At 70.7% G+C, this 115,343-nt stretch carries 90 protein-coding genes and 1 pseudogene; 24 read left to right on the top strand and 67 right to left on the bottom strand.

Annotated elements, in window-relative coordinates; genetic code table 11:
• From ACFPA8_RS26745 to ACFPA8_RS26795, 11 genes are all read right to left on the bottom strand, one after another.
• Positions 1-1,550, bottom strand: a 1,550-nt coding sequence (locus ACFPA8_RS26745; RefSeq protein WP_386452662.1) for a condensation domain-containing protein, incomplete at its 3' end; no start/stop codon positions are given.
• A gap of 98 nt (positions 1,551-1,648) precedes the next feature.
• Positions 1,649-1,867 carry an MbtH family protein gene (locus ACFPA8_RS26750; RefSeq protein WP_184777826.1) on the bottom strand — a complete coding sequence of 73 codons (219 nt, stop codon included), beginning with the start codon at positions 1,865-1,867 and terminating at the stop codon, positions 1,649-1,651.
• Between the two features lie 200 nt (positions 1,868-2,067).
• The gene (locus tag ACFPA8_RS26755) at positions 2,068-4,473 is read right to left on the bottom strand and encodes an MMPL family transporter (RefSeq protein WP_386452664.1); all 2,406 of its coding nucleotides are present in this window, start codon (positions 4,471-4,473) and stop codon (positions 2,068-2,070) included.
• A gap of 156 nt (positions 4,474-4,629) precedes the next feature.
• On the bottom strand, positions 4,630-4,899 hold the full coding sequence (locus ACFPA8_RS26760; RefSeq protein WP_386452666.1) for a hypothetical protein: 270 nt from the start codon (positions 4,897-4,899) through the stop codon (positions 4,630-4,632).
• Positions 4,896-5,219, bottom strand: coding sequence for an ArsR/SmtB family transcription factor (locus tag ACFPA8_RS26765; protein WP_386452880.1), 324 nt, complete (start codon positions 5,217-5,219; stop codon positions 4,896-4,898). The genes ACFPA8_RS26760 and ACFPA8_RS26765 overlap by 4 nt, the downstream gene beginning before the upstream one ends.
• On the bottom strand, positions 5,122-5,946 hold the full coding sequence (locus ACFPA8_RS26770; RefSeq protein ID WP_386452882.1) for a DedA family protein: 825 nt from the start codon (positions 5,944-5,946) through the stop codon (positions 5,122-5,124). The genes ACFPA8_RS26765 and ACFPA8_RS26770 overlap by 98 nt, the downstream gene beginning before the upstream one ends.
• A 73-nt stretch (positions 5,947-6,019) precedes the next feature.
• Positions 6,020-6,862, bottom strand: a complete 843-nt coding sequence (locus ACFPA8_RS26775; RefSeq protein ID WP_386452668.1) for a thioesterase II family protein — start codon at positions 6,860-6,862, stop codon at positions 6,020-6,022.
• Positions 6,859-7,635 (bottom strand): 4'-phosphopantetheinyl transferase family protein, encoded by a 777-nt coding sequence (locus ACFPA8_RS26780; RefSeq protein WP_386452669.1) that lies wholly within the window; start codon positions 7,633-7,635, stop codon positions 6,859-6,861. The genes ACFPA8_RS26775 and ACFPA8_RS26780 overlap by 4 nt, the downstream gene beginning before the upstream one ends.
• Before the next feature lie 163 nt (positions 7,636-7,798).
• Positions 7,799-8,743 carry a transporter substrate-binding domain-containing protein gene (locus ACFPA8_RS26785; protein ID WP_386452671.1) on the bottom strand — a complete coding sequence of 315 codons (945 nt, stop codon included), beginning with the start codon at positions 8,741-8,743 and terminating at the stop codon, positions 7,799-7,801.
• Between the two features lie 17 nt (positions 8,744-8,760).
• Positions 8,761-9,462 (bottom strand): hypothetical protein, encoded by a 702-nt coding sequence (locus ACFPA8_RS26790; RefSeq protein ID WP_386452673.1) that lies wholly within the window; start codon positions 9,460-9,462, stop codon positions 8,761-8,763.
• A gap of 202 nt (positions 9,463-9,664) precedes the next feature.
• A complete protein-coding gene (locus tag ACFPA8_RS26795; RefSeq protein ID WP_386452675.1) occupies positions 9,665-10,219 on the bottom strand; it encodes a hypothetical protein in 555 nt (184 codons plus the stop codon).
• 341 nt (positions 10,220-10,560) lie between these two features.
• On the opposite strand from ACFPA8_RS26795, the gene ACFPA8_RS26800 reads away from it, so the two are divergent.
• The 3 genes from ACFPA8_RS26800 (at position 10,561) to ACFPA8_RS26810 (ending at position 14,770) form a co-directional block, all read left to right on the top strand.
• A complete protein-coding gene (locus ACFPA8_RS26800) occupies positions 10,561-10,914 on the top strand; it encodes a hypothetical protein (protein ID WP_386452676.1) in 354 nt (117 codons plus the stop codon).
• A 388-nt stretch (positions 10,915-11,302) separates the two neighbouring features.
• The gene (locus ACFPA8_RS26805) at positions 11,303-11,743 is read left to right on the top strand and encodes a subtilase-type protease inhibitor (RefSeq protein ID WP_386452678.1); all 441 of its coding nucleotides are present in this window, start codon (positions 11,303-11,305) and stop codon (positions 11,741-11,743) included.
• Positions 11,744-11,947: 204 nt separating this feature from the next.
• Positions 11,948-14,770 (top strand): SpoIIE family protein phosphatase, encoded by a 2,823-nt coding sequence (locus ACFPA8_RS26810; protein WP_386452680.1) that lies wholly within the window; start codon positions 11,948-11,950, stop codon positions 14,768-14,770.
• Positions 14,771-14,813: 43 nt separating this feature from the next.
• Here the strand turns inward: ACFPA8_RS26810 and txtE are convergent, their stop codons facing one another.
• On the bottom strand, positions 14,814-16,043 hold the full coding sequence (gene txtE, locus ACFPA8_RS26815) for a 4-nitrotryptophan synthase (RefSeq protein ID WP_386452682.1): 1,230 nt from the start codon (positions 16,041-16,043) through the stop codon (positions 14,814-14,816).
• A gap of 291 nt (positions 16,044-16,334) precedes the next feature.
• Between txtE and ACFPA8_RS26820 the strand changes: the two genes are divergently transcribed.
• Positions 16,335-16,913, top strand: a complete 579-nt coding sequence (locus ACFPA8_RS26820; protein ID WP_386452684.1) for a M23 family metallopeptidase — start codon at positions 16,335-16,337, stop codon at positions 16,911-16,913.
• A 120-nt stretch (positions 16,914-17,033) separates the two neighbouring features.
• Here the strand turns inward: ACFPA8_RS26820 and ACFPA8_RS26825 are convergent, their stop codons facing one another.
• Positions 17,034-19,922, bottom strand: coding sequence for an AfsR/SARP family transcriptional regulator (locus ACFPA8_RS26825; protein WP_386452686.1), 2,889 nt, complete (start codon positions 19,920-19,922; stop codon positions 17,034-17,036).
• A 286-nt stretch (positions 19,923-20,208) separates the two neighbouring features.
• Between ACFPA8_RS26825 and ACFPA8_RS26830 the strand changes: the two genes are divergently transcribed.
• The 3 genes from ACFPA8_RS26830 to ACFPA8_RS26840 all read left to right on the top strand — a co-directional run bounded on the left by ACFPA8_RS26830 (position 20,209) and on the right by ACFPA8_RS26840 (position 23,976).
• The gene (locus tag ACFPA8_RS26830) at positions 20,209-21,102 is read left to right on the top strand and encodes an FkbM family methyltransferase (protein ID WP_386452688.1); all 894 of its coding nucleotides are present in this window, start codon (positions 20,209-20,211) and stop codon (positions 21,100-21,102) included.
• Positions 21,103-21,341: 239 nt separating this feature from the next.
• Entirely contained in the window at positions 21,342-23,117 is a 1,776-nt protein-coding gene (locus ACFPA8_RS26835; protein WP_386452690.1) for a glycosyltransferase family 2 protein, read from the top strand.
• Positions 23,118-23,175: 58 nt separating this feature from the next.
• Complete coding sequence (locus ACFPA8_RS26840; RefSeq protein WP_386452692.1) at positions 23,176-23,976, top strand: aminoglycoside adenylyltransferase domain-containing protein; 801 nt, start codon at positions 23,176-23,178, stop codon at positions 23,974-23,976.
• Between the two features lie 84 nt (positions 23,977-24,060).
• On the opposite strand, the gene ACFPA8_RS26845 is transcribed toward ACFPA8_RS26840, so the two are convergent.
• The 6 genes from ACFPA8_RS26845 to ACFPA8_RS26870 all read right to left on the bottom strand — a co-directional run bounded on the left by ACFPA8_RS26845 (position 24,061) and on the right by ACFPA8_RS26870 (position 39,340).
• Positions 24,061-25,752, bottom strand: a complete 1,692-nt coding sequence (locus tag ACFPA8_RS26845; RefSeq protein WP_386452694.1) for a condensation domain-containing protein — start codon at positions 25,750-25,752, stop codon at positions 24,061-24,063.
• Entirely contained in the window at positions 25,749-31,898 is a 6,150-nt protein-coding gene (locus tag ACFPA8_RS26850; protein ID WP_386452696.1) for a MupA/Atu3671 family FMN-dependent luciferase-like monooxygenase, read from the bottom strand. The genes ACFPA8_RS26845 and ACFPA8_RS26850 overlap by 4 nt, the downstream gene beginning before the upstream one ends.
• Complete coding sequence (locus ACFPA8_RS26855) at positions 31,895-35,341, bottom strand: type I polyketide synthase (protein WP_386452697.1); 3,447 nt, start codon at positions 35,339-35,341, stop codon at positions 31,895-31,897. Before ACFPA8_RS26855 ends, ACFPA8_RS26850 begins: the two co-directional genes overlap by 4 nt.
• A complete protein-coding gene (locus tag ACFPA8_RS26860) occupies positions 35,338-36,633 on the bottom strand; it encodes an MFS transporter (protein ID WP_386452698.1) in 1,296 nt (431 codons plus the stop codon). Before ACFPA8_RS26860 ends, ACFPA8_RS26855 begins: the two co-directional genes overlap by 4 nt.
• Before the next feature lie 639 nt (positions 36,634-37,272).
• Complete coding sequence (locus ACFPA8_RS26865) at positions 37,273-37,971, bottom strand: hypothetical protein (RefSeq protein ID WP_386452700.1); 699 nt, start codon at positions 37,969-37,971, stop codon at positions 37,273-37,275.
• Between the two features lie 196 nt (positions 37,972-38,167).
• A complete protein-coding gene (locus ACFPA8_RS26870) occupies positions 38,168-39,340 on the bottom strand; it encodes an epoxide hydrolase family protein (RefSeq protein WP_386452702.1) in 1,173 nt (390 codons plus the stop codon).
• A gap of 104 nt (positions 39,341-39,444) precedes the next feature.
• Between ACFPA8_RS26870 and ACFPA8_RS26875 the strand changes: the two genes are divergently transcribed.
• Positions 39,445-40,020 (top strand): CGNR zinc finger domain-containing protein, encoded by a 576-nt coding sequence (locus ACFPA8_RS26875; protein WP_386452704.1) that lies wholly within the window; start codon positions 39,445-39,447, stop codon positions 40,018-40,020.
• A gap of 278 nt (positions 40,021-40,298) precedes the next feature.
• On the opposite strand, the gene ACFPA8_RS26880 is transcribed toward ACFPA8_RS26875, so the two are convergent.
• The 14 genes from ACFPA8_RS26880 to ACFPA8_RS26945 all read right to left on the bottom strand — a co-directional run bounded on the left by ACFPA8_RS26880 (position 40,299) and on the right by ACFPA8_RS26945 (position 54,989).
• Entirely contained in the window at positions 40,299-41,648 is a 1,350-nt protein-coding gene (locus ACFPA8_RS26880; RefSeq protein WP_386452705.1) for a class I SAM-dependent RNA methyltransferase, read from the bottom strand.
• Between the two features lie 120 nt (positions 41,649-41,768).
• Positions 41,769-42,521, bottom strand: coding sequence for a maleate cis-trans isomerase family protein (locus ACFPA8_RS26885; protein WP_386452707.1), 753 nt, complete (start codon positions 42,519-42,521; stop codon positions 41,769-41,771).
• Between the two features lie 150 nt (positions 42,522-42,671).
• Entirely contained in the window at positions 42,672-43,154 is a 483-nt protein-coding gene (locus ACFPA8_RS26890) for a MarR family winged helix-turn-helix transcriptional regulator (protein ID WP_386452709.1), read from the bottom strand.
• A 59-nt stretch (positions 43,155-43,213) separates the two neighbouring features.
• Positions 43,214-44,068 carry an alpha/beta fold hydrolase gene (locus ACFPA8_RS26895; RefSeq protein WP_386452711.1) on the bottom strand — a complete coding sequence of 285 codons (855 nt, stop codon included), beginning with the start codon at positions 44,066-44,068 and terminating at the stop codon, positions 43,214-43,216.
• A gap of 11 nt (positions 44,069-44,079) precedes the next feature.
• Positions 44,080-44,811 (bottom strand): isochorismatase family protein, encoded by a 732-nt coding sequence (locus ACFPA8_RS26900; RefSeq protein ID WP_386452713.1) that lies wholly within the window; start codon positions 44,809-44,811, stop codon positions 44,080-44,082.
• Positions 44,808-45,521, bottom strand: a complete 714-nt coding sequence (locus ACFPA8_RS26905) for an SRPBCC family protein (protein ID WP_386452714.1) — start codon at positions 45,519-45,521, stop codon at positions 44,808-44,810. Before ACFPA8_RS26905 ends, ACFPA8_RS26900 begins: the two co-directional genes overlap by 4 nt.
• Positions 45,500-46,111: a (2Fe-2S)-binding protein gene (locus ACFPA8_RS26910; RefSeq protein ID WP_386452716.1), complete on the bottom strand. Its 612-nt coding sequence runs from the start codon at positions 46,109-46,111 to the stop codon at positions 45,500-45,502. The genes ACFPA8_RS26905 and ACFPA8_RS26910 overlap by 22 nt, the downstream gene beginning before the upstream one ends.
• Complete coding sequence (locus tag ACFPA8_RS26915) at positions 46,108-48,477, bottom strand: xanthine dehydrogenase family protein molybdopterin-binding subunit (protein WP_386452718.1); 2,370 nt, start codon at positions 48,475-48,477, stop codon at positions 46,108-46,110. Before ACFPA8_RS26915 ends, ACFPA8_RS26910 begins: the two co-directional genes overlap by 4 nt.
• Positions 48,474-49,343, bottom strand: coding sequence for an FAD binding domain-containing protein (locus ACFPA8_RS26920; RefSeq protein ID WP_386452719.1), 870 nt, complete (start codon positions 49,341-49,343; stop codon positions 48,474-48,476). The genes ACFPA8_RS26915 and ACFPA8_RS26920 overlap by 4 nt, the downstream gene beginning before the upstream one ends.
• Positions 49,344-49,479: 136 nt before the next feature.
• Positions 49,480-50,901: an MFS transporter gene (locus ACFPA8_RS26925; protein WP_386452720.1), complete on the bottom strand. Its 1,422-nt coding sequence runs from the start codon at positions 50,899-50,901 to the stop codon at positions 49,480-49,482.
• A gap of 107 nt (positions 50,902-51,008) precedes the next feature.
• Positions 51,009-52,277: an FAD-dependent monooxygenase gene (locus ACFPA8_RS26930; protein WP_386452721.1), complete on the bottom strand. Its 1,269-nt coding sequence runs from the start codon at positions 52,275-52,277 to the stop codon at positions 51,009-51,011.
• Between the two features lie 58 nt (positions 52,278-52,335).
• Positions 52,336-53,367 carry a 2,5-dihydroxypyridine 5,6-dioxygenase NicX family protein gene (locus ACFPA8_RS26935; RefSeq protein ID WP_386452723.1) on the bottom strand — a complete coding sequence of 344 codons (1,032 nt, stop codon included), beginning with the start codon at positions 53,365-53,367 and terminating at the stop codon, positions 52,336-52,338.
• Positions 53,368-53,949: 582 nt separating this feature from the next.
• Entirely contained in the window at positions 53,950-54,138 is a 189-nt protein-coding gene (locus ACFPA8_RS26940) for a DUF397 domain-containing protein (protein WP_386452724.1), read from the bottom strand.
• Positions 54,135-54,989, bottom strand: coding sequence for a helix-turn-helix domain-containing protein (locus ACFPA8_RS26945; protein ID WP_386452726.1), 855 nt, complete (start codon positions 54,987-54,989; stop codon positions 54,135-54,137). The genes ACFPA8_RS26940 and ACFPA8_RS26945 overlap by 4 nt, the downstream gene beginning before the upstream one ends.
• 163 nt (positions 54,990-55,152) lie before the next feature.
• Here ACFPA8_RS26945 and ACFPA8_RS26950 point away from each other — a divergent pair, with 163 nt between their 5' ends.
• Positions 55,153-55,635, top strand: a complete 483-nt coding sequence (locus ACFPA8_RS26950) for an ATP-binding protein (protein ID WP_386452727.1) — start codon at positions 55,153-55,155, stop codon at positions 55,633-55,635.
• Between the two features lie 43 nt (positions 55,636-55,678).
• On the opposite strand, the gene ACFPA8_RS26955 is transcribed toward ACFPA8_RS26950, so the two are convergent.
• Positions 55,679-56,263 carry a TetR/AcrR family transcriptional regulator gene (locus ACFPA8_RS26955; RefSeq protein WP_386452729.1) on the bottom strand — a complete coding sequence of 195 codons (585 nt, stop codon included), beginning with the start codon at positions 56,261-56,263 and terminating at the stop codon, positions 55,679-55,681.
• 112 nt (positions 56,264-56,375) lie between these two features.
• On the opposite strand from ACFPA8_RS26955, the gene ACFPA8_RS26960 reads away from it, so the two are divergent.
• Positions 56,376-56,753 (top strand): DUF4267 domain-containing protein, encoded by a 378-nt coding sequence (locus tag ACFPA8_RS26960; RefSeq protein WP_386452731.1) that lies wholly within the window; start codon positions 56,376-56,378, stop codon positions 56,751-56,753.
• A 176-nt stretch (positions 56,754-56,929) separates the two neighbouring features.
• Complete coding sequence (locus tag ACFPA8_RS26965) at positions 56,930-57,262, top strand: antibiotic biosynthesis monooxygenase (protein ID WP_386452733.1); 333 nt, start codon at positions 56,930-56,932, stop codon at positions 57,260-57,262.
• Between the two features lie 242 nt (positions 57,263-57,504).
• On the opposite strand, the gene ACFPA8_RS26970 is transcribed toward ACFPA8_RS26965, so the two are convergent.
• Complete coding sequence (locus ACFPA8_RS26970) at positions 57,505-58,767, bottom strand: MFS transporter (protein ID WP_386452884.1); 1,263 nt, start codon at positions 58,765-58,767, stop codon at positions 57,505-57,507.
• 287 nt (positions 58,768-59,054) lie between these two features.
• Between ACFPA8_RS26970 and ACFPA8_RS26975 the strand changes: the two genes are divergently transcribed.
• A complete protein-coding gene (locus tag ACFPA8_RS26975; RefSeq protein WP_386452735.1) occupies positions 59,055-59,396 on the top strand; it encodes a VOC family protein in 342 nt (113 codons plus the stop codon).
• A gap of 58 nt (positions 59,397-59,454) precedes the next feature.
• Here ACFPA8_RS26975 and ACFPA8_RS26980 read toward each other — a convergent pair whose 3' ends face one another.
• Positions 59,455-61,509, bottom strand: a complete 2,055-nt coding sequence (locus ACFPA8_RS26980; protein WP_386452736.1) for an APC family permease — start codon at positions 61,507-61,509, stop codon at positions 59,455-59,457.
• Positions 61,510-61,578: 69 nt separating this feature from the next.
• Between ACFPA8_RS26980 and ACFPA8_RS26985 the strand changes: the two genes are divergently transcribed.
• Both ACFPA8_RS26985 and ACFPA8_RS26990 read left to right on the top strand, forming a co-directional pair.
• Positions 61,579-62,247 (top strand): potassium channel family protein, encoded by a 669-nt coding sequence (locus ACFPA8_RS26985; protein ID WP_386452738.1) that lies wholly within the window; start codon positions 61,579-61,581, stop codon positions 62,245-62,247.
• A gap of 34 nt (positions 62,248-62,281) precedes the next feature.
• Positions 62,282-62,947 carry a potassium channel family protein gene (locus tag ACFPA8_RS26990; protein ID WP_386452740.1) on the top strand — a complete coding sequence of 222 codons (666 nt, stop codon included), beginning with the start codon at positions 62,282-62,284 and terminating at the stop codon, positions 62,945-62,947.
• 101 nt (positions 62,948-63,048) lie between these two features.
• Here the strand turns inward: ACFPA8_RS26990 and ACFPA8_RS26995 are convergent, their stop codons facing one another.
• The 5 genes from ACFPA8_RS26995 to ACFPA8_RS27015 form a co-directional block, all read right to left on the bottom strand.
• On the bottom strand, positions 63,049-63,936 hold the full coding sequence (locus tag ACFPA8_RS26995) for a DUF3159 domain-containing protein (protein ID WP_386452741.1): 888 nt from the start codon (positions 63,934-63,936) through the stop codon (positions 63,049-63,051).
• A gap of 3 nt (positions 63,937-63,939) precedes the next feature.
• A complete protein-coding gene (locus tag ACFPA8_RS27000; protein WP_386452743.1) occupies positions 63,940-64,347 on the bottom strand; it encodes an OB-fold nucleic acid binding domain-containing protein in 408 nt (135 codons plus the stop codon).
• 133 nt (positions 64,348-64,480) lie between these two features.
• Positions 64,481-65,269: a DUF3710 domain-containing protein gene (locus ACFPA8_RS27005; protein WP_386452745.1), complete on the bottom strand. Its 789-nt coding sequence runs from the start codon at positions 65,267-65,269 to the stop codon at positions 64,481-64,483.
• 1 nt (position 65,270) lies between these two features.
• The gene (dut, locus tag ACFPA8_RS27010) at positions 65,271-65,792 is read right to left on the bottom strand and encodes a dUTP diphosphatase (RefSeq protein WP_045866181.1); all 522 of its coding nucleotides are present in this window, start codon (positions 65,790-65,792) and stop codon (positions 65,271-65,273) included.
• Positions 65,789-66,361: a PaaI family thioesterase gene (locus ACFPA8_RS27015; RefSeq protein ID WP_386452746.1), complete on the bottom strand. Its 573-nt coding sequence runs from the start codon at positions 66,359-66,361 to the stop codon at positions 65,789-65,791. The genes dut and ACFPA8_RS27015 overlap by 4 nt, the downstream gene beginning before the upstream one ends.
• 153 nt (positions 66,362-66,514) lie before the next feature.
• Here ACFPA8_RS27015 and ACFPA8_RS27020 point away from each other — a divergent pair, with 153 nt between their 5' ends.
• The gene (locus ACFPA8_RS27020) at positions 66,515-67,000 is read left to right on the top strand and encodes a DUF3093 domain-containing protein (RefSeq protein WP_386452747.1); all 486 of its coding nucleotides are present in this window, start codon (positions 66,515-66,517) and stop codon (positions 66,998-67,000) included.
• 34 nt (positions 67,001-67,034) lie between these two features.
• Here the strand turns inward: ACFPA8_RS27020 and ACFPA8_RS27025 are convergent, their stop codons facing one another.
• From ACFPA8_RS27025 to ACFPA8_RS27040, 4 genes are all read right to left on the bottom strand, one after another.
• Positions 67,035-67,907 carry a hypothetical protein gene (locus ACFPA8_RS27025; protein ID WP_386452749.1) on the bottom strand — a complete coding sequence of 291 codons (873 nt, stop codon included), beginning with the start codon at positions 67,905-67,907 and terminating at the stop codon, positions 67,035-67,037.
• Positions 67,908-67,927: 20 nt separating this feature from the next.
• A complete protein-coding gene (locus ACFPA8_RS27030; protein WP_016470291.1) occupies positions 67,928-68,227 on the bottom strand; it encodes a DUF4193 domain-containing protein in 300 nt (99 codons plus the stop codon).
• A gap of 398 nt (positions 68,228-68,625) precedes the next feature.
• Entirely contained in the window at positions 68,626-69,903 is a 1,278-nt protein-coding gene (locus tag ACFPA8_RS27035) for a sensor histidine kinase (RefSeq protein WP_386452751.1), read from the bottom strand.
• Between the two features lie 4 nt (positions 69,904-69,907).
• Entirely contained in the window at positions 69,908-70,561 is a 654-nt protein-coding gene (locus ACFPA8_RS27040; RefSeq protein ID WP_386452752.1) for a response regulator transcription factor, read from the bottom strand.
• 302 nt (positions 70,562-70,863) lie between these two features.
• Here ACFPA8_RS27040 and ACFPA8_RS27045 point away from each other — a divergent pair, with 302 nt between their 5' ends.
• Positions 70,864-71,067, top strand: coding sequence for a hypothetical protein (locus ACFPA8_RS27045; RefSeq protein ID WP_386452900.1), 204 nt, complete (start codon positions 70,864-70,866; stop codon positions 71,065-71,067).
• Between the two features lie 193 nt (positions 71,068-71,260).
• On the opposite strand, the gene ACFPA8_RS27050 is transcribed toward ACFPA8_RS27045, so the two are convergent.
• Both ACFPA8_RS27050 and ACFPA8_RS27055 read right to left on the bottom strand, forming a co-directional pair.
• Positions 71,261-72,070, bottom strand: a complete 810-nt coding sequence (locus ACFPA8_RS27050) for an inositol monophosphatase family protein (RefSeq protein WP_386452754.1) — start codon at positions 72,068-72,070, stop codon at positions 71,261-71,263.
• 82 nt (positions 72,071-72,152) lie between these two features.
• Positions 72,153-73,316: a ferrochelatase gene (locus ACFPA8_RS27055; RefSeq protein ID WP_386452755.1), complete on the bottom strand. Its 1,164-nt coding sequence runs from the start codon at positions 73,314-73,316 to the stop codon at positions 72,153-72,155.
• 121 nt (positions 73,317-73,437) lie between these two features.
• Between ACFPA8_RS27055 and ACFPA8_RS27060 the strand changes: the two genes are divergently transcribed.
• Complete coding sequence (locus ACFPA8_RS27060; RefSeq protein ID WP_386452756.1) at positions 73,438-74,784, top strand: D-arabinono-1,4-lactone oxidase; 1,347 nt, start codon at positions 73,438-73,440, stop codon at positions 74,782-74,784.
• A 556-nt stretch (positions 74,785-75,340) separates the two neighbouring features.
• On the top strand, positions 75,341-76,432 hold the full coding sequence (gene sepH / locus ACFPA8_RS27065; protein WP_386452757.1) for a septation protein SepH: 1,092 nt from the start codon (positions 75,341-75,343) through the stop codon (positions 76,430-76,432).
• Positions 76,433-76,532: 100 nt separating this feature from the next.
• On the opposite strand, the gene ACFPA8_RS27070 is transcribed toward sepH, so the two are convergent.
• Entirely contained in the window at positions 76,533-77,363 is an 831-nt protein-coding gene (locus ACFPA8_RS27070) for a sulfurtransferase (protein ID WP_386452885.1), read from the bottom strand.
• A 187-nt stretch (positions 77,364-77,550) separates the two neighbouring features.
• Here ACFPA8_RS27070 and ACFPA8_RS27075 point away from each other — a divergent pair, with 187 nt between their 5' ends.
• Positions 77,551-78,360 carry a VOC family protein gene (locus ACFPA8_RS27075; protein ID WP_386452759.1) on the top strand — a complete coding sequence of 270 codons (810 nt, stop codon included), beginning with the start codon at positions 77,551-77,553 and terminating at the stop codon, positions 78,358-78,360.
• A 42-nt stretch (positions 78,361-78,402) separates the two neighbouring features.
• Here ACFPA8_RS27075 and ACFPA8_RS27080 read toward each other — a convergent pair whose 3' ends face one another.
• The 4 genes from ACFPA8_RS27080 to ACFPA8_RS27095 form a co-directional block, all read right to left on the bottom strand.
• On the bottom strand, positions 78,403-79,095 hold the full coding sequence (locus tag ACFPA8_RS27080; protein WP_386452760.1) for a thymidine kinase: 693 nt from the start codon (positions 79,093-79,095) through the stop codon (positions 78,403-78,405).
• A gap of 61 nt (positions 79,096-79,156) precedes the next feature.
• Complete coding sequence (locus ACFPA8_RS27085; protein ID WP_386452762.1) at positions 79,157-80,350, bottom strand: alkaline phosphatase family protein; 1,194 nt, start codon at positions 80,348-80,350, stop codon at positions 79,157-79,159.
• Positions 80,350-80,934, bottom strand: a complete 585-nt coding sequence (locus tag ACFPA8_RS27090; protein ID WP_386452763.1) for a DUF5998 family protein — start codon at positions 80,932-80,934, stop codon at positions 80,350-80,352. The genes ACFPA8_RS27085 and ACFPA8_RS27090 overlap by 1 nt, the downstream gene beginning before the upstream one ends.
• Before the next feature lie 28 nt (positions 80,935-80,962).
• Entirely contained in the window at positions 80,963-83,755 is a 2,793-nt protein-coding gene (locus tag ACFPA8_RS27095) for a bifunctional acetate--CoA ligase family protein/GNAT family N-acetyltransferase (RefSeq protein ID WP_386452764.1), read from the bottom strand.
• A 142-nt stretch (positions 83,756-83,897) separates the two neighbouring features.
• Here ACFPA8_RS27095 and ACFPA8_RS27100 point away from each other — a divergent pair, with 142 nt between their 5' ends.
• Positions 83,898-84,182, top strand: a complete 285-nt coding sequence (locus ACFPA8_RS27100) for an HPr family phosphocarrier protein (RefSeq protein ID WP_386452766.1) — start codon at positions 83,898-83,900, stop codon at positions 84,180-84,182.
• 326 nt (positions 84,183-84,508) lie between these two features.
• On the opposite strand, the gene ACFPA8_RS27105 is transcribed toward ACFPA8_RS27100, so the two are convergent.
• The 3 genes from ACFPA8_RS27105 to ACFPA8_RS27115 all read right to left on the bottom strand — a co-directional run bounded on the left by ACFPA8_RS27105 (position 84,509) and on the right by ACFPA8_RS27115 (position 88,647).
• A complete protein-coding gene (locus tag ACFPA8_RS27105) occupies positions 84,509-85,333 on the bottom strand; it encodes a M23 family metallopeptidase (RefSeq protein WP_386452767.1) in 825 nt (274 codons plus the stop codon).
• A gap of 540 nt (positions 85,334-85,873) precedes the next feature.
• Positions 85,874-87,244: a M16 family metallopeptidase gene (locus tag ACFPA8_RS27110; RefSeq protein WP_386452887.1), complete on the bottom strand. Its 1,371-nt coding sequence runs from the start codon at positions 87,242-87,244 to the stop codon at positions 85,874-85,876.
• Positions 87,245-87,309: 65 nt separating this feature from the next.
• Positions 87,310-88,647 (bottom strand): M16 family metallopeptidase, encoded by a 1,338-nt coding sequence (locus ACFPA8_RS27115; protein ID WP_386452769.1) that lies wholly within the window; start codon positions 88,645-88,647, stop codon positions 87,310-87,312.
• A gap of 288 nt (positions 88,648-88,935) precedes the next feature.
• Between ACFPA8_RS27115 and ACFPA8_RS27120 the strand changes: the two genes are divergently transcribed.
• Positions 88,936-91,380 carry a DNA gyrase/topoisomerase IV subunit A gene (locus tag ACFPA8_RS27120; protein ID WP_386452771.1) on the top strand — a complete coding sequence of 815 codons (2,445 nt, stop codon included), beginning with the start codon at positions 88,936-88,938 and terminating at the stop codon, positions 91,378-91,380.
• Between the two features lie 55 nt (positions 91,381-91,435).
• On the opposite strand, the gene ACFPA8_RS27125 is transcribed toward ACFPA8_RS27120, so the two are convergent.
• The gene (locus ACFPA8_RS27125) at positions 91,436-92,704 is read right to left on the bottom strand and encodes a CobW family GTP-binding protein (RefSeq protein WP_386452773.1); all 1,269 of its coding nucleotides are present in this window, start codon (positions 92,702-92,704) and stop codon (positions 91,436-91,438) included.
• A gap of 451 nt (positions 92,705-93,155) precedes the next feature.
• Here ACFPA8_RS27125 and ACFPA8_RS27130 point away from each other — a divergent pair, with 451 nt between their 5' ends.
• On the top strand, positions 93,156-94,808 hold the full coding sequence (locus tag ACFPA8_RS27130) for an ATP-binding protein (protein ID WP_386452889.1): 1,653 nt from the start codon (positions 93,156-93,158) through the stop codon (positions 94,806-94,808).
• A gap of 44 nt (positions 94,809-94,852) precedes the next feature.
• Here ACFPA8_RS27130 and ACFPA8_RS27135 read toward each other — a convergent pair whose 3' ends face one another.
• From ACFPA8_RS27135 to ACFPA8_RS27150, 4 genes and pseudogenes are all read right to left on the bottom strand, one after another.
• Positions 94,853-95,707 carry a glycoside hydrolase family 16 protein gene (locus tag ACFPA8_RS27135; RefSeq protein WP_386452774.1) on the bottom strand — a complete coding sequence of 285 codons (855 nt, stop codon included), beginning with the start codon at positions 95,705-95,707 and terminating at the stop codon, positions 94,853-94,855.
• A 127-nt stretch (positions 95,708-95,834) separates the two neighbouring features.
• Entirely contained in the window at positions 95,835-97,448 is a 1,614-nt protein-coding gene (locus ACFPA8_RS27140) for a solute symporter family protein (protein ID WP_386452776.1), read from the bottom strand.
• Positions 97,449-97,624: 176 nt separating this feature from the next.
• Positions 97,625-98,068 (bottom strand): annotated as a pseudogene (locus ACFPA8_RS27145) (DUF485 domain-containing protein); the annotation flags it as partial.
• Positions 98,069-98,174: 106 nt separating this feature from the next.
• Positions 98,175-100,355 (bottom strand): DNA gyrase/topoisomerase IV subunit B, encoded by a 2,181-nt coding sequence (locus tag ACFPA8_RS27150; RefSeq protein WP_386452778.1) that lies wholly within the window; start codon positions 100,353-100,355, stop codon positions 98,175-98,177.
• Positions 100,356-100,780: 425 nt separating this feature from the next.
• Here ACFPA8_RS27150 and ACFPA8_RS27155 point away from each other — a divergent pair, with 425 nt between their 5' ends.
• A complete protein-coding gene (locus ACFPA8_RS27155) occupies positions 100,781-101,008 on the top strand; it encodes a DUF7455 domain-containing protein (protein ID WP_386452780.1) in 228 nt (75 codons plus the stop codon).
• A gap of 285 nt (positions 101,009-101,293) precedes the next feature.
• Here the strand turns inward: ACFPA8_RS27155 and ACFPA8_RS27160 are convergent, their stop codons facing one another.
• From ACFPA8_RS27160 to ACFPA8_RS27190, 7 genes are all read right to left on the bottom strand, one after another.
• A complete protein-coding gene (locus tag ACFPA8_RS27160) occupies positions 101,294-102,256 on the bottom strand; it encodes a serine protease (RefSeq protein ID WP_386452782.1) in 963 nt (320 codons plus the stop codon).
• Between the two features lie 155 nt (positions 102,257-102,411).
• A complete protein-coding gene (locus tag ACFPA8_RS27165) occupies positions 102,412-104,019 on the bottom strand; it encodes an RNA polymerase sigma factor (RefSeq protein ID WP_386452784.1) in 1,608 nt (535 codons plus the stop codon).
• A 408-nt stretch (positions 104,020-104,427) separates the two neighbouring features.
• Entirely contained in the window at positions 104,428-105,441 is a 1,014-nt protein-coding gene (locus ACFPA8_RS27170) for a FadR/GntR family transcriptional regulator (RefSeq protein WP_386452785.1), read from the bottom strand.
• A gap of 175 nt (positions 105,442-105,616) precedes the next feature.
• Positions 105,617-108,403, bottom strand: coding sequence for an ATP-binding cassette domain-containing protein (locus ACFPA8_RS27175; RefSeq protein ID WP_386452787.1), 2,787 nt, complete (start codon positions 108,401-108,403; stop codon positions 105,617-105,619).
• 179 nt (positions 108,404-108,582) lie between these two features.
• The gene (locus tag ACFPA8_RS27180) at positions 108,583-109,338 is read right to left on the bottom strand and encodes an NUDIX hydrolase (protein WP_386452789.1); all 756 of its coding nucleotides are present in this window, start codon (positions 109,336-109,338) and stop codon (positions 108,583-108,585) included.
• Between the two features lie 115 nt (positions 109,339-109,453).
• Complete coding sequence (locus ACFPA8_RS27185; protein ID WP_386452791.1) at positions 109,454-111,412, bottom strand: glycogen debranching N-terminal domain-containing protein; 1,959 nt, start codon at positions 111,410-111,412, stop codon at positions 109,454-109,456.
• A gap of 298 nt (positions 111,413-111,710) precedes the next feature.
• Positions 111,711-112,985 (bottom strand): DUF4192 domain-containing protein, encoded by a 1,275-nt coding sequence (locus ACFPA8_RS27190; RefSeq protein WP_386452792.1) that lies wholly within the window; start codon positions 112,983-112,985, stop codon positions 111,711-111,713.
• A 140-nt stretch (positions 112,986-113,125) separates the two neighbouring features.
• Here ACFPA8_RS27190 and ACFPA8_RS27195 point away from each other — a divergent pair, with 140 nt between their 5' ends.
• Positions 113,126-115,339: a RecQ family ATP-dependent DNA helicase gene (locus tag ACFPA8_RS27195; protein ID WP_386452794.1), complete on the top strand. Its 2,214-nt coding sequence runs from the start codon at positions 113,126-113,128 to the stop codon at positions 115,337-115,339.
• Positions 115,340-115,343: the final 4 nt, after the last annotated feature.

Consider the following 115,343-nt stretch of genomic DNA (forward strand, 5'->3'; position numbering starts at 1 on the left):
GCACCCGGATCACGCACCACCTGACCCTCGAACAGCTCATGCACCGTCTCCGACACCACCGAAGGCGTGACGGCACCGCTTGTGACCAGGGCGCGTTCTGTTTCGTCGAGGATGTCGATGCGGGAGACGGGAGCAGTCTCGTCCTCGACGGCCCGCTCGAGGAGGCGCAGGAAGTGCCCCGCCATGCGCTCCACCGTGGCCCGCTCGAAGAGCGGCTCGGCGTAGACGAACTGGCCGTGCAGGGAGCCGTCGGGGGCGGAGTTGACCTGAAGCTCCAGGTCGCACTTGGCCACCCGTCCCGTCGCCTCGTACGGCTCGACGTTCAGACCCGCCAGTTCGAAACTCTCGCTGCCGCGCTCGTGAAGGGTGAACGCCACCTGGTAGAGCGGCGTACGGGACATGTCCCGCTCGGGCTGGAGTTCGTCGACCAGCCGGGCGAAGGGGACGGACTGGTGCTCGTACGCCTCGATCAGCGTGTTCCGAGCCTGGTCGACGAGCTCCGCGAAGGCGGTCCCGTCTCGCCAAGTGCCCCGCATCACCAGGTTGTTGATGCCGTACCCGATGAGCCCCTGCAGCTCGGGCCTGGTACGTCCGGAGGCCACGATGCCGACGGGCACATCCGTGCTGCCCGTGTAACGCGCCACCAGTGCCTGGAAGGCGGGCAGCAGCACGGCGAACGGGGTCGCGTTGTGACGGGCGGCCAGGTCGTGGATCTTCCCGGAGAGCCCGTCGGGGAGTGCGAAGGCGACGTCGGCGCCCTGGTGGCTGCGGTAGGCGGGACGCGGCCGGTCGGTCGGCAGGTCGACGGGGGTCACCCCGTCGAGCCGGGTGCGCCAGTACTCCAGGTGCTCGGTGAGGGCTCCGCCGGCCTCCTCCTGGCGCTGCCAGGCGGCGTAGTCCGCGTACTGCAGCGGGAGCGGCGGGAGTGCGGGGAGCCCGCCGGAGGCGAACGCGTCGTAGAGGGCGCCCAGTTCGGACGCCACCACGCGCGTCGACCAGGCGTCGAAGGCGATGTGGTGGAAGACGAGGCTGAGGAGGTGCTCGTCCTGTGCGAGCCTCAGCAGCCGCGCCCGCACCGGCCAGTCCTGCTCCAGGTCGAAGGGTGTGGACAGCGCTCGCGCGATGAGCCCGGCGGCGTAGTCGTCGCGCTCGTCGTGCGGAACGTGTGCCGCTTCTTCCACCGGCAGTGTCACGGGCCGCGGCGGGTCGACGACCTGAGCGGGCTCGCCGCCGTCCAACTCGTAGCGTGTGCGCAGGATTTCGTGGCGCTCGACAAGCGCCGACCAGGCACGTTCCAGAGCGCCGGTGTCGAGCGCCCCCCGGAGGCGGAAGGTCAGCGGCACAAGGTACTCGGCGCTCTCCGGCTCCAGCCGGTTGAGGAACCACATCTGCTGCTGGCCGAAAGACAGCCGCAGCGGACCGGAACGGTCGGCGGGGCCGATGGCAGGGCGGCGACCGCGGGACCCCCGTCCGCCGCCCCCGAGCCGGCGGCGGAGGAGTTCGTCCTGAAGGGCGTCGACGTCCTGCTGCTTCTTCTTCCCGACGCTCATGTGTTCCAGTCCTCCTGCTGCCGCCGCTTGTGGTTGGTCGACTCGGGGCCCCGGATTCCATCCGGGGCCTTCGTGCTGTGCGCCGGGACGGCGAGCTCTTACTTCGCCGCTTCCTTCTCCATGCGGCGGCGCAGGCTCAGCGGCCGCATATCCGTCCACACTTCACCGATGTGGGAAAGGCATTCCGACCGCTTTCCCTCGGTGCCTTCCGCACGCCAACCCGCGGGCAGATCCCGGTCGGCCCACCAAATGGAGTACTGTTCCTCGTCGTTGACCACGACACGGTAGATCTGGCCGTCGTCCTGTTCGTCCGCCATGAGAATCCAAATCCCTCGTCGAGAAGAAACTTCGCTGGAATTCGCCAGTCTGCGGGTGCAGTTTTCTTCCCGACCCGATACTCCGTCTATACCGGAGCTATCCGGCGAGAAGCCCCCCGGCCGGGCCCGGATGAAACCGGGTTCCCTGGCCGGGGGGGCTCACGACGCGGTGCGCGGCGGGAGTCTCGCGCCGCGGACGGTCACCGCTGGTGCACGGTCTCCTTCGTGCGGGAGACCCCGGATGCGGGGGCAGGGGAGTCCGGCGCCCCGCCTGATGCCGCGTCGGCGGGCGCGGCAGGCGCGGACCGCCGCTCCTCGCCCTTGCCGGGCAGCCGGTTCAGCCGGCCCGGCAACTCCCAGGCCCGCTTGCCCAGCAGCGCGACAGCCGCGGGCAGCAGCACGCCGCGGACGATGGTGGCGTCGATGAGGATGGCCACCGCCATGCCGACCCCCATCATCTTGTTCTCGATGGCGGACAGCGTGATGAAGACGGTGAACACCGCCGTCATGATGAAGGCCGCGCTGCTGACGACTCCCGCGCTGGCGGAGATCCCGGAGACGACCGCTTCCCGCGGCTCCGCACCCGCCAGCCAGCGCTCCCTGATCCGGCTGAGGATGAAGATGTGGTAGTCCATGCTCAGCCCGAAGAGCACCACGAACATGAACAGCGGCAGCCAGCTCGCCACACCTCCGTACGGGGTGAAGCCGAGCAGGGAGCTGAGGTTGCCCCCCTGGAAGACCCAGGTCAGCACTCCGTAGGCCGCGCCCATCGACAGCAGATTGAGCACGATGGAGACCACAGGGACGGCCAGAGAGCGAAAGACGACGAGCAGCAGCCCGAAGGCCAGCACCAGTACGAACCCGATGACGATCAGCGTCCGGTCGGTCACCTGGTCGGCGAAGTCGTAGGCGAACGCCGTCCTTCCGCCGACCGCGAAGTCGACCCCCTCGACCTCGCCCAGCGTCTTCGGCAGTACGTCCTCGCGCAGCTTCTCCAGCGCCTTGCCGGACGTCTCGTCGGTGCCCGAGCCCGCCAGCGGCACCCTGACCATCAGTACGTCGTCGATCTGGACGGTCGAGACCGGCCCCGCCAGCAGGCTTTCCTCACCGGCGACTTCACCGCGCAGTTCGTCGACGGCCGCTCGCACCTCGGCCGTGTCGGACCGTCCCCCGCCGACGCCCCACACCGCGACCCGGGCAGGAGCGGGCGCACCGGGGAACGCCTCCTGCATCCGGATCGCCGCATCCACCGTAGGTGCGCTACGGGGCAGGCTGTTGACGACGGCGGCGTCCTGCAGGCGCATGTCTGCCATCGGCAGCGCCAGTACGACCAGCGCGAGCACCGCGCCACCGCCCCACAGCAACGGCCGCTTCACGACCGCCGTCGCCAGCTTCAGCCAGCCACGGGACTCCAGCACCTGCGTGCGGCGCTTCCCGAGCCACGGCAGACGGCCCTTGTCGACACGGTGCCCCAGGGTGGCCAGCAGCGCCGGCAGCACCGTGACCGAAGCGACCATCGCGAGGCCCACCACGAGGGCCGTGCCGAGTGTCAGGCCCCGGAAGACGTCGATCCCTGTGAAGAGGAGACCGCCGACGCAGAGGATGACGGTCACACCCGAGACGGCCACCACGTGACCGGAGGTGCGCGAGGCGATCCGCAGGGACGCGTCCACGCTGCGGCCCGCCGCCCGCTCCTCGCGCTCGCGCCGGAGATAGAACAGCGAGTAGTCGACGCTGACGGCGACCCCGATCAGCAGGATCATGGACGAGACGGCGCTGTTGACCGCGACCCACTGGCCGAGCACCCCGATGAGCCCGAATGTGGCCGCGACCGTCGTCGCGGCGAGCAGCAACGGGATCGACGCCGCGACGAGCGCACCGAAGACGACCAGCAGGATCAGCAGCGTGATCGGCAGCGAGGTCCTCTCCGCACCCGCGAAGTCCTTCTTCACGGCGTCGTCCACGGCGTGGGAGAGGCTGACGTCGCCGGCCTGTGCGACGCGCACGCCGGGGTTCCTGTCGGCCACCGCCTCGACGGCCTTCTCCGCGGTGTCGAAGTGCGCGTCCATCTTCTCGTTCGGGCCCGCGACGAAGAAGCTGACGAGACCCGAACGTCCGTCGTCCGAGATCTGCTTCTCGCCCCGGGGGTTCAAGGGCGTGCGAAGTCCCGTGACCACGCCCGGAGTTCTCTGCAGTTCGGCCGCGAGGTCCCTGGTCGCCTTCACCAGCGCCGGGTCGTCCTCGAAATTCCTGCCGCTGTCGGTGCGGGGCTGGACGAGCACGTTCTCCAGCACCGGTTCGTAGTGCTTCTGGGCGTTGACGGCTTTCTTCACGTCGCCGGACTCCCCCGGGTCGACGGTGTCCGCACCGGGGCCGGAGACCAGCGAGGCGGCCAGTACGGCCACGACGACGAGCGCCAGCCAGCCGCCGATCGCCGATAAGCGATGCCGGATCGACCAGGCCGCGATGCGCTCGACGACCGCGCCGCGCGCCATGCGCTCCGGGAGGTCCTCCGCGGTTTCGCGGCTTTCACCCGTCTTCGGTGACTGTGCGTCAGCGTCCGTGCCGGTGGCCGGCTGCCGCGGCGTCCTGCTTTTGTGCAGCATGAACTAAGGTCCTTCCTGAGGGAGTCGACCGCTTCGAAACTCGCCGGAAGGCGAGGTGTTGCTCCTTCTCACGGGCCGTCGAGTTGCCGCTCGACGGCCCGGTCACCGGGTGTACAGCCCGGCGGCGTGGCCTTGCGATGGCGCGTGGGGGCCGCGCTACTCGATCTCCTTGAGGATCCGCTCGACCGAGTGCATACGGGTTTCCACCTCTGCCAGACGGCCGTTGATCCCGGCGAGGCTCTCCCGGATGACCGCCTGGTCGTTCACCGCCTTTTCGGCGAGCGTCCGGTATTCGTAGTCGCGCGCCAGGATGGCCCTGGCCCGCCAGGTGGCGGCCATGTTCCATACGACGATCGTGACCACCACCACGGCCATTCCGAAGATGCCGACGACGCCGACTATTTCCTGCCATCCGCGGTTGGTCATGACGGATTTCCTTTCTCGCCGTCCGGCCGGACGGCGACGTGTGGGCTGAGTGTCGGCACCGCAGCCGCTATGGATTCCGGTGACAGGTGGATCGCGAAGGGAGTGACTTCGTAGAACTTCATCGCCTTTCCGTCACGCGAGACCTCCAGTTGGGCGGTCACCAGGCCGGCCGACTCCAGCTTTCTGAGATGGGCCTGCAACAGGGGGCGGCTGATGCCCAGTTCACGGGCCAGCTGGCTCACGTAGTTGCGCTTGGAGGACAGCGCGGCCACCACCCGCAGCCGGTGCGGGTTGGCCAGCGTGGCCAGCACGTCGACCAGGTCGTTCCCGTCGCGGGGGACTGTCACTTCGCATCACCGCTCGGTTCCCGGGAGTCCGGCGGGTGCCCGGATGCGGTGCCGGCTCCGCCGGTCCGGCGCATTGCCCACCAACCCCTTCCAGTGCACGGCCGTCGACCTGCCGACCGCATTTCCGCTGCAGCATCAGGACCGTCCCCGCGACGAGCAGCGACACCGCCGGGCCGATGACGAAGGGCGCAGCTCCGTCCGTTGCCAGGCGGCCCCCGACGTAGCCGAGCCCGACGGTGTACGAGACGAATATCGCCTCGGCGACGGCCGCCCCGAGGAGGAAGCTGCGGACCGGAAAACCGACCACGCCCGCCGTGAGCCCGCCCACGCCACGGCCGGTGGGCACGAACCGGACGGCGATGACCGACGGCACGCCGTACCGGTCCAGCAGGCCGGAGAGCCGCTCCATCGTCGACAGGCGCCGCGGGTCGCGGGAGAGCCAGGTCATCGAGGGGCCGCGTGCTCTGCGCCCCAGCGAGAAGACCGCGAGATCCCCGAGGGTCGCGCCCACCAGGGGCAGGCATAACAGGAGCGGCACGCTGAGGCCGCCGCCCGAGGCGGCCAGAGCACCGGCCCCGGCCAGCAGCGCGGAGTTCGGCACCATCGGCGGCACGGTGACGAGCACGAGCACCGCGTAGATCCAGTACCCGCCGTCCATGCCGACCAGCTCCTCCGTGTCAACCCGCGTCATCACCTGCATACCCAAGCTGGCAGGTGCCACGTCGAAGAGCAACAGGCCACCGGGGAAGCCAGGGGAACCTGCGAGCTGTCCCCTAGGGGGCCTGCCGGGAGACCCCGACGCCCCCTGGGGGAAGGACCCCGGAGACCCCGGACGGGTCGCTGCCCGGACGCCCTGACCACCGGTGCGACGAGGGCACTTGGAGCAGGGCGCCGGCCACGGCGGACAGCAGCTGCGGAAGCGAGTCCTCGAAGTAGAAGTGACCCCCTTCGAGTACGTGCACCTCGGCTCCGCCGATCGCGTACTCCTTCCACAGCGCGATGTCGGCGGGCGTGACCGTACGGTCCTGGGCGCCGCCGAACGCGATCAGAGGGCACGTGAGGGGGGCGCCGGGGGTGTAGCGGTAGCTCTCGGTGAGGCGCAGATCGGCTTCTATCACCGGAGCGGCGACCTCCCACAGCTCTTCGTCCTGCTGAAGAGCGAGGGCGGCGGAACCCCCGAGGTCCACGATGTACTCCCTCAACTGCTCCTTCCCGAAGTCCAGGCCCTTGGGGGTGCGTTCGGCCGGCGCCTTGCAGGCGGAGGCGAACAGGGCGGCCAGCGGGGAGGGGAAGCGGGGCTGGAGCCGGCGGGCGGCTTCGAACGCCACCAGGGCTCCCATGCTGTGCCCGAAGAAGGCGGTGGGCCGCCGGAAGGGTGTCGTGATGCTCCCGGCGACCGTCTCCGCGAGCTCCGGGATCGAGGCGGGCATCTTGTCGCCGAAGCGGTCCTGCCGCCCCGGGTACTGAACCGCGATCAGCTCGACGGTCTCCGGCAGCAGCTCCGCCCAGCCGTGGAAGGCGCTGGAGGCACCCCCGGCGTGCGGGAAGCACACCACCGCGGCCTCCGCCCGGGGCCTGGGCAGAAAACGGCGGAACAACCTGCGGTCGGTGGTCATACGGCGACGGCTCCGTTCTCGGTTCTGGTCACGGGACGCAGCACCACGGGCCCGCATCGGCCCTCCTCCCGGGCGAGTGCCGCGAACAGGCCGTCGCCCAGTGCCAGTTCGTCCACGAGCCAGGTCCGGGGGCGGTCGCCCCGTACGGCTTCGGCGTTCTCGACCCGTACGGTCCCCCTCTGCGCCGGACGCACTTCGAGGGCCCGCATGCCGGCGACGATTCCGGTTCCGGCGGCCTTCAGGACGGCCTCCTTCCTCGTCCACGCACGGAGGAAGAACTCCCGCCGCCCGGCCGCGTGTTCGACAGCTCTCAGCCGGGCGAGCTCACCGTCCGACAGCGCGACCTCGGCGGCACCGTCCACGGCCCGGCCCGCACCGCACTCGATGTCGATGCCGACCCGCTCCCCCGCCGTGACGGCCAGTGCCCAGTGCGGACCTGTGCGGGACAGGCTGAACTCCAGTCCGGTGACGGGGGACGAGATCCGCGGTCTCCCGTGCGAGGGATCGCCGCACCGCGGGCAGACGTGCCGGCCGAACGTGATCGCGGAGGGCGGTCCGCCCAGGTAGTGGTCGGCGAGCACGCGGCGCACGGCCGCGTGAGCACTCCCGTAGTGGGCGTCCAGGGGAGGCCGTCTGCTGCGCACCAAGCGGAGTTCGCCGTCGTCCAGATGCGTCAGATCGACCTTGCCGAGCTCGTCCGCTCCACGTCCGTACCAGACGTGGACGGCGCGCGTCGCGGCGAAGCGACCGCCCTCCGGCCTCTGCTCGGGCATCGGAATTCCTCCGTGGACGGGGGCGGGCTGATGGGCGCTGCCGACGGCGTCCAGAGCCTCGTCCCCGCGGCTATACCCGGGCTATACGGTGCCCCTCACCTCGCGGGCCCCTCACCTCGCGCTCATCTCGCGGCCGCTCGTCGCGGCCCCTCGTCGCGGCCCCTCACTTCGCGCCGCAGGACGTCGCCCTGTAGTCCTCGAATTCGGAGTCGGACGGCTTGTACTGCTGCTCGAAGTCCCCCTCGGCCAGGTCCGGGAAGTGCTGCTGGAAGGTCATCCGCCAGCGGGTGTCGAGGAACTTCTTCAGCGCGGCGTTCAGTCTGCGGCAGTCCGCGCCGTGCCCTTCGCGTATGCCGATCCCGTAGTACTGCTGCTTGTCGATCTCGATGTCCTCGACGACCTTCACGTCGCTCTCGTACGGCTTCTGGTGCGCGAAGCCCTCCAGGACGAGCTTGTCCGTCCACACCGCGTCGAAGTTGCCCTTGGCCAGCTCCTTGACGCACGTCTTGTAATCCTTGCGGAACCCCGGTCTGACGTGCGTGCCCAGTGCCTCGCTGATGGACTTCTGGGCCTTCTCCCCCTCCACGCTGCCGGGGTCGGACGTCGAACCGGACGCGCTGCACACGCGCTTGCCGTCGAGGTCCTGCAGCTTCTCGATCTCCGAATCGTCCTTCTGGACGAGAACGCCCTGATAGGTCTTCATGTACGGGGCCGTGAAGTCGATCTTCTCGTCGCGCGCGTCGGTGATGGTGTACGTGGCGATGACCAGGTCGGCACCCTGGTCGAGGAGAATGTCCTCGCGCCGCAGGGACGGAATGTCGTGGGTGTACTTCTTGAACCCGACGCCGTCCGCAAGGGCGTTGAGCAGATCCGTCTCGAAGCCCGCGTACTCGTACTCCTCGCCGCTGCGGGTGTTGAACCCCGGCTGCCCCTTCTTCACCGCGACCGTCACCGACGGCTTCTCGAAGATCGAGGAAGCGGACTGGGAGGGAGACGCCGAGCCCCCGGAAGGGCCGTCGGACCCGCCCCTGTCACAGGCGGCGGAGACCGGGGCCAGCGCCGCGATGCATAAGACCGCGGCGGGCAGACGTCGGGCGGCAGCGGACATTCGGATTCTCCTTCTGGTCACTTGTAGCGGGTCTGTTTGCCGACGAGCGTCACCTGGCAGCCGTCGTCGGCGCGGAGAGTGACTCCTACGGATACGCCCGGCCCCGCGGCGTCCAGCGGGAGGGTCGTCGTCAGTTCTCCGGCCAGCTGGACGGTGACGGGCGCCGCGAGGTCCTCGCCTGCGAACTCCAGGCGGCTGCCGGGAAGACAGGAGGTCGCGCCCGCCGCCTCGTCCCGGGCAGCCAGCGTGACGCTCAGCTCGTCGTGACCGCGTGGCTCCGCGTCCACCGTCAACTGTGCCGTCCCGCCGGGGTGCAGACCTTCGCCGCCCTTCAACTCCGTGCTGTCCGTGACGTCCACGGGGAGAGCGCCCACGGCGAACCACGCGACGGCGGCCAGCAGCACGGCCGTCGCGAACGCCCTGAGAAACGTCTCCCTGTGCTGCGTGGTGTCGTGCCGCTCGTCCCGCTTGGCGACGACCTCGACTGTCGGCACGAGCAGGAAGACGGCGCCCAGGGCGGTCACGGCGGTGGCGAAGTCGCGCTCGACGCGCTGGGCCCACACGGCCACGCAGAAGGCAGTTGCCAGCAGCGTCACGTGGACGGCGAAGAGGGTGCGCAGATAGCGCTTGGCCCCGTCGGGATCCTGCCGGGGCCCTTCCCCCGGATTCTGCGGCTGCTCCTCGCCGCCGCCCGAGGGCGACGTGGCTCGCGCGTCCATACGACACCCCCCGGCGCGAAATGTGCGTGACAGACAAGGATGCCATGCGTGAAGCGCATGGAACGGCCAAGTGCCATGCAGTTGGGCGTAGTTGAGCCAACCGGTCGGCGTGGGGCCACACGTCCGGGAGGCGGACGGACACAGGCGGAGCGGGCCGGACCCGCGGTGACGCGCGTCCGGCCCGCTCCCTGCGGAGAGCCCGTCAGCACATGGTCGGCCGCATGACCTCGTATGCGCTTGCCCAGTTCGCACAGCCCGGGTCGGAGTGCCCGTACCAGTTGTGGCCGAACTCGTGGGCGGCGAGCAGACCGAAGTCGCTCACGATCGTGGACAGCATGATCCGCTGTCCCTGCCCCCAGTTGCATCCGACGACGTTGCCGGCGCCGCCGCAGCCCTCGATGTAGCCGCCGGTGCACTCCACCGGCGTTCCGCTGCCGGACGTCTCGGTGCCGCTGCCCCAGAAGTTGGCGCCCTGGCGTATCGCGCCCTCGTAACCGGCGCACGACGCGGTGATGTGGTAGCTCCAGGCCGGGACCCGGGCGTCGCGCTCCTTGGCATCGGGCGCGGGAGCGTCCGTGAGGTCACCGGTCTTGAAGCCCTCCGACGGCGTGGGGTCGCCCGGGACCTGAAGGGCCTGGGCGGCGGCCGGACGGGCCACGTCGCCGGCCTCGGCGGCACTGGCCGACACCGGGAACGCGAAGACCAGGGCGAAGACCACAGCCGCGCCACCGGCCAGTCTTCGGAAGATCGTGGTCATGACAAGTATCTCCTCTGTGGGGGGCGACGTGTGCCCTCGCCGGGCCGACCCGTCGTGGAGCACCGCCGCGATACCTCGGGCTCGAACCGCAAGCCCTTACGACCGAACGCGAGGACGGTACTCGCGGATTCGTGGCACGTCCATACGGGTCCGCCGATTTACGGATACTCAAGGAACCCCCGTCAGGGCGGACATGACCCATTGACCTGCCGACAGGCGTACACCGCGCACGACACCTTGCACGGCCCGGCAGCGGGAACGGCTCAACTGCGCCGCGGAACCGCCTGGTTGACGGCCATGGAAGGCTGCCGCACAGAACCACTTCACACACGGAGGCACTCATGGGACCAGGTTGCTGCGGACCGTCGTGCGAGGCACTTCGCGGCCTGATCCACTGGGAGATCCCGCTGGAAGAGGCGATCCGGGCGGCAGGACAGTGCGACGAACAGCCGGGCCCTCCCGTGGTCTTCGACGCCTCCACGGCCAGAAGTGTTCTGGAGCGGTGCATCGCCGGGGATCTGCCCGTCTGCGACCTGCCCCGCTGGGCCGGCGCCGTGCACACGCTGGAGCGCGTCGAACTCGCCGACCGGGAAAGGGACTTGCTGGCCCAGTTCCTGTTCGAGATCGACACACCCGAGCTGTTCGACCCGGTCACGGCGTCACTGTGCCGGAAGTGGAAGGCCCGCCTGGCCTGAGCGGGCCACGGGAGAGAGCGACCGCCCGCGGCAGGCGGGCCGGGGCCGGGGCCGGGGCCGGGGCCGGGCTGGACCCCCCGTCAACTCGGCGCGGGGAACCACCCGGAAGCAGTGCTTTCCAGCCGAGATGTGACGGCCGGGAAATTCGCCGGGCGACGTCCCCGCAGGTCACGACGTTGTTTTCAGTTGTACAACCCGCATTTCATCCACATGCTGGACATGTCCCAGATGCCCGGACACCACTCCTGAGCTGCCCCGACAGGCAATCGGCCACGCACCGCCACGGGTTCGACGACCGGAAGTGATCGTTCGGTGTGCGTCTGCGCACAACTTGCGCAAGAGTCCAGGCCGTCCGATATTCGTGAACTCGATCCAAGGAGTGTTCGAAATGCGGTTCACCGTCAAGGCTCTCGGAGCATCCGCCGCGCTGGCCCTCGGCTGCGTGGCAGGCGTCGGAAGCGGTGTCGCACACGCCGACTCCGTCGGGACGAAGAGCCTTTACTCCCCCTCAGCGCTGGTTCTGACCGTCGGCAAGGGCAGCGACGTGGCAACTGCGGCAGTCCAGCGGGCCGTTGTGCTCAGCTGCGCGCCGACGCCCGGCGGCACCCACCCGGCGAGCGCGCGCGCCTGCGACGAAGTACGGGCGGTGAACGGGGAGTTGCAGCAGCTCGTGGAAACCGGCTCGGCCGCGCCGGTGTGCACGCGGATCTGGGACCCGGTCGTCGTCACCGCGGACGGCGTGTGGGAGGGCGAGCGGGTCTCCTGGAAGCACACGTTCTCCAACCCCTGCATGCGGAACGAGGCCGGCCGGAGCCTCTTCGCCTTCTGACGAACGCCCGACGGCAGGCCCTGAAGGTCAGGCCCCGAGACGGGGAACCCGGCCGAACTTTTGCCCGGCGACACCCGGAAGGGGTGCCCCGGGACGCCGGAAACACAGACGTCACCCCCCGCAGGACTGGCCCGGCACAGTTTCGCGAGCCAGCATGAGGGGGGACCACCTTCGGCGGAGAAGAAGGGCAGTGGAGGGATGGGCATGGCCGGGCCGCTGAGACGTCTCCGGTCCCTGTCCCGCGGGGAGCACGCCGACCGCGCCGCCCGTCCTCACCGAGCCGGTCTCCGCCCGGGCCGCGACGCACGTCGCGGCCCGGCACGGAGCTCGCCGGGACGGAGCTCGCAGGGACGGCACCGGTGGTCGCCGCTGAGCGAAGGAAGCGTCGCCAAGCAGGTGTTCGTCCTCCAGTTGGCCGTGATCCTGCTGCTCGTCCTGGCAGCCGTGGGCGCCCTGTTGCTGCAGGCCCGCACGCACGGCACCGAGGCCGCCCGGGAGCGGTCGATCGCCGTCGCCGAAGGATTCGCGGACTCCCCCGGGCTCGTCCGCGCCCTCCGCTCCCCCGACCCGACCGCGGTGCTCCAGCCGCGCGCCGAGGCGGCCCGCAAGGGGTCGGGCGTCGACTTCGTCGTCGTGACGGACACCAAGGGGATCCGCTACACCCACCCGATCAGGAACAGGATCGGCAAGAAGTTCGTGGGCACCATCGCGCCCTCGCTCCGCGGAGAGGTCCACACCGAGACCGTCGAGGGAACCATCGGGCGGATCGTCCAGGTGGTCGTCCCCGTGACCGACGACGACGGCTCGGTCGTGGGACTCGTCTCGGCCGGGATCAAGGTGGAGAAGGTCAGCGGCATCGTGGACCGGCAGCTTCCGCTGCTCCTGGGTGTGGCCGCGGCGGCTCTCCTCCTCGCCACGGGAGGGACGGCGCTGGTGAGCAGGCGGCTGCGCCGTCAGACCCACGGCCTGGGGCCGCTCGAGATGACCCGCATGTACGAGCACCACGACGCGGTCCTCCACGCCGTCCACGAGGGCGTGGTCATCGTCGACGGCGACGGACGGCTGCTGCTCGCCAATGACGAAGCGGCGCGTCTTCTCGGCCTGCCGCCCGACGCGCAGGGCCGTCCGGTCGGCGGTCTCGGACTGGAACCGCGTACGGCCGAACTGCTGGCCTCGGGACGAGTCGCCACCGACGAGGTGCTGCCCGCCGGGGACAGGCTGCTGGCCGTGAACAGCCGCCCGACGGACCGCGGCGGCGGGCCGCCCGGCTGGGTCGCGACGTTCCGGGACTTCACCGAGCTGCGCCTTCTCTCCCGCCGGGTCGACCTGGTCCGCAAGCGCCTTCAGCTGCTGTACGACGCCAGTGGAGGCATCGGCACCACCCTCGACGTGACCCGCACCGCGGAAGAGGTCGCGCAGGTGGCCGTCCCGCACTTCGCCGACTTCGTCACCGTGGACCTGGACGAACTCGTACTGCGCGGCGACGAACCGCACCCGCGCGGCAGCGACGGCGACGGTGGCCTAGGCGGCGGGGGCAGCACACGGATGCGCCGCACCGCCTTCAGCGGAATCCGCGCCGACCCGCCCCTCTTTCCGGTCGACGACGTCATCACATTCGTCCCGTCCTCGCCCCAGGCACGCAGCTTCAGCAGCGGGCGGGCAGTGCTCGAACCCCGGCTGGACGAGTCCCCGGGATGGCAGGCCGTGGCCCCCGTGCGTGCCGCCCGGGTCATCGACTACGGCATCCACTCGCTCATCGCGGCGCCGCTGCGTGCACGGGGCGTCCTGCTGGGCGTGGTCACGTTCTGGCGGTCGGAGAAGCCCGAGCCGTTCGAGGACGACGACCTCTCCCTCGCCGCCGAACTGGCCGCCCGCGCCGCGGTGTCCATCGACAACGCACGCCGCTACACGCGGGAGCACAGCATGGCCGTCGCCCTTCAGCGGAGCCTGCTGCCGCGGGCGCTGCCCGAGCAGACCGCCGTCGAGGTCGCCTCCCGCTACCTGCCGGCGCAGGCGGGGGTCGGCGGCGACTGGTTCGACGTCATCCCGCTGCCGGGCGCCCGCGTCGCGCTGGTCATGGGCGACGTCGTCGGGCACGGACTGCACGCGGCCGCCACCATGGGACGCCTCCGCACCGCGGTGCACAACTTCTCCACCCTCGACCTGCCGCCCGAGGAACTGCTGGCCCACCTCGACGAGTTGGTCGTCCGCATCGACCAGGACGCCGTCGCCGCCGGTGACGAGGACACCGTCACCGGCGCCACGTGTCTGTACGTGATCTACGACCCCGTCTCACGCGACTGCGTCATCGGCAGCGCGGGCCACCCGCCGCCGGCGCTGGTACGCCCCGACGGCACGGTGGTCTTCGCCGACGTCCCGCCCGGCCTCCCCCTCGGCATCGGCGGCCGGCCGTACGAATCGGCGGAGCTGCGACTGCCCGAGGGCAGCAGGCTCGTCCTCTTCACCGACGGCCTCGTCGAGCGCCGCGGCCAGGACATCGACACCGGCCTCCGGCACCTGAGCGAGGCCCTGTCCCACGCGCAGCAGTCGCCCGAGGAGGCCTGCGACGCGATTCTCGACGCCCTGCGTCCCGACCGCCAGAGCGACGACATCGCCCTGCTCGTGGCCCGTACGCGCGTGCTGGAGGCCGGCCGCATCGCCGAGTGGGAGGTGCCGTCCGATCCCGCCGCCGTGGCCGGCGTGCGCGCCGCAGTGACCGGGCAGCTCGACGAGTGGGGACTGGAGGACGTCGCCTTCGTCACGGAGCTGATCCTCAGCGAACTGATCACCAACGCCATCCGCTACGCGACCGGGCCGATCCGCGTCCGTCTGCTGCGCGACCGCACCCTGATCTGCGAGGTCTCCGACACCAGCAGCACCTCTCCCCATCTGCGCTACGCGGCCACGACGGACGAGGGCGGACGGGGCCTGTTCCTCGTCGCCCAGTTCGCCGAGCGCTGGGGCACCCGCTACACGGGGGACGGCAAGGTGATCTGGTGCGAACAGGCGCTGCCGCCCCAGGTGTGAGCAGGCGCCGGTACCCGGTGACCGGACAGGCGCGGACGGACGGTCAGTTGAGGCTGACCGGCAGGGAACGCAGGGAACGGAACTCCAGGTTCGAGTTCCATACGGGTTCGCCCGCCAGCCGGAGCCCGGGGAAGCGTGCGAACAACGCGGCGAAGAACCATTTGAGTTCGAGGCCCGCGATCTGCTTCCCGAGGCAGGAGTGCAGCCCCGCGCCGAAGGAGAGGTGCTTGCCGCTGTTCGCACGGTCGAGTTCGAAGGCGTCGGGCCGCTCGAACATCCTCGGGTCCCGGTTCGCGGCGCCGAGGAACAGGGCGACGCTCTGTCCCTCCTCGATGCGCACTCCGCCGACGTCGATCGCACTCGACGCGACGCGCCACGTGAACTGGTTCGACGCGTTGTAGCGGACCACCTCGTTGGCGGCGTTGCCGGCGCACTCGCGGTCCGACAGGAACCGTTCGATCTGCGAGGGGTTCGAGGCGAACGAGAGCATGCCGCTGCTCGCGGAGCCCGGGGTGGTGGGTGCGAACAACGCGATGAGCAGCAGCACGAGTTGATGGACCGTCTGCTGCGGCGTGCAGTCCGGGCTGTCCTGCGCGCTCTCCGCGAGACGCGCGATCACCGTGTCCGGCGGTACCCGGCCCCGCCCTCCCCGCAGAAGCTCCTCGGCGAAGGCGTGCAGGCCGTCCAGGACCTCCAGCAGCCGGTCGAGCTCGACCGGCTGTTCCTGCGGACCCGACCAGTACGTCATGACCGTGTCCACGCGCGGCATGACGAACTCCAGGGCCTCCTCCGGCACTCCGAAGGCCCGCACGGCGGCCCGCACGGGGAGCTCGGCGGCCAGCGCGGGAACGGCGTCGATCTCCGTCGTCCCGCTCGGGACCGCGGCGACCAGCTCGGACGCCACGCTTTCGATGATCCGGCTGTAATGCTCGTGGGCGGCACGCGTGAATGCCGGGAGCGTGGATTTCTTCAGTACGTCGTGGAGCGGCGGATCCGTGTACATCATGACGTTCTTGGTGAAGCGGTGGTAGATGCTGTCCGGCGGAAGCGACCGCCCCGGATATTTGACCCCCAGGACGCTTTCCATGCGCTCCGCCTTGAGACGGGAATCCGTCAGCGCGGCGGCGCAGTCGGCGTGTCTCAGCAGGGCCCAGGCGCCCAACTCCTCGCACCAGTGCACCGGTTCGCGCTCCGAGAGATCGGCATAAACCGGATACGGGTCGGACACGATACCCGGATCCGACAACGGCGACGGTTCACGCGGTTCAACCATGAAAAACCCCTTCGACTCCCCCCGGCGGAATTACGGATTCCCCGCCGGGGCGGGTGCGGCCGCAATTCCCTTTTCCCTCGCAGGCTATAAGCGGCCACCGGTCACGGCGTGGGCGGACGTGGTTTTCCAGCACACGCCGCGCAAGTTCTGCGGGGCTTCCGCGGCCGGCGCACGCGCGGCGGCCGCGGCCCCCTGGCCCCGTCCCGTGCCGTCCCCCCAGCTCCGGGGTTGTATCCGCTTTGTATGCCCGCCTCCTTCAATCAGCCGGTCACCAGCCGAGAAGGAGAGAACATGCAGAAGCGAACGCGCCGCACGCTGGCCGCTGTCGGCGTGGCAGCCGCCGTGGTGGTCACGGCTCCGCTCGCCGTCGCACAGGCGGGGGAGACCACATCTTCGGAAGAGACGCTGGCGGCACGGCCGGCCTTCAAGATGCCGTTCAAGTGCGGCCAGAGATGGCGCGGCGCCAACTGGGACGGGCACAGCCCGGGGCACTCCATCGACTGGAACCACTACAACTCCGCGGGCACCCCGGACGACCTGGGCCGCAAGGTGCTCGCGAGCGCCGGCGGCAAGGTCCTCGACTCCTACTACTCCACGAGCACCGGCTACGGCAACACGATCGTGATCGGGCACGGGGACGGCTGGCAGACGCGCTACGCCCATCTGAAGACACGGGCCGTCAGCAAGGGCGCCACCGTCAAGGCCGGCCAGCTCATCGGCCAGGTCGGCAAGACCTCCGCGAAGTACGAACTCTCACCGCACCTGCACTACGAGCAGATACACGGCGGGAGCACCGTCGTCTCGGTGATCCAGGGCGTGAGCTACAAGGACTTCACGACGCGCTTCCAGGTCAGCAAGAACGGGTGCTGACGTCCCGCGACATCTGACGGGCCCGCCGCCGCGCCGCGCGGCGGACGGGCAGGCGGGGAGCCGGCGGTGCGGGCACGGCCGGCGAGCCGTGCCCGCACCGCACGTCGCTCCTGGAACCCGTCAGCGCAGCGACCGCAGCTTCGCGTCCACCAACTCAGCCTGGTCGCGGGCGTCGAGGCGACGCCACGTCGACAGGGAGCGGTGGAAGTAGCGCCGGGCGGTCTGGTCCCGTCCGGTCGCGTGGTGCAACTCGCCCAGCAGGCAGGCCACACGGGCCTCCGCGCGCCGGTCACCGAGCTGCTGCTGCACCGCGAGCGCGCCGGTCAGCAGCGCCGACGCCTCCCTCGCGTTGCCCTGACGGAGGCACAGCTCCCCGATGCTCTGCTGCACGTAGGCAGCGCAGTGGGTGTCGGCCAGGTCGTCGAAGATGCCCAGCGCGCGCTCCAGTTCGGCCTGCGCCACGTCCGGTTCACCCCGCAGCTCGTGCAGTTCGGCGATCCGCCGGCGCACCTGCGCCTCGCGGTGCCGGTCACCGACCTCACGGGAGAGTTCCAGCGCACCGTCGAGCCAGCCGGCCGCAGCCTCGGGGTCCTTGCGCTCCAGCCACACCGAGGCGATCGCGTTGTGGGCCACCGCCTCGCCGTGCCTGTCGCCCGCCTTGCCGAAGGCGCGCAGCGCGTCGACGAACGCGTCGAGCGCGGCGTCCAGATCGTCGACGACCCGGTGGACCGATCCGACGCCTGCCGCCGCCACCGCCTCACCGGGCAGATGCCCCAGCCCCGCGAAGATCTCGCGCGACCGGTCGAAGCACGCCAGCGCCTCGGCGTACCGGTCCTGGTAGAGGTGGAGCTGGCCGATGTTGCGCAGCAGGGCCGCCGCACGCACGCAGGACTGCTCGGGCATCGCTTCGAGGACGAGCTGGTGCGTGCTGCGCCAGTCGCCGTAGTAGCCGCGCATGTCGAAGAAGCTCGCCATCTCGATCGCGAGGTCGGCGGCCCGGCCGGTCTCGCCGAGCCGGACCGCGGCGCCCACGGCGCCGACGAGAAGGCGGCGTTCGCTCTCGAACCATTCGACGGGGCGCGCGCGTACGGTCTCCGCCAGTGCGGCCTCCGGTCCGGTCAGAGGCACGGGCTCGCCGAGCACTCCGAGGAATCGGTTGGGCATCGCCGAGTTCGCGGTACGGGCGAGGCCGATCAGCGCGTCGGTGACGAGCAGCTGCTGCCGGTTCCGCTCCTCGCGGCCGTCCGCCTCGGCCAGCTCCCGGGCGTAGCAGCGCAGCAGGTTGTGCATGCGGTAGCGCTGGAGTCCGACGCGGTCCGTCCCCACCAGTTCGACCAGGTGCTCGTCGAGCAGCGTCTCCAGAGCGGCGGACGCCTCGTCGGTGCGGCCCGTCACCACCGCCGCCGTCCAGCCCGCCACGGCGACGTCTGCGAGCTGCCCGAAGGCCCGGAAGACCCTCATGGCGGGTTCGGGCAACTGCCGGTAGCTCAGCTCGGCGCTCGCCCGTACCTCCATCTCGCCCGCCTGCAGCCGGTCCAGACGTCCCCGTTCGTCGTGCAGGGAGTCGGCCAGCGCGCCGACGGTCCAGCCGGGACGGTTCGCCAGCCGGGCACCCGCGATCCGGACGGCCAGCGGCAGCGAGCCGCAGGCGGCGATCACCCGGTCGACGTCCGCTCCTCCGCGCCGCAGCCGGTCCGCTCCGACGATCGCGCCGAAGAGAGCACGGGCGTCGTCGCGGTCCATCACCCCCAGGGGCGAGTGGTGCGCCGGCAGGCCCGGCATCCGGCGGCGGGAACTGACGAGCACCGCGGACCCACCGGTGCCGGGCAGCAGGGGGCGTACCTGCGAGCTGACGGCGGCGTCGTCGAGGACGATCAGGAACCGCCGCTGTGCCAGACGCGAGCGCAGGAGCGCGGCCCGTTCGCCCATCTCGGCGGGGATGGTGCTGTCGATGACTCCGAGTCCGCGCAGCATCTCGGCCAGCACGTCCGCGGGTTCGCGCGGATGCTCGCTGGTCCCGCCCAGATCGACGAAGAGCTGGCCGTCGGGAAACGACTCGCGCACCCGATGCGCCACGTGCACCGCCAGCGTGGACTTCCCGGACCCCGGGGGGCCCGAGACGACCGCGACGACGGGCTGCCGGCCGGCTGCCGACAACAGCCTCTCCAGTAGGGCGATCTCGTCGGCGCGACCGGTGAAGTCCGGTACGTCCATGGGTAGTTGACACACCGAACCGGGCCCGGCAGTACGGCGTCTGCCGGCGTACCCGTTGACCTCTTCCCCCATGGCGCGCAGGGGCGCGCTCGGTTCGATCCCGAGCTCCGCGGCGATGATCCGCTCCGCCTCGGCGTACGCGGACCGGGCCTCGGTGGTGCGGCCCGAGTCGTGCAGGGCCTGTACGACCATCCGCCACAGGTCCTCCCGCAGCGGATCCTCGGTCAGCCGGGACCGCAGATCGGCCACGAGTGAGGCGTAGTCGCCCAGCCGCAGCCGGACCTCCAGGCACTCGTCGACCGCGACCGACCGCAGCCCTTCGATCCTCGCGATCGCCGGATCCCACACGACGCTCGACGGCACGTCCTGGAGAACGCTGCCGCGCCAGAGGCCGAGCGCCGACTCGTAACAGCGCAGCGCGGCGGCGTCGTCGCCCTCCTCGCGCTCAGCACGGGCGCGCTCCAGACGCTCCTCGAAGAGCAGCAGGTCGAGGTCGCCGGGCCCGACATCGAACGCGTAGCCGGACGCCTCGGTCCGCAGCCCGTCGGTGACGACTCCCGCCGCGGACAGCGCCTGCCTCAGGGTGCGTACGTAGGTCCGGACGTTGGCCACCGCGGACCGCGGCGCACCACCCGGCCACAGCACTTCCGTCAGCAGGTCGAGCGAGACGAACCCGCCCGGCTGCAGCAGCAGCGTGGCCAGGACCGCTCTCGGCTTGGGCCCGCCGATGCGGACCGGGGCGCCGTCGACCCGCACCCTGAGCGCCCCCAGGACTCCGAATGCCGGCTCCCCCATACCGCACGCCTCCGCGATGCTCCGCAACTGCGGCGCAGCGTACCGGTGTACGACGGATACCGAACAGGGTTCCGGGCGATGACACCGGCCCGTTGTGATCAGCGGGCACCGGAAGCCGCCGCTGGCAGAGTCCGCCGGAGCGGCCGTGCGGAACGGCCGTGCGGAGCGGCCGTGCGGAGCGGCCGTGCGGAACGGCCGTGCGGAACGGCCGTGCGGAACGGCCCGGAGAGCGGGGCCCGGACCTCGTTTGACAGGGGCGCCGCACGCGCCCCTAGCCTCGAACGGCATGACAACTATGTTCAGGAAGGCGCTCAACGCGCTCCCCCGGCTCGGAGTTCAGGTAGTCGACCTCGGCCCCGGCGCGGCCGTGATCTCGCGGCGCGGCCGCTACAGCGCCACGAAGGTGAGCGCGGACGCGTGGATGGTCGGGGGCGGCCGGAGGAGCACTCGCGCACCCGCCGAGGGGTGGGGTCTGCGGAAGGCCGCGGCGAGCAGCCTGTGTGCCCGGCACGTCGCCGACTTCCTGGCCAACTACGAAGTGAACTGCGTCTTCGACGTCGGGGCCAACCGCGGGCAGTACGGCAGGCAGCTCCGCGAGTCGGGTTACCGGGGCAGGATCGTCTCCTTCGAGCCTGTTCCCGACGCCCTGGCCCGGCTGCGGAAGGCCGCCGAGCGGGACCCGGACTGGTGGGTCCGCCCCGTCGCACTGGGACGCAGCGAATCCGTACAGAGCATGCACCTGGGCTGGAAGACCATGAACTCGCTGCTGGAGCCGAGCGCGTACGGACAGCAGCGCTACAAGCGGTTCGCCGACACCCGTACGACGCAGGTGCAGGTGCGGCGCCTGGACAAGGTCATGGACGAGGCGCTGCACGGGATAGCGAATCCGCGGCCGTTCCTGAAGATGGACACCCAGGGTTTCGACATGGAGGTCTTCGCCGGCGCCGGTGAACGGCTCGACGAGTACGTCGGCATGCAATCCGAAGTGGCCGCCCTGCAGTTGTACGAAGGGAGCCCGCACATGACCGAGGCCCTCGCCGCGTACGAGGAGGCGGGTTTCGGGATCACCGGTCTGTACCCGGTCACGCGCGAGGAAACCACTGGGCGGGTGGTCGAGTTCGACTGCGTTCTGGCTCGCGTGTCCTCGGTGCCGGGCTCCGCCGCCGGGGTGCGGCCCTGACAGCGGTGAGACATCCCACAGCTTCCTCGACGGCGAGGCGTGGCACCCGGGAAGTACGCGGGCGGACAGTCCACCAGGGGGCACGGACACGGCGCTGACACGGCACAGACCAGGCACGGCACGGCATGTACAGCGCGGCCGTTCACGACGCCCCTTCTGACCGGTTGCATGCCGTTAACCTTCGCTTTGTAACGTGCGGTCAGGCATACAAGTAAGACGCATCTCATGGAAAGGCCCCCTTGCGTACATCGCAGCCCACCGAGTGCCGGGCACCGCTCAAGGTCAGCGTCGTCGTTCCCACCCACAACAGCGGCGAGACGGTCCTGACCGGACTGCGCTCGTTCCTCGCTCAGACTCTGCCGCGCACGGACTTCGAGGTCGTCTACGTCGACGACGGCTCCACCGACGGCACACCCGCGATGCTGGAGTCCGAAGCAGCCCGCCGGGGAGCCGGACGGACGGTACGCGTGATCCGCACCCCGAACTCCGGCTGGCCGGGCAGGCCGCGCAACATCGGCATGGACGCCGCCCGGGGCGAGTTCGTCTTCTTCGTCGATGACGACGACTGGCTGGCCCCCGAGGCCCTGGAGCGGACCTGCGAGCGCGCGCGGGAGACCGGGGCGGACATCGTGATCGGCCGCATCGCCGGACACGGACGCCGCGCTCCCCGGGCCCTCTTCGAAGAGCCGCTCAGCCACGCGGACTTGCGGTCGGACGTCGCGCTGCTCGCTTCGATGACCGTGCACAAGCTGTTCCGCCGCGACTTCCTCCAGAGGAACGAGCTGCGTTTCGAGGAGGGCCGAGTACGGCTCGAGGACCACATGTTCACCCTGCGCGCCTACCTCCTCACCGACCGCGTGGCCACAGTGCACGACTACACCTGCTACCACTGGGTGAAGCACCGGGGCGACGAGCACAACATCAGCTACCGGACGATCGAACCCGGCCCCTACGTGGACAGCATCCGCAAGGTCCTCGCCATCCTGGACGCGCCCGGCACCCGCGTCGCCCCGGGCCGCCACCGCTACCGCCTGGCCGCCAACTGGTACGGCAAGAAGGCGCTCGCCCGGCTCGGCGGACGCAGCCTGCTCGACCAGCCTCGCGGCCGCCGGGAGCAATGGCTCGACGCCGTCGGAGCCCTGGCCGCCGAGATGCCGCCCCAGGCGGACGCGGCACTTCCCACGCGGCTGCGGGTGGTCGCGGCTCTCGCCCGGCACGGCGAGCTCGAACTGCTGGAGGAACACGCCCGGTTCGAAGCCGGAATCGACCATCGGCCCCGCGTCGGCCACGCCGAGTGGGACAGCGGACGGCTCACCCTCGCGTGCGACACCCGGCTGGTCCGCCGACGCGAAAAACGCGCACGTGCCGAGCCGTTGGCCTTCCACCGCGCCCAGGGCCGCTACGTGCTGCGGCTGCCGCCGGGCGTCGCCGCCGTGCCGGAGGCCGCCGAGGCGGCCGACTTCACCGGCGCGGTGCGCCGCAGCAACGTGCGCGGCCTGCTCCGCCACCGCGAAGGCGGCACCGTGGTCAGCGTGCCGCTCGACCACCGAGTGGTCGAAGTGCCCCCTGGCCCGGAGGGCAACCGGACGGCGGAGATGACAGCCAGGGTGGCGCGCCGCCTGCGACTGCCTGCATGGCTGACCTCCCTCCTGCCCGGCGCACGCCGTGAACGGGACGTGTGCGCCCTGCGTTTCGAAACCGAGTTCACTGTCGACCCGTCGTCGGCCGACAACGGCAGGCCGCTCGCACCCGGCACTTGGGACCTCCAGCTCCAACTGGGCTGCGGAGGCTGGCGCTTCGCCAGGACTCTGCCCGGCCACTCCATCGACGTACCGGCGGACGACGAGCCGCAGCCGGCTGCGGAGGTACCCACCCCGCCGGCCGCCGCAGGTCACCGGCAGGACGGGCCCGCGCTGATCCGGAAGGGGACTTCCCGGCGGGCTCACCGGCCACCTCGCCGGGGCCGCGCCGCCGCCCGCCCGGTCCCGTCCGGCTCCGGCCGGGAGAAGCGCTGACGGGCCTGCCTCCTCGGGCGCCCTCGTCCGCCTTGATCACTGTGTGGATACTGGGCGGGTGACCGACACCATCGACGCGCGGCCGTCCCTCCCCCGCGAACTCCGTGCCTACCTGGAGGAACTCGTCGTCCGCACACGCACGGTGTGCGGGCCGCATCTGGTGAGTGTGTCCGCGGTCGGTTCCCTCGCGCTCGACGACTACCGGCACGGCCGAAGCGACGTCGACGTCACGGTCGTCGTGGACCCCGCGCTGCCCGGCCCGGCCCTGCACGACCTGGCCGGAGCTCTCGCCCACCCCGGCCTGCCCTGCCCCGCGCCGGGTCTGGAACTGGTGGTCTACGGAGCGGATTTCGCGGGCCGCCCCTCCGGCGAGGCCGGGTATCTGCTGGACCTCAACACCGGTCCGCTGCTGCCGAACCGGGCGGCCTTCGACGCGGCTGGGTCCCCGGCGTTCTGGTATGTCATCGACCGCTCCGTCGCCCATCAGGCCGGGCTCTCGCTGTACGGCCGTCCCGCGCGGGAGGTGATCGCCGCACCGAAGCGCTCCGCAGTGCTCGCCGCGATCCGCGCATCGGTCCGTGAGCACAGCGACGGCGAGGGCCACCTCGCGGACAACCGTGTTCTCAACGGCTGCCGCTCGGTGGTGTTCTGCCGCACGGGACGCTGGACGGCCAAGCGCGCCGCGGCGCAGGAGACCGCCGCGGCCGAGGAGGAGTTCCGGCCCCTGATCGACGCCGCGGTACGCAGCTTCGAGCGCCCCCGCTCGTCCCCGGACCCCCTGCCCGGCACCGAAGTACGGGCGTTCCTCGCGTGGGTACGCGAGCGCGTCGAGGAGACCGGCGGGACGGCCGGCGACTGAGCGGGCGAGCGGTCCCGCAGCGACCGCTCGCCCGCTCAGTGGGTGTGTCTGCCGAAGCGGAGCCGTCGCCCCGGGGGCCGGGGGTCAGAGCGCTGCCGGCACGGCACCCGAGGACCCGAGCGTCCGGTCTCCCGGCACCATGGCGTCCACCATGCCGACATACTCGGTGAGCCAGCCGTCCACGGTTTCGGGCCGGTACAGGTCCGTCGAGTACTCGGTGTGGATCTCGGCTGTGCCGTCAGGGCACGGGAGGATGCTGAAGCTGCAGTCGCGGCGGGCCGTCAAGCCGGTCTGGTCGGTGACGACGGTGCTGACGCCCGGGAGTTCGACGCTCAGGTCGACCGAATTCTGGTACGTCGCACCCAGGGGGATGCTGCCGGGCAGTTCGATGCCGTGCTGCCGGGACAGGCCCTCCTTGATCTGCGCGTACGGGAGGAAGTGGGCGATGCCTCCCGCGAGACCCGCCGTCACCTGACGGCACAGCTCGGTCAGTTCCTCGTCCCCGTCCATGCGCAGCCGGAGAGTCAGAACGCCGGCGGTGCACGTGACGAGCGTGTCCGTGCTGGGATGTGCGCGGTTGGCATACGCAGTGCTCAGCACGTAATCCCCCTGGCCGCTGCGGCGGTGAAGCAGCCGGCCGAGGACCGCGAGCATCACGGCGAACGGTGTGGTCCCGGTCTCGCGGGCGAAACGCTGCAACGCCTGGAAGAGTTCGGCCGGCACGACGGCGTGAGCCGTCGCGCCCCGGCCGGACAGCACGGTGGGACGTGGGTGGTCGGCGGGCAGTCCGCTGTCCGCCCGGCAGCCCGCCAGCCGTTCCGCCCAGAAGTCCAGCCGGCGACGGTGCTCCGCCTCCGACATTGACGAACTCGCCTGCCGCCGCGCGTATTCGGTGCACTGCGAGGTGGGCGGCGGGAGCGGCTGAAGGGGACGGTGGCCTGCCTCGTTGCGGTACAGCGTGCTCAGTTCCCGGAGCAGGACGCTCACGCTCCACCCGTCGCAGGAGATGTGGTGCAGGACGAGCATGAGCGTGCGGCTCTCGTCTCCCGTGCGGAGGAGCCTGATACGAGGCTGCACGCCTCGTGCGACGTCGAAGGGCGTCTGCGCGACGCGGTCGCACGCGGCATCGAGCCGTTCCTCGCGTTCAGGCGGGGAAAGGTCGCGCAAGTCCTCGACCGGCAGGGGCACCGGACGGGGCGCCAGCACCTCCTGCCACAACTCCCGTTCGGACTTCGCCGTTCTGTCGACTGTGCCGGAGCCGGCGGTACCGCCGGAGCCGCCAGCTTCGTAGTCCCACACGTACCGGCTGCGCAGCGCATGGTGCCGGTGAATCAGCTCCTGCAGCGCGCTCCGCAGCGCCCGTTCGTCCAGGGAGCCTTCGAACCGCAGTCTCAGTGCGACGTTCCATACCTGCGGCTCCTTGCTCTGCTCATGCCGCATCACCATGCCGGACTGCTCCCGGCTGGCCGGTGCGCGTTCCTCGACGGTCTCGCCGGCGGCACCGGTATCGGCGCCGGCATCGGCATCGGCGCCGGCATCGGCATCGGCATCGCCGACCGCGTCGGCGTCGCCGCCTTCGCCGGCCCGGTCGGGAGCATCCGCGAGACGGGCCAGGAGTGCCGGCTTGTGACGCCGCAGTGCCGCCTCCAGCAGCGGCCCGGCGCGGTGCGCGGGCGCGTCGTAGCGCAGGGTCCCGCCGCTCGCGCCGAGCCGGATGTCCTCCCTTGCGACGTACGCCAGGAGGGCCTCCAGCGAACAGTTCTCCGAGAGCGTCATACTTCCCCCCGCACACGCGCGCCGGAGTCGGGTTCGCCCGCGAGGTGGACGGTCATCGCCCTGAGTGTGGGCTCTTCGAAGAAGCGCACCACCGGGTAGTCGGTGGCGAACTCCTCCCCGGCCCGGCCCACCAGTCGGATCGCACTGAGGGAGTCGCCGCCGACGGAGAAGAACGAGACGTCGTCAGCGAGGTGTTCGGTGTCCGCGCCGAGGGCGTCCGCCCACAGCTTCCGCAGCGTCGCTTCGACGTCGGGGCCGCTCGCGCCCGCCCCGCGGGCATCCGGAGGCGGTGGCGCCAGAGCCGGCACCGTGCCCGGCGGCAGGGCGGAGCGGTCCAGCTTGCCGTTCACGTTCAGCGGGAGCTTCGGCAGCACCGCCCACTCGCGGGGAACCATGTAATGCGGAAGCCTCGCGGCCAACTGCTTCTCCAGCTCCGCCAGATACATCGGTTCGTCTGCGCAGCCACCGCCCTCCGGCACGACGTAGCCGACCAGCCGGTGGCCGCGCTGCGGGTCGCGGCGGGCCACCACGGCTGCGTTCCGAACGCCGGGAAGCTCACGCAGTGCGCGGTCCGGTTCGGCGGGCTCCACCCGAAAGCCGCTGATCTTGACTTGGTCGTCGACACGCCCGCGGAAGACCAGCGCTCCCTCCGGGCCCCACTCCACGAGGTCGCCGGTGCGGTAGCGGATTCCCCCGGTGGTGGGGACGAACCGGTCCGAGGTCCGTTCCGGATCACGGTGGTAGCCGAGCGCCACCCCCGGTCCGCTGATGTGCAGCTCCCCGACGGTGCCGCGGGGAACGGGCCTGCCCTCGCTGTCCAGGACGTCCAGCCGGGTGTTGTCGATCGGGTGCCCGAGGGGGATCGGCCGGTCGTCGCCGTCCGCGGGAGCGGCCGGGACGGTATGGGCGGTGGCCAGGACGGTGACCTCCGACGGACCGTAGACGTTCACCGTCTCGTACGGCGCGTCGGCGTGCGGGCGCCGCGTCAGCTGCTCACCGCCGCAGACCAGGTGCCGCAGCGGCGGCTGCTGCCCCGGGGGGAGGGCCAGCAGCTCCTCGGCGAGCGCCGTGGGGAGCATGGTGAAGGTGATCCCCTCCCGTTCGTACCAGCGGCTCAGGGCCTTGGGATCGAGCCGCACCTCCTCGCCGGCGACGACCACGCTGCCGCCCGCCGCCAGAACGGGCCAGATCTCCAGCAGTGACGCGTCGAAGCTCTGGCTGCACACGACGGCGGAGCGGGTGTCCGGGCTGGTGCCGAAACGGCTGTGATGCCACTGCACGAGGTTCACGAGTCCACGGTGGCTGAGCTCGATGCCCTTCGGCGTGCCCTCGGAGCCGGAGGTGTAGATCAAACAGCAGGTCTGTGAAGTCCCGCCGGGAGACGCCGAGTTGCCCGAGTGGTCGGCCGGGTCGGAGGTGGCCGCCCCATCCGCTGCCGCGGCGGCGGGATCCAGCACGGTGACGCCCTCGGGCAGCGGCGGCAGCGCGGGCGCGTCCCCGCTCGTGAGGACGATCCCGGCCCCGCTGTCCGTCAGGACGTCGGCGACACGCTGCGGGCCGAGCGCGGGGTCCAGCGGAAGACAGGGGCGTCCGGCCTTGAGCACGGCGAGCATGGCGACGACGAATCCGGCGGACCGCGGCAGCCACAGCGCGACCGGCGGACGGGAGTCCACGGGCAGCCCGCGTATCACGCCCGCGAGGCGTTCCGCGCGTGCGTCGAGTTCGCCGTAGCTGAGCGAGCAGTCCGGCGCCGTGACGGCGGGCCGCGTGGGGTCCTGGCGGACCTGCCTGGCGAAGAGTTCGTGCACCGTCGTCTCCTCGACCGGCCGGGCGGTCCCCTCCGCGGAGCCCTCCGTGCGAGGGGCGGCCGGCCGCACCGATGGATCTGCCGCGGCTGCGCGGAGGATCCGCTCGAACCGTTCGGCGAAGTCCGCGACCGTCGCCTCGTCGAAGAGATCGCTGCTGTACTCGAAGCGGCACCCGACGCCGTCGCCGGTCACGGAGAAGTACACCGTCAGGTCCACCAGCGCCTTGTCCGCGCCGACGGCCGCGGGACGTGCGGTGACGCCCGGAAGGTCGAGGAGGAACGGCGGTCCGCTCTCGTACTCGGCCATGACCTGGAAGACGGGTGTGCGGGACGTGTCCTCCCTGGGTGGTGAGACCGCGTTGACGACTGTGTCGAAGGGCGTCCCGGAGTGGTCGTACGCGTCGAGCGTCGTGCTTCTCACGCGTTCGAGGAGCTCCCGGAAAGTGGGGGACCCGCTCAGATCCAGGCGCAGGGCGAGGGTGTTGACGAAGAAGCCCACCAGGTCGTGGGTGCCTTCGGGGCGGTCGGAGATCGGCGTGCCGATGACGATGTCCTCCTGGCCGCTGACCTCGCGGAGCATCGCCGCATACCCCGACAGGAGGGTCATGAACAGCGTGGCCCGGGCGCTGCGGCTCGACTTCCGCAGCCCGGCGACGAGTTCGGGCGCGAGGGTCCGGTGCAGGGAGCGGCCGCGCGCGGAGGGCCTCCGCGGACGCGGCCGGTCCGCCGGGAGGTCGAGCACCGGCAGTTCCCCGCGCAGTGCCTCCTTCCAGTAGGCGAGGTCCTCGTCGTGGGCCTGCCCCGTCTGCGCGGCAGCGGCCTGCCGGCGGCTGATCTCCCGGTAGGTGAAGGGGAGTTCGGGCAGATCCGCTCGGGTGCCGGACTGTGCGGCCCGGTAGAGGGCCGACAGGTCGCGCGTGACGATTCCGGCGGAGACCCCGTCGACCACGATGTGATGGAAGGAGAGGACGAGCACGTGCCTCTGATCGGCCAGCCGCAGCAGACGGGCGTGGAAGAGGGGACCGCGTTCGAGGTCGAAGCGCCGTTCGCTCTCGGCGGCCAGGGCTTCACGTACCGCTGCTGCTTCGGTGCTCCCCGAGCAGTCGACGACGGGGAGTTCAGGCGTGGAGTGCGGCAGGACGTACTGCACGGGCTCGCCCGCCGCCGTGCGGAAGACGGTGCGCAGCACTTCATGGCGCTCGGTCAGGCTTCCCAGTGCCTCGCGCAGTGCGTCCGTGTCGAGGGGGCCGTCGAGGGGGATCGCCGCGGGTTCGTTGTACGCGGAGCGGCCGGGCAGCAGCTGCTCCAGGATCCAGATGCGGCGCTGGCCGGGAGAGAGCGGAGCACCTTCCGAAATCCCGTCGGCCGAAGGCTTGTCGGCCGGTTCGCCCCCGGAGGGCCGGCCGCCGGACGGCTCGTCGGCGGCGGACCCCCGGGACGGCTCGTCGGCGGCGGACTCGCCGGCCGGGTGCCGGTCTCCGCAGGCGGGGGCGTCCCCGGACGCGGCGGGGCGGGCGACGGTGACGGAGGGCACGGTGTCCGCCTCCCCGGCAGCGGTCTCCGGCCCGCCGTGCAGCGACTGCCGCAGGGCGTCCAGACGGGGCAGCCCGTCGAGGAGTGCCTTCGGCGACAGCCCGAAGTCGAGCAGGGCGGCGACCTCGTCGACGCCGGCCTCACGAAGGGCGTCCACGACCGGCAGGCACTGCTGCGGGCTGCCGATGAGCGCCCGCTGGTCGCAGTACCGGTCGTAGGCCCGGCCGAAGAGGGCGTCGAGATCGTCCTCGCTGAGCGAGGCCAGGTCGATGCGCCGGCCGAGGCTGCTCGTCATCTGCCCGAAGAGCGAGAGCGACGAACGCATGTAGCGGAACAGCGGCTTGTACGCGGTGGCACGGGCCTCCGCATGGTTCTCCGCGAGGTAGGTGTGCAGCAGCACGGCCACCCTGCCCGCGTCCGGGTCCAGATCACGCTCGGCACGGGCACGCCGGTAGAGCGCGATGTTCTCGGCCAGCTGCTCCGGGCTCTGGCCCATGAGGTTGGTGACGACGCCCAGATCGTGGTGGCCGGCCTTCTCGTACGACTCGGGGTTGCCGACGATCGCCGTGTACATCGGAAGTTCCGGCTGGACGGGGCGGGGAAAGATCCGGACGTCCGTCTCGTCGGCGCCGGTCTTCCTCCGCAGACCCCGGCCGCTCCACAACGCCCGCACGTCCGCGACCTGTTCGTACATCAAGTCCCGGTGGGCGCCGAAGCGTTCGGGGAAGAAGACGAAGTCGCGGGCGTTCCAGCCGCCGGCGCAGCCCAGTCCGACCCTGCCGCGGGAGAGGTTGTCCACCACGGACCACTCCTCGGCGACCCTGACCGGATCGTGCAGCGGGAGCACGACGGAACCGGCGTTGATCCGGATCTGTCCGGTCTCCCGTGCCAACGCGGCAGCAAGCACCGACGGGTTGGGGAAGACGCCGCCGAAAGAGTGGAAGTGGCGCTCGGGCAGCCAGAGGGCGTGGAAGCCCTGCCGGTCCGCGAAGCGGGCGGCCTCCGAGATCGTGTCGTAGGCGTCGGCGGCGGATTCCTGCTCCGGGTAGTCGCCGAAGAAGTAGAGGCTCACCTCGGGTGCGGTCCGCGGCCGGGGTTTCGCCGGCGGGGAGGCGGGGTTCGTCCGTGCCGGGGTACGCGCCGCCCTTCGGCGCGGGAAGAAGCCCGCACCGCGCAGTTCCCGCAGGGAATCGGTGACCGCCTCCTCGACGAAAGCGACGTCGTCGTCCGAGTGCGCGGTGGACAGGAAGAAGTTCCGCCACTCCCAGACGTAGACGCCTCGCAGCACCAGGTGGTGGTAGAGGAGTTCGAGGTCGGCGCGGTGCTCGAAGCGGAACATTGAGCCGTAGCGGACAGCCCTGAGCGGGAACTCCTCGTCCTCGAAGAAGCGGTTGAGGCTGTCGGTGAGTTGCCCGGTACGGAAGTTGAGGCCGCGCTGGACCTCGCCGTCCTGTTCGCTCAGACGCCGCAGGACGGCACAGGCCGCGGTCATCGCCAACGGGTGCTGGAGGTACGTGCCGCCGAAGAACGTCGTCTCACGCTCCGGGTGGCTGTCGTCGCCGTACTGCCACTGCCCGCCGTCGACTCCGTCCATGAGGTCGGCCCTGCCGGCGACAGCGCCGACGGGGAAACCCCCGCCCAGCAGCTTTCCGTAGGTGGCGAGATCCGGCACGACGCCGTAGAGGTCCTGCGCACCACGGGGATGCGGGCGCAGCCCGGTGAGCATCTCGTCGAAGAGCAGGACGATGCCCGTGCGGCTGGTCAGCTCACGCAGCTCCCGCACGAACTCCACAGGCCGGAGCGAGGGGTTGCGGCTCTGCACCGGTTCGACCGCCACCGCCGCTATCTCATGGGCGTGCTCGGCGATGACGTCGAGACTCTCCGGAGCCCCGTAGTCCAGCACGATCAGGTCGGCCATGGCGCTCGTGGGGACTCCCGGCGACAGCGGAACGGTGCGACGGTCCGGGCCCCTGCCGACACTGCGGCCGAGAGTGGCGTCGGCGTGCCCGTGGTAAGCCCCGTGGAATACAACGATCTTGGAGCGTCCCGTTGCGGCGCGGGCCAGGCGGAAGGCGGAGGCGTTGGCCTCCGTGCCGGACGTCGCGAAGGCCACGCGCTCCATGCCGGTCATACCCGTCAGGAGCTCCGCCGCCTCGCCCGTCTCGGGGCTCCGCGGGCCGAGCCGCAGTCCGCGGGAGAGGTGTTCGCGTACCGCCTCGGTGAGGAAATCCGGCTCGTGCCCGAAGAGCAGCGTGCCGAACCCCATGGTGATGTCGACGTACTCGTTGCCGTCGACGTCCGTCAGCCGGGCGCCCTTCGCGTGCTGCCCGGCGAGCGGATAGAGCATCTCCTTGGTGGAGTTGCGGAAACCGACGGTCGCACGGCTGTCGGCGAGCACCGGCCGGTAACGGCGGGCGAGTGCCTTGGAGCGGGCGGTGCGGGCCGTGAACCGCTCGATCAGATCATCGAGATGCCGGCGCGACCCGGGCACCGCTGACGTCATCGACGAGTCACGCGAGACCGTCACGCGCGGGCCGTGGACCTGCGCTCCACCGGCATGGCGGGATTCCGGGGCGGCGGATTCCGGGGCGGCGGGGTCCGGGGCAGCGGGTTCCGGGGCAGCGGGTTCCGAGGCGGCAGGTTCCGGATGCGCGCGGGCGACGCGCTCCACAGGGCCGTTCCCCGGCGGAACGGCGGCAGGTCCCGTGTGCTCCAGTTCCGTTCCCTTGAACTGTGCGATCTGGCTGGTGATCTTCGCTGCCAGAGCGGTGAGTTGCGTCAGGTCCGCACTGCCGGAAGCGCTCATCGGGCCACCAGACCCGCGGTCCGGCCGTCCGACGGTGCCTGCAGTCCGGCGGCGAGCAGCTCCGACACCTGCTGCATCAACTGCATCTGGATCTCGACGAGTTGGTTCACCTGGGCGGTGAGGGCGTCGAGCGACGCCTGCGTCGCGAAAGGACCCTCGCCACCGGCGGGCGGCGCTGCGAGCCCCGTCACGGCGCCGGCGGCGGCCTGTTCGGGGACGTTCGGTGCCGGGCCGCCCTCCGGCGCGGGCCGGGGAGCCGCCCGCAAGTCCTCGCCGGGAGCCGGGGCCTGGGCCGGCGCCGGAAGGTGTACGGGAGCGGCCTCGCGGACCGGGGCCGTCCCGCTCGCGGGCGACGCTGCCGCCTCCGCCGGCGTCCGGGGCTCGCCTGCAGTGCGCCGGGCCACCAGCCGGGCCAGCAGCAGGGGCGTGTCGACCCCCTCGAAGAGCTCGCGCACGGCGACCTTCACGCCGTAGAGGTGCTCGATGTCCTGCAGCAGATTGATCATCCGCAGCGAGTCGGCCCCCAGGTCGAAGAACGGTACCTCCGCCTCGCACTCGGCCTCGTCGAGGCCGAGATGGTCGGCCGTCAGCCGTATCACCTGAGCCAGTGCTTCCTCTTCCGGCCTCGTCATCACGGAGCCCCCTTCGTCTTCGTCGGCCTTCTTCTCACCCGGGCTCTCGACGAGCTCGGGTCCAGTCCAGTAGGACTTGCGCTGGAACGGATAGCCCGGCATCGGCACCCGCCGGCCACCGCTCCATCCGACTGCCTCCCGCCAGCCGAGCGCATAGCCACGGCAGTGCAGCTCCGCCATCGCCGTCCACAGGGGCGTCAGCCCTCCCCCGGCCCGCACGGTGGGCAGCGCCGTCGCCGCCGGCTCGGCACGTGCGGCGAGGCCGCTCAGCACGGAACCGGGCCCCAGCTCCTGGAGGAGCGTGCAGCCCATCCCTGTGAGCTGCTCCAGGACGCGGTCGAACCGCACCGCTTCCCGTGCCTGCCTGCGCAGGTACGCCGCGTCCGGCACCCAGTGCTCGGGCCGGACCGCACCGTCCACCGCGCTGACGTAGGGCAGCCGCGTGGGCCGGAGCTGGAGACGTGCGGCCAGTGCCTCGAGTTCGTCGAGAACCGGCTCGACGAGGTGGCTGTGGAACGCGCGGTCGACGGCGAGTTGGTGGACGCGCACGGACCGGGCGGCCAGGAGACCGGCAGCCCGTCCGACTGCCTCCGCCGGACCGGCCACCACGTGATGCCGCTCTCCGTTCACCGCGGCCAGGTCGAGGCCGCGGCACTCGGCGAGCACGCGGGAGACGGCCTCGTGACCGGCGAAGACCGCGAGCATGCGGCCGTCGGCGCAACCCGCCTCCATCAGCCGGCCCCGTTCGGCCGTGATGCGCAGACCGTCCTCCAGGGACAGCGCTCCGGCCGCGTACAGAGCTCCGTACTCGCCCACGCTGTGGCCCGCGACGGCCGAGGGTTCTCCGCGCAGCTCCCGCCACAGCTCGCACTGTGCCGCCTGCAGAGCGAAGAGCGCCGTCTGCCGGTCCTCCGGCACCGGCCGTGCCGCCCCGCCCGCCGCCGAGCCGGTGCCCGTCAACTGGGCGAGCAGCGACCGCCCGTACTCGTCCCTGAACACTTCCTCGCAGGTGTCCAGCGTCCCGCGGACCGGTGCGAAGCGCTCGTACAACTCCGCTGCCATGTCAGGGCGGTTGTCGCCCTGGCCGCTGAACATCCAGCCCACCGGGGCGAGTCGGGTCCGGGGCACCACGCCCTCGGTCCACCGGCGGCGACCGGGCGTGCGTCCGGCCGCCTCCCTCTGCTCCTGTTCCTGTTCCTGCGCCTGCTCCTGCTCCTGCTCCTGCTCCGAGCTGATGAAGTCGTCGAGGGAACGGGCCAGTTCGGCACGGGTCTCCCCGAACACCACGAGGCGGTGGCGCAGATGACGGCGGCCCAGAGCCTGGGTCGTCATCAGGTCCTCCGGGCGCGCCGCCGGGTTGAGGGCGAGGTGCCGGCGCAGGCGGGTTGCCGCTGCCAGCAGCGCCTTCCGTCCGAGTCCCGAGACCGGCAGCAGCGTGGGCGTGCGATCCGCGGCGACCCCGCGTCCGCCGGCCGCCGAGGTACGGCCGCGGCGGGGAGCCTCCTCGACGACCATGTGCACGTTGGTGCCGCCGACGCCCAGAGAGGTGACCGCCGCCCTGCGCGGGAACAGATCCTCCGGCCATCGGCTCAACCCGGTGGGCAGGTAGAACGGACTGGTCTCCAGGGCGAGAAGGGGATTGGCGGCGTCGAATCCGGCCAGCGGCGGAACGGTTCCGTGCCGCACCACCAGTACGGCCTTGATCAGCCCTGCCAGCCCTGAACACACGTCCAGATGGCCGATGTTGGCCTTCACGGAGCCGAGCGCGCAGTAGCCGGTGCGGTCGGTGTCCTCGGCGAACGCCCGGGTGAGCGCGGCGAATTCGATGGGGTCGCCCTTGTAGGTACCGGTGCCGTGCGTCTCCACGTAGCCGACCGACCCCGCCGACACCTCCGCGGCCGCGAGAGCCCGTCGTACGACATCCCGCTGCCCCTTGTCCGACGGTGCGGTGAAGTGCTGTTTCGTTCTGCCGTCGTTGTTGACGGCGCTGCCCAGGATCACGGCGTGTACGGAGTCGCCGTCGGCGAGGGCGCGGTCCAGCCGCTTCAGTACGACGGCGGCCACACCGTTGCCTCCCACGGTGCCGTCGGCCGAGGCGTCGAAGGGACGGCACCGGCCGGTGCGCGAGAGCACGGAGCCCCGCGCGTACGCATAGCCCGTGATCTGCGGCACGTGGACGGCCGCGGCACCCGCGACGGCGAGATCCACGTCGTCGGTCAGCAGCGCCTGGCGCGCCAGGTGCACCGCCACCAGTGAACTGGAGCAGGCGCTCTGGAGGCCGAGGGCCGGGCCCGTCAGGCCGAGGCGGAAGGCGGTGCGGGTGGCCATGAAGTCGGTGTAGCCGCCGACTGTGCGGTGCAGGCCGGAGACGAAGCTGCTGTCGAGGCTTTCGAGCGCGTTGCTGTGCAGGTAGGACCGGAACGGATAGAGGTGGAAGCCGCTGCTCGCGTACACGCCCGTCCGGATCCCGCTCTGGTCGCCTGCGTATCCGGCGTCCTCCAGTGCGTGGTGGCAGCACTCCATGAACATCCGGTGCTGCGGGTCCGTCAGCGCCGCCTCCCGGCCGCTCATCGAGAAGAACGGCGCGTCGAACTCCGTGATCCCCGCGAGCGGGGCCGTGGCCCCGACGAAGTCACGAGAGCGGGCCAGAGCGGGTTCGACCCCCGCGGCTTCCAGCTCCTCCGCGGAGAAGCGGCGGATGTGCGAACGTCCCGAGCGAATGGTGCGCCAGTACTCACCCGTCGTACCGGCAGCCGGCATCCGCAGCGCGATACCGACGACCGCTATCCGGCCGTCCACTGAGACAGTCATTGGTTGACCTCCCGCTTACTCTCCGGCGCGGCGTCCGCAGCTCCCCGTACGGCCTCGCGCGACGCGGCCGCCAGGCGCCGGCGTACGAGCAGGAAGCCCAGTCCGAGCACGAGTGCGGCACCGTGCATGGCTCCCACCACCCCGAAGGGCGAGAAGCGTTCGAGCAGCGAGGCGCTGATGACCATTCCGAGGCCGAAGGCCGTGTTCTCCGTCGTGGCGGCCAGGCCGAAGGCCGCCGCCCGGCGCTTCTCGGGGAGCGTCTGCAGGCGCGAGACGAATGCGTTCTCGGTGAACCCGTCGGCCATGCCGGCAAGCACGATCACGGGGAGGGCCAGCACGGCCGGAAGCCCGGCGAAGGCGAGGATGAAGGCCGCCGACATCACCATGACGCCGACCGCGAAGGCCGTGTCCGAGGGGGCGCCTCGCCGCTCGGCGTACCGCGTCGTCAGCCGCTGCGCGATCAGGTTGCCGATGGCCCACGTCGTCCAGAACTGGCTCATGAACACGGCCGGGTCGTCGGGGTCCAGGGCACGGGACTGGATCGGCATACCGACGTTGTGGGCCGAGGAGCCGAACCCGTCCACCGCCCTGACCGCGACGAGCATCAGCACCAGCGGGGGGAGACCTCCGAGGGCGAGCGCCGCCATGCGCCTTGCCCGCGTGGGCCGTTCGTCCTCCGCGCCGGCTGCTCCCGGCGCGGAGGACTCGTGCTCGACGGTCCCGGCCTCCTCGGATTCCGTACGCGTACGGAGCGGGAGCCAGGCGAGGTTCGCGGCAGAGAGCGCGAACGTACCGGCGGCCATGAGGAACGCGGCCGTGTGCCCGAACAGGGAGACGACGACCCCGGCCGAAGCGAAACCGGCGACCATCGCGACCGAACGGCAGCCGGCCAGCAGGCCGTTGGCCCACACGCGCTTGTCGGCCCCGACCATGGCCGGCACCGCGGTGCGCAGGGCGACCGCGCTGGAATTGGAGCACAGGCCCGCGACGACCACGAAGGCGTACAGCAGCCAGTCGCCCGTGAAACGGTGAAACACCACCAGGCTGATCAGGCCGAGGGCTTGAGTCGTCTCGGCTGTGATCATCATGCGTTTCAGATCGAGACGCGCCGCGAGCCTCCCCGCGAGCACTCCGCCTATCAGGCCGACGAGGAGGCGGACCGCCATGACGAGGCCGGTCTGTAACGCGCTGTCCGTGACCTCGTAGACGAATAGATTGAAAGCGACGAGATTAAGATAGACGCCATATGCGGAAGCGGCATTGCCGGCCGCCAGGAATCTGAAACAACGCACAGCGGAAACGCTGTCACGAATGGCTGTCACGAGCCCGCGCCTCCGGTGGCGTTGGAAATCGCAGTGAGTCTTGCAGCAGCTTTGCGGTCCGTCAAGCTCCTCTCAGCAGGAAGTCCGAGCCGCCGTCGGGACCACTTGCGGAGCAGGGACTTCCCGTCGGGCCGCGAAGTGATATCGCCAGTGCCCGCCCCTAAGCGGAGGAAATTGCTCCGATTCTCGGCATGCGGCCGACCGTCGTGAAAGCGCAGGTGAGCGGCGCTTCCCCGAGTTCAGGATCGAGCCTCGGGGACTCCCCGGAGAACGGGCTGCGGAGCCGCGACCCGAACTCCGATCACGGTCTGAGACGCACCGCCACCGGCATCCACCAATGACGCCGCCGCAGGAACCCCGCAATCAACGGCCTTTCACGGCGCCCGCGTTTCTCATGGACCTCGGCGGCCATCGCGGACAGGAATGAAATCCGCCCGGCAGAATGCTTACGACCCGGCGATCGAACCCGCCGCTCCTGCCGGTTCCACCGGGGCTCCCGCCGTGGGCTCTTTCGTGCTCCGCTCACTGAGCGGTGACCGGCCGGACCTGGGACCGTGCCCGAAGACCAAAATGGCGTGGCCGGAAACGGGCGCCACGATGCTGCGTCCCCTAGTTCGAGAGCCCACTCGGCCGCCAGCCTGCGAGCAGGTCTTCTTCTGCTACGTGTACCACCCGCCGGATGGCTTCGGCATTCGAAAGGTGCTTTTCCTTGAATTTCCCTTTGTTGCGCGCCCTTGAGGCGTTGGAGCGAATCATCCCGACTAGAGAAACGACTGCGAGGACAAGCAGCGGGATGGACACAGGGAACGTTGTGAAAAACATGGCGCCGAAGCCGCCGAACACCATCGCCAGCGCTCCAAGGCAAGAGACGTTCCACGCTCCAGTGACAGCCGAAGCCTGCTGCTTGCTCGCCTCCTCTTCGATCCGGTAACACTCGGCCGGATCGAGAACGTCTACGCCCGTCTCCTGCAGAACCTGCTTGGCTTCTTCCCGCGCCTTCGGGTTCGCGCGCACGAGATCCCGTCTGGGGCCGCCGATGATGTCTACGGACGGAGCATCCGTGCGGCGGACCTTCCAGTAATAGCGACTGGAGATCTTCACTTTGTCAACGATCTCGAACCCCCAGGAATCCGCTACCTGTCGGGCTCGTTCATCATCGAATGGCACGTGGGGTGATTCGCTCATCCGAATCGAGCGCACGTCGATATTCACGTCCCTGCTGGCGCTCTGCTTCCAATCACCATTCTGAGTACTCAGATAGTGCAGAAAGCGCGTTGTCGCACGGTCCAGACTCCGGTCGTCACTCATCCAAACTCCCTTCGGGCCCATCCATCAGTCGCAGCGTTCGACTTTCTGGATACAGACGATGCGGGTACATACGGGGTAAAGGAGATCCCTGCAACGAATCCACCGGAAAGGGGAGAAGATCGGCCAACAGTCCACGTCACGCGAAGCCAACGCCTCGAGCCGGATCAGGCGGTGACCGAGTGCTACCCGGCCGTGATCACCGATTCGCCGCCAGCGCTGCCGCGAGGCCCTCTTGCAGATCTTTGACGAAATACTCGGGAACCTCCAGCGACGGGAAATGTCCCCCGGTTTCGGGGGACCTCCATCGGACGATCTGTCGGTACCGTGCCTGCACCCAGGGCCGCGGACACTTCTCGATGTCGCGGGGATACATGGTGACCGCCGACGGGACGTCGACCCGAAGTTCGGGATCGAGCGAGTTGTGGCTTTCGTAGTAGATCCGGGCCGCCGATGCGCCGGTCCGCGTAAGCCAATACAGGGTGACGTCGTCAAGAACCCTGTCCATGGAAATCGTCTCGAACGGGCTGTCTTCGGTGTCCGACCACTCGGCGAACTTGTCGAGGATCCAGGCGAGAAGCCCGACCGGTGAGTCGACGAGCGAGTAGCCGACGGTCTGCGGTCGGGTCGCCTGCTGCTTCGCGTACGCCGCACGGTGGCGCCAGAAATCGCGGGTCTCCTCGGTCCATTTGCGCTCGGCCGCCGTCAGCCCGTCCGTTGTCAACCCGGGCGGCGCCTCCGCGAACGTTGTGTGAATGCCGAGAACGTGGGCCGGGAACCTGCCGCCGAGAACTGTGGTGATATTACCTCCCCAGTCGCCGCCGTGGGCTGCGAACTTGCTGTAGCCGAGCCTTCCCATCAGTTCCACCCATGCCGCCGCGATCTTTTCGGTTCCCCACCCGGTGGTGGCCGGCTTGTCGCTGTAACCGAAGCCAGGTAGCGACGGGACCACGACGTGGAACGGTGGCGCGTCTGCATCTTTCGGATCTGCCAGTTCGTCCACTACATCGATGAACTCAGCAATGCTGCCCGGCCAGCCGTGCGTCAAGATCAGAGGAGTGGCATCTGCGCGCGCGGATCGGCGGTGCAGGAAGTGGATTCCCAGACCGTCGACGGTCGTGCGGAACTGGCCGATCCGGTCGAGGCGCGCTTCGAACGACCTCCACTTGTACCCGGTGCGCCAGTAGTTCACGACATCGACGAGGTCGGCGAGAGGAACGCCCTGTTCCCACCGGCGAGGGCCGGGCGCGGCGCGATGGACCGTCTCGGCCTCCGGCAGCCGCGCCGCGGCCAGTCGCACGCGCAGATCGTCGAGGTCGGCGTCAGTTGTGTGGGCTTCAAATGCTTGCACGTCGCTGGTCGGACGGGACATGAGACCTCCTGGCCATCGCGGAAACCGGCCCCGACCCACCGCGAACCGGCTAAGGCGGTTCTACCATGCCTTCCTGCCAACATGGAACCTGCTAAGGTGGTTCCATGAGCGCCGAGTTCCCCGACTTCCGCCTCGGCACCGTGCTGGCGACCAGCTTCACGGCGACTCTCACGGAGCGTCATGGCGATGCAGTGGAGCGGATTCCCGCGCCGCACCGACTCGTCGACTGGCTGGCAGTGAACGGCCTCGCCGTGGACTCCTGCACCGCCGCCCAGCTCGAACTCGCCCGGGAACTGAGGGAGTCGATTCACGCCGCCGCGACAGCGGCCGCGATCCAGGACGCTCTCCCTGCGTCTGCTGTCCAAGTCATCAACGACTGCAGCGCTCAGGGTCGGGCCGCGGCCATCCTGACGCCCGAGGGTGAGCGGCGATGGCGGCTCAACCCGGCTTCCTGCGTGGAAGATGCCCTCGGCGTGATCGCCGCCGACGCGATCAGCATCATCGCAGGCGAACGAGACGGAAAATTGGCCTTGTGCGCATCGCCGACCTGCCGGGCCGCCTTCTTCGACACCAGCCAGAGCCGCACCCGCAAATGGTGCGACATGAACACGTGCGGGAATCGTCAGAAGAAGGCGCGCTTCCACGCCAACCAGCGCAAGAACCCCAGATCACCGGAGTGATCGTTACCCCGGTACATCCAGTGGGCCCCACGCGTGCGACACATCTGCCGCGTTGAGTGCGCCCCGACGGCACCACTGAAGAGCCATCCGCCGCCTTCGGTCGACGCCTCAGTCAGTACATCTGCGTTTGCGAGAGGAGGTGCCGGCAGGACAAGCAACGTCTGATCGATGACCGTCACCGGTTCGACGGTGTCACCACGATCAAGAGGACCCGGGCCCCCTCGCGCCCGCGCTGGGCGGACACGCCGCCGAGGCGGCGTATCCGCCCGGGCGAAGCCTCAGCTCCCCTTCGCCGCCGGTTCGAGGATCGCCACGCACTCCATGTGGTGCGTCATCGGGAAGAGGTCGAAGGCGCGCAGGAAGCGCGGGACGTAGCCGGCGGCCTTGAAGTAGCCCAAGTCCCGTGCCAGGGCCGCCGGGTCGCATGCCACGTATCCGATGCGGCGCGGCCCCAGCCCGGCGATGTGCCGGACCGTCTGCTTGCCGGCGCCCGCCCTGGGCGGGTCCAGTACGACGAGGTCGGCCTCCGTGATGCCGGTGCGCGGCAGTACCGTCTCGACCTTGCCCTGCTCGATGCGTACCCGGTCGAAGTCGGCCAGGTTGTGACGGGCGTCCTCCACGGCCCTCTTGGAGGATTCGATGCCCAGCACGGCCCCGCTGTCGCCGATGCGGTCGGCCAGCGCACCCGCGAAGAGGCCGGCGCCGCAGTAGAGGTCGAGGGCCATCTCCCCCTTGCGCGGCGTGAGTCCGCGCATGAGCGCGTCGACGAGCAGTTCCGCGGCCTGGGTGTGCACCTGCCAGAAGCCGCCCGCGCCGACGCGCCAGGTGCGGCCGTCGGCGCGCTCACGCACGAAGTCGCGGCCGTGGACGCGGTGCAGCGTCCCCTTGTCGGTGGCCTTCTCCCCCGCCCTCAACACCGAGACGGGCTTGTCGAGTTCGACGATCGGAAGCCGTCCGCCGGGCTTCGGTGTCAGTACGACCTGACGGTCCTGGGAGCCGGTGGCGGCCGTGACCTCGATCCCCGCCATCTGCGGCCACTCGCGCCGCTCGACGCCGAGCTCCTCCACGCCGGGCGCGGCGATCAGGCAGTGGTCGACGGGCTCCACGTCGTGCGAACGGTGCCGGCGCAGGCCCGCGCGGCCCTCGTCGTCGACGGCGAACTGCACGCGGGTGCGCCAGGAGGGCACCTCGCCCGCGGGCACCTTGTCGCCGGGTGCGGGCTCCACGGTGCCGTCCCAGGAGACGTCCTCCGGGGTCATTCCCGCGAGCCGCTGGAGCTGTTCGGTGAGGACCTCGCCCTTCAGGCGCCGCTGCGCCCCCGGTTTGGCGTGCTGCCAGTCGCAGCCGCCGCAGCGTCCCGGGCCGGAGAACGGGCAGGGCGCGGGAACACGGTCCTTGGAGGCTTCGAGCACCTCGATCGCGTCGGCGCGCAGGAAGCGGGAGTCCTCGCGGCCTTCGGTGACGCGGACGAGGACACGTTCGCCGGGCAGCGTGTGCCGCACGAAGAGCACCCGCCCCTCTCCGGTTCGGGCGACGCAGTGCCCGCCGTGCGCGACGGGGCCGATCTCGACCTCGTACTCCTCACCGACCAGCGAAGGGGCGAGGGTGTCTGCGGAGGCTTCGGGCATGGCGGAACAGCTCCAGATGTACGGATCGGCGGGGTGCCCGGCGGACGCGATCGGGCGGCGGCGGAGCCGCAAGCCGGGCAGCCCCTCAGTCTACTTGCCGCGCGAGCACCCCCCGTCCGCTCAGTGGCTCCCGTCCAGCAGGGAGCCGGCCCCGGGCACCGCCGTCCGCAGGCCGAGTTCGCCCAGGATGCGGTGCGCCGTGGCCGTCGCCGCGGACAGTACGGGCAGGCCCGAGGCGTCCTCGACGTACTGGACGGCCGAGAGCGAGGGCATCTGCACGCAGGCCGATATGACGATCGCGTCGGCATCGGTGAGGTCGAGGCGCTTCCAGTGGTCGCGCAGGTCGTCCGGGTTCAGCCGCGCCACGGCGAGGTTGTCGGGGACTTCGAGGCTGAGTGAGTCGACGACCTCGGTGCCCGCGTCCTCGATGTAGTGCACGACGGTCTCCGTGAGCGGCTTCATGTAGGGGGTGATGACCGCGACGCGCTCCGCGCCCAGCGCCTCGATGCCGCTGAGCAGCGCTCCCGCACTGGAGACGACCGGCACCGAGGCGTCCTGGCTCCGGAGCACGGACCTGATCTCGTCCTCGGCGGTGCAGTGGTGACCGGGGCCCTGCGCCATGATCGCCACCAGGCAGGCCGTGGCGACGACGTCGGGCCTGGCGTCCGCGAGTTCCAGGGTGGCTCGCTCGGTCTGGGCGTTCATGCCCTTCAGCTGCTCCGGCGTCACCTTCTGCATCCGCATCCGGCTGCTGTGGAAGACGAACCGGTCCCCGGGCTCCACCTCCTCGCGCGCCCGCAGCATGCGCGGCAGCTCTGTCTCCATCGTCAGGTTGGAGCTGGGAACGATCATGCCTATGCGGTGGTCCGCCATGGGGGCCTCCAGTGGTTGCAGGGCCGGCGGAACGGGTCTGGGCCGCTCCGCACGGAGAGTTAATCCGAACACGTACTATTTGCTTGTGGAAGGGCCCCGCGGAATTCCCCTCCCGGGCTCCCGGCCCGCCGGACCGCACCCCCGAGGAGGTCAGCCCTCCTCGGAGAGCCCTTCCCAGTGGTCCGCCAGCGCCGTCAGTTCACGCATCAGGCGAGCGCGTTCCGTGCCCGGTGCGTAATTCTCCAGCAGCCGCTCGTCCAGGGCGCGCGCACGGTCGTCGGCCTCCCGCAGCGTTCTCTCGCCCTCCTCGGTGAGGTAGAGGAGCTTGCGGCGCCCGTCGTCCGCCGCCGTACGGCGGACTATGAGCCCCCGTTTCTCGAGACGCCGTGCGACGTCCGCCATCGTGGACGTGTCCAGTGCCACGGCCGATGCCATCGCGCTCTGATCACGTCCGGGTGCCGCGTTCACAGCGGTCAGGACCGCGAACTGAGGTCCGGTCAGCGTCGGATCGACGCCGCGCAGCCATGCGGCGAGGTACGCCTGATAGAGGCGGCGGACCTGGTATCCGGGCGCTTCGAGCAGGGCGGCAGGGGGCGCGGCCGCACCCGACGACGGAGAGGTCTTGTCAGCCATGGGGCCCACTAAAGCACGGCCGCCGGGAGGTTCGTGCCGCGCTTTCCGAGGCTGGGCGCTCAGCCGAGCTGGGCACGCAGCGCGTCCCTGAGAACGTCGAGAGCGGCGTCCGGATTGTCCCAGAACACCATGTGCCCGGCGTCCGGGACCCGGGTCAGCCGCGCCCCGAGATGGGTACGGGCCGCCTCCCGTACGCCGGCCTCCGTGACGACCGGACTGTCCGCGCCGTAGATCATCTCCGTCGGGCCGGGCACCGAGGGCCACCAGGTGAAGAAGTCCTCGCTCTCGAAGCTGCGGTGGGTCTCCGTGAGAGCGGTCTCCCCGCAGCTGGAGAGCCAGCGGGCCCGGAGTTCCTGTTCGCGGCGCGGCCAGCGCGGCCAGGCGCGGGCCACCTCGTCGGCGTCCGTGCCCCGGACGGCCTCCTCCAGCTGCCCCAGGAAGGCCGGCAGCGTCGTGGGGTACGGCTCCCTTCCCGGGCCGCTCATGGGCGGGTCGACGAGCACGGTGCCGCGCAAGGCCACCTTGGCCCGTACGGCGGTGACGGCGGCGATGCGGGCGCCCATCGAGTGCCCGGCGAGCAGCGGACGGTCCAGTGCGAGCCCCTCGATCCACGCCTCGGCGTCCCCGGCGTAGGTCTCCAGGTCGTAGCTGTCACCGTCGTCGGAGAAACCGCGCCCGCGGATGTCGGGGACGATCGGACGGACCAGGTCGGTCAGCCTCCGGGCGACGAAGTCCATGGTGACGGCGGGCGACGTGATGCCGGGCAGGAGGAGCAGGGGTACGCGCCCGTCGCCGGGACCGCCGCCGTAGTCGAGTGCGTGCAGCCTCAGGGGGCCGGAGCGGATCCAGCGGCTGGTGGCGGGGGCGTCGGCGAGGTCGGCGAGTGCGGACTGGGTGAGGGAGCGGGTCGGCATGCGGGATTCCTTCACGTTCGCGGGGACGTGGTGCGGTCGGCGGTGTGTGCCGCGGGCAGCCCGGACAGGTACGCCAGGGCGTCGGACAGCCCGATGACGTCCCCGTACTTGGCCTGGATGTCGAACAGCGCGGCGTCGTGCGGTCCTTGGGCGCGGTCGCCCGCGCACTCGCGCGGCACGAGTACGGGGAAGCCCGACTGGACGGCGTCCACCGCGGTCGCCCGTACGCACCCGCTCGTCGTGGCGCCGCAGACGAGCACGGTGTCGCAGTGGAGGCCGACCAGGGCGGAGGCCAGGGAGGTGCCGAAGAACGCGGACGCACCCTTCTTGACCACGAGTTGGTCCTCCGGCAGCCACGGCAGCCGGGGATCGAGAGCCACCGCCTCGCTGCCTTCGACGAGGGCACGCATCCCCGGGGCCTTCTCCAGCCAGGTGACCGAACTTCCGCCGGCCTCGGCGGGGGTGTAGGCGATGGCCGTCCAGACGACCGGGACCAGGGCGGTGCGGGCGGCTTCGACCAGCCGGCCGGTCGCCTCCACCACCTCCGTCAGGTCGGCGCCGGAGGGGTAGGTGTCCTCGGTGAAGCCGCGCGTGAGGTCGACGACGACGAGGGCCGGACGGGCACCGCGGCGCACCCGGGCCCCGAATCCGGCGCGCTCGTAGGTGCGGTCGGTCTCCTGTCCGTACCGCCCGTGGTGTGCCTGGCCGGGCACCGGGCCGGAGTCGGGCGTCGCCGCGCTCACCGGACGCCCCTCGTGCCGCAGCAGTGGCCCCTCTCGCGGCTCAACGCCCGGCCCAGCAGCCAGCCTTCGAAGAGCCCGAACGCGAACGCACCCGCCACCGGGGCGTACTTGGCGACGGCGGGCGGTACGAGCATGGCCAGGCCGTTCAGTTCGGACTGCGCCGGTGCGACCGCCGCGGGTGCCGACAGCCCGGTCCCGTCCTGCCGTCGGGCCGCAGCGGCTCCCGGACCGCCGGCCGCGGCCGACGGGACCGGCGGCCCTGCGCGGTCCTGCTCCAGCAGGCTGCCGAGGTTTGCCGCGAACTGTTTGAGAATCCTGTCGGAGACGGCGGCCACCGCGCCCTTGCCGAACTGGGCGATCTTCCCCCGGATGACGAGGTCGGTCACCAGCCGCAGTTCGGAGCCGCCGGGCGCCTCGGCCACCTCCAGGCCGACCTCGGCCTCGGCGTCGCCGCTGCCGTGGGTGTCCGCGCCCCGCGCCTGTACGCGCAGCCGCCGCTTGTCCGTGTCGACCTCCAGGAACCGTACGGTCCCCGCGTAGGCGGCGGTGACGGGGCCGACCTTGACCTTCACCCTGCCCGTCCAGGCGTCGCCGTCCCTGCCGTCGAGGGCGGCGCCGGGCATGCAGGACGCGACGCGTTCGACGTCGTTGACGAGCGCGAACACCTCGTCGGGGCCCGCCGCCACCGTCACGGCGTTGTCGATCCGCATGGAACCTCCTCGCATGCCGCGCGCGGCGGCACCGTCTCGCTGTTGCTCTCGTCGTGGTGCGCCGTGCCCTCCAGCCGGGCTCGGAGGGCGGCGCGGCGGCGCGCCGCGCAGTCGTCGATCGCCTCGACGATGGTCTGGTAGCCCGTGCAGCGGCACAGGTTGGAGGCGACGACCTCGCGTATCTCTTCCTTGGACGCCTCGGGCCGCTCGGCGAGGAACCCCTCGGCGAGCATGAGGAAACCGGGGGTGCAGAAGCCGCACTGCAGACCGTGGTGTTCGGAGAACGCCTGCTGCAGGTCGTTCAGCCGGCGTCCGTCGGCGAGCGACTCGACGGTGCGGATCTCGCTGCCCTCGGCCTGCGCCGCGAACATGAGGCACGCGCGGACGGGCCGCCCGTCGAGCAGCACGGTGCAGGCGCCGCAGATGCCGTGTTCGCAGCCCACGTGCGTACCGGTCAGCCGGAGTTGGTGCCGGAGGACGTCGACGAGGGTGCGGCGAGGCTCGGTCAGCAGCTCGTGGGTCTCGCCGTTGACGTGCAGGCTCATCAACTGCTGTTCCGGCGAGGGGTGTTCGGGGGCCGTGTCTGTCATGGTGTGTGCTCCAGGGCGCTGACCACCGTCTCCGGTGTGATGGGGGTGTCGTCCAGCTCGACTCCGGTGGGGAGCAGCGCGTCGTTGACGGCGTTGAGTACCGCTCCGGGCGCGCCGATGGTGCCGCCCTCGCCGACTCCCTTGGCTCCGGTCTCCGTGAAGGCGCACGGCGTTTCGAGGTGATGGATGGCCACTTCGGGGATTTCGAGCGCCGTCGGGACCTTGTACTCCATGAAGCTGACGGCGGAGGGGGCTCCCTGCTCGTCGTACGTGACCTGCTCGAAAAGGGCGCCCGCGATGCCCTGGGCGATGCCTCCTCTGGTCTGCCCCTCGACCACCTTGGGGTTGATGGCCACTCCGCAGTCCTCGACGCAGACGTAGCGCAGGATCTCCACCTGCCCCGTCCCCTCGTGGAGTTCGACGACGACGCCGTGGGTGGCGTTGGAGAAGGTCCCGTCGTTCAGGACGTCGAAGGTGGCGGTGGCGGTGAGACCCGGCTCGACGTCCTTGGGCAGCAGATGCGACTTGAGGTAGGCGATGTCGGCCAGCTCCTCGTACGGCACGCTGCGCCCGTCGGCGGGGCGGCGCACCAGCCCCTGCCCCAGCTCGAGTTCCTCCGGCGGGACTTCGAGCACGGAGGCGGCGATCGCCTTCAGCTTCTCGCCCAGCTTGCCCGCGGCCAGGCGTACGGCGCTGCCGCCGATGGCGATGGAGCGGCTGGCGAAGGTTCCCCAGCCGTAGGTGATGCGGTCGGTGTCGCCCTGGTGGATGCGCACCTTCCCGATGTCCAGGCCGAGTTCGTCCGCGGCGATCTGGGCCATGGTCGTCTCGTGGCTCTGGCCGTGGCTCATGGTGCCGGTCGTGACGACCAGCGCGCCGCTGGTGTCCATCCGCACCTCGGAGATGTCGAACCCCGGCACGACCTCCATCTTGCGCTGTGCGAAGGCGGCCGAGCCGTAACCGGTGCGTTCGCTGAAGCAGCAGTAGCCGATGCCGATGTGCCGTCCCTCGGCGGACGCCTTCTCCTTCGTCCCGTACCAGCCCTCGTCCTTCAGCACCGACTCGCACAGGTTCAGCGACTCCAGGTACGAACCGGGGTCGTACGTCACGTTGTTGACGCCCGTGTAGGGGAACTGCGTGATGAGGTTGCGGCGGCGGATCTCCGTGGACCCCAGCCCCAGTTCCCGCGCCGCCCGTTCGAAGAGCCGCTCCATGACCATCACGTACTGCGGCCGGCTCACACCCCGGTACGGCGCCGTGGGCGCCTTGTTGGTCGTCACGGCACGGGCGCGCACACGGTAGGCGGGGACCTTGTAGACGCCCGGCATCTCCGTGGAGGCCATCAGCGGTTCGATGCCGGCGGTGAACGGATAGCAGGAGTAGGCGCCCATGTCGCAGACGACCGAGGCGTCCAGGCCGAGTATGTGCCCTTCGGCGTCGAAGGCCGCCCGCACGTCGTAGTGCTGTTCGCGGGCGAGGAAGGAGGCGCTGAGCGCGTCCTTGCGGTCCTCGATCCACTTCACGGGACGGCCGAGCCGCAGCGCCGCCGCACCCGCCGCGATCTCCTCCCGGCCCACCACGCACTTCTGGCCGAAGCCGCCACCCATGTCGGGGACCACGACGCGTACGGCTCGCTCGTCGAGCCCCAGGCAGCGGGCGGCTGCCGTGCGCACCTGGTGCGGCACCTGCGTGGAGGTCCGCAGCACCAGTTGCTCCTCGCGGTGGTCCCAGTCCGCCACCACTCCCCTGGTCTCCAGGGGCAGCGCGTTCTGGCGTCCCGTCCGGGTCTCGACGTGCACGACGCAGGGCGCTTCGCCGAAGGTGGCGTCGATGCCCTCGGTGGCGAACATCGACACGTCCAGCAGGGTGTTGGCGGTGGCCTCCTCGTGCACGAGGGGCGCGCCGGGAGCCAGTGCCTGCTCCTCCGAGACCACCGGGGGCAGGGACGCGTACGTCACCCTGGCCGCCTCCACCCCGTCTTCGGCCGCGTAGGCGTCCCGGGCCACCACCACGGCGAGCGGCTCCCCGGCGTAGCGGACCTTCTCCCGGGCCAGTACGGGCATCCCGGTGGGGACGAACTCGGTGAGCGGACGTCCCAGGCGTGCGGTGATGTCCGCGAGGCCGAGGTCCTCGGCGCTGAACGCGGCGACCACACCCGGCACACGGCGTACGGCCGCCAGGTCCAGGGAGGTGACCTCGGCGTGGGCGACGCTGCTGCGTACGAACTGGGCGTGCAGCATGCCCGGCAGTGCGAAGTCGTCGGTGAAGTGTCCGTGGCCGCTGAGGAGCCGGGGGTCCTCGCGGCGGCTGACGGAGGCGCCTGTCCAGGCGCCCGCCGTGGCGGGCCGGGCGTGTCCGGTACTCATCGTTCCATCGCCTCCTCACATGCGCGGGCCACGAGCGTGCGGATGAGGACCCGCCGGTAGTGGGCGGTGCCGTTGGCGTCGCTCGGGGGGTCGACGGATTCCGCTGCTGTGGCCGCGACTTCGGCGTACAGCTGCGGACCGGGCGCTCCGCCGTTCACCAGCGCCTCCTCGGCCTCGGGCACCCGTACGGGCACCGGGGAGACCCCGCCCAGCGCCACCCGCGCGGCGCCGAAGTGCGTGCCGCCGGCGCCGGGTTCGAGGTCGACGGCTGCGGAGACGATGGCGAAGTCGCCCTGTCTTTCCGCGAATTCGGTGAGCGCGGCACGCGGTGCGGGCCTGGGGAAGACGATCTCCACGAGGATCTCGTCCGGCTCCAGGGCCGTCGTGTAGTAGCCGTGGAAGAAGTCCGCCGCCGCGATGCGGCGCTCGCCGTCCGGTCCGCGGACCACCAGCTCGGCGTCCAGCAGGACGGCGAGCAGGCACCACTCGGCTGTGGCGTCGGCATGGGCGAGGCTGCCCCCGACGGTGCCGCGGGTGCGGATCGGGAGATGGCCGACCCAGCGCATCGCGTCCCGCAGCACCGCGAAACCGGCTCCGAGCACTTCGGGCGGCGCGGTTTCGACCGCGTGGTGCGTGGTGAGGGCGCCGATGTGCAGGGCGCCGCCGCTGTCCGTACGCAGGCCGTCCAGGCCGGGCAGCCCGCCGATGTCGACGAGGTGCGCGGGGCGGGCCAGGCGGAAGTTCATCATCGCGACGAGGCTCTGGCCACCCGCGATGATCTTCGCCTCGTCGCCGAGCTCGGCGAGCAGGCGCGCGGCGCCCTCGACGTCACGCGCGCGGTGGTACGTGAATGCGGCGGGCTTCATCTGAACGGATTCCTCTCCCTCCCGGCTCGTGCCGGAGGTCTCACCGGATGCGGCTGCCTCACCGGACGTGCGGCTGCGGCACCCGGCCTGCCGTCCCGCGGTGCGGGGGCCCGGCGGCCCCCGCACCGCAGGTGTCTCAGCCCTGTACGGGGGCCTTCGCGACCGGCGGCAGGTCGGCACCGGCCCCTTCGGGCTCCTCCTCCCCGTCGATGTCGTCGAGCGACTTGCCCTTCGTCTCCGGGGCGCCGAACGCCATCCAGATCACGGCCAGCACCACGACCGCTCCCAGCACGGCGAACGTCATGGGCAGTCCCAGCAGCGGCCACATCACGGACCCGAAGAGCATGGGGGCGAACCCGGTGCTGACCCGGCTCACGGAGGAGGCCCAGCCGAAGCCGCTGGCGCGCAGCGTCGTCGGGTACAGCTCGGCGACGTACGCGTACAGGACGGGGATCGTGAGCTGGATGAGGAAGCCGAACGCGGCGATCCAGATCAGCGCGGCGGTCTCCACCTTCAGCATCGTCGCGAAGGCGACGAGCGCGGCGGTCGCCACCGGCGCGGAGATGCCGATGAGCCACTTGCGGCCGACGACGTCGACGAGCCATGTCGAGGTGAGGACGCCGAGGATGCCGACGCCGCTCATCAGTGTGGGGCCCATGAAGGAAGCGGTTTCGTCGTAGCCCTCCTCCTTGAGGATCGAGGGCATCCACGTCAGGGCCGCGTAGTAGACCATCATGATCGTGATGAAGAGCGCCCACGAGACGGACGTGATGCGCGGGTTGTACTTCCACAGCTTGCGGAACTGGTCGGCCCCGGCCCGCAGGCCCTTCGGCCGGTCGGAGCCCTCTCCGGGCGCCGGAACGGAGATCTCGTACTGCTCGGGAAGCGCTCCGGTACGGGCGACCAGGTTGTCGATGACCTCACGCGCCTCGTGCGCCCTGCCCACCTTGGCGAGGTAGATCGGCGACTCCGGCACTCCGCGCCGCACCCAGAACAGCAGCAGCGCGGGCAGGACCATGGTCGCGAGCATCCAGCGCCAGTTGCCCGGCAGCGGCACCATGGAGGTGGCCACCAGACCGCACAGCGTGACGCCGATGGGCCACCACAGGTCGAGCGCGGTGAGGATGCGGCCGCGGTGCTTCCTCGGCGAGAACTCGCTGACCAGGGCGTAGTCGACGGGAATGCAGCCGCCGAGGCCGACACCCGCCAGGAAGCGGAGCACCAGGAAGACCGAGTACTCGGGCGCGAGCGCACCCAGCACGGAGAAGAGCGCGAAGATCAGCAGGGTCGCGCTGAACGCCTTCTTACGGCCGATGCGGTCGGCGATTCCGCCCCACACCACGGCGCCCACGGCCATGCCCACCAGGTTGGCGGTGGCCACGAGGCCGCTCTCGCTGACGGAGAGGCCGAAATCCTTGCTCAGCAACGGCATCAGGAAGCCGTTGAGCGCGATGTCCCATGCGTCGAACAGGTAGCCGAGACCACCGATGATGAAAATTCTGCCCTGGACACCCCATTTCCATGGGAGTTCCTGGACTATCTGATCGCCTGTCTTCACGGTTTGCTCCACGGTTCGGTAGCGCACGTGCGCGGTGTTGGCAACGGACTACAGCCGCCGGTTCGCTCGCCTGTCAGCGGGACGCCGGGAAGGCGCACCCGCGCAGCTCACCGGGAGAACTGATAGGAGAAAGCCCCCAGATCGGGGTCGTTGAGCGGAGTTCCGCTCCACAGCCAGTCGTAGGAGACGTCGGACTCCCCGTCGAAGTGCCTGAGCTTCGCGTCGCGTTCACGCTGCTCGGGCCCGTCGGGGAAGTGGTAGAAGGTCTTGTTGCGCAGCGAGGCCTGCTGCACCATCCCGGCGTGCTTGGCCCGCCGGTCCACGTAGCGGCGCAGCGCCCCCTGGATGCCGTCGGCGGTGACGGCGCCCAGCTCCTCGGCGAGGACGGCGGCGTCCTCCATGGCCTGCGAGGCACCCTGTGCCTGGTAGGGAAGCATGGCATGGCAGGCGTCACCCAGTAGCGCGACGGTCCCGTCCATCCACACCGGGTCGGGCCGCCGGTGGTAGAGGGCGAAGCAGGACACGTCCTCCTTGGCCTTCGAGAGCATCGCGGGTACGCGGTCGTCCCAGCCGGGAAAGGCGTCCGCCAGTTCCCCGGCGCTCGAGGGAGCGACCCACCGCTCCGCGACCTCGTCGGTGCAGGGGACACAGGCGACGACGTTCAGGTACTCGCCGCCACGGATCATGTAGTGGACCAGGTGGCGGTCGGGGCCGTACCAGATGGTGGACTGGAAGCGGTCGACGAGCCAGCGCGTCGCCGGGTCGGCGGCGATCAGGTCGCCCGGGACGAGGGCCCGGAAGGCCATCTCCCCGGAGAAGCGCAGGGTGTCGTCCGCGCCCATCAGGTCACGGACACGGGAGCGGATGCCGTCCGCCCCGATGAGGGCGTCGCCCGCGTACCGGCAGCCGTCCTCGGTGACGGCGGCCGGCCGCAGCGGGTCCCTGCGGTCCAGCTCGACGACCTTGCTGCTCGTCCGGAGCCGTACGACCGGGCCGGGCCCTTCCGGGTCCGTGCAGGCATCCATGATCACGCGGTGCAGGTCGGCCCGGTGGTAGTGCCAGTACGGGGCGTTGTAGGTGTCCTTGCAGTAGTCGCCCAGCCTGGTGAGGCCGATGACGCTGCCGTCCTTCCACCTGCGCCGCACCTGGTCCAGCGGCTCGGTGTGGATGGCCTCCAGTTGCCGGCGCAGCCCGAGCCCGAGCAGGATCCGGCTGGCGTTGGGCGCCGTCTGGATTCCGGCTCCCACCTCGCCCAGCTCCGGCGCCTGCTCCAGGACGGTGACCCGGATGCCCCGGTGCCGCAGGGCGAGGGCGGCGGTCATACCGCCGAGACCGCCTCCGACGACGGTGACTTCGAAAGACTGGCTGGCCGCCAAAGCTCCTCCAAGGCGTGATCAGTGAACGTGTGGACCGCGGGACGTGGTGGGGCCCGGATCAGTCCTCGACGAGCCGGCCGTCCACGACGACGTCGGTGCCGTCGACGGAGACCGTGCAGCCGCGCATCGCGATGTCGACGTGCGCGTAGGACTCGCGGCCGAGGACGGGGTGCGGTCCGGTCGACCACAGGAAGTTCCCGGCGAAGGCGCGGGCGTCCATGCCCATCAGCTCGCTCTTGCCGTACAGGGCGGTGGCGAACCAGTCGGCGCTCTTCATCAGGCCCCAGCCCATGTGGGAGAGGCTGCGGCCCCACTCGTCGTCGGCGTCCTCGAAGAAGGTGTCGAGCATCTTGGCGTCGGCTCCGCCCGAGATCTTCTCGATGTGCCCGTCGGCGATCTGCAGCGTCACGGGGGCCCGCACGTACTCCTTGAAGGGCAACAGGATGTCGCCCTCGGCAAGCACCAGCTGACCGTCGGAGAACTCGGGCCAGCACAGCACCATCGTGCTCGGCCAGTGGTCCCAGCGGCCGGGGTCGTCGGCGAAGCCGACCTGGAACTCCGGGTGGGCGTTCTTGAGCTGCACGGTCAGGTCGGTGCCCGCGCCGGAGGTGACGCGCATCGTCTCCGACCGCTCGAGCAGGCCGGACGCCTGGAGCACCCGCTCCTTGTCGCCCTCCTGCGGGAGGTTGCGTACGAGCACGTCGGGGGCGTCGCAGACGAAGATGATGCGCGTGCCCGTCCTGAGGATCTCCTGCTGCACGGGGGCGTGGATGAAGCCTTCCTGGGTGAGGTCGACGACGAGGTCGGCCGACTTCAGCAGATCCTGGGCGGCGCTGTCGTTGAGCACCGAGGTCAGGCCCGGCCCGGAACCGGTGCGGGTGCTGTCCGCCGGGGCAGCGCTGCCGCCGGGCACGGTCGCAGCGATGACGTGGGCTCCCAGCGACTTCGCGGCTCCGAAGGCGGCGGCGACGTAGTCGCCACGGCTGTCCGGCTCGGCGAGGACGACGACGTGCTCGTCCTCCTTCACCTTGCACAGCTCCAACTCGCGCCGGAAGGCGCCGAGCAGGTCGACGGACGAGAGATCGAACATGGGTGTCCCTCCAAGGAGGCTTCGCTTCAGATGTGGGCCACGGACGGCGCTCGGCGCATGTGCGCGGTCGCGTCGGTGACAGGGCGTCGCATCGGGGTCACGGGATACGCGGACAGGCTGAATACAGCCCTCCGCTTCAGCTCTGACCAGCAGAGATACGCGGGTTCTGGGGCCCGGTGAGAATTAATCCGAACACGTACGAACTCTGCTTGGCAAGGGTTCGGGCTGGATTTAACGGCGATTTTTCGCCAGCGCGCGATCGATCACCGTCGCCGCGGACGACCGCCGGGCCCGGACGGAAGAGACGGAGAGACACCCAACTCGCCCGCGCACACGGCAAGTTGACCGGGCGGGCCGCCGGCCCTCGTCACCGGCGATGCGCCCACAGGAACAGCAGAAACCCGCCGCGACCCCAGGAGCGGGGGAAGCGACGGGTGAAAAAAGGGAGAAAAGGCGTGGAAAGCGGAGATATCGACGGCCCGAGGTGGCGCCTAAAGCGGGCAGGTCACTCTCCGCGACCGGCAGCGGCTCGGACCCCGTCAGGGTTCCGGGACGGACACGACGGCTCCGCCCCTACAAAGCTCAGCCCCGCGCGGCGAACCGCAGGAAGCGATCCCATCCCTCACGGCCGACCGCGAAGTACGGACGCTCCACGTCCTTGGAGTCCCGTACGTGGACGGCCTGTTCGGTTATGGCAACCTCGACGCAATTGTCACCCTCGGTGCCGCTGTAGCTGGACTTGAACCAGGGCAGCTCGGTACTCACGTTCATAGGTCTCCTCTGATCCGCTCCAACAGACCCACGGAGTCCAAGGGACTGAGGGCCTGTGAGCGGAGTGTTGCATATCGCTGATGCAGAACGGCGGCCTCGGTTACATCGGCGATCAAGCGTCCGTTCTTCTGCCCCTCGGAATAGGCGAGTCGCTTCCCATCGCGGGTCTCCAGCAACGCGAGCGGTCCGTCCAGTCCCGCATGAGACGTGCTCCACATCGGCATGATCTGGACTGTCACGTTGCGCAGTTGGGCGAGAGTCAGAATGTGGTCTAGCTGGCTTCGTGCAACGTCAGTTCCCCCGAGCGGCCGCCTGGCGATGTGCTCTTCCATGACGAAACTGAACGAGGAGTTGGGACGTGCCCGGATGGACTCCTGGCGCAGCATGCGGGCAGTGACCTGAGCCTCCATCTGCTCGTCGGAAAGCGGGGGAACACTGTTATCGAAAGCAGCCCGCGCGTAGCCCTCCGACTGCAACAGCCCGGGCACGAGCCTGCACTCGTACGTGCACAGGCTCACCGCCTCCTTCTCCAGCCTCGCCCACCGCCGGAACCAGGCGGCCAACCCCGGCTCGCCCCGCGTGAGATGCCTGGCGGCCCTCCGCAGGGCACCCGTGTCTCCCAGCGCCTCCTCGGCCCGCTCCACGAACGTCCGGTCGGGCATGCGGCGCCCCAACTCCACCGACTCCACTGTGTGTTTGGAGAACCGGACGTGCGCCGCGAAGTCCACCCGGCTGAGCCCCGCGTGCTCCCTCAGGGCCTGGACGACCGCACCGAACGTCCGCAGGCTGTCCGACGGGTCCGGCTCCCGCTCCCCCTCGCCCGCCGCGAACTCGGTGTGCCCAGCCGTCATACGCGCCCCCTCCAGGTACACGCGTGGAATCCTCGCGCGCTCTCAACTCACCCAGAGTGACGGCGAAGGGGTCGTACCGTCCACTCTTCGTGCCCGTACGCTGACCACCCGTACGGGACGACCTGCTGGTGAAACGCCCCTCGCGGCGGTCAGTCTGGCTCCCATGACCCCGAGCGCTCCCCAACTTCCCGCTACCGTACGTACGTTCACACAGCTGCTGTCGTCGACCCGGCGAGGCGCACGCCTGGCCCGGCTGCTGACGGCGGGAGAGCTGGCCGCCTGGGAGGTCGCGCCGGACGTCGCGGAGCGTGCCGAGCACATCGTCGCCGAGCTCGCGGCCAACGCCTTCTTCCACGGCCGCGTACGCGGCCGTGACTTCCGGCTGGACCTGACCCTCGACTCCTCCGCCGGTACCCTCCGCGTCGAGGTCACCGACGCCCGCGGCGACCGCTTCCCCGGTCACCGTCCGAACGCGGACGCGGACGCCGAGTCCGGTCGCGGCATCATCCTCGTCGGCGCCCTCGCAGACCGCTGGGGCACGTCCCTGTACGTTCCGGGCGGCAAGACGGTGTGGGCGGAACTGGACTCGGGTCCTGCGTCCGGGCACGTCTCCATCCGGCCGACCGGCGGGAGCACGGGCGGCTGACGGACGGCTCGTCCGTGCCTGACGACCGCTCCCGCCGGCGCCGTCAGTTCGGCGGGGTGGCGGCGATCCGGCTGACGAGGAAATCGAGCCGTTCGTCCTGACTGCCCGGCGGGATGCGCCCGCTGCCGGAGAGGACCGCCATGCCATGCAACGCGCTCCAGGTGACTTCGGCGAACAGTTCGCGCCGGTCGTCGTCCGGCCGGAAGCAGCTGACGAACTCGTCGAAGGCGGCCCGTAGCGGGCGTGGCGTGTCGTCGCTCGCGAACTTCAGGTCGGTGGGCAGGACGAACATGGCCTGGTACAGGGCGGGCCGCTCCGTCGCGAACTCCAGATAGGCGCGGCAGACGGCGCGCAGTGCGTCCCCCGGCTCCGGGGCGGCGGCCTCCCTCGCGCGGCGCAGGCGGGGGGCGAGTTCGCTGAAGCCGTCGAGGGCGACGGCTCCCATGATGGCGTCCTTGCCCTTGAAGTGGCTGTACAGCACCGGCTGGCTGTACTCGACCCGTTCAGCCAGCCGCCGCGTCGTCACCGCCTCCCAGCCCTCTACCTCCGCGAGTTCACGCGCGGCCGTGACGATCAACTGATGACGACGGGCGCGTTCACGTTCGCGGCGCTCATTGATGGCGGACATGACGACATCCTAGCGGCGCTAGACATCCTGCCAAGGCTAGAGCTATCGTCGCTATCACTGCTAGCACCGCTAGATTCCGTAGCGGTGCTGCCACCGAGAGGGGAAGCAAGCCATGCTCACCAACATCGCTCAGGTACTCGCCGGAATGATCGGCGCAGGCATCCTTTTCATCGGCGCGCGCGCCTTTTGGGCACCGAGTGGGGCAGCCGGCTTCGGCATCCCGGACACGCCGACCGGCGACCGGACCTTCCGGGCCTGGCTGTCCGTCAAGGGCGTACGCGACATCGCCTCGGGGCTCTTCGTCTTCATCCTGCTGGCTGGAGCGACACCCCACCTGCTCGGCTGGTTCATGCTGGCCGCCACCGTCATCCCCGTCGGCGACGCGCTGATCGTGCTGCGCAACAACGGGCCCAGGACAGCCGTTTACGGCATCCACGGGGCGACCGCCGCGGTGATGCTGGCGATCAGCGTGCTGCTGCTCGTCGCGTAACCGACCGTCATGCGCTCAGCGGGCAGTCGCCCCCCGAGAGCCCCCGTGCGCCTGAGCGGCCTCCTCAACTCGGAGCCGTGTACGGCTACTTGGGCTCTGCGCGACAACCACGCCTGCCCCCCGGGAGTCGCTGCCCATACCTGCAGAATGCCCGTTGACGCAGGTAATGTGAGCGCATGATTGTTCGGATCTGGCGAGGGTGGACGACGCCCGAGAACGCGGACGCATACGAGTCGATCGTCAGCACCCGTGTCCTGCCGGCAATCGCCGAACGCAAGCTCCCCGGCTATCACGGCGCCTACCTGCTTCGGCGTCCGCTCGACGGGGGCGAGGTCGAGTTCTCCACCGTCATGCTGTTCGCATCGCTCGACGCCGTCCGGGAGTTCATCGGCCCGGACTACGAGGTCGCGCACGTCCCGGACGAGGCGAGGGCCGTCCTGGCGCGCTTCGACGAGCGGTCCGCCCACTACGACACGCTGCTGACGCCAGAGGCCACGCGCCCCGCCTGAGCCCCGCGCAGGCCAATCGGCGTCGAGCGCCCGGATTTACCGGCACGACGGGGATCACGCCGAGCAGTCCCGCATGCTGAAGGGCCGTGCGACGTGCGGCGCGGGGTGGCCCGGGCTGGGTGCGCGGAGTGGCCGCCTGACCCTTGCCGCGGGCAGGCCGGTGCGTCGATCGGGGCGTGGCGGCTTGGGGTCGACTCGGGCCGCGGCAGCGCCGGCTCGGACGACCAACGCGTAGCTCGCGATCACCCCGCCGGCGGAGGCGCCGACGGTCGGCGCTCCACGCGCTCCAGGCCGCGCACCGCGGGGATCGCCAGCAGCAGGGCGCAGGCAACCAGCGCCATGGACGCGGAGACGTACAGCACCGGCACCGACCCGACGACGGCGGCGAGCGGGCCCGCCACCGCCTGCCCGACCGGCTTCATCACCAGCGAGCCCGCCGCGTCGTAGGCGTGGACCCGGCCGAGGACGTCCTGGGGAACGTGCGTCTGCACGCTCGTATGGAACATGACGATCCAGAACGCCATGCCTACGCCGCTCACGCCGTAGCACACGGCGACCAGCGGCGCGGAGAGGCCGAGAGCGACTCCCAGCGGCATGAACGTCCAGAGCACCATCGAGAGCGCACCGGCCCGGAGCGGATGCCGCGGCCGGAGTCTCATCGCGATGATCCCGCCGAGTACGCTCCCCGCCCCGAGGGAGGACATGACCAGGCCGAACACGGACGCCCCGTGGTCGGTGACGAGCGCGCTGTTGCCGAGGGTCATGGTCGGTCCGGAGCCTGCGAGCTGCCAGAGCATGAAGACGACGATGACGCTCCACAGCCAGGTCCTGGCGCTGAACTCCCGCCATCCCTCGACGAGATCGGCGCGGAACGTCGACACGCCGTCCCGCGCGCCCGGGCCCATCGGGACGGCGCGGAGCAGCAGCAGGCAGACGCCGCTGACCGCGTAGGTCAGCGCGTCGAGCGCGACGACCGCCGCAGGCGAGGCGACCGCCAGCAGCAGGCCGGCCAGCGAGGGGCCGATGACGACGGTGACGGACTCCGAGATGCGCAGGGTGGCGTTGGCCTTCTGCACGTCCCGGGCGGTGAGCGGTGTGATGCTGGCGACTCCGGGCTGGAAGATCGCACTGCCCGCCCCGATCAGGGCCAGCAGCGTGAGGATCTGCCACAGCCGCGGCGTACCCAGCAGGAACTGCAGCGCGAGCGCTCCCTGGGAGCACAGCCGGGCCGCGTCCGAGACGATCATCAACCGGCGGGCGCCGAAGCGGTCGGACAGTACCCCGCCGAAGATGATCAGGGCTGCGAACGGTGCCACGAGCGCGGCGAGCGCGTACCCCACCCCGCTCGCCCCGTGTCCCGCACGGAGCACGGCGGCCGTGATCGCGACGGGGAGCATCGCGTCACCGAGCAGGGAGGTGGTGCGGGCGGCGAAGAACAGCCTGAAATCCCGCGTCCACAGCGGCGGTTCAGACGACGTCCCTTCGACCCGCAGGTCGTGGGCCATGTCCGAGGCAGCCACCGCTCACCGTCCCCACCTATGCCGTTATTTCGGACCCGGGCGGAGTCTGCTTCCTCCCGTCGTCCCCGGTCAACTGCTTTTCCCGGCAAGCGCGAGGTGCACGCCCGCAGTTGACGATGCCGTCCGTGTCGCGCCGCCAGGCGGTCCCGAGACGGCCACGATCGCGTCGTGGGGCCAGTGAGCCGATGAGTTCCCGGCTCCGCCGGAGTCGTCATGGCGTCACCCGCACATCCCCGTATCCACCGACCGCACGAGCACACATGGAGGCCGGCATGGCCCGGGAACTCTTCGCCGGCGTCCCCGTCGCCGACTACGCGGCGGCACTGCCCTGGTACGAGCGGTTCTTCGGCGGGAAGCCGTCGTTCCTGCCGAACGACGTCGAGGCCGTGTGGGAGGTCGCCGAAGCTCGCTACGTCTACATCGTTGAGGACCCGGTCCGGGCGGGGAACGCCCTCGTCCTGACGTTCGTCGACGACCTCGACGGCCGGGTCGCCGGGATCGCCCGGCGGGGCATCGAGCCCGCGGAGCGCGAGACGTACGACGGCGGCGTGACCAAAGTGATCTACCGGGACGCGGACGGCAACGAGATCAGCCTCGGCGGCGGGCCGAGCTGACTCCGCCTCCCGGCCCCGGACGCGGAAGGTCCGCCCTCCGGCGTGGGGTCCCGCAGCCCTACTTCCCCCGCTCGCTCTTCTTCCGTCCCGCGGCACCGGGCAAGGGCCCCCGCCGCACCGACCCCGGCGCGTCCCACTCGGCGCGCTTGCGGGCGCGCTTGCGCGCGAGCTCGGAGGACTCCAGCTGCCACGGGACGGACGTGACCATGACGCCCGGCGTGTACAGCAGCCGGCCCTTGAGACGCAGCGCGCTCTGGTTGTGCAGCAGCTGCTCGTACCAGCGGCCGACGACGTACTCGGGGATGAAGACGCTCACCACGTCACGCGGATTCTCCGTACGCAGCCGCTTGACGTATTCGATGACGGGCCGCGTGATCTCGCGGTAGGGCGAGTCGAGGATCTTGAGCGGTACGTCGATGCCCGCCTCCTCCCACTCCCGGCGCAGCTGCGCCGTCTCCTGGGCGTCGACGCTGATGGTCAGCGCCTCCAGGGTGTCGGAGCGCATCAGCCTCGCGTACGCCAGCGCCCGCAGAGTCGGCTTGTGCGTCTTGGAGACGAGCACGATGGAGTGCACCCGGGACGGCTTCACGCGCTTCTCGTCCGGGTCGTCGGCGGCGAGCTCCTCCGCGACGAGGTCGTAGTGCCGGCGGATGGCGGTCATCACGCCGTAGAAGAGCAGCATGCCGAGCAGCGAGACCCAAGCACCGTGCGAGAACTTCGTCACCAGCACGACGACCAGCACGAGCCCCGTGCAGAAGGCGCCGAAGGTGTTGATCACGCGGGAGCGGTGCATGCGGCGCCGTGCGCCGGTGTCCGTCTCGGAGGCGAGGTGCCGGTTCCAGTGCCGGACCATGCCGATCTGGCTGAGCGTGAAGGAGACGAAGACGCCGACGATGTAGAGCTGGATGAGGCGCGTGGAGTCGGCCTCGTAGACGACGACCAGTATGGCCGCGGCCCCCGCGAGCACCACGATGCCGTTGGAGAAGGCCAGCCGGTCGCCGCGGGTGTGCAGCTGACGCGGCAGGTAGCGGTCCTGGGCGAGGATCGAGCCGAGCAGCGGGAAGCCGTTGTACGCGGTGTTCGCCGCGAGGAAGAGCACCAGTGCGGTGGCGGCGGCGAGGAAAACGAAGGGGAGGGTTCCGTCGCCGAACACGGCCGCGGCCACTTGGGAGATGACGGGATTCTGGTGGTAACCGGAGCCCGCCGGCTCGCCGTTGATGATCAGATCCGTCGCGGGGTTCTCGGCCATCTTCACGTCGGTGGCCAGCGCGAGCAGGATGACCCCGCAGAACATCGTGACCGCGATCAGGCCCATCACCGCAAGGGTGTTGGCGGCGTTCTTCGACTTGGGCTTGCGGAACGCGGGTACGCCGTTGCTGATCGCCTCGACCCCCGTGAGCGCCGCGCAACCGGAGGAGAAGGCCCGCAGCAGCAGAAACGCGAGGGCGAACCCCGTGAGCCCGCCGGCGTGTTCGGCGTCGATCTCGAAGTCCGCTGTGGGGGCCCGCATCTCGTCGCCGAGCACGGCCCCGCGTATGACCCCCCAGAGGATCATCCCGAAGACGCCCACCACGAAGCAGTAGGTGGGAATGGCGAACAGCTTGCCCGACTCCCGTACGCCGCGCAGGTTCATCAGCGTCAGCAGCACGATGATCACGACGGCGACGGCGGTCTTGTTCTGGACGATGAAGGGGACGGCCGACCCCAGGTTCTCCACGCCGGAGGAGATCGAGACGGCCACGGTCAGCACGTAGTCGACGAGCAGGGCGCTGGCCACGGTCAGACCGGCCCGGCGGCCCAGGTTGGTGTTGGCGACCTCGTAGTCCCCTCCCCCGGAGGGGTAGGCGCGTACGTTCTGCCGGTAGGACGCCACCACCGTGAACATCAGAACGACGACTGCCACGGCGATCCACGGGCTGAAGTGGTATGCCGAGACGCCGGCGACGGACAGGACCAGGAGCACCTCACCCGGCGCGTACGCCACCGACGACAGCGGGTCGGAGGCGAACACGGGCAGCGCGATCCGTTTGGGCAGCAGAGTCTCCGCCAGCCGGTCGCTCCGGAGCGCCCTCCCGAGCAGAAGTCGTTTGGGGAGATGGGTAATCCTGGGCACGGGGAGGATCGTATGCGGTCAGCCGTGCGATGCTGAGGCGGCCCGCTGTTAGTGACGAGAGGGACGGGCGTGCATGTTGTGATCATGGGCTGCGGCCGGGTAGGCGCCGAGCTCGCACAGGCGTTGGAGCAGCAAGGCCACACGGTCGCGGTCGTGGACCAGGACCCGACGGCCTTCCGCCGCCTGGGCTCGGGCTTCGGCGGGCGCCGGGTGACCGGGGTCGGGTTCGACCAGGACACTCTCCGGGAGGCCGGCGTCGAGGAGGCCGGTGCCTTCGCCGCGGTCAGCAGCGGTGACAACTCCAACATCATCGCGGCCCGCGTGGCCCGGGAGATGTTCGGCATCGAGCACGTCGCGGCACGGATCTACGACCCCAAGCGGGCCGAGGTCTACCAGCGTCTGGGAATCCCGACGGTGGCCACCGTGCGCTGGACGGCCGACCAGATGCTCCGGCGTCTGCTGCCCTCCGGCGCGGAACCGCTGTGGCGGGACCCGAGCGGCGGCGTGCAACTGGCGGAGGTGCACACGTCCACGAAGTGGGTGGGACACCGGGTCAGCAGACTCCAGGAGGAGGCCGGGGTACGGGTCGCCTTTCTCACGCGGGTGGGCGAGGCGATGCTTCCGACCTCGGAGACGGTGCTCCAGGAAGGTGACCTGGCCCATGTGATGATGCGCTGCGACCAGGTCGATCAGGTGGAGGCCGTCTTCTCGAGGGGCCCCGAGGAGACGCACTCGTGAACGGTGCACGCACAGCGAACAGGGGACGCGGCCGATGAGGGTAGCTATTGCGGGAGCGGGCGCCGTGGGCCGCTCCATCGCGGGCGAGCTGCTGGAGAACGGGCACGAGGTGCTGCTCATCGACAAGGCGCCGACGGCGATCTCCGTGGAGCGGGTGCCGCAGGCGGAGTGGCTGCTGGCGGACGCCTGCGAGATCACCTCCCTCGACGAGGCGGCCCTGGAGCGCTGCAACGTGGTGATCGCGGCCACCGGCGACGACAAGGTCAACCTGGTGGTCTCCCTGCTCGCCAAGACGGAGTACGGGGTGCCGCGCGTGGTCTCGCGCGTCAACAACCCCAAGAACGAATGGCTGTTCAACGAGTCGTGGGGCGTGGACGTCGCCGTCTCGACACCGCGGCTGATGTCGGCCCTCGTCGAGGAGGCCGTCAGCGTCGGCGACCTGGTGCGGCTCATGCGCTTCTCGCAGGGCGACGCGAACCTGGTCGAGTTGACACTTCCGCCGGAGGCGGCGCTGGCGGGGACGCGGGTGGGCGACGTCGGCTGGCCCGAGGACACCGCCCTGGTCACCATCATCCGGGGAAACCGGGTGCTCGTGCCGGACAGTGACGACGCACTCGAGGTCGGCGACGAACTGCTGTTCGTGGCGGCGCCCGCCCGCGAGGAGCAGCTGGAGGATCTGCTCTCCGTGCGCGGCGAGTGACGGCCGGGCGCGCACGGGCGCAGCCGCAACACACCGTGCGCGCACGCGAGTTCAGCTCGACGACGACCGGCCGCCCGCGGCCGCTGTACGGGCGGGGCGCGTCAGCGGCGGTGACGCCCTGGCTGCTGCCCCGCTCCCGGCTCCTGCGAGGTCTTCTCGGACTCCGCGAGCAGGGCCCTGGCGGCGTCCTCGGCAAGACCTTCGCCGATGGTGTCGAGAGTCTTCCGCTCCCTCTCCCGCTCCTCTTCCGCCTTCTCCTCGGCCTCCATCTCCGCGATGACGTTGATGGGGGCCGGCGCCTTCGCGAGGAAGATCCACGTCAGGTACACCGCGAGCAGGAAGGGCGGGATCTTCAGCGCGACCGTCACCCAGCCGAAGCGGGTGGCGTCGGCTCCCGAGAGGTACATCGGGAAGAGGATCGCGCACTTGCCGAGCAGGATGAATCCCCAGGCGTAACTGGCCTTCGTGTAGGCCTTCTTGCGCCCGGGGTTCCGCTTGCGCCAGGAGAGGTTCTCCTTGAACACCGGGCCGAGGACGAGCCCCAGCAGCGGAACGCCCGCCGCCGCGGTGATGAGGTACGCCAGGGCGAGACCCAGCGTGTAGAGCATGCCGGGCAGGTAGAAGGCCTTCGCGTCGCCCGTCATCATCGCGAAGAGCACGCCGAAGGCCACTCCGAAGACGCCGCTGAAGGCGTGCTTGACCGTGTCCTTACGGATCAGCCGGAAGAGCCCCATCGCGGCGGAGAGGGCGAGAGCCGTCAGCGCCGCGGCGTGGATGTCCTTGTTGATCGTGAACATGGTGATGAAGACGAGGCCGGGGACGGTCGTCTCCACCAGGCCGCGCACTCCGCCGAAGGCGTCGAAGAGAGCTGCTTCCGTCACGGCGCGCGGAGCCGCCGCACCGTCGGGTGTCGTTCCGCTTCCGGATTCCGCGTCGGCACCGGTCCGTCGGCCGGTTCCGTCGGCGGCCGGCTTGTCGAGGGGGGTCACCCGCTACTCCTGTCCGAGGGGTCGCAACTCGTACTTCGGGTTGAACATCACTGGGCGGCCGTGGTTGAGCGAGACCCGCCCCCAGACGATCAGGCTCCGGCCCGGTTCGATGCCGGCGATGGCACGGCGGCCCAGCCAGACCACGTCCAGGGCGGCGGACCCGTCGAACAGCTCCGCCTCCAGCGTCGGCACCCCGGCCCGGGGGCGCAGGGTGACGGTGCGCAGCGTACCTGTGACCCGCACTATGTCGCGGTCGTGGCAAGCAGCGATGCGGGTGCAGCCCTGGCTGTCCGCCTCCTCGCGCAGCTCCTGGGAGTGAAGATCCTCCTCGGAGGAGGACAGCCGCTCCAGGAAGCGCTTGAAACGCCCCCCGCCGCGCGGTGCCTGCTCTGCTCGGATGGCGCCTGTCATGGTGCCAGCGTACCGGGGAGAGCGGCCCCCGAACGGCCGAAGAACCCTGCCTTCCGGGACCCGGCGGTACATGCGGCGGGGCCGTGGGGCACCGCTGTCGCGGCGGCCCCACGGCCCGGTGCTCCACGGACGCTCAGCGGACCTCGGTGATCTCCGGTCCACGCTGCAGCTTGTCGAGACCCCCGGCGAAGCGGGAGCCCTCCTCGACGGTCTCCTGCTGGACACCGTCCGGCACCATCTGCGCGTCGTCCGGCAGCTTCAGGACGATCGGGTCGCGGGGCGCCATGGGGGCGTCGCCCCGTACCACCACGGTGTCCTGGAAGACCTGCTCCAGCAGGACGCCCGACTCCGGCTGGACGGCGCCCTGACCGGAGATCACTCCGCGCAGGAACCAGCGCGGCCCGTCCACTCCGACGAAGCGGACGACCTGCACGCCGTTCGTACCGTCGGGCAGCTGCACCGGAACCTGTGCGCGCAGCTCCCAGCCCAGCCGGCCCTCGACCTCGTCGATGACGCCGCCCTGCTTGGTGATGCCGGTCGCGATCTCCTCGCGCACCTCTTCCCACAGGCCCTCGCGCTTGGGCGCGGCGAAGCCCTGCAGCTGGATGGCGCTGTCCCGCAGTACGAGCGTCGCCGCGACGATCGACTCGCCCGCGACCTCGACGCGCAGCTCCATGCCCTCCACACCGGGGACGTAGAGCCCGCCGAGGTTCACCCTGCCGTTGCTGGGGTCGCTGACCTCGCTGACGTCCCAGGGCCCGTCGGGGCGCGGCGCCGGAGGCAGCTTCACGCGTGCTGCCTGGGCGTCGGTGACGGCGTCGGCAGGGTCGGAGCTCCGGGCGGCGTCCTGCCCGTCCGTCCCGAAGTCGTCCGAGGCGCCCGTCCCAGGCTCTTCGCTCTTCTTGCGACGACGTCCGAACACGTCACTGTCCTCTCAGGTCGGAATGCCGGTCGGCTCCGACCGGAACGTAGTCATTCTGATGTGCGGCGGCCGCGGTGCTGCCGCCTGTGGAGCCGAATCCCCCCGCGGCCCGCGCCGAGCCCGGCAACTCTGCCACCTCGTGGAAACGCACCTTCTCCACTTGCTGGACGACGAGTTGGGCAATGCGGTCGAGTCGCTCGAACCGCACGGTCTCGCGCGGATCAAGATTTGCCACGATCACCTTGATCTCCCCACGGTACCCGGCATCCACGGTTCCGGGTGCATTGACCAAAGAGATGCCGCAGCGGGCTGCGAGGCCGGAACGGGGATGCACGAAAGCCGCGTACCCGTCGGGCAGCGCGATCGACACCCCGGTGGGGAGGACGGTGCGTTCGCCGGGCGCGAGCTCCGCGGCCTCGGTGGTGACGAGGTCGCAGCCGGCGTCGCCGGGGTGGGCGTAGCCGGGCACCGGAACGTCCGGGTCGAGGCGTCGCAGGAGTACGTCGACGGGCTGCCTGGTCACGGGTTCACCTCGAAAGCTCGGGCTCGGCGGACCTGGTCGGGGTCGGCCATCGCGGCCTGGATCTCCTCGTCCCGTCCGTTGTCGGTGAAGTGCTCGACCTTCACCTGGATGAAAAGGGCCTCCGCCCGCACGGCGACCGGGCCTCCGGATCCCCCGATGCGGCCTTCCGCGCTGGTGAAGATCTTCCGCCCGTGCACGCCGGTGGCCCGGGCGCTCAGGTGCAGGACGGTGTCGACCGGGACCGGGCGCACGAAGTCCGTCTCCAGCCGCCCGGTCACCGCGATCACGTGCATGAGCCAGCCCAGCGAGCCCATCGTCTCGTCGAGTGCCGTGGTCAGTACGCCGCCGTGGGCGAGGCCGGGAGCCCCCTGATGGACAGGACGGACGGTGAACTCCGCGGTCACGCTGACGCCTTCGCCCGCTCTGGTCTCCAGGTGCAGGCCGTGCGGCTGGCCGCTGCCGCAGCCGAAGCAGTGCCGGTAGTGGGAGCCGAGGAGGGTGCCCGGGGCCGGTGCGTCGGGATGGCGGTCCGCGGCGGCGGCGCCGGGCGGCGGCGTCAGGGATCTCATGGGCGGTACACGCGGTCGGTCCGCGGGGCCGGGAACGTCCGGCTGTCGGGCTTCACTCACGTGTGCAGACCCTACCTCTGCGGGCGTGCGGAGCCGCCTGCACGGACACCGGGCAGGGCCCGCGGCGGCAGGCGGCCGTGCCAAGCTTGTCGCATGGCTGCTGTGGAACGCCCTTACGACGAACGCCTCACCGCCCCCCGCTCGTGGTGGTTCATCACCGCCCTGGCCGGCTGCTCGACCGGGCTGGTCATGCTGCCGCTGGGGACGCTGCCCATGCTGGGCGGCCTGGTCGCGGGAACGGCGCTGGCGGCGGTCCTGGTCTCCTCGTACGGCTCGGTGCGCATCCGCGTCGTGGCGGGGTCACTCGTCGCCGGGGACTCCCGTATCCCTGTCTCCGCACTGGGCACGGCCCACGTGCTCGACGAGGAGGAGGCCTTCGCCTGGCGTACCCACAAGGCGGACCCACGCGCCCACATGCTGCTGCGCAGCTACATCCGCACCGCGGTACGCGTGGAGGTGGACGACCCCGACGATCCGACGCCTTACGTCTATCTCTCCACACGCTCCCCGCAGCGCCTGGCGGACGCGCTCACCACAGCGAGCCGTGCGGAGCCGCAGCCGGACGTCAGGGCGGAATGAGCAGGTTGGGCGCGCTGAGCGCAGGGCGCCGGGTTCAGGCCGGCGGCAGGGCCGGGTTCCCGGGGTCCGGCCCGTCGTCGTAGGGCCTGGCGGGCAGCGCCTCCCAGCCGTCCCCGAAGGCCCGGAGGTCCGCGCGGACCTTCTCGGCGACCTTCTTGGTGTCGCGGCTGTTCATCACGGCGCCCACCGCGGCGCCCACCATGAAAGGCGTGAGATTCGGGAGGTTGCGCACGGTGCGCTTGAGCAGCTGCTGGCGCAGCTCGCGCTTCATCTGGCCGCCCAGGGCGGCGTTCAGCGTCGTAGGCCGGGTGACGTCGATGCCGCGCTCGGACGTCCACGCCCCGAGGTACGCGGCCGTGCGCTGTTTGAGGTTGCCGGGCGGGCGGCGTCCGTAGACCTCGTGGAGCTCCGCGATGAGCTTCAGCTCCACCGAGGCGACGCCGACGATCTCGGCGGCCAGCTCCGCGGGCATCGCGGGCGGCACGGGCATCATCGCCGCAGCGCCCACGCCGGCACCGACGGTCGCCGATCCGCGCACCGCGCCCGCGACGAGCTTGTCGGCGATCTCCTCCGGGCCGAGGCCCGGGAACTGCTCGCGCAATGTCGCGAGATCGCGCACCGGGACACGGGGCGCGATCTCGATGACACGTTCGGCGACCACGCTGACGAACCCGCGCAGCTTTCCGTGCTGCTTCTCGGGCTCACCGCTGCCGACGTGATCTTCGAGCGGCGAGGCGGGAGACTGCGCGCCTCCGCCCTTCGCCCCGGCTCTCCCGCGTCCCGCCGCGCCGCTCCCCCTGCGCGGCCATGGGGCGCGGAGCCGAGGACGCGGCTTCGCGGGCAGCGGTACGAGCGGAGACGGCTGGTCAGGCCCGCCCCGCTCGTCGTCACGCGCGTCGTCCGCCACTACGACAGCCCCACCAGGCCTCAGGCCGCGCAGTCGCGGCAGATCGGCTGACCGTTCTTCTCGGCGGCCAGCTGGGACCGGTGGTGGACCAGGAAGCAGCTCATGCACGTGAACTCGTCGGCCTGGCGCGGCAGCACACGGACGGACAGCTCCTCGTTGGACAGGTCCGCCCCCGGGAGCTCCAGCCCCTCGGCCTGCTCGAACTCGTCCACATCGACGTTGGATGCGGACTTGTCGTTACGCCGGGCCTTCAGCTCCTCGATGCTGTCTTCGTTGACGTCGTCATCGGTCTTGCGTGGGGTGTCGTAGTCCGTTGCCATTTCGCTCTCCCCCTCTGGGTTTCTTTGGTGTCTCAGCGCACGTAACGCGTGAGAGGCCGGACTTGTGCCCGACCTGAGGCGGAGATTTTGCCTCACATCAAGGTCTGTTACTCAATCGACACCCAACCGCACCCCTGAAGAGGTGATCGCGTCGACTGTCGAGGAGGACCTTAAACGGTCCCCCGGTCGCGCTGCGCGCACGCACCCCGGGTACTGCCCACGATCTCCACCTGCGGAAACCTGGATTTTCCGGTAATTCTTCGCTTACTGAGATCACCGAGGGTGGAGCACGGGGAAATTCGCGTGTGTGATCGATCACAGCCGCTCTGGATGCGCACGCGCGGACAAAATTCCGCATATGGCGAACACCCAGCGTTCTGCTCGCGCTGTCGAGGATCTCAGACGGGAAGCACGACCCGCAGGACGAGACCGCCCTCCTCCCGCGGCTCCGCGGTGACCGTGCCGCCGTGCGCTCGGACCACCGACCGCACGATCGACAGCCCCAGGCCGACGCCCTTGTCGCTCCCGGTGCGGTCGCTGCGCAGCCGCCGGAACGGCTCGAAGAGGTTGTCGACCTCGTACGCGGGGACGGCCGGGCCTGTGTTCTCCACCACCAGCACCGCGTGGCCGGCGACGGCCTCCGTCCCCACCGCGACCCAGCCGTCGTCCCGCTGGTTGTAACGCACCGCGTTCTGCACGAGGTTGAGCGCCACGCGCTCCAGGAGCACGCCGTTCCCCTGTACGTACGCCGGCTGCCGAACGCCGCGCAGTTCGATGCCCTTGCTCTCCGCCTCGACCCGCACCTGCTCGACCGCCTGCCCCGCCACCTCGGCCAGGTCGACGGGCTTGCGGTCGATGATCTCGTTCTCGCTGCGCGCCAGCAGCAGGAGCCCCTCCACCAGCTGTTCGCTCCGCTCGTTCGTCGCGAGCAGCGTCTTGCCGAGCTGCTGGAGCTCGGGAGACGCCTCGGGGTCGGAGAGCTGCACCTCCAGCAGGGTCCGGTTGATGGCGAGCGGGGTGCGCAGCTCGTGCGAGGCGTTCGCGACGAAGCGCTGCTGCGCGGTGAAGGCGCGGTCAAGCCGGTCGAGCATCTCGTCGAACGTGTCGGAGAGCTCCTTCAGTTCGTCGTCCGGGCCCTCCAGTTCGATCCGCTTGTGCAGGTCGGAGCTGGCGACCTGGCGCGCGGTGCGGGTGATGCGGCCGAGCGGCGAGAGGACCCGTCCCGCCATCACGTACCCGAAGGCGAACGCGGCCACCGCGAGGCCGAGCAGCGCCATCAGGGAGCGCTGCAGGAGTTCGTCGAGGGCGACGGCGCGCTGGGCGTCGGTGCACTCCTCCAGGCGTTCCATGAACTGCCCGCTGGGCAGCGTGCCGGTCAGGCCGGGGCAACTGTCGGACGTGAGCTGTGCGTTGGCGTTGAGGATGCGGAAGGGCAGCTTGCTGCCCTCGTGCAGCGCCTCGGCCGCGAGGAGGTAGATGATCGTCAGCAGCAGCATGCCGGCGATCAGGAACATCCCGCCGTAGAGCAGCGTGAGCCTTATGCGGATCGTCGGCCGCAGCCAGGGGGGCTGGCGGGACTGTTCCCGCGGGTCCCAGGTCGGCTTCGGGGGTGCGGACGCCGGCATCCGGGGCCGGGAGGGCTCTGCCGAGCCGGGGGGCGTGGTGGAGGCGGCCATGGGTTCAGATCCGGTATCCGGCGCCGGGAACGGTGTGGATCACGGCGGGCTCGCCGAGTTTGCGGCGCAGTGTCATCACCGTCACACGCACGACGTTGGTGAAGGGGTCGGTGTTCTCGTCCCACGCCTTCTCCAGCAGCTGCTCGGCGGAGACGACGGTCCCCTCCCCGCGCATCAGCACCTCCAGGACGGCGAACTCCTTCGGGGCGAGCTGGATCTCGGCGCCGTTGCGGAAGACCTCGCGCCGGTTCGGGTCGAGCTTGATGCCCGCCCGCTCCAGCACGGGCGGCAGCGGCGAGGTGGTGCGGCGGCCGAGGGCGCGCACGCGGGCGGTCAGCTCCGCGAAGGCGAACGGTTTGGGCAGGTAGTCGTCGGCCCCGAGCTCCAGACCTTCGACGCGGTCGCTGATGTCGCCGGAGGCGGTGAGCATCAGCACGCGCGTCGGCATGCCCAGATCGACGATCCTCCGGCAGACGTCGTCGCCGTGCACGATCGGGAGATCGCGGTCGAGGACGACCACGTCGTAGTCGTTGACGTCCACGCGCTCCAGGGCCGCCGCGCCGTCGTACACCACGTCCACGGCCATGGCTTCCCTGCGGAGCCCGGTCGCGACGGCATCGGCGAGCAGCTGCTCGTCCTCGACGACGAGTACGCGCACGACGGAAATCCTTCCCTCGGTCATGAGTCTGCCGCGACCGGGCTTCGAACGGGAGGTCGCAGGGTGTTCATCCTCCCCCGTGCCTCGGTAAACCGGCCGTAAGAGCCGGTGGTGCCGGGGCCGCGAGATTTTTCAGAACTTGAGGTTTTCCTGAGGTGGCAAGCGGGGAGGACGAGGGGCACACCCCGGATCACGCCCTGTAGGCGGCTAGCCACACCGACTGACACAAGTCCCGGCTGCCGACCGTCCAGCCAGGGAGCACGCCGTGATCATGATCGACAGGAACCCTCGGCACTCACCCCGTGCCACCGACCCATGACGAGGGGGCGCACATGGACGCGTTCACCGCTGGACTTCTGCAGCGTATACAGAACACCGAGACCGACCTGACCCGCGCTCGTGAGTCGGGCGACGACTTCCTCGTGGACGTCGAACAGGCCGAACTGGAAGACCTCCGCCGCATCGCCGCCGAGCACGGCGTCGAGATCGGCGCCACCACGGCCTGACAGCCCCCCGTCGCGGCCCGGAGCGAGGCCGGCGACAGTCCGTACGAGAACCGACCGATCCTGACCGCGAGCCCCGGGTGCCGACGGCGCCCGGGGCTCGGTCGTGCGTGCTGCCGCGGGGACGGCGGTGCCGACAGCCGTTCGACGACGGGCGGCCGGCTTCCTGAGGTCGGGCGTGCGTTCCGTCGTGCGGTCAGTCGTGCCAGGCGCCCAGCCGGTCCAGGAGCGGCTGAAGGATCTCGAAGACGCCCGGGGAGGCCGCGACCGCCAGATCGCCGTCCGCCTCCAGCCCGGGCCTTCCTCCCGTACGGGCACCCGCCTCGCGTGCGATGAGATCGCCGGCGGCGAGATCCCACGGGTGCAGGCCCCGCTCGTAGAAGGCGTCGAGCCGTCCGGCCGCCACGTCGCACAGGTCGACGGCGGCCGAGCCGGAGCGCCGGATGTCGCGGACCCTGGGGATCAGCTGCCGGACCAGATCCGCCTGTGCGGCGCGGCGCTCGGCGACGTAGTTGAAGCCGGTGCCGACAAGGGCCTGGTCCAGCGGAGGTGCGGGACGGCAGTGCAGCGGTTGGGCGTTGCAGAAGGCGCCGTGCCCCAGGACGGCGCGGAACGTCTCACGCCGGGGCGGTGCCTCGACCACGCCCACCACCGTCTCGCCCTCGAACTCGGCGGCGACGGAGACGGCCCACCCCGGCAGGCCGTACAGGTAGTTGACGGTGCCGTCGAGGGGATCGACGACCCAGCGGACGCCGCTGGAGCCCTCGAACGACGCGCCTTCCTCACCGAGGAAGCCGTCGTCGGGGCGGTGGTCGGCGATGTAGCCGTTGATCAGCTTCTCCGACGCCAGGTCCATCTCCGTGACGACGTCGACCGCGCTCGACTTGGTGGCCGAGACTCCCAGATCGGCCGGGCGCCCGTCATTGAGGAGGGCGCCTGCGCGGTGGGCGGCCTCCAGGGCGAGTTCGAGGAGTTCGGCCTTGAGCTGGTCGAGCTGCGCGGTCACGGTTCTCCTTGCTCGTCTTGCTGTGGTTGTCCGGCCGGCGACCGGTGCAGGGCCTGCACGCCGGCACCGCGGCCACCGCCCGTCACGGGTAGGGGCTGTCCGCCCCCGCCGCCGCGGGTTTCGGCGTCCTGGCCGGGCAGCAGCCCACCGGGCACACGTCGTGGCTGGGGCCCAGCATTCCCAGAGCGCACCGCTCCGGCTGCGCGCCACGCTCGAGCGCCGCCCGCTCCAGGACAAGTTCCCTGATCGCCGCCGTGAAACGCGGGTCGGTGCCGACCGTGGCGGAGCGTGCCACGGGCAGGCCCAGCTCGGCCGCCCTGGCCGTCGCCTCCGTGTCGAGGTCGTAGAGGACCTCCATGTGGTCCGAGACGAAGCCGATGGGGACCATCACGGCTGCGGGCGCCCCTCGCGCGTGCAGCGCCTCCAGGTGGTCGCAGATGTCCGGCTCCAGCCACGGCACCTGCGGCGGGCCGCTGCGCGACTGGTAGACCAGCTCCCAGCTCCGGTCGACGCCGGTCCGCTCCCGCACCGCCTCCGCCACGAGCCGTGCGGCGTCGAGGTGCTGCGCCACGTACGCGCCCCCCTCGCCGTGGGCCTCGGGCGGCCCCGAGGTGTCCGCGGCGGAGACGGGGACGGAGTGGGTGGTGAACGCGAGGTGGGCGCCGTCCCGCACGGCGGCGGGCAGGGTGGCAAGGGCGGCCAGCACGCCGTCGGCGACGGGGGCGATGAAGCCGGGGTGGTTGAAGTAGTGCCGCAGTTTGTCGACGCGCGGCAGCTCCAGCCCCTCCGCCTCGAGCGTCGCCAGAGCCTCGGCCAGGTTCTCGCGGTACTGCCGGCAGCCCGAGTAGGAGGCGTATGCGCTGGTGACGAGCGTCAGTACGCGGCGGCGTCCGTCGTGGACCATCTCGCGCAGCGTGTCGATGAGGTACGGAGTCCAGTTGCGGTTGCCCCAGTAGACCGGCAGGTCGACCGCCGCCTCTGCGAACTCCTTGCGCACCGCCTCCAGCAACTGCCGGCACTGGGCGTTGATGGGGCTCACTCCCCCGAACTGGAAGTAGTGTTCGCCCACTTCGGCCAGGCGTTCGCGCGGGATGCCGCGCCCGCGGGTGACGTTCTCGAGGAACGGGACGACGTCGTCGGGGCCCTCCGGCCCGCCGAAGGACAACAGCAGAAGGGCGTCGTAGGGGCGGGCACCGGCGGAGGACGACCCGTCGGCGGGGTCGGCGGCATCGAACGCATCGGACATGTGGCGATCCTCGCATCCCGGCCGGGCGCCGTCGGGCTGCCCTCCCAGCGGCAGCCCCAGGTTTCGGGGCCCGGGTCCGTGAGTATGATCCGATCTCATCGCGAGAGGGGACAGGTCCAGGATGAACGCGCAGCCGCCGAGCAGCCGTACTGCCCGGACGTCCCGCAGGGGCAGAACGACGTGGCAGAACTGGGCCGGGAACGTCGCCGCCTCCCCCGCCCGTACGGTCTCCCCCTCCTCCACGGCCGGCCTCGCCGAGGCCGTACGCCGCGCCACCGAGGACGGGCTGCGCGTCAAGGCAGCCGGCACCGGGCACTCCTTCACCGCCGCGGCGGTGACCGAGGGAATGCTGATACGCCCTGAACGCCTGGTCGGCATACGTGAGCTGGACCGCGAGGCGCGGACGGTCACCGTGGCCGCCGGGACGCCGCTCAAGCACCTGAACGAGACGCTGGCCGCCGCGGGACTGTCGCTGACGAACATGGGCGACATCATGGAACAGACGGTCTCCGGCGCCGTCAGCACGGGCACGCACGGCACGGGCCGCACCTCCGCCTCGCTGGCCGCGCAGGTCACCGGTCTGGAGCTGGTGTGCGCCGACGGCACCGTCATGCGCTGCTCGGAGGCGGAGAACGCGGACGTCTTCGCCGCGGCGCGGCTCGGACTCGGCGCTCTGGGCGTGATCAGTGAACTGACCTTCTCCGTGGAGCCGGAGTTCCTGCTGACGGCCCGTGAAGAGCCCATGCCGTTCGAGCGGGTGACATCCGAATTCGACCAACTCGTCGCCGAGAACGAGCACTTCGAGTTCTACTGGTTCCCGCACACGGAGGGCTGCAACACCAAGCGCAACAACCGCGCCGCCGGCCCGGCGCAGCCGCTTCCCCGCGTCCGCGGCTGGGTCGACGACGAACTGCTCTCCAACGGCGTGTTCCAGGCCGTCTGTTCGCTGGGGGCGGCGGCACCGGCGGTCGTCTCCTCCATCGCGAAGATCTCCAGCAGGGCGCTTTCGGCGCGTACGTACACCGACATCCCGTACAAGGTCTTCACAACTCCGAGGCGGGTGCGGTTCGTGGAGATGGAGTACGCGCTTCCGCGTGAGGCGGCGATGGAGGCGCTGCGGGAGCTGAAGGAACTCGTCGAGCGCTCCCGGTTCCAGGTCGGTTTCCCCGTGGAGGTGCGCACCGCACCCGCCGACGCGATCCCGCTCTCGACGGCACAGGGGCGGGAGACGGCGTACATCGCGGTGCACATGTACCGCGGTTCGCCCCACGAGTCGTACTTCACCGCGGCCGAGCGGATCATGACCGCGCACGGGGGACGTCCGCACTGGGGCAAGCTGCACTCGCGGGACGCCGCCTACCTGGCGTCGGTCTACCCGCGCTTCGAGGAGTTCACCGGGATCCGCGACAGGCTCGACCCGGACCGGGTCTTCGGCAACGACTACCTGCGTCGCGTACTGGGCGAGTGAGTGCGGCAAGGGGCGCACAGGATCGGCCCGTTCGCCGCGGACATGCCTCCGTCCGCCCCCGGCGCACACCCGGGGCAGCTCGCACGTACGAAGTCGTCGCCGGTCCGGGGGACTTACCCCGTTCGTCTGCCAACACCCGGGGGCGCGCGATTCGTTCATCGCAGGTGACGAAGTGGGCAATAGGCGAAGGCAAAGGTTCCGTTCCGGGCGGTTCTGTGACCCTTGCCACCCGCGGACGGTCTTCCTAGGCTTGTCCGGACCCCAAAGTCCCTTCCCCTCGACCAACTTGAACGGCGCGGCGGCCCACCCCCGTGGTCCTAATGGAGTAGTGTGACGAGCCCTGGCCTCGGCTCAGGCCCGGCGCAGGCAGCACAGGTGACGCGGACGGTCACCGTGCGTTGCGAAGTGATAACCGTGCCGAACGGCGGCTCCGGGAAGGCCCCGGACCACCGGACAGGTCGGCAAGGTTGTGGCAGGTCCCACCTGGGCAGGCCACACTCGTCCAGCGGGAGCAGCGACGCACGTGACGTCGGCAGGCACCACCCGGGAGGTACACATGCCCGAACTGCGTGTCGTGGCCGTCAGCAACGACGGCACACGGCTGGTGCTCAAAGCTGCCGACAGCACGGAATACACGCTTCCGATCGATGAGCGGCTGCGTGCTGCCGTACGCAACGACCGTGCTCGGCTCGGCCAGATCGAGATCGAGGTGGAGAGCCACCTCCGGCCGCGGGACATCCAGGCGCGTATACGGGCCGGTGCCTCCGCCGAAGAGGTCGCCCAGCTCGCCGCCATCCCCGTCGACCGCGTACGCCGCTTCGAGGGCCCTGTCCTCGCCGAGCGCGCGTTCATGGCCGAGCGCGCCCGTAAGACACCGGTGCGCCGCCCCGGGGAGAACGCCGGACCCCACCTCGGAGAGGCGGTCAACGAGCGGCTGCTGCTGCGCGGGGCCGACCGGGACGCCGTGCACTGGGACTCCTGGCGGCGTGACGACGGCACCTGGGAGGTGCTGCTCGCCTACCGGGTCGCGGGCCAGCCCCACTCGGCGACGTGGACCTACGACCCGCCGCGGCGGCTCGTCCAGGCCGTCGACGACGAGGCGCGGGCGCTCATCGGCGAGACCGACGACACCCCGGAGCCCAGCTTCCCCTTCGTCCCGCGGATCGCCCGGCTCCCCAGGGAGCGCAGCGACCGCAACGACCGCGGGGAGCTGGAGCCCGCCGGCTTCTCGGGCGGCGGGGACACCCACCAGTCGTCGGACGGCGTCGAGAGCAACGACGAACCCGACTCTCTGACAAGCCTGTTGGAGGCGGTCCCCAGCTTCCGTGGCGACATGGTCGTGCCGGAGCAGCAGGGCCCCGCGGCCTCGGCCGGGCAGTCCACCGTCCCGGAGACCGACTCCTCGTCGGAGAACGAGGACGAGGCCGAGCAGGAGGAGGAGCCCGTCGAGCCGCCGGCGACGGCTGCCGGTGCCGGCTCCGCCTACGCGGACGTGCTGATGCCCCGCTCGGTCAGCGCGCACCGTGACCGGCTGAAGGGCAACACCGACCGGCAGGCGGAGGCGGACGGCGTACGCCCCGGCCGCCGGGCGGCAGTGCCCAGTTGGGACGAGATCGTCTTCGGAACGCGCCGCAAGAAGGACTCCTGAGAACTCCGGACGCGGGGTCCTCGGGCCCCCGTCCGCCGGCCCGCACGACGCGCAGAGCCGGCCCCGGCCGCCGAGCCGGGGCCGGCTCTCGCGCGTCCGGTCAGCCGGGGTCGGCGCCGGTGGCGGCGGGCCTGCCCGGGTCGGCGGTCCATTCGCTCCACGACCCGGCGTACAGGGCCGCGTCGAAGCCCGCCACCTCGAGTGCGAGGACCTCGTGGGCGGCTGAGACTCCCGAGCCGCAGTAAACACCGACCTCGCCCTCCGGCGTGACTCCCAACGCGCGGAAACGAGCGCGGAGTTCGTCCGCCGAACGCAGAACGCCGCCCTCCTCCGCGACGTTCTCCGAGGTGGGCGCCGAGACCGCCCCCGGGATGTGCCCGGCGACGGGGTCGATCGGCTCCACCTCCCCGCGGTAACGCTCGGCGGCCCGTGCGTCCAGCAGCAGACCGCGCCTGGCGAGCGCGGCGGCACCGTCCGCGTCGAGCAGCGGCAGCGCACCCGGCCGGGGAGTGAAGTCGCCCGGCTCCGGCCGCACATCACCGCTCTCCACCGGCCCTTTCCAGGCGGCCAGGCCGCCGTCCAGCACACGCACGTCCCCGTGCCCGGCCCAGCGCAGCAGCCACCACGCCCGCGCCGCGGCCCAGCCCTGGCCGCCGTCGTACACGACGACCGGACGTCCGTCGCTGACACCGGCACGCCGCATCGCGGCCCCGAAGTCCCCGATGCCGGGCAGTGGATGACGGCCGCCGTCGCCCGGCGGTGCGGCGAGTTCCGTCTCCAGGTCGACGTACGCGGCTCCGGGCAGGTGAGCCTTCTCGTACTCCGGCCGGCCGGGCGGGCCGCCCAGCTGCCAGCGCACGTCGAGGAGCACGGGAGGCCGTCCCCGGGCGAGTTCGGCGGCCAGAGCGGATGCGGAGGTGATGGGTGTCACGGCTGTCATCCCGCCATTTTCGCGCACCCGCCCCGACCAGACCGCACCGAAAAGGAATTAACCGGCGTTGTCGGGGAGCCAGGCGACCGAGGTGGTGCGAGCATGCGCAGGGGCAGTGAATTCGAAGCGACTCACAGCAGTCGCACGACGCGACCGCATCGACGACGGTCATGAGGGAGAGAGCCAGATGGAGTCAGCAGTTCGCAATCCGCACGCCAGACAGATCCCCGGCACACCGTGCTGGGCGAGTCTTCTCGTGCACGAACTGACCGGAAGCCAGGAGTTCTACCACGAGGTGTTCGGCTGGGAGTTCTACTCCGGACCGCAGCATCTCGGCCCGTACGTACGCGCCATGGTGGACGGACGCGAGGTCGCCGGACTGGGCGAGATCGCGCCGGGCAGAAGCCTGAGGGCCGCCTGGCTGCCCTACATGGCCAGCGACGACGCCGATGCCACCGCGGGTCTGATCCGGGAGCGCGGCGGCACGGTCGCCGTCGGACCGCTGGACGCGGACGACGTGGGGCGGCTGGCCATCGCAGCGGACACCTCGGGAGCGACCTTCGGCGTGTGGCAGACCACGCCGCACCCGGACGGGCTGAACCCGGCCGAGGAAGGCGTACCCGGAACACCCGTCTGGTACGAACTCGTCACGCGGGACTCCTCGACGGCCGCCCAGTTCTACCCCGCGGTCTTCGGCTACGAACCGGCGGCGGAAGGCGGACAGGCAGCCGCGGAAGGCGGCACCGACTATCTGACGCTGCACCTGGAGGGCAAGCCCGTAGCGGGAGTTCAGGGTGTCGGCCGGGCCCTGTCCCCCGAGCGCGGACCGCACTGGAAGACGTACTTCGCCGTCGAGGACACCGATGCCACGGCCCGGCGCGTCGGCGAACTGGGCGGACGGGTGGTGCACGCGCCGCGCGACTCCCCGCACGGGAGGGTGGCGACGGCCGCGGATCCGGAAGGCGCCCAGTTCAGCGTGATCGCGACGGCGGCCTAGTCGGGGCCGCGCCGGGCGACCGGGCAATCGGGCAACCGGGGCTCAGCGCGCCGAGTAGGGCGCCCTCTCCGTCTCGTGCGGCGTGGCGGGCGCGTCGATGGGCAGAACGTCCGGGGACAGGGCGCCCGCTCGCGCCGCCGACGCGGTGAGACGGCGGCGGTGGTGACGTCGGCAGAGCACTTCGTACCCGACCTCGCCGGTGGGCTCCCCGACATCGCCGACGACGACCTGAGCACCCTCGACGACCATCTTCCCGCCCACCGTACGGGCGTTGTGGGTGGCGCGGGCGCCGCACCAGCACAACGCCTCGACCTGCAGCACCTCGATGCGGTCCGCCAGCTCCATCAGGCGCTGGGAGCCGGGGAAGAGGCGGGTCCGGAAGTCGGTGGCGATGCCGAAGGCGAAGACGTCCATGCCGAGGTCGTCGACGATGCGGGCCAGTTGGTCGATCTGAGCGGGCGTGAGGAACTGCGCCTCGTCGACGATCACGTAGTCCGTGCGTCCGCCCGCCGTGAGGTGCTTGACGAGGTGCGAGTGGAAGTCGAGTTCTTCGCCGGCCTCGACGGCGTCGGTGACCAGGCCGAGCCGGGAGGAGAGCCGCCCCTCACCCGCCCGGTCGTTGCGCGTGAAGATCATGCCCTGCAGCCCGCGGGTGGAGCGGTTGTGCTCGATCTGGAGCGCCAGTGTCGACTTTCCGCAGTCCATCGTTCCGGAGAAGAAGACCAGCTCTGGCATGGGGACTTCGGGCCTTTCTGCGCGGGGCGGTCGGAGTGGTCGCCGGCTTGCTGCGTGCCTGCTACGTACGGACTTCGAGCAGCGGTACGAGCTGCTCCGCGGGGGTCGCCGAGCCGTGCATGCCGATCAGCGCGGACTCCTTGGGCTCCCGCTCCGTGGCGACGACGGCCGCGTCCCCGGTCATCGCCGCGACGACGTCACCGATGCGGGCCCGTACCCGCTCATCGATCACCGGCCCGAACCAGCCCAGTTCGACGGCCTCTTCACGCGAGGCCACCCATGCGTGGTCTGCCAGCACCTCGCGCCACACCGAGTGGACGTCGCGGGCGGCACCGGGAACCGCGTACAGGTGGCGCATGCGGCCCTCGCCGCCGAGCAGGGCGAGCCCGGCGTTCAACTCCCAGTCCTCGTCCACGTCGAAGCGTGCCTGCGGCGTCGCGGGGACGTCCACCATGCCGTGGTCGGCGGTGACGTACAGCACTGAGCGGGGCGGCAGCTGCTCGGCGAGGCGCTGGGCGAGCCGGTCCACGTACATCAACTGGCCGCGCCAGGCATCGGAGTTCATGCCGTAGCGGTGACCGTTGGAGTCCAGCTCCGCGTAGTAGGTGTAGACGAGGGCGCGGTCCGAGGCGGCCAGGCAGCCGGCGGCCTTGTCCATGCGGTCCTCGGCGCTGAGCACGCCGTGGAACGTCCCTCCCGAGAGCGCGATGCGGGTGAGCGGGGTGTGCTGGAAATGCGGTGCGGAGACCTGACTTGCCGCGACTCCGGCGGCGTCGGCGGTCTGGAAGACGGTCGGGTACGGCTGCCACACGTACGGGTCCGTCCACGGCTGCCAGCGCAGCTGGTTCATCAGCCGGCCCGTCTCCGGGTCCAGCGCGGTGTAACCGGGCAGTCCGTGCCGGCCGGGGGGCATGCCCGTGCCCACCGAGGCGAGTGACGTCGCCGTGGTGGAGGGAAAACCCGCGGTCAGGGCTGCGCCCGTGCCGTTCAGCGAACTGGGCAGCAGCGACGTGAGGAACGGGGCCTCCTCCGGATGCGCCCGCAGCGCCTCCCAGCCAAGTCCGTCGACGAGGAACACGCAGGCACGGTCGGCCGGTTCGAGCTCCAGCGCGGTCGCGAAGCCCTCCACCCCCTGTGCCGAGACGACGGCGGGGAGAAGATCCGAGAGCGACGCCTGGCCGTATCGCGGTACGGGCGCTGAACGGGGGTCCAGCGGAACGGGCTCCTGCTGGTGCGCGGGGGCGGCCTGTGCCATCAGGAAGGGGTCACCGTGGCCTCTGACAGGGACTGGGCGAAGGCGAGTGTCTGCCGCACGGTGTCCGGCCCGTCGGCGGCTTCGCTCACGCGGAGTGAGAGGTCGTCGGCGGTGGAGGAGCCCGTATAGCCGTGATCCGCCTCGCAGTTGGGGTCACCGCAAGTGGCGGGCTCCATGTCGAGGCGGGAGACCGCACCCCAGCCGATGGTCAGCACGACCTCGCGGGGCAGCGTGCCCGCCGTGTAGGACTCGGGGTCGGCGACGACGCGCGAGAGCACCACGGAGGAGATGCGCTGGATCTTCACCGATTCGGTGGACGTCGTCGCGTAGGAGGACGCGGAGGTGCTGTCGGCGGGCTGCTCGTCGGTATGGCTGACGATGAAGCGGGTGTCCGTGAGGACGAGGACCGTGACATGGCGGCGTACCTCGTTGGAGTCGAACGTCGTCTCCTGGTGCACGAGGTAGGAGACGACGGGCTCGCCGCCCACTGCCGCCTCGACGGCCTCGGCCACGAGGGTCGGGTAGTAGCCACTGCGCTCGATCGCCGCGCGCAGCCCCTGCGTCGTCGTACCGGTCTTCGCCATGCGGGCCATCCTACGGGGCCAGGTGTGATCAGTAGGCGGGCAGGCTGCGACGCCCGAGGTCGGTCGGCGGAGGGGGCTCGGCGACGCTGACGGCCGCTCCGAGCACGGTGAGTCCTCTCGTGGCGACGACCACCGGTTCCAGGTCGACGGCGACGATCTCCGGGTGGTCGTGCAGGAGCCGCGAGACCCGCAGCAGCAGATCCTCCAACGCGCCGGTGTCGACGGGCCGGGCGCCGCGCCAGCCGAAGAGTATGGGTGCGCTGCGCAGGGACCGCACCAGCCCGGCCGCCTCCTTGTCGGTGACCGGGACGAGCCGGTGGGCGACGTCCCCGAGGAGCTCGGACGGCGTGCCCACCAGTCCGAAGGAGAGCACGGCGCCGATGGACGGGTCGACGGCGGCCGTGATCGCGGTGTCCACTCCGCGCGGGGCCATCGCCTGCACGACAGGGTGCAGCTCCTCGGGCAGGCCGAAGGCCTCGGTGAGTTCGGCGTACGCCTGTCGCAGACCCGTCTCCGAGGCGATGTCGAGGCGCACGCCGCCCAGGTCGGCGCGGTGCCGCAGGTGCGGGGCCGTGGTCTTCAGAGCGACGGGGTAGCCCAGGCGCCCGGCGGCGGCGACGGCCTCGTCCGCGTCGGATGCGGGGACGGTGGGCTGGACGGTGATGCCGTAGCAGGCCAGCAGGGCCGCCGCGTCGTCGGCGCCGAGAGCGGGTCCGGCATCCCGGCGGGGAAGGGCGGAGCCCTCGGTGCCGGGTGCGGACCCCTCGGTGCCGGGTGCGGAGCCCTCGGCGTCCCCTCCGGCACCGGTGGCCGGGGGGCCGGTGCTGTCCGCGGCGTCCGCGGCCCCTGCCGTGGCACGCTCCAGCAGCGCGGACGCTGCCGCCTCGTCGACCTCGATCTCCGGCACCCGCCCGGGGTTCTCCGCGTCCTGCCGCCAGCGCGCGTAACGGCACGCCTCCGAGAGGGCGCGGACGGCACGCTCCGGGGCCGGGTAGGAGGGGATGCCGCGCTCGGACAGCGCGTCGTCCAGCCCCTCGATGGCGAGATGGACGACGGCCACCGGTTTGCCCGCGCCCTCGGACGCCTCCTTCAGGGCGTCGGCCAGCTCCGTCACGCGGGTGTCGCCGACCCACGGGATGACGGTGACGACGACGGCGTCCGTACCGGTGTCTTCCAGTGCGGCGGTCAGGGCAACGCGGTATTCGTCGGGGGTGGCGGCGGTCGACAGGTCCTGCACGGGGTGCGGGCGCAGCTCGTCGGCGAGAGCCGCGTCGTAACTGATCAGTCCGAGGGATTCGGCGTTGCCGAGGATGGTGATGCGGCGTCCCTGCGGGAGGGGCTGGGACGCGAGCAGGGCCCCGGCGTCGAGCAGTTCGGTGACCGTGTCGACCATGACGATCCCGGCCTGCCTCAGCAGGGTGGTGACGGTCCCGGCGGGTGTCCGGGAGACGGGAGCGGCGTGGCCGCGCGGCGGGGCGCTGCCGCTGTGCCTCGCTCCCTTGACCACGACCATCGGCTTGCGGACGGCCGTGCGCTTGGCGAGCCGGGTGAACTTCCGCGGGTTGCCGATGGATTCGAGGTAGAACAGCGCGACGTCGGTGTCGGGGTCCTCGTACCAGTGCTGCAGGACGTCGTTGCCGGAGACGTCCGCGCGGTTGCCGGCGGAGACGAAGCTGGACAGGCCGATGCCGCGCTGGTGCAGCCCGGCGAGCAGGGCGATGCCGATGGCGCCGGACTGGGTGAAGAGGCCCACGCGTCCGCGACGGGGCGTCTCGGGCGAGAGTGTGGCGTTGAGGCGTACGTCCGGTGCGGTGTTCATCAGTCCGAACGCGTTGGGCCCGACGACGCGCGTGCCGTACGAGCGTGCGAGCCGGACCAGTTCGCGCTGCTCGTCCCGGTCGAAGTCGGCCGTGAGCACGACCAGTCCCTGCACCCCCGCCTCCCCGCATTCCCGCGCGACGGCCGGTACTTCGCCCGCGGGGACCGCGACGACCGCGAGGTCCACGTGCTCCGGTACGTCCTGCGCGGAGCGGTAGGCCGGGACACCGCCCAGCTCGCCCGTGCCCTCCGGCAGCGAGCGGTTGACGGCGTACACGCTGCCCGTGAAGCCGCTGCTGCGCAGGCTCTCGAGGATTCTGCGGCCCGCTCCGCGGGGCGAACGGCTGGCTCCGATCACGGCCACCGAACCGGGGGCGAGCAGCCGCTGCACGGAGGTGCCCTCGGCGCGCTGTTCGCGGGCGCTCATCACGGCGAGGGACTGCTCGGTGGGTTCGAGGTCGAAGGTGAGGTGGACGGAACCGTCCTCGAAGCTGCGGCGCTGCGAGTACCCCGCGTCCGTGAAGACCTTGATCATCTTGTTGTTGGCGGGCAGCACTTCCGCCGTGAAGCGCCGGATTCCGCGCTCGCGGGCGACGGCCGCGATGTGCTCGAGGAGCGCGGACGCCACCCCGCGGCCCTGATGGTCGTCGCGTACGAGGAAGGCGACCTCGGCCTGTGCGGAAGGCGCGGTCGCCGCACGTCCGGCGTCGTCCACCCGGTCGTAGCGGACGGTCGCGATGAACTCGCCGCCCACGGTGGCGGCGAGGCCGACCCGGTCCACGTAGTCGTGATGGGTGAAGCGGCGCACATCGCGGTCGGAGAGCCGGGGGTAGGGGGCGAAGAAGCGGTAGTACTTCGACTCGTCGGACACCCGCTCGTAGAAGCTCACGAGCCGCTGGGCGTCGTCCGGGGTGATGGGACGGATCAGGGCCGTTCCGCCGTCGCGCAGCACCACGTCGGCTTCCCAGTGCGCCGGGTAGGCGGGCTCCTCCGGGGTACGCATGGGTGTCAGGGTAAAGCCGTACGGACCGGGGTGTACCTTTCCGTCCGGCAGTGCACGTCACGGGGGTACGGCCGACCGGCAGCGGTCCCATGCGAGACTGGTTCCTGGCCGGACGCCGAGTACGAATCGAAGGGCAACAACCATGGTAGAGCGCCGCGTGACCGTCGGCTGGGCCGAGGGCTTGCACGCCCGCCCCGCCTCGATCTTCTGCCGCGCCGCGGCGGCCGCGGGAGTTCCCGTCACCGTGAAGAAGGGCGAGGACGGCACTCCGGTCAACGCCGCCTCGATGCTCGGCGTGCTGGGTCTCGGCGCGGAGGCCGGCGAGGAGATCGTGCTGGCGTCCGAGGCGGTGGACGCGGACGGCGCTCTGGAACGGCTGGCCACGCTGGTCTCCGAAGGCCTGGACGAGCTTCCGGAAACGGTCTGACCTCTGATCCTGCGGCGTCCACGCACTGACGCCCGCCCTCTGCCGACGGCGGCGGGGGCATCACTCCGCGGATGGAGTCCCGGCGAAGAACGCGGGGTTCCGTCCTTTTCGCGTTCCGGGACAGTACGTGCCCACCCGGGGACGGTGCGTGAGTGACCGGACGGGCGGGCGCCCGCACGGGCGAGCCCCCGACCGCGGCCGTGCGGGACGCGATCGGGGGCTCGGTGCCGCGTGGGGAACCCTGCCGGGTCCGCCCTGTACTGCCGGACGCCCGTACTGCGGGAACCCCGTGGGCCGGGGCCTCCGGGTTGCCTTCGGCGCAGGTGTCAGACGTCGACCCCGTGCTTGCGGAGGTACGCCACAGGGTCCATGTCCGTGCCGTAGTCCGGGCCGGAACGGGCCTCGAAGTGCAGGTGCGGGCCCGTGCTGTTGCCGGTCGAGCCCGCCAGGCCGAGCTGCTGCCCGGGGGTGACCGACTGCCCCGCGGAGACGCTGAGGGAGGACAGGTGGCCGTACTGCGTGTACGTGCCGTCCCGGTGCTTGACGACGACGTTGTTGCCGAACGAACCGTCCATGCCCGCCTCCACGACCTCGCCGGCCGCGACGGACTGCACCTTTGTGCCCTCGTCCGCCTCGAAGTCGACACCGGTGTGGCTGCCGGAGGACCACAGCCCACCGGAGGACTGGTACGGGGTGGAGAGCGAGGGGTTCTCCACCGGCGCCTTGTAGGCGTTGAGCTTGGCCCGCTCCGCGGCCCTCGCCGCCTTCTCACGGGCCTCACGCTCCCGCTCGGCCCTCTCGGCGGCGGCCCTGCGCTTGGCTTCCCTCTCGGCCTTGGCCTGCGCGGCGGCGGCCTTCTGTGCACGCGCCTGGTCGCTGACGGTGTCGGCGATCGAGTCGCCGAACCCCACGGCGCGGGTCAGGCCAGTGTCGTCTCCTCCGCCCGCGGACTGTACGACTCGGCTGCCTGCGGGCGCCTGGGTGGTTTCGCCTGCGGCCTGGGGCTTCTCATCGCCCGCGGCCATCGACGGTGTGGCGAGCGAACCGACGACGCCTGCGGCGGTGAGGCCGGCTATGCCGACCGCCTTGGCGCCGCGGCGCGGTATGCGGCGGGGACGACGGTGCTTCCCCGAGGCATGGGTGAACGCCATGGGCTGGCGTGACTCCTTTCCTTCCTTCTCGCCTACCGGGTCTGCCTCTGCCGTGCTGGACGAAAGGTCCAGTCGGCAGGGGATCCCCAGACGGTTCGGAGCAGGAAGGTCTCCTACGGACCGCCTCTCGCAAGGCGCTCCGATTCACCCCACCCCTCCACGGGCGGCCCGGCGGAACACCGGCCCGGCCTGCGAAGGGACCCTCTCGTGCCGCGAGCGGCACCCGAGGGAAGGATCCCCGGCTCCCCCGGGTACGTGGTGGTACGGGGGGACTCGGCGATGCCGAACGTCGGCCGCGGTCGCGGTCACTTCTGACGAACAGCCGGATCGACGCTAAATGGGGCATCTGCCAACTGCCAAACCAAACCCTTGTTTTGTCGCGTAGACCACACAAGCGACCGGGGCAACACGCGTCAATACGGACATACCGGCAGCACAACGGGACGGCCCCGGCTCGGCATTCCCCCGAGCCGGGGCCGTCCCGCACCTCTCACGTGCTGCAATTCACCTGACGGTGTGTGGCGTGCCCAGCCGCCGGGCTCAGCCGCCGGTGACCACCTTCACCTCACCGATCCCCAACTCCCTTACGGGGTCGGCGATCTGGGAGGCGTCACCGACGAGGACCGTCACCAGCCTGTCCTCCGGGAAGGCGTTCACGACGGCCGCGGTGGCCTCGACCGTGCCCGTCTGCGCGAGCTGCGCGTACACCTGCGCCTGGAAGTCGTCCGGGAGTTGCTGCTCGACCTGCTCGGCGAGGGTGTCCGCGACAGCAGCCGCCGTCTCGTACTTCAGCGGCGCCACGCCCACGAGGTTCTGCACGGCGACGTCCCGCTCCTCCTCCGAGAGCCCTTCGGCTGCCAGAGTGCGCAGCACGTGCCACAGGTCCGACAGCGCCGGCCCCGTGACGTCCGTGGCCACCGAACCGGAGACGGCCAGCAGCGCGGCGCCCGTGCCGTCCGCGGAGGAGCGCAGGACCTGGGTGAAGGCCCTCACTCCGTAGGTGTAGCCCTTCTCCTCGCGCAGCACCCGGTCCAGACGGGAGGTGAGGGTGCCGCCGAGGCAGTACGTGCCGAGAACCTGGGCGGGCCAGACGCGATCGTGCCTGTCGGGGCCGATCCGGCCGATGAGCACCTGGGTCTGTACCGATCCCGGACGGTCCACGATGACCACCCGTCCGGTGTCGTCGGCCGTCACGGGCGGCGCCTGGCGCGGTTCGGCCGCGGAGCCCTGCCACGTGCCCAGCGTGTCGGCCAGGGCCGCGTCCAGGTCGACACCCTCCAGATCGCCGACGACGACCGCGGTGGCTGTCGCCGGCCGTACGTGCGCGTCGTAGAAGGCGCGCACCGCCTGCGCGTCGATGCGCGCCACCGTCTCCTCGGTGCCCTGACGGGGGCGCGACATACGGGAGTCGGCAGGGTAGAGCTCGTGGGCGAGTTCCTTCGCGGCCCGCCGGGTCGGGTTCGCCATTTCGAGCGGAATCTCGTCCAGGCGGTTGCCGACCAGCCGTTCGATCTCGCCCTCGGGGAAGGCGGGGGCCCGCAGCGCGTCGGAGAGCAGGCCCATCGCCTTGTGCAGGCGGGACGCCGGGACCTCCAGGGAGAGGCGTACGGACGCGTGGTCGGCGTACGCGTCCAACGAGGCGCCGTAACGCTCCAGTTCGTCGGCGAACTGCTCCGCGTCGAGCTTGTCGGTGCCCTCGGAGAAGGCGCGGGCCATGATCGTGGCGACGCCGTCGAGCCCGGCCGGCTCCGCGTACAGCGGGGCGTTCAGGGACACGTCGACGGCGACGACCTGCTGGCCGGGGCGGTGGCAGCGCAGCACCGTCACCCCGTTGTCGAGGCGGCTGCGCTCGGGGGCGGGGAACGCCCACGGCTTGGGCCGGCCGCCCTGGGGCCGGGGGTGGAACTCCATCGACTTACCTGCCGTACTCGTCGTCGTGCCCGGATCGGTGGGCTGTGCGGGGTTGGGGGCGTCGCTCACTGGGCGGGCTCCTCGGTCTGCTCGGTCTGCTCGCTCTGCGCTGTCGGCTCGTAGACGAGCACTGCACGGTTGTCCGGACGGAGCCTGGCCGCGGCCACCGCCCGCACCTCCTCGGGGGTGACCTCCAGGAGACGCTGCACCGCGGTCAGTGCCAGCTGCGGGTCGCCGAACAGCACTGCGTAGCGGCACAGTTCGTCCGCCCGGCCCCCCACCGTGGCCAGCCGGTCCAGCCATTCGCGCTCCAACTGGGCCTGCGCACGCTCCATCTCCTCGGGCGTCGGGCCCTCCTCGGCGAAGCGCCGCAGCTCGTCGTCCACCGCTTCCTCGATCGCGGAGACCTCGACGCCGCCCGACACCTTCACGTCGAGCCATCCCAGCGAGGGCGCACCCGCCAGGCGCAGCATCCCGAAGCCGGCACCGACCGCCAGGCGGTCCCGGCGCACCAGACGCTTGTTGAGGCGCGAGGACTCGCCACCGCCGAGCGCGGTGAGTGCCACGTCGGCCGCGTCGCACTCGCGCGTCCCGTCGTGGGGCAGCCGGTAGGCGGCCATCAGCGCGCGGGCGGGCACGTCCTCCTCGATCACCTCGCGCTTCTGCTCTCCGATCACATCGGGCAGACTGCCGTCGCGCGGCGGCCTCTTCCCCTCGTGGCCGGGCACGGAGCCGAAGTACTTCTCGATCCAGGCGAGGGTCTGCCCGGGGTCGATGTCGCCGACGACGCTGAGCACCGCGTTGTTCGGCGCGTAGTACGTGCGGAAGAACTCCCGCGCGTCCTCGAGCGACGCCGCGTCCAGGTCGGCCATCGAACCGATGGGTGTGTGGTGGTAGGGGTGGCCCTCGGGGAAGGCCATCGCCGTCAGCCTTTCGAAGGCCGTGCCGTACGGCACGTTGTCGTAGCGCTGACGGCGCTCGTTCTTCACCACGTCGCGCTGGTTCTCCATGGACTCGTCGTCCAGGGCTGCGAGCAGCGAGCCCATCCGGTCCGCCTCGAGCCAGAGCGCGAGCTCCAACTCGTGGGCGGGCATGGTCTCGTAGTAGTTGGTGCGCTCGAAGCTGGTGGTGCCGTTCAGCGAACCGCCCGCGCCCTGCACCAGTTCGAAGTGGCCGTTGCCCTGCACCTGCGCCGAGCCCTGGAACATCAGGTGCTCGAAGAGGTGGGCGAGCCCGGTGCGTCCGGCGACCTCGTGGCGGGAGCCGACGTCGTACCAGAGACAGACCGCTGCTACGGGTGTGAGGTGGTCCTCCGAGAGGACCACCCGCAGGCCGTTGGCCAGCCTGTGTTCGGTCGCTGTCAGCCCGCCGACGGATGGCGGGGGCGTGGCCGTGTGACCCATGGGCTGTGGAGTCCCTTCGATCGCGTCAGTTGCGTGCACGTCGTGGCAAGCGGTTCTGTCACCCTATGCAACCGCGCCGACAGCGTGCGGAGTTCCCGTACGGTACGCCCAGGAACCCGGCCCGTTGCGGGCCGTGCTCCCACGGAGCGGCGCAGAGGTCCCCGCCTGACGGGTCGGGGGGCCGGTTGTCAGCGTCGCGGTCCACAATGGTCCGCGTCGGATCCGCATCCGTACCCGGCTGGACAGCAGCCGCCCGTACCGTACGCACCCTAAGGAGAGCCAGCCGCGATGGCCCGCCGCAGTACGAAGACTCCGCCGGAAGATTTCGAAGAGCGCATCCTCGACATCGACGTCGTCGACGAGATGCAGGGCTCCTTCCTGGAGTACGCCTACTCGGTCATCTACTCGCGCGCGCTCCCCGACGCCCGCGACGGGATGAAGCCCGTGCAGCGGCGGATCCTCTACCAGATGCACGAGATGGGCCTGCGGCCCGAGCGGAGCTACGTCAAGTGCGCCCGGGTCGTCGGCGAGGTGATGGGAAAGCTCCACCCGCACGGCGACAGCGCCATCTACGACGCGCTCGTACGCATGGCGCAGTCGTTCTCCATGCGGCTGCCGCTGGTCGACGGGCACGGCAACTTCGGCTCGCTGGGCAACGACGACCCGCCTGCGGCGATGCGGTACACCGAGTGCCGGTCCGCCCCGGCGGCGGGCCTGATGGTCGAGTCGATCGACGAGGAGACCGTCGACTTCGCGCCGAACTACGACGGCAGCGAACAGGAACCGGGCGCGCTTCCGGCTGCGTATCCCAACCTGCTGGTCAACGGCTCCTCGGGCATCGCCGTCGGCATGGCCACCAACATGCCGCCGCACAACCTCGGTGAAGTCATCGCCGCCGCACGGCATCTGATCAAGCATCCGGGGGCCGACCTCGAGACCCTGATGCGTTTCGTACCGGGCCCGGACCTGCCGACCGGCGGCCGGATCGTCGGCACGGACGGGATCAAGGACGCCTACGCGGGCGGCCGCGGCAGCTTCAAGATGCGCGCCACGGCGGCGGTCGAGCAGGTCACGCCCCGCCGCAAGGGCCTGGTCGTGACGGAGCTGCCCTTCACCGTCGGCCCCGAGAAGGTCATCTCCAAGATCAAGGATCTGGTCAACTCCAAGCGTCTGCAGGGCATCGCGGACGTCAAGGACCTCACCGACCGCGCCCACGGACTGCGCCTGGTCATCGAGATCAAGAACGGCTTCAATCCGGAGGCGGTTCTGGAGCAGCTGTACAAACTGACGCCGATGGAGGAGTCCTTCGGCATCAACAACGTCGCGCTGGTGGACGGCCAGCCGCTCACGCTCGGCCTCAAGGAACTCCTGGAGGTCTACGTCGACCACCGCTTCACGGTGGTGCGGCGACGCAGCGAGTTCCGCCGCACCAAGCGGAAGGACCGGCTGCACCTGGTCGAGGGGCTGCTCGTGGCGCTCATCGACATCGACGAGGTCATCAGGATCATCAGGTCGAGTGAGAACTCGGCGCAGGCCAAGGAATCACTCATCGCCCGGTTCCGGCTCAGCGACGTGCAGACGCAGTACATCCTCGACACCCCGCTGCGCCGCCTCACCAAGTTCGACCGCATCGAGCTGGAGAGCGAACGCGACCGCCTGCGTTCCGAGATCGAGGAGCTGACCCGGATCCTGGAGTCGGACGCCGAGCTGCGCAAGCTGGTCTCCGGCGAACTCTCCGCCGTCGCGAAGAAGTACGGCACCCCGCGGCGTACGGAACTGCTCGAATCGGCAGGCGCACCGGTGGCCTCGGTCCCGCTGGAGGTCGCAGACGACCCGTGCCGGGTGCTGCTCTCCTCGACGGGACTGCTCGCCCGTACGGCCAACGGCGAACCAGTCTTCGACCAGGACGCGAAGCGCGCCAAGCACGACGTCATCGTCTCCGCCGTCCCGGCGACGACGCGGGGCGAGGTGGGTGCCGTCACCTCGTCCGGGCGGTTGCTGCGGCTCACGGTCGTCGACCTGCCCCAGCTGCCGGAGTCGGCCTCCGCGCCCCATCTGGCAGGCGGCGCACAGGTGTCGGAGTTCCTGTCCCTGGAGGACGACGAGGCTCTGATCTGCCTGACCACCCTCGACGAGTCGTCCCCCGGCCTGGCGCTGGGCACCGAACAGGGCGTCGTCAAGCGGGTGGTGCCCGACTACCCCGCCCACAAGGAGGAGTTGGAGGTCATCTCGCTGCGCGACGGCGATCGCATCGTGGGCGGCGCGGAGTTGCGTACGGGCGAGGAGGACCTGGTCTTCATCACCGACGAGGCCCAGTTGCTGCGCTATCCGGCCGGACAGGTACGGCCGCAGGGGCGCGGCGCGGGCGGCATGGCAGGCATCAAACTGACGGGTGAGGCGAAGGTCGTCTCCTTCACCGCCGTCGACCCTTCGGTGGACGCCGTGGTCTTCACGCTCTCCGGCTCGCACGGCACGCTGGACGACTCGATCAGTACGGCGAAGCTCACCCCGTTCGACCAGTTCCCGAGGAAGGGGCGCGCGACGGGAGGGGTCCGCTGCCAGCGGTTCCTGAAGGGCGAGGACTGCCTGGCCCTGGCCTGGGCGGGCCCCGCACCGGCGAAGGCCGCGTCCAAGAACGGCACACCGGCGGAGCTTCCCGAGATCGATCCGCGCCGTGACGGGTCGGGAGTGCCGTTGAAGAAGCCGGTGGCGGTCGTCGCGGGACCTGTGTAGGTCCCGGCCGGCGAACGGTGTCGTCCGCCGGTGGGCGGGAGGGGCCCGGGAGTTGTCAGAGCCCGGGCCCGGTCACCGGTTCCTTGTCGGAACCGGCCTCGTTCCCGGCCGGGGGTTCTTGGTGGGGACCCGTGTCCGAGGGGTCCGCAGTCCGGTCCTCGACGAGGAAGCCGTCGCCCAAGTCGCCCGGGTCGCCCGGGTCGCCGCCCAGGAGGTCCTCCCCCGAGTGGCCCTCGCCGGGTTCCTCGACGTACCGCAGGACGCCCCACAGAGCGTTCGGGTCCCCGTCGTCGGGCCCGTCCGCGACACAGCCCTCCAGCTCCTTGCGCAGAGCGGCCGTGTCGGCGCCCGCGCTGATCAGCACCAGCTGGGTGAGCCGCTCCTCGCCGCGTGGCCACCGCTCCGGCGTGAACCGCAGGAAACCGCCGACCGCGTGCACGCCGTAGCGGTTGCCGGGGTCTGCGGGCCCGAGATCGACGTGGCCCTTGATGCGGTAGAGACCGGCGGGCCGGCTGTCGAGAAAGGCCATGAACCGTCGCGGATGCAGCGCCCGGTCCGAGGTGAACGAGACGCTCTCGTACGCGGCGTGCAGATGCCCCGAGTGGTCGTCCCGGTCGCTCGGCTCGGCACCACTCCGCTCGGCACCACTCCGCCCGGCGCTGTCTTCGCCGCGCTCGTCCCGCAGCAGCTCGTCGAACGAGAGCTGTTCGACGGGCGGACGTTCCCGGCGCGCCGGGTCGAAGAGCAGCGACGGGTCGATCCGCCCATACGACGCGGAGACGACCGGCGTGCCCGGGCTGAGCCTCGCCAGCTCCTCCCCCAGCGCTCGCCGGCCGGCCGGGGAGACCCGGTCCGACTTGTTGAGAACCACGAGGTCGGCGGCTCTCAGGTGCCGCTCCAGCTCCGGATGGCGTGCGCGGGTGCTGTCGAACTCGGCCGCGTCGACGACCTCCGTCAGCCCGCCGTAGACGATGTGCTCGCTCTGCGCGGCGAGGATCATGCGGATCATCGTCTCGGGCTCTGCGAGCCCGCTGGCCTCGACGACGATGACGTCCATGTCCGCGGACGGGCGGGCCAGCTTGCCGAGGACCTCGTCCAGGTCGCTCGTGTCCACCGCACAGCACAGGCAGCCGTCCCCGAGAGCGACCATCGAGTCGACCTGGCCGGCCACCGTCATGGCGTCGATCCCGATGCTGCCGAAGTCGTTGACGACCGCTCCGATGCGGGTGCCGCGGCTGTGCCGCAGCAAGTGGTTGAGCAGAGTCGTCTTACCGGAACCGAGGAACCCTGCCAGAACGATGACCGGGACGCGTCGGGTGGTCACGGGCGCTGCCTCCAGCGTGCTGCTGTCTGAACGGCTGTTGATCGTAGTGGACGGTCGCGTGTGTTCTCACCGCGTGACCAGGGACAAGGGCGGGACGGACGGGGCGGGACGGGCGACGAAGGAAACCGATGTCCGGGATCGCACACGTCACAGCGCCCGGGCGCCTCCGGCGGTTACCGTCTCGGACACACGCATGACCGCAGTCGCGGGCCGGCCCCTCCCGACCCGCCCGGCCCCTCCCGACCCGCCCGGCCACCAGGCCCCGGCGGACGCTCCGCTCCTCGCCCCTGCCGGAATCCCCGCCCGCCCCGCCGTGCACCGCAACGAGGTTCCCGTGACCGCACCCGACGCCACCGCCTCCGGCACATCCCCACCTGATGTACGGCGCCGTCTGCGCGCCCCCCTGAGGCGGGTCCGCTGGCCGCAGCGCGTCTTCTCGCAGGTCCTGCTGATGCAGCTGGCCATCGCCACCGGGGTCACCGCCCTGGTCACGGCCTTCTTCCTCGCCCCGCTCAGCGACGAACTGGACGACCGGGCGATGGACCGCGCTCTGGCCATCGCCCAGACGACCGCGGCAAGGCCCGCCCTCGCCCGTCAGCTCGGCTCGGCCACCGGTCCGTCCGCGGACGGACCGGTGCAGCACCAGGCGGAACGGATACGGAAGTCCACGGGCGCGGGCTACGTCGTCGTCATGGACACCGAGGGCATCCGCTGGTCCCACCCGGAGCGCCACCGCGTCGGCGAACACGTCTCCACCGACCCCGGCGCCGTACTGGCCGGTCACGAGGTGCGGCACATCGACGAGGGCACCCTCGGCCGTTCGGCACGCGGCAAGGTGCCTCTGCGCGACGAGGAGGGCCACCTCGTCGGTGCGGTCTCCGTCGGCATCGCCTACGACGGCGTGCAGGACAGGCTGCTCGGTGCGGTGCCGGAGCTGCTGGCGTACGCCGGCGGCGCACTGGCTGTCGGAGCGCTCGCCGCCGTGCTCGTCTCACGGCGGCTGCAGCGGCAGACCCATGACCTGGCTTTCTCCGACATCTCCGCGCTGCTGGACGAACGGGAAGCCATGCTGCACGGCATCCGGGAAGGCGTCGTCGCCCTCGACGCCGACGGCCGCATCAGACTCATCAACGACGAGGCGCAGCGGCTGCTCGAGCTGCGTCCCGACGACACCGGACGGCCGCTGGCGGAGGCACTGGGTCCGGGCCGTACGGCGGATGTGCTGTGCGGCGAGGTCACCGGCTCCGACCTGCTCACCGTCCGGGGCGGCCGCGTGCTGGTGGCCAACCGCATGCCCACCGGAGACGGCGGGGCGGTGGCCACACTGCGCGACCGGACGGAACTGGAACTCCTCGGGCGTGAACTCGACGGTTCGCGGGGCCTGATCGACGCGCTGCGGGCGCAGGACCACGAGCACGCCAACCGGATGCACATCCTCCTGGGGCTGCTGGAGCTCGGACAGCACGACGAAGCGGTCGAATACCTCAGTGCCGCGGTCGGGGTGCACCGTGCGACGGCCGAGCAGATCGCCGAACGCGTGGGGGACCCGCTGCTGGCCGCGCTTCTCGTGGGAAAGGCGACGGTCGCCGCCGAGCGCGGCGTCACCCTGCACACCACACCGGCCACGCGACTGCCGGACCGGCTGATCGACCCGCGGGAGCTCGCGACGGTGCTCGGCAACCTCGTCGACAACGCGGTGGATGCGGCGGCCGGTTCGGCTGCTGCCCGGGTGTCGGTGGAGCTGCACCCTCAGGACGGGGAGGACGGCGGGGGCAGTCGGGACGGGGAGAGCGGCCGCGGTACCGGCATCGTCCTGCGTGTCGCCGACAGCGGACCGGGCGTCCCCGACGGACAGCGTGACCTGGTCTTCGCCGAGGGCTGGTCGACCAAGGAACCTCCGGCCCACCGCCGGCGGGGGCTGGGGCTCGCGCTCGTGCGACGGCTTGCGGAGCGGCACGGCGGTACAGCGCACGTCGGTGAAGCCGCCCTGGGCGGTGCGGAGTTCACTGTCGTGCTGCCGCAGGCACTGCACCCCGACGCAGCCACGGCGGCAGCCCCGGCAGCGGCGGCGGCTTCACGACATGCGGAAACTGGGACGGCGTAGGGGCGAGGACGCCGTGCAGACCGCCCTCGCCCCCTCACGCACGGTCAATTGCCCCCCGTGACGCGGACGTAGTCGACGACCAGCTGCTGCGGGAAGCTGGTGCCGCCGTCGGGATCGCCAGGCCAGTCGCCGCCGACCGCGAGGTTGAGGATCAGGTAGAAGGGATGGTCGAAGACCCACCGGTTGCCGTTGAGATCGGCGGGAGTACGGGTCTGGTACACGTTGCCGTCCACCGACCAAGTGATCTTCTCCGGCGACCAGTCGACGGCGAAGGTGTGGAAGTCGTCGGAGAACTTCTGTCCGGCCGGGAGGGAGTATCCGGCGCCGATCCCGCCCGCCCCCGAGTAGCCGGGCCCGTGCAGGGTCCCGTGCACCGTTCCGGGCTCGAAGCCGACGTTCTCCATGACGTCGATCTCGCCGCAGTCAGGCCACCCCGCGCTGCCGATGTCCTCGCCCAGCATCCAGAAGGCCGGCCACATGCCCTGGCCCTGGGGGACCTTCAGACGTGTCTCGACGTGCCCGTATGTCGTCTTGAACGTGCTCGCGGTGTTCAGCCGGGCAGACGTGTATTCGCAAGGCCCGTACCAGCACTGGTAGTTGCCGGGGTTCTCCTTCTTCGCCGTGATCACCAGGTTGCCCTGGCCGTCGAGGGCGGCGTTGTCCGTGCCGCTGGTGTACCACTGGCGCTCGTGGTTGTTGACGTTGTCGCCCGTCTCCAGCTGCCACTTCGACCCGTCGACGGGACTGCCCGCCGGCCCGTCGAAGTCGTCGCTGAAGGACGCCACCGCGGCGTCCGGCTGCGGGGGTTCGGCTGCACTCGCAGGTGTCACCAGTACGGGTGCTGTGGCCAAGGCGACGGCGGCCAGCAGCCCGGCCGTGAAGGAAGTCCTGGGTTTCATCGAGCGGTTGCCTTCCTGTGGACGGATCACACGGAACTGGCATGCCGTTATTTGTTGAAGACAATGTCCGGCGTCACCGCGTACATGTCAATAGGTCTGGACCATCTTCTTCACGACCTGACGGCGCTCACACGGCACCCGCCCCCGTGAGCGAACGCACCTCTGTCTCCGCGTGCTTGGCCTCGTCAGCCGCTTCGCGCGAGGTGACGGTGCCGAGCCAGCCGGCGAGGAAGCCGAGCGGGATCGCCACCAGCCCCGGGTTCTCCAGCGGGAAGACCGCGAAGTCGATCCGCGGGAACAGTGCGCCCGGCGCCCCGGAGACGACCGGGGAGAGGACGACCAGCGCGATGGCCGGAACCAGCCCCCCGTAGACCGACCAGACTGCGCCCCGCGTGGTGAACCTGCGCCAGAAGAGCGCGTAGAGCAGCACGGGAAGGTTTGCCGCAGCCGCCACCGCGAACGCGAGTCCGACGAGGAAGGCCACGTTCAACTGCTGTGCCAGCAACCCGAGTCCGACGGCGGCGGCGCCCACCACCGCTGCGGCGACGCGGGCCACTCCCACCTCGCTGAGCCGCTTGCGGCCGCCGCGTCCGTCCGCCCGGGCACGCCTGCTGAACGAGGCGTACAGGTCGTGGGCGACGGACGCGGAGGAGGCGAGCGTGATGCCTGCGACCACGGCCAGGATCGTGGCGAAGGCGACCGCGGCCACGACGGCGAACAGCACGTGCCCGCCCGTCGAGTCGGCACCCCCGCCGAGCTCCAGCGACAGCAGCGGTACCGCGGTGTTCCCCGCCGGGTCGGACGCACGTACGGCATCGCTGCCCAGCAGCGCCGCGGCACCGAAGCCGAGGACGACGGTCATCAGGTAGAAGACGCCGATGAGCCCGATCGACCAGACCACCGACCGCCGTGCGGCACGCGCGGTGGGCACCGTGTAGAAGCGCGAGAGGATGTGCGGCAGTCCGGCCGTGCCCAGAACGAGTGCGAGGCCCAGGCTGATGAAGTCCAGCCTGTGCGTCCACTCACCGCCGTAGCGCAGGCCGGGGGCCAGGAACTCCCGCCCGTGGCCGCTGCGTTCGGCCGCACTGCTGAGCAGCGCGCCGATGTCGCCGCCGAACCGGAGCAGGACCAGCACGGTCAGCGCGAGGGCTCCTCCGAGGAGCAGCACTGCCTTCACGATCTGAATCCAAGTCGTGGCGCGCATGCCGCCGCAGGAGACGTAGACGATCATCAACGCCCCCACCCCGATCACCGTCCACGACCGGGCCTGACTGCTCTCGCTTCCGAGCAGCAGCGCGACGAGACTGCCCGCACCCACCATCTGCGCGACGAGGTAGAGCACCGAGACGGTGACGGAGGAGATGCCCGAGGCGATCCGGACAGGCCGCTCGCGCATGCGTGCGGCCACTACGTCGGCCAGCGTGAACCGGCCGCAGTTGCGCACGAGTTCGGCGACGAGCAGCAGCACCACCAGCCACGCCACGAGGAAGCCGACGGCGTAGAGCATGCCGTCGTATCCGAAGAGCGCGATGACACCGGAGATGCCCAGGAACGAGGCGGCCGACATGTAGTCGCCGGCGAGGGCGAATCCGTTCTCCATCGGGCTGAAGAGACGGCCGCCCGCGTAGAACTCCACCGGCGACCCCTGCCGTCGCCGGCTCGCCCGGCTCGTGATGGCGAGAGTGACGGCGATGACTGCGCTGAAGAGCAGCAGGGTCAGTGTCCGGTGATCGCCTGTCACAGCGTGCCCTCCCGGGCGGCGCGCGGGGCGGGGAAGTCGGCCAGCGCCTCTGCCCGGCGCCCGGTGCGGGCTTCGGCGCGGCCCCCGGCGCGGCCATCGGTACGGCCCCGCGGGAACGCGCCTGCGCGCCCGCCCTCCGGCTCCGCGCGCTGCGGGCCCCGCCCGGCCCCGCTCCCGGCCGCTCCACCCGCCCGGGCCATGTCCTGCGTCTCCCACCGCAGTTCGAGCGCGAGCCGGTCCCTGCGCAGCCGCGCGTGCCGGACGTACGCCCAGGTCAGCAGGAACGTGGTGGCGAACTGCGCGAGACCTGCGGCCATCGCGACGTTGAAGACCCCGACCACGGGCCGCGCCATCAGCTGTGGAGCGAGAGTCGCCGTGACCACATAGGCGAAGTACCAGATGAGGAACGCCGCGCTGGCGGGCACGACGAACCGCCGGTACCGCCGCCGCACTTGCTGGAACGCAGGACTGCGCTGGACGGTGAGGTAGACCGTCGCGTGCGCGTCACGGGGCTCACCGCGCCCGGTCTGCTCATGGGCAGGGCACGGTGCTGCGGAGCGGCCGTCGTGATCGCCCCAGCCGGAGGCCAGGGCGTCGTACCAGGGGTCTTCGGTGCGCATGCCCAAGGATGGGCATGCGCAGAAGATCACGGATGGGGCATCCTGGACTGTTCACCCCTTCAGGTGACGTACCAGACACAGGCCGGGGCGTAGCCCGCACAGTCCGTCAGACATCGATCCGCGAGCGGTCCAGGGTGGCCGCGGAGGAGCTGATGAACTCCCTGCGTGGCGCCACCTCGCTGCCCATCAGCAGATCGAAGGCCGCCTCCGCGGACTCCAGGTCGCTGATGTTGATCCGCCGCAGCGTGCGGTGCCTCGGGTCCATGGTCGTCTCCGCGAGCTGGTCGGCGTCCATCTCACCCAGACCCTTGTACCGCTGGATCGAGTCCTTGTAGCGCACCTTCGTGCGCTGCAGCTCCATGAGCGTCTGCCGCAGTTCGTTGTCGGAGTAGGTGTAGATGTACTTGCTCTGCCCCTTCTTGGGGTTGGTGAGCTCGATCCGGTGCAGCGGGGGCACGGCGGAGAAGACGCGGCCCTCCTCGACCATGGGGCGCATGTAGCGCTGGAAGAGCGTGAGCAGCAGGCAGCGGATGTGCGCGCCGTCGACGTCCGCGTCGGCGAGGAAGATGACCTTGCCGTAGCGGGCCTGGTCGATGTCGAAGGTCCGCCCGGACCCCGCTCCTATCACCTGGATGATCGAGCCGCACTCGGCGTTCTTGAGCATGTCCGAGACGGAGGACTTCTGGACGTTGAGGATCTTGCCGCGGATCGGCAGCAGCGCCTGGAACTCGGAATTCCGGGCCAGCTTCGCGGTGCCGAGCGCCGAGTCGCCCTCCACGATGAACAGTTCGCTGCGCTCGACGTCGTCACTACGGCAATCGGCCAGCTTGGCGGGCAGCGCGGACGATTCCAGGGCAGTCTTCCGCCGCTGCGCCTCCTTGTGCTGCCGGGCGGCGATGCGCGTACGCGCCGCCGCGGCGATCTTCTCCAGTACCGACCGGGCCTGCTGCTTGGCGTCCCGCTTCGTCGACGTCAGGAAGCCCTTCAGCTCTGTGGCGACGACCTGCGCGACGATCCGGGAGGCGGCCGAGGTGCCCAGGACCTCCTTGGTCTGCCCCTCGAACTGCGGCTCCGCCAGCCGTACGGTCACGACCGCCGTCAGGCCCTCCAGCGCGTCGTCCTTGGCGACGTCGTCCTCGGCGACGCGGAGGATCTTCGTGGAGCGCAGCGCCTCGTTGACGGTCCTGGTGACCGAACGTTCGAATCCGGAGACGTGGGTGCCGCCCTTGGGCGTGGCGATGATGTTGACGAAGGACTTCAGCGTGGTGTCGTACCCGGTCCCCCAGCGGAGCGCGATGTCCACGCCGAGCTCCCGCTGCACCTCCGTGGGGATCATGTGCCCGCGGTCGTCCAGGACGGGCACGGTCTCCTTGAACTGGCCCTTGCCCTGCAGCCTCAGCACGTCGCAGACGGGCCTGTCCTGGGCCAGGTACTCGCAGAACTCGCTGATGCCCCCGTCGTAGCGGAAGACCTCCTCCGAGACGCCGGAGCCGGACGCGCCCTCCCCCTCGGGCCCCGCCGACTGCTCCAGCCCGCGCTCGTCCCGTACGACGAGCGTCAGCCCGGGGACGAGGAAAGCGGTCTGGCGGGCCCGGGCGTACAGCGTCTCCAGGGAGAGCTTGGCGTCCTTGAGGAAGATCTGGCGGTCCGCCCAGTAGCGCACGCGCGTGCCGGTCCGGTTCTTGGGCAGCTTCTTGCCCTTGCGCAGGCCGCTGGCGGGGTCGAACGGCGCGTCGGGGCCCGACTCGGTGAAGATCCCCGGGACGCCCCGCCGGAAGCTGATGGAGTGCGTGCGGCTCCCGCGGTCCACCTCGATGTCGAGGCGGGACGAGAGCGCGTTGACGACGGATGCGCCGACGCCGTGCAGACCGCCGGAGGCCGCGTACGAGCCGCCGCCGAACTTGCCGCCGGCGTGCAGCTTCGTCATCACGACCTCGACGCCGGAGAGCCCCGTCTTGGGTTCGACGTCGACGGGGATGCCCCGCCCGTTGTCGCGGATCTCGACCGATCCGTCGTCGTGCAGGATCACCTCGATGTGGTCGCAGTGACCACCGAGAGCCTCGTCGACGGAGTTGTCGATGATTTCCCAGAGGCAGTGCATCAGGCCGCGGCTGTCCGTGGAGCCGATGTACATGCCGGGGCGCTTGCGCACCGCCTCGAGACCCTCGAGAACCAGCAGGTGCCGCGCGGTGTAGTTGGAGCCGCCGTCCCGGTCTGCGCCGGTGAGCAGTGCGGCGGACGGCTTGGTGTTCCCCGTGCCGGTGGCCAGGGAAGGTTCGGCGGTCACGCGGTTCGCTCCTCGCTGAATTCTGCTGTGGGTGGCTGGCTGCCGCGTCAGAGGGTACCGAGAGTGCAGGAGAGGGCGCGCCGCGCCACCCAGGAAGGGGGTTCATGCTAGCCCATGCTCGATAGGATGTTCGATAACACGAGCGGGTGACGCACACATCACGTTCCCTTTGGCGCATGAACCATTTAGGCTCCGGGCACGTCCCCTTCAACAACGGGAACACTGCACAGACAACAACTGGACAACAGCAACCAAGCGACATGACGACGAAGCAACCCACGTAATACGGCTCATTCGCCGCCACCCGGCAACATGCAGCCGCCCCGAGGAGAAATCTGAGGGGAATCGTCGAGAGCGGGAACGTTTTCGACCTGGTTGGATGTTGACCCTGGTACGACAGCTCGTCGAGCTAGAGAAGAGGCGACGTGACTACTGTTCTGACCCCCGCGACTCCGTTGACGGCCGCCGATCGCTGCGACCGCTGCAACGCTCAGGCCTACCTGCGCGTCGTGCTGCTCAGCGGCGGAGAGCTGCTGTTCTGCGCCCACCACGGCCGCAAGTTCGAGCCTGAGCTCAAGAAGATCGCCGCGGAGATACAGGACGAGACGGAGAAGCTCACCGCGTCTCCCGCGAATGCGGAGGCCGGCGAGTAATCCCGAGCGTCCTGACTTGACGCAACGTCCCGAACCGACGAGCTCGGTCCGGCTCAGAGCCGGAAACGGTGGGCGGCCATCCGGTGACCCCGGGTGGCCGCCTTTACCTGTCCCGGCTCCCGGTACCGGTTTCCATGACTATGAGGCCGGAGAATTTCGCTCTCAGCGAACCAGTTCGCGAACCCATTTCTCCATCACTCCAAACCTGCGGATTTTCTTCGGTTTCCGGCCCGCAGGCCGGGCTTCCCGCCGCTGTCCGTCGGCCACATCCGTGCTCGGACGGTCTCACCCGCTGTGCGCCCGTATCGCGTCCGCCATCGCCGAGACCCGGGTGTAGACGCCCGGCCGCCCCTCCTCCCCGCAGCCTGCCCCCCACGAGACCAGCCCCACCAGGCGCCCCTTCACCACGAGCGGCCCTCCGCTGTCTCCCTGGCACGCGTCCCGGCCGCCCGCAGGCGTCCCCGCGCACACCATCGACTGCTTCTCGAAGGCCCCGCCGAAGGTGCCCGAGGCGCTGCGCGGGTACGCCCGTGCACAGTCCGAGTCCTCCACCATCTCCACATCGGCTGCGCGGAGGCCTGAGGCGTACGCTCCGGTCCCGCTGGTGTCTCCCCAGCCGAAGACCTCCGCGGCGGTCCCAGGCGCGTACGCGCCGTCCCGCGCCGCCGCCATGGGGACGGTGTGGCTCTGCGACAGCGGCTCGGAGAGTCCGAGCACCGCGATGTCCTGTTCGTTGGTCACTGAGTCGTAGCCCGGATCGACCCACGCCGTGCGCACCGGCACCTCGCGTCCCGACCGGGTCTCCAGGTCCCCCCGCCCGGATATGACGTGCAGATCCTTCACCTCCTCCCGGGGCACGCCGAGCACCTCCCTGCTGAGGCAGTGCGCCGCCGTGACGACCGTCCGTACGTCCACCAGTGCACCCCCGCAGAACTGGCCCGAACGCTCCGCGCCGAAGCGTTCCCTGCTGGAGATCGCCACCGCCCACGGGTGTGCCGCGGCGTCGACCGGACGACCGCCCACCACTGCACGAGTCCGCGCTCCTGTCCGGGCGGCTCTGGCCTCACGGACGTCCCGGGCCTCCCGGGCATCTGCCGACGTGAGCGTTCCCGCAGGCGCCCGCGCCGTGTCCCGCGCCGTGTCCCGCGGTTGAACGGCGGCCCTGGTGAGCCGCGGCGAAGCCGCCGGCAGCGCACCGAGCAGGACTGCCATGAGCAGGAACAACGGGATCGCTCGCAGCTGACGCATGCAGCCTCCAGACCCGTAGCGGCTATCCGGAGCACCAAGGGTGAGCCGTATGGAGCAGCTCCGCATCCCGAGAAGGCAGCGCACACGCGGCAGGGGCCGGTGATCCCTGAAAGGATCACCGGCCCCTGCCGTACCGCGTGCGTGCGGTTCCCGCCTCAGTCCAGGTAGTCGCGCAGGACCTGGGACCGGGAGGGGTGACGCAGTTTGGACATCGTCTTGGACTCGATCTGCCGGATGCGCTCACGGGTCACGCCGTAGACCTTGCCGATCTCGTCGAGCGTCTTCGGCTGACCGTCCGTCAGGCCGAAGCGCATGGAGACCACTCCCGCCTCGCGCTCGCTCAGCGTGTCCAGCACGGAATGCAGCTGCTCCTGGAGAAGCGTGAAGCTGACCGCGTCGGCGGGGACGACCGCCTCGGAGTCCTCGATGAGGTCACCGAACTCGCTGTCGCCGTCCTCGCCGAGGGGGGTGTGCAGCGAGATCGGCTCGCGGCCGTACTTCTGGACCTCGACGACCTTCTCCGGGGTCATGTCCAGCTCCTTGGCCAGCTCCTCCGGCGAGGGCTCGCGGCCCAGGTCCTGGAGCATCTGGCGCTGGACGCGCGCGAGTTTGTTGATGACCTCGACCATGTGCACCGGGATACGGATGGTGCGGGCCTGGTCGGCCATGGCGCGTGTGATGGCCTGCCGGATCCACCAGGTCGCGTACGTCGAGAACTTGTAGCCCTTGGTGTAGTCGAACTTCTCGACGGCACGGATGAGGCCGAGGTTGCCCTCCTGGATCAGGTCCAGGAAGAGCATGCCGCGGCCGGTGTACCGCTTGGCCAGGGAGACCACGAGGCGGAGGTTGGCCTCCAGCAGGTGGTTCTTGGCGCGGCGGCCGTCCTCGGCGATGATCTCGAGCTCGCGCTTGAGCTTCGGTGCGAGCTTGTCCGCGGCAGGGGCGAGCTTGTCCTCCGCGAACAGGCCGGCCTCGATCCGCTTGGCGAGTTCGACCTCCTGCTCGGCGTTGAGGAGGGGAACCTTGCCGATCTGCTTCAGGTAGTCCTTGACGGGGTCGGCCGTGGCGCCGGCGGCGGCGACCTGCTGGGCAGGTGCGTCGTCCTCGTCGTCGTCGGAGAGAACGAAACCCTCGTTCTCGTTCTTCACCTCGGCGGTGGGACCGTCACCCGCACCCGGCTTGTTCGCCGACTTGGGCGGCGCCTCGTCGGCGGCCTCGTCGGAGCCCTCGAGGAGCTCGTCGACGACGGACTTCTTGCCCGCGGTCTTCTTCGGAGCGGCCTTCTTGGCGGTCGCCTTCTTGGCTGTCTTCTTGGCCGCGGCCTTCTTCGCCGTGGCCTTCTTGACCGGCTCGGCGGCGGCCGCCTCTGCGGCGGCTGCGCCGACGACGGCCTCCGCGGGGACCGTGTCGGTCTCCACGGTTGTCTCCGGCTTGGCGGTGGCCTGCTTCGCGGCAGCGGTCTTGGCGGGAACCGTCTTCGTGGCGGTGCGCTTTGCCGGAGTCTTCGCCGCGACGCTCTTACGGGTGCGCTTGGGGGCTTCTGCGGCACTCACCATCAGCGTCACACCCTCCTCGTCGAGGATCTGGTTGAGGCTGCGCAGTACGTTCTTCCACTGGGTTGGCGGAATCTGGTCAGCTTCGAAGGCCCGACGCACGTCGTCGCCGCCGATCTGCCCCTCAGCCTTTCCCCGCTCGATGAGCGCCACCACAGATTCGGATTCGGCGATCTCCGCAGGGAGCGTACGGGATGTGCTGGCCGACACGAACAACCTCTCGGAACGATGGAAACGGCAAACCGCCGGTGGGGATGGACCGACGGCGCGGGCTGAGCATCGAAGGAATACGGCGCCTGGTTGAGCGCCGGGCTCGGGCTTCGTATTCCTCCTCGGCTGTCACCTCTTGAGTCATCGCGCTGCACCGCGAAGCGTTACGGGCAATACGCGTGGCCCGGATCACATCCTGCACGCGTGCATTCTGTGAAAAATCCCTGAAAGACGGACAACAGGGGCGGCTGTACGACCCCGTACCGCTCCTTCGGCCCTGATACGGATGCGCCGCCGGACATCCGGCGGCGCATCCGTATGTACCGCAGGCGCGGCTTGTCAGTCGCGGCTTACCGCTCCGGCTCGTGGGCCTGCGGCACAGGGGTGCCGGAGCGTCGGGCACTTCTCTCAGTGCTCGCGGGGCGCGGGGACGACGTGGTCGGTGCCGCCCGTACCGCCGCCGGTGGTGGCGCTGCTGCCCGGCTGCGGCACGCCCGGCGCCGCCGCGGCCTCCGGGCGTCCGCCGAGCAACTGACGCATCGCCGACTCGGCCGTCGCGGACTCACCCGAGCCGAGTGCGTCGACGACCCGCTTGTGGTGAGCGATCGACGCCTCGGACGCCCGGTCGCACCCGGTGGCCGGGCCGCCCGAGACCTGGAGCGCGGCGGAGACGATCCCCGAGAGGTGCTCCAGCATGCGGTTCCCCGCGGCCTGCAGCAGCAGCCCGTGGAACTCGGCGTCCGCGCGGGAGAAGGTGAGGGTGTCGCCCTGGCCGAGAGCGTGCGTCATGATCTCGACCATGTCCGCGAGCCGCTGCTGTACCTCGTCCCGCACCTGGCCGGCGGCGAGACGGGCGGCCAACGGCTCGATGGTGCTGCGCAGTTCACGCAGCTCGCGGCGCTGGTCCTCCCGCTGCGGCCCGAAGGCGCGCCATTCGATGATGTCGGGGTCGAGCAGGTTCCAGTCGCTGACGGGGCGCACCCTCGTCCCCACATTGGGCCTCGCGCTGACAAGGCCCTTCGCCTCGAGGACGCGCAGGGATTCACGGACGACGGTACGGGAGACCTCGAAGCGGTGGCCGATCTCCTCCGGCACCAGGGGACGGTCGGCACCGAGGTCACCGGAGACGATCATCTGGCCGAGCTGCTGGACGAGTTGGCCGTGCAGCCCGCGTCCCCGATTGCCGGTGGCGCGGCGGCCGACGCGGTTGATGTCGGTCTCGGAGCCTTGCCAGGCAGGGACGTTGCTGGTCGTGCGTGCCGTGCCGGAGGACTCGGCGTACGCGTAACGGTCGATTTCTCCCGGGCCGGTGAGCCCGGAGTCGGCTGAACGGGCCGCGGTCATCATGGTGTGCGCAAGGGTAGTCACGCATCCTTTGTCGGCGGCGCTTCCCGGGGCCTTGAGGGCTTTGGTGAAAAGCACACGAAAGGGTGATCGTTGCCTTCCTCGCAATTGACGCCTTATCGGAAAGAAGCCGATGCCCGCCAACCATCTACCTGTCATATGCAGGACGTTGGCACTTCCGCCGACCTGCGGAGACCTCGCAGCCCGTGCCGGAACGCACCCCGCGGTCAGTGTGCAGTTCCGTTGTGGGGCGTCATCGTGCGCGGCTGCGTACCGAGCTGACGAGGTAGGCGAACGACAGGGCCACGAGAGACAACCCCAGCGCGGGGCCCGCAGGTTGGGAGGCCAGCTCGACGGCGGCCGACACCCAGCGCTCAGCTCCGGGGGGCCAGGGGACGAGCAGCGCGGCCTCCAGGCGATCCGGAAGGCCGTCGAGCGACCTTCCGTCGGATCCGCTGAACAACCGGTGCAGCGCCGGGGAGACGAGCAGCGGCACCGCCAGCACCACGGCCGTCCCGGCAGCGGCGGTCCGGAACACCCCCGCAGCGAGAAGCCCGGTCCAGCCGCACCCGACGGTGAAGGCGAGGATCGCCGCGGCGTGGAGCTGCCAGGGTGTGCCGCCTACAGAGCCGCCCGCGTCCGCGAGCAGTGAACCGGAAGAAGAATCAGGATCGTTCGAGGAGGCGGAGGCGAAGACGTCCGTACCGAAGAAGAGAGTGAGCGCCATCGCATTGAGCACGGCCACCACAAGGCTGAGCACGACGGAGAGCGCGGCTGAGACCGCGAGTTTGGCCGCAACCAGACTCAGTCGGTGCGGGACAGCTGCGCGAGCGGGGGCGGGAGCCGCGTAGCGGAACTCTTCCCCGAAGGAGAGCGCGCCGAGAAGGCCGACGGCGAGGGCCACGGGAGGCAGCAGAAAGACGCTCCCCGACGGCCAGCCGGCAAGGAGGCGCACCGCGGGCGCGACCGTACTGCGGGAGGCCGGTGGCAGACCCATGCCCGTACGTGCCAGGACGAGCGAGAGGCACAGCGCTGCCGAGACGGCCACGACCGCGGTGATCCAGGTGGTGCGGACGCCGGACAGACGGCGCAGCTCGTAGCTCAGGGGCGCGACGGGGCCGGGACGGGCGACGGCGTGCAGCGGAGGTGGAAGTTCGGCTGCGGGACGTACCGGAGGCCGCGACGGGGACCACGCGGACGGTGGACTCGATGGGCCGGTGGCAGCCGTTTCTGTGGTGGGACGAGCAGAAGAATTCGCTGAGGCCGTCTCCGTGGCCGTGGCCGTTGAGGGAGCCGCTGCTTCCCGGGGCGGTGGATCGATGTCCGCAAGGGGGGTGTAGCTGATGGGGACAGTCGGATCGTCCGGAGATGTCTGCGGAGCTGGGGACGGTTCGGGGCGGCTGTCTGCACCGGCTTCTGGTTCGACGTGCGCGGGCGCGTCGCTCTCGGCGGCCGAGCGGGAGGGTCTCGACTCCGCCCCGGCTGACGGCCCGTGTCCAAGAGCCGGTTCGGCACCGGGGACGGTGGCGGAAGCCTCCACTCCCGAGGAAGCGTTCGTCGAGGGCACATTCGTCGACGAGGCGTCATCCGCGAAGCGGCCCCCGGCAGCGGAGGCCGTGACAGCGACAAGTGCGGGAAGGGTCTCGGAGTCCCGCACGGACTCGGGCACGTGAGCTGCCGGTTCCGGCTCGGCAGGAGAGTCGGAGTGAGAGGTCGCTGCCGGGCACATCACGGGAGAAGTGGCTGTCGTCGGGATCTCCGGTTCGTGCGACTGGAGCGGCGACGATTCCGCTTCGGACGACGTCTCGGTGACTGTCGACGCTGTCGCCTCCGAAGTCGCGGACGACGGGAGCTCTTGGGTGGTCGCCGTGCCGTCGTCATCGGCAGATTTTCCGGCGGTGGCAGCGGCACCCGCACCCGCAGCGCCTTGTGCGTCGGGTCCGACGACGGCTCCCCCCGACACCTGCGCTGCTTCTTCGCCCGGCTCTGCTCCGCGTTCCGCGGTCGTCATCTCTGCTTCGGCCGACGCGCGTTCGGCGAGTGAGTCGAGGGCAGGCGAAGTGTGGCCGGCACCTGTCAACCCGGTCGGGGACCGTTCTGCGCGTCGGCCGTCCGCCCGCACCAGGGGGACGGGAGCCTGTGCATCTCCCGCGTCGCCGCTCTCGTCGGTGAGTTGGTGCACGAGAATGCCGTGCCGGTAGGCGTACTCCCCTACTTCGGCGCAGCTGCTCCCGTACACGGAGAGGTGATTTCCGTCTTCGCGCACGACCTTGAGAGGGCCGCCGTCACGTCCTTTCGGACCGGCTCTGCGGGCCTCCTCCGTGAGGACAGCCACGAGGCGTTCCGCGTGTGGAGTCCGGACGGCGACGCGGGGCCTGAGCCGGGTGCGTACGAAGTCGGCGACTTCCTGGTCAGCAACGAGGCAGCCGGAGTCGACGCTCACGACTCGGTCGGCGAGGTCCGCCGCTTCGTCGGCGCGGCGCGACGTCACCAGGACCGTGCCCCCCTCCTTGGCGTAGCCGCGCAGCAGTGAGTACAGCCAGCTGGTCTCGCGGGGCGAGAGGTCTCGCGCCGGTTCGTCCATGACCAGCGTATGGGGGTCACCGAGCAACGCGCAGGCCACGGCGAGGCGTCGGTCCATGCCGCGTGAGAGCTCGCCGATGCGCTGGTCGGCGAGGCCGCTGAGGCCGACGACGTCGAGCACGTCGTCGGCCCGGCCCACCGGGACACCGGCAGCGGCGGCCAGCATGCGCAGGTGACCGCGGGCCGTCCGTGCCGGATGCCCCGGGGCGTCGCCGAGCAACACCCCCACCTCACGGGTGAGATGGATGATTCTCTGCACGGGCCGGCCTCGGAACAGAGCGATGCCGCGGCCGGGCTGGAGTTGGAGCATGAGCCGGAGAGCGGTCGTCTTTCCCGAACCTCTGGGGCCGAGAAGGACGGTGACGCGACCGGGACGTGCCTCGAAGGTGAGGTCGTCCACGGTCGGCTTGAGTTGGTGTCGGCGAGGCAGGCTGGTCAGCCCGATGGCCTGGATCATCGCTTCTCCTGCGAGACGCGTGGGGGGCGCATTGAGGCAAGATAACGCGATATACCAGGCTTTCCGGGCAATGCGCTCCACCCGGCCAAGTCCCCTCCCGAGCCGGGCGGGCCGAGGCCGGCTCGGATCTCTGTGACCGGGACTCAGGCTCGGGGCGGCCCGGGGCCGGGCCCTCCCGTTCAGACTTCGGGGCGCAGCATGGGCGGGTTGAGCAGCGTTGCTCCTCCCGCGCGGAAGAGCTGTGCGGGGCGGCCTCCCTGCCGCGTCGTCGTACCACCGCTCGGGAGGAGGAAGCCGGGGGTTCCGGTGACCTTGCGGTGGAAGTTGCGCGGGTCGAGCACCACTCCCCACACCGCCTCGTACACCCGGCGCAGTTCCCCGACGGTGAATTCAGGCGGACAGAACGCGGTCGCGAGGGAGGAGTATTCGATCTTCGAACGGGCCCGCTCGACGCCTGCGGCCAGAATATCGCCGTGGTCGAAGGCGAGCGGGCTCTTGTACTCGCCTTCCCGCACCTCGGCGTCGCCGACGCCGAGCAACGCGTCAACAGGAGCCCATCGCGCGCTGCGTGCGTCACCACCGGCGGTCGGCGAGGGCAGATCGGGCGCGAGCGCGAGATGCGCGACGCTGACCACCCGCATCCGGGGGTCGCGGTCGGGATCGCCGTAGGTGGCGAGCTGTTCGAGATGGGCTCCCGGCGAGCGGCTTCCTTGATCGTGGGCCCGCAGTCCGGTTTCCTCCGCGAGTTCACGTGCCGCTGCCGTGGCCAGGTCCTCGTTCGCGCGGACGAAACCTCCGGGCAGTGCCCACATCCCCTTGTACGGCTCTTCACCGCGGCGTACGGCAAGTGCACAGAGAGCGTGCCTGCGGACCGTGAGCACCACGAGGTCGACGGTGACAGCGAAGGGAGGGAAGGCCGACGGATCGTAGGGCATGGCGTGATCATAGTCGTCTCCCTGACGATAAAAGGGGCGTTCCCGAACGGCGTTCGTCGTGGTTTTCCGTCGTGGCTTCCACAGTCGTCCGCGCTCGCCTCCGTGCAGATCTGCGTCAGTCCAAGCGCCGCAGACTCCCGGCCATCTCCCGGATCTCTCCCCTGCCTTTGCTGCTCACCCTGACGGAGAACGGCTCGCCCGCAACACGCAGGCCGCTGAACTCGACAGCTCCCAGCGGGGCCGTGGCGAGCGGCCGCAAGCCGACCGTGCCCTCGGGCACGTTCGGGCGTACTCCCGCGAGGACCATGAGCAGTTGAATGCCCCCGGCTGCGGCGACGGCTGCAGGGCGGCACGCTGCGGGATGCGGGAGGGGCGACCCGCCGCGTGAGCGTTGCTCCGCGGCGTACATCTCCGGCAGCCGCAGACCGAAGCGCCCTGCTGCATCGACGACACCGCGCAACAAAGCCGCTGCCTCCCGCTCATGGCCCGATGCGGCAAGCCCCGTCGCTGCCGTGACGGACTCCTGAAGACGTACGGCTCCGCTCCTGTGCCCGAACGGGTTGTACCGTCCCTCGCGGATGTCGAGGCTGCGCAAGCCCCAGCCGGAGTTGAGGGAAGGGCCGGCCAGAAGCCGGGCGAGCCGGCCGGTCTGCCCCGGCGTCAGCAGGGCGTCCTCCGGTCCGCCGGCTGCGGTCAGGCCGGTGTCCAGCAACTCGGCGGCCGAACAGCTCAGATAGGTGACCGGGGTGCCGCTGCGGGTTCGCATGGCGACCGGTCTCCCTCCGTTGTCGTCCTCGGACCAGAAGTCCTCCTGGAAACGGCCCCGCAGTTCCGTCGCCCACTGCTTCAACTCGCCTCCCTCCTCGTATCCGTGGGCGTCGAGGAGCTCAGCTCCGAGCAGCGCCGCCCGGTACGCCCCCGCCTGCACCTCGCAGCGGTACGGGCCGTCCGGTGCGGGGTCGGGAACGTAGGTCTGCCGGTCTGCGGCGCGGAGCATCCACCGGAGTGCGCGCCGGGCTGCGGGCAGAAGCTGCTCCGTGTCGCACTCGGGGAGGCCCCACCGGCATGCCTCCGCGAGCAACGCGGGGAAGAGCAGCGTGGCTTCGACGCCTGTGCAACTGGGCGGGGCGTAAGGGCCGGCCTGCCGCAATGCTCCGGGGAGGCGTCCCGCCTCCCGTCCCGCCCCGGCGATCTGTCCGCGTGCGAGGGTCCGCAGAGTCCCCGCGGCGAGCCGGGTGCCGAGCGGTAGAAGCATCCGGGCGCCTCGCAGGGCCTCGACCGGGGCGAGCGCCCCGCGCCAGGGAACTCCCGCCACCAGGTGCAGGTCCGACGGTCGGGCCGGATCGGACATCAGCAGCGCGTTGGCGTCATCGAGGCAGACGCGGAAGAGAGCACCCACTCTCGAGTCGTCACCGCGTGCCCGGGCGCCGTGCCAGAGCCGTGGTGGTCTGGCGGCGCGTGAAGTGACGACTGCCGGGCGGGGGTTCTTCCCTCCGGAAGAAGTCCGGGCGTTCGGGGTAGCAGTCCGGGCGAGATCAGCGCTGAGCGTCACTGTGCGCGCCTCGCCGGACGGCAACTCCCAGTCCCAGCGCAGCACCCCGAGCTGCGCCCAACAGCTGTCCGGCTGAGGGTCGGCGGCGATGCGCGCGCGGAAGTTCTGCGAAGTCCATGACAGCCCGGAGCCGTGTACGGATCCGGGCAACTCCTCCCCGGTCCGGCCGACAGCCACATGCGCGATCTCGGCGAGGTCCGTGCCGAGCCGCAGTTCGAGGGGAACCCTGACCGCGGCTCCCCCGGCGTTGCGCAGTGTGATGCGCTCCGTGCCGTCCGCCGACCGCAGTCGCTCGACCATGATCGCCGGGTCGGGTCCGTCGGCGGCCGTGGTACGGGCAACCGCGACGAACCGGGCACGCCAGGCGCTGATCATGCGGCCCTGCAGCGGAACGGGTTCCCTGCCGGCGATGAGCAGCTGGCAGCGTGCGATCACCCTGCGGCCCGCGTAGTAGACACCCTCCATTCCCTGTCCGGTCAGCTGTCCGTGGTCGGCCGAGACCGCGAGGTGAGGGGCGGCCACGCAGATCAGTGCGGAGTGGGCCGTCTGGTGCTCCGCCTTTGACCTGGCCGGCCCTGACTGCGAGGACTGCGAACGGCCGCCGCCCCGGTCCGAGCTCGCCTCCGGCAGTATGGGGAGCTTCCCCGCTGAGAGCACCGGCCGGTCACTGTCCTGCTGGTGCGGCCGGGGTGAAGTCGACTGCGGCGTAGGAGACATGGAGCGTTCCTCCGCTTCCTGGTTCTCGGGTCCGGCTGAGCCGGTGCGGTGGGGGGAGTGAGGGGCGTCCGCACTCACATGAACGGGTGGACAGGCGTGCAGGTCACGGGGCACTGCGGGGCGCCCCTTGGGGAGGGACCTGCGTCTTGAGAGCCTTGCGTGCCTCTCGTTCCTTGCGCATGCAGCGGCGCAACAGCTCCGGATCCATGCCGTCGTTGAAGGCGCGGTGCAGCAATCGGGCGAATGAGTACTCCGGGTCGCTGCGGAGGGCTCGGTCGAGGGCGACGCGGGCAGTGGCCTCGTCCCCGCCGGACCAGGCCACCCAGCCCGCGAGCGTCAGCGGGGCAGCGGAGTGCTCCGTATAGGGGCCGACGCATCGCCGGGCCAGGGCCCGCCACAGCCGGAGGGCCGGACCGACATCGCCTCCTTCCATCCATTCGGCCGCTCTGTCCCGGGTTCGGCGGTCCTGGAGTCCGAGGATCAGCAGCGCTGCTTCTTCATGGCTCATCAGCCTGTCGTCGTGAGTGTCAGCGGTGACGATGTCCTTGCCGGCCGGCACGTCCGTCCGGAAGCGGGTCAGCAGCCTCTCGGCCAGTACGAGGGTTTCGGCTTCGACTGCACGGCGGGTGCTTGGTGCGAGGATGCGGGGCACGAGAAGCCTGCTTGCGTCGTCCAGTGCCCGCTCCTGCACCTCGGCGGCCTTCGGTCCCAGTGCGGCCAGCCGACGCTCCAACTCCCGTAGCGATCCATGGACTTGGATACCCGCGTACGCCGCGGCCGCGGCCATGGCCGACGTGCCGGGAACGGCCATGGGCCTGCCCTCAGCCGGGCAGCATGCGGCATCGGGGCAGCAGTAGGACCAGAAGGAACCGCCGGAGAGGCACAACGCCTCGTAGACGGGCATCTCCCGCTCCCCGCAGGCGGTCCGGAGCGCCTGCGCGAGCGGACGCAGCCGTTCCATCACCTCCCTCCCCGATTCGCTGCCGGAGGGGTCCTGGCAGAGGTACACGATGGCGCCTTCCGGACGCCGGCCGCCCGATTTCACGTTCTCCTCCAGGCAAGCCGCCACCTGAGCGGAGACGGCAGGCCACTCCCCGGAGTCACCGGGGAGGCCGAGCCTGATACGGCCGCCAAATCGTCGGCGATCGCCGTGCAGGGCGACCACCACGATGGAGTCGTCGGGGTAGAAGCCGAGCAGATACGGCAGGGCGTCGGCCAGCTGGGCCGGGCCTCGCAGGGCGATCTCCCCCGCACCCCGCAGGGGGGTGCGGTGAGAGGAGCGCGCGCTGCCTCCCGGCCCGCCGGCCCCACCACCGTCATGGTGAGCGAGGCTTTCGTTGCTGCGCTGGCTCCGGTGTCGGCTCTCTCGATGCGTCATGCAAGGACCGTGCCTCGCAGCAAGAGATGCTCGTCCTCAGTTGTCCACAGCTGTCACGGCTTGTACGTCTAGTACTACGGACCGTCGCTTATCCACAGGCGTATTCGCGGGATGCCTGCGCAGTCCGGTTGCATGGGGGCATGAACGACACAGAGCTGCGTCTCGAGGCCGATGCCGTCCTCTCCCGTCTCGTCGGTGCCGGAACCGCCGGGACGGCGGGTGCCGCTCCGGCTCGGCTGCGTGAGGACCAGTGGCGGGCGATCGAAGCGCTGGTCGCCGAGCGACGGCGCGCCCTCGTCGTCCAGCGCACCGGCTGGGGCAAGTCGGCTGTGTACTTCGTGGCGACAGCACTCCTGCGCGCCCGCGGGAGCGGGCCCACCGTCATCGTCTCCCCGCTCCTGGCGTTGATGCGCAACCAGGTGGCGGCAGCGGAAAGGGCCGGTATCCGCGCCCGTACGATCAACTCCGCCAACACCGAGGAGTGGGAGGCGATCCAGGCCGAGGTCGCCGAGGGCGTCGTCGACGTGCTGCTGGTGAGCCCGGAGCGGCTCAACAACCCGGACTTCCGTGACGAGGTGCTGCCCCGGCTCACCGCGGCCACCGGGCTCCTGGTCGTGGACGAGGCCCACTGCATCTCGGACTGGGGGCACGACTTCCGGCCGGACTACCGCCGGCTGCGCACCATGCTGGCCGAACTGCGTCCAGGGGTGCCGGTGCTGGCGACCACGGCCACCGCCAACGCCCGGGTGACCGCCGACGTCGCTGAACAGCTGGGGACGGGGAGCGAGGCCGCCGAAGGCGGCGGCACAGAGGCCGGTCAGTCCGACTCCGCGCTGGTGCTCCGCGGACCTCTGGACCGGGAGAGCCTCAGCCTGGGAGTGCTGCGGCTGCCCGATGCCGCGCACCGCATGGCGTGGCTCGCGGATCATCTCGGGAAGCTTCCGGGCTCCGGCATCATCTACACGCTCACGGTCGCCGCCGCAGAGGAGGTGACGGCCTTCCTGCGCGGTCAGGGACACGAGGTGGGCTCCTACACGGGCAGGACGGAACACACCGAACGGGAGGCCGCGGAGGCCGATCTGCTGGCCAACCGTGTGAAGGCACTCGTGGCCACCTCCGCCCTGGGAATGGGCTTCGACAAGCCCGACTTGGGCTTCGTCGTGCATCTCGGTTCGCCGTCCTCCCCCATCGCCTACTACCAGCAGGTCGGCCGTGCGGGCCGCGGCGTCGAGCATGCGGAGGTGCTGCTGCTTCCCGGCCCGGAGGACGAAGCGATCTGGCGCTACTTCGCCTCCCTGGCCTTTCCCGCCGAGGAACAGGTGCGCCGGACGCTCGAGGTGCTGGGGTCCGCGGGGGGACCTCTCTCGCTGCCGGCGCTCGAACCACAGGTCGACCTGCGGCGCTCCAGGCTGGAGACGATGCTCAAGGTGCTGGACGTGGACGGTGCGGTCCGCCGGGTCCGCGGCGGCTGGACGGTCACCGGCAGGCCCTGGGCCTACGATACCGAAAGGTATGCGTGGGTCGCCCGTCAGCGGGAGTCCGAGCAGCAGGCCATGCGGGAGTACGCGTCGACCACCGAGTGCCGCATGGAGTTCCTGCGCAGACAGTTGGACGACGAGGCAGCGGCACAGTGCGGCCGCTGCGACAACTGTTCGGGCACCCGATTCGAGTCCCATGTCTCCGAAGCCCTGCTCGACGCGGCACGCGGCGAACTCGCCCGGCCCGGAGTGGAAGTGGAGCCGCGGAAGATGTGGCCGACTGGACTTCCCGCGGTCGGTGTCCCCCTGAAGGGACGCATTCCCGCGAACCAACAGGCGGCCACCGGGAGGGCGTTGGGACGGCTGTCGGACATCGGCTGGGGCAACCGGCTACGGCCGCTGCTCGCTCCGCAGGCCGGGGACACGCCTGTGCCGGACGACGTCGCGGAAGCCGCGGTGGAGGTCCTCGCCGACTGGGCCAAGGGGCCCGGCGGCTGGGCTCCCGGCGTTCCGGACGCCTCAGCCCGTCCTGTCGGTGTGGTCACGGTCGATTCCCGTTCCCGGCCCCGGCTGGTCCGCTCCCTGGGTGAACGGATCTCCGTGGTAGGCCGCATACCGCTACTGGGCACGGTGACGTACACGGAAAGCGCAGCATCCGCCGTCCCACGCAGCAACGGCGCGCAGCGGGTACGCGCGCTGCACGCAGCGCTTACCTTGCCGGAGCCACTGGTTCAGGCGGTCGCGGACGCAAGTGGCCCGCTGCTGTTGGTGGACGACTTCGCCGACACCGGCTGGACTCTCGCGGTGGCAGCGCGACTGCTCACAGAGGCAGGCGCTGCGGGTGTGCTGCCCCTGGTCCTCGCAGTGCAAGGTTGACCGC

Source organism: Streptomyces ovatisporus (assembly GCF_042653885.1).
Taxonomy (GTDB): domain Bacteria; phylum Actinomycetota; class Actinomycetes; order Streptomycetales; family Streptomycetaceae; genus Streptomyces; species Streptomyces ovatisporus.

Coding starts and splice junctions, on each gene's coding strand:
- ACFPA8_RS26750 (WP_184777826.1), bottom strand. CDS start 1,867: ATGGCGGACGAACAGGACGACGGCCAGATCTACCGTGTCGTGGTCAAC.
- ACFPA8_RS26755 (WP_386452664.1), bottom strand. CDS start 4,473: ATGCTGCACAAAAGCAGGACGCCGCGGCAGCCGGCCACCGGCACGGAC.
- ACFPA8_RS26760 (WP_386452666.1), bottom strand. CDS start 4,899: ATGACCAACCGCGGATGGCAGGAAATAGTCGGCGTCGTCGGCATCTTC.
- ACFPA8_RS26770 (WP_386452882.1), bottom strand. CDS start 5,946: ATGCAGGTGATGACGCGGGTTGACACGGAGGAGCTGGTCGGCATGGAC.
- ACFPA8_RS26775 (WP_386452668.1), bottom strand. CDS start 6,862: ATGACCACCGACCGCAGGTTGTTCCGCCGTTTTCTGCCCAGGCCCCGG.
- ACFPA8_RS26780 (WP_386452669.1), bottom strand. CDS start 7,635: ATGCCCGAGCAGAGGCCGGAGGGCGGTCGCTTCGCCGCGACGCGCGCC.
- ACFPA8_RS26785 (WP_386452671.1), bottom strand. CDS start 8,743: ATGTCCGCTGCCGCCCGACGTCTGCCCGCCGCGGTCTTATGCATCGCG.
- ACFPA8_RS26790 (WP_386452673.1), bottom strand. CDS start 9,462: ATGGACGCGCGAGCCACGTCGCCCTCGGGCGGCGGCGAGGAGCAGCCG.
- ACFPA8_RS26795 (WP_386452675.1), bottom strand. CDS start 10,219: ATGACCACGATCTTCCGAAGACTGGCCGGTGGCGCGGCTGTGGTCTTC.
- ACFPA8_RS26800 (WP_386452676.1), top strand. CDS start 10,561: ATGGGACCAGGTTGCTGCGGACCGTCGTGCGAGGCACTTCGCGGCCTG.
- ACFPA8_RS26805 (WP_386452678.1), top strand. CDS start 11,303: ATGCGGTTCACCGTCAAGGCTCTCGGAGCATCCGCCGCGCTGGCCCTC.
- ACFPA8_RS26810 (WP_386452680.1), top strand. CDS start 11,948: ATGGCCGGGCCGCTGAGACGTCTCCGGTCCCTGTCCCGCGGGGAGCAC.
- txtE (WP_386452682.1), bottom strand. CDS start 16,043: ATGGTTGAACCGCGTGAACCGTCGCCGTTGTCGGATCCGGGTATCGTG.
- ACFPA8_RS26820 (WP_386452684.1), top strand. CDS start 16,335: ATGCAGAAGCGAACGCGCCGCACGCTGGCCGCTGTCGGCGTGGCAGCC.
- ACFPA8_RS26825 (WP_386452686.1), bottom strand. CDS start 19,922: ATGGGGGAGCCGGCATTCGGAGTCCTGGGGGCGCTCAGGGTGCGGGTC.
- ACFPA8_RS26830 (WP_386452688.1), top strand. CDS start 20,209: ATGACAACTATGTTCAGGAAGGCGCTCAACGCGCTCCCCCGGCTCGGA.
- ACFPA8_RS26845 (WP_386452694.1), bottom strand. CDS start 25,752: ATGACGCTCTCGGAGAACTGTTCGCTGGAGGCCCTCCTGGCGTACGTC.
- ACFPA8_RS26850 (WP_386452696.1), bottom strand. CDS start 31,898: ATGAGCGCTTCCGGCAGTGCGGACCTGACGCAACTCACCGCTCTGGCA.
- ACFPA8_RS26855 (WP_386452697.1), bottom strand. CDS start 35,341: ATGACTGTCTCAGTGGACGGCCGGATAGCGGTCGTCGGTATCGCGCTG.
- ACFPA8_RS26865 (WP_386452700.1), bottom strand. CDS start 37,971: ATGAGTGACGACCGGAGTCTGGACCGTGCGACAACGCGCTTTCTGCAC.
- ACFPA8_RS26870 (WP_386452702.1), bottom strand. CDS start 39,340: ATGTCCCGTCCGACCAGCGACGTGCAAGCATTTGAAGCCCACACAACT.
- ACFPA8_RS26875 (WP_386452704.1), top strand. CDS start 39,445: ATGAGCGCCGAGTTCCCCGACTTCCGCCTCGGCACCGTGCTGGCGACC.
- ACFPA8_RS26880 (WP_386452705.1), bottom strand. CDS start 41,648: ATGCCCGAAGCCTCCGCAGACACCCTCGCCCCTTCGCTGGTCGGTGAG.
- ACFPA8_RS26885 (WP_386452707.1), bottom strand. CDS start 42,521: ATGGCGGACCACCGCATAGGCATGATCGTTCCCAGCTCCAACCTGACG.
- ACFPA8_RS26890 (WP_386452709.1), bottom strand. CDS start 43,154: ATGGCTGACAAGACCTCTCCGTCGTCGGGTGCGGCCGCGCCCCCTGCC.
- ACFPA8_RS26895 (WP_386452711.1), bottom strand. CDS start 44,068: ATGCCGACCCGCTCCCTCACCCAGTCCGCACTCGCCGACCTCGCCGAC.
- ACFPA8_RS26905 (WP_386452714.1), bottom strand. CDS start 45,521: ATGCGGATCGACAACGCCGTGACGGTGGCGGCGGGCCCCGACGAGGTG.
- ACFPA8_RS26910 (WP_386452716.1), bottom strand. CDS start 46,111: ATGACAGACACGGCCCCCGAACACCCCTCGCCGGAACAGCAGTTGATG.
- ACFPA8_RS26915 (WP_386452718.1), bottom strand. CDS start 48,477: ATGAGTACCGGACACGCCCGGCCCGCCACGGCGGGCGCCTGGACAGGC.
- ACFPA8_RS26920 (WP_386452719.1), bottom strand. CDS start 49,343: ATGAAGCCCGCCGCATTCACGTACCACCGCGCGCGTGACGTCGAGGGC.
- ACFPA8_RS26935 (WP_386452723.1), bottom strand. CDS start 53,367: ATGTTCGATCTCTCGTCCGTCGACCTGCTCGGCGCCTTCCGGCGCGAG.
- ACFPA8_RS26940 (WP_386452724.1), bottom strand. CDS start 54,138: ATGAACGTGAGTACCGAGCTGCCCTGGTTCAAGTCCAGCTACAGCGGC.
- ACFPA8_RS26945 (WP_386452726.1), bottom strand. CDS start 54,989: ATGACGGCTGGGCACACCGAGTTCGCGGCGGGCGAGGGGGAGCGGGAG.
- ACFPA8_RS26950 (WP_386452727.1), top strand. CDS start 55,153: ATGACCCCGAGCGCTCCCCAACTTCCCGCTACCGTACGTACGTTCACA.
- ACFPA8_RS26955 (WP_386452729.1), bottom strand. CDS start 56,263: ATGTCCGCCATCAATGAGCGCCGCGAACGTGAACGCGCCCGTCGTCAT.
- ACFPA8_RS26960 (WP_386452731.1), top strand. CDS start 56,376: ATGCTCACCAACATCGCTCAGGTACTCGCCGGAATGATCGGCGCAGGC.
- ACFPA8_RS26965 (WP_386452733.1), top strand. CDS start 56,930: ATGATTGTTCGGATCTGGCGAGGGTGGACGACGCCCGAGAACGCGGAC.
- ACFPA8_RS26970 (WP_386452884.1), bottom strand. CDS start 58,767: ATGGCCCACGACCTGCGGGTCGAAGGGACGTCGTCTGAACCGCCGCTG.
- ACFPA8_RS26975 (WP_386452735.1), top strand. CDS start 59,055: ATGGCCCGGGAACTCTTCGCCGGCGTCCCCGTCGCCGACTACGCGGCG.
- ACFPA8_RS26990 (WP_386452740.1), top strand. CDS start 62,282: ATGAGGGTAGCTATTGCGGGAGCGGGCGCCGTGGGCCGCTCCATCGCG.
- ACFPA8_RS27000 (WP_386452743.1), bottom strand. CDS start 64,347: ATGACAGGCGCCATCCGAGCAGAGCAGGCACCGCGCGGCGGGGGGCGT.
- ACFPA8_RS27015 (WP_386452746.1), bottom strand. CDS start 66,361: ATGAGATCCCTGACGCCGCCGCCCGGCGCCGCCGCCGCGGACCGCCAT.
- ACFPA8_RS27020 (WP_386452747.1), top strand. CDS start 66,515: ATGGCTGCTGTGGAACGCCCTTACGACGAACGCCTCACCGCCCCCCGC.
- ACFPA8_RS27030 (WP_016470291.1), bottom strand. CDS start 68,227: ATGGCAACGGACTACGACACCCCACGCAAGACCGATGACGACGTCAAC.
- ACFPA8_RS27035 (WP_386452751.1), bottom strand. CDS start 69,903: ATGGCCGCCTCCACCACGCCCCCCGGCTCGGCAGAGCCCTCCCGGCCC.
- ACFPA8_RS27055 (WP_386452755.1), bottom strand. CDS start 73,316: ATGTCCGATGCGTTCGATGCCGCCGACCCCGCCGACGGGTCGTCCTCC.
- ACFPA8_RS27060 (WP_386452756.1), top strand. CDS start 73,438: ATGAACGCGCAGCCGCCGAGCAGCCGTACTGCCCGGACGTCCCGCAGG.
- sepH (WP_386452757.1), top strand. CDS start 75,341: ATGCCCGAACTGCGTGTCGTGGCCGTCAGCAACGACGGCACACGGCTG.
- ACFPA8_RS27075 (WP_386452759.1), top strand. CDS start 77,551: ATGGAGTCAGCAGTTCGCAATCCGCACGCCAGACAGATCCCCGGCACA.
- ACFPA8_RS27080 (WP_386452760.1), bottom strand. CDS start 79,095: ATGCCAGAGCTGGTCTTCTTCTCCGGAACGATGGACTGCGGAAAGTCG.
- ACFPA8_RS27085 (WP_386452762.1), bottom strand. CDS start 80,350: ATGGCACAGGCCGCCCCCGCGCACCAGCAGGAGCCCGTTCCGCTGGAC.
- ACFPA8_RS27090 (WP_386452763.1), bottom strand. CDS start 80,934: ATGGCGAAGACCGGTACGACGACGCAGGGGCTGCGCGCGGCGATCGAG.
- ACFPA8_RS27095 (WP_386452764.1), bottom strand. CDS start 83,755: ATGCGTACCCCGGAGGAGCCCGCCTACCCGGCGCACTGGGAAGCCGAC.
- ACFPA8_RS27100 (WP_386452766.1), top strand. CDS start 83,898: ATGGTAGAGCGCCGCGTGACCGTCGGCTGGGCCGAGGGCTTGCACGCC.
- ACFPA8_RS27105 (WP_386452767.1), bottom strand. CDS start 85,333: ATGGCGTTCACCCATGCCTCGGGGAAGCACCGTCGTCCCCGCCGCATA.
- ACFPA8_RS27110 (WP_386452887.1), bottom strand. CDS start 87,244: ATGGAGTTCCACCCCCGGCCCCAGGGCGGCCGGCCCAAGCCGTGGGCG.
- ACFPA8_RS27115 (WP_386452769.1), bottom strand. CDS start 88,647: ATGGGTCACACGGCCACGCCCCCGCCATCCGTCGGCGGGCTGACAGCG.
- ACFPA8_RS27120 (WP_386452771.1), top strand. CDS start 88,936: ATGGCCCGCCGCAGTACGAAGACTCCGCCGGAAGATTTCGAAGAGCGC.
- ACFPA8_RS27130 (WP_386452889.1), top strand. CDS start 93,156: ATGCAGCTGGCCATCGCCACCGGGGTCACCGCCCTGGTCACGGCCTTC.
- ACFPA8_RS27135 (WP_386452774.1), bottom strand. CDS start 95,707: ATGAAACCCAGGACTTCCTTCACGGCCGGGCTGCTGGCCGCCGTCGCC.
- ACFPA8_RS27160 (WP_386452782.1), bottom strand. CDS start 102,256: ATGCGTCAGCTGCGAGCGATCCCGTTGTTCCTGCTCATGGCAGTCCTG.
- ACFPA8_RS27175 (WP_386452787.1), bottom strand. CDS start 108,403: ATGATCCAGGCCATCGGGCTGACCAGCCTGCCTCGCCGACACCAACTC.
- ACFPA8_RS27180 (WP_386452789.1), bottom strand. CDS start 109,338: ATGCCCTACGATCCGTCGGCCTTCCCTCCCTTCGCTGTCACCGTCGAC.
- ACFPA8_RS27190 (WP_386452792.1), bottom strand. CDS start 112,985: ATGACGCATCGAGAGAGCCGACACCGGAGCCAGCGCAGCAACGAAAGC.
- ACFPA8_RS27195 (WP_386452794.1), top strand. CDS start 113,126: ATGAACGACACAGAGCTGCGTCTCGAGGCCGATGCCGTCCTCTCCCGT.